The organism is Streptomyces sp. MUSC 14 (genome assembly GCF_001866675.1).
In the GTDB taxonomy this organism is placed as follows: domain Bacteria; phylum Actinomycetota; class Actinomycetes; order Streptomycetales; family Streptomycetaceae; genus Streptomyces.
In genome coordinates, this window is sequence record NZ_MLYN01000049.1 from 1 (window position 1) to 106109 (window position 106109).

The 106109-nt window shown below is 70.9% G+C and carries 102 protein-coding genes and 2 pseudogenes; 56 read left to right on the plus strand and 48 right to left on the minus strand.

Features of this window, described 5'->3' with window-relative positions; translation table 11 throughout:
• Positions 1-63 precede the first annotated feature (63 nt).
• The 9 genes from BIV25_RS29655 to BIV25_RS29690 all read left to right on the plus strand — a co-directional run bounded on the left by BIV25_RS29655 (position 64) and on the right by BIV25_RS29690 (position 7793).
• The gene (locus BIV25_RS29655; protein ID WP_071375613.1) at positions 64-708 is read left to right on the plus strand and encodes an HAD family phosphatase; all 645 of its coding nucleotides are present in this window, start codon (positions 64-66) and stop codon (positions 706-708) included.
• A 93-nt stretch (positions 709-801) separates the two neighbouring features.
• Positions 802-1554: a VC0807 family protein gene (locus BIV25_RS29660; RefSeq protein WP_071375531.1), complete on the plus strand. Its 753-nt coding sequence runs from the start codon at positions 802-804 to the stop codon at positions 1552-1554.
• 86 nt (positions 1555-1640) lie between these two features.
• Positions 1641-2858 (plus strand): MFS transporter, encoded by a 1218-nt coding sequence (locus BIV25_RS29665; protein ID WP_071375532.1) that lies wholly within the window; start codon positions 1641-1643, stop codon positions 2856-2858.
• A complete protein-coding gene (locus BIV25_RS29670) occupies positions 2809-3981 on the plus strand; it encodes an acetoin utilization protein AcuC (protein WP_071375533.1) in 1173 nt (390 codons plus the stop codon). The genes BIV25_RS29665 and BIV25_RS29670 overlap by 50 nt, the downstream gene beginning before the upstream one ends.
• A gap of 74 nt (positions 3982-4055) precedes the next feature.
• Positions 4056-4871, plus strand: coding sequence for a phosphatase (locus tag BIV25_RS29675; RefSeq protein ID WP_071375534.1), 816 nt, complete (start codon positions 4056-4058; stop codon positions 4869-4871).
• Positions 4872-5000: 129 nt separating this feature from the next.
• The gene (locus BIV25_RS29680) at positions 5001-5210 is read left to right on the plus strand and encodes a helix-turn-helix domain-containing protein (RefSeq protein ID WP_177235464.1); all 210 of its coding nucleotides are present in this window, start codon (positions 5001-5003) and stop codon (positions 5208-5210) included.
• Between the two features lie 133 nt (positions 5211-5343).
• Complete coding sequence (locus tag BIV25_RS47865) at positions 5344-5442, plus strand: 30S ribosomal protein bS22 (protein ID WP_003948845.1); 99 nt, start codon at positions 5344-5346, stop codon at positions 5440-5442.
• Positions 5443-5631: 189 nt separating this feature from the next.
• Entirely contained in the window at positions 5632-6693 is a 1062-nt protein-coding gene (locus tag BIV25_RS29685; RefSeq protein ID WP_071375536.1) for an NAD-dependent epimerase/dehydratase family protein, read from the plus strand.
• Positions 6694-6707: 14 nt separating this feature from the next.
• Positions 6708-7793 (plus strand): lysophospholipid acyltransferase family protein, encoded by a 1086-nt coding sequence (locus tag BIV25_RS29690; RefSeq protein WP_071375537.1) that lies wholly within the window; start codon positions 6708-6710, stop codon positions 7791-7793.
• A gap of 92 nt (positions 7794-7885) precedes the next feature.
• Here the strand turns inward: BIV25_RS29690 and BIV25_RS29695 are convergent, their stop codons facing one another.
• The 3 genes from BIV25_RS29695 to BIV25_RS29705 form a co-directional block, all read right to left on the minus strand.
• A complete protein-coding gene (locus BIV25_RS29695; RefSeq protein ID WP_071375538.1) occupies positions 7886-9115 on the minus strand; it encodes a DUF5667 domain-containing protein in 1230 nt (409 codons plus the stop codon).
• A 237-nt stretch (positions 9116-9352) separates the two neighbouring features.
• The gene (locus tag BIV25_RS29700) at positions 9353-10132 is read right to left on the minus strand and encodes an ECF subfamily RNA polymerase sigma factor, BldN family (RefSeq protein WP_071375539.1); all 780 of its coding nucleotides are present in this window, start codon (positions 10130-10132) and stop codon (positions 9353-9355) included.
• Positions 10133-10615: 483 nt separating this feature from the next.
• On the minus strand, positions 10616-11554 hold the full coding sequence (locus BIV25_RS29705; protein ID WP_079176967.1) for an HAD family phosphatase: 939 nt from the start codon (positions 11552-11554) through the stop codon (positions 10616-10618).
• 105 nt (positions 11555-11659) lie between these two features.
• On the opposite strand from BIV25_RS29705, the gene BIV25_RS29710 reads away from it, so the two are divergent.
• From BIV25_RS29710 to BIV25_RS29735, 6 genes are all read left to right on the plus strand, one after another.
• On the plus strand, positions 11660-11941 hold the full coding sequence (locus BIV25_RS29710) for a glutaredoxin family protein (protein WP_177235465.1): 282 nt from the start codon (positions 11660-11662) through the stop codon (positions 11939-11941).
• Positions 11942-12221: 280 nt separating this feature from the next.
• On the plus strand, positions 12222-13022 hold the full coding sequence (locus BIV25_RS29715) for a redox-sensing transcriptional repressor Rex (RefSeq protein WP_071375542.1): 801 nt from the start codon (positions 12222-12224) through the stop codon (positions 13020-13022).
• Positions 13019-14692 carry a glutamyl-tRNA reductase gene (locus BIV25_RS29720; protein WP_071375543.1) on the plus strand — a complete coding sequence of 558 codons (1674 nt, stop codon included), beginning with the start codon at positions 13019-13021 and terminating at the stop codon, positions 14690-14692. The genes BIV25_RS29715 and BIV25_RS29720 overlap by 4 nt, the downstream gene beginning before the upstream one ends.
• Positions 14689-15648 carry a hydroxymethylbilane synthase gene (gene hemC / locus BIV25_RS29725; RefSeq protein WP_071375544.1) on the plus strand — a complete coding sequence of 320 codons (960 nt, stop codon included), beginning with the start codon at positions 14689-14691 and terminating at the stop codon, positions 15646-15648. The genes BIV25_RS29720 and hemC overlap by 4 nt, the downstream gene beginning before the upstream one ends.
• A complete protein-coding gene (locus BIV25_RS29730) occupies positions 15645-17348 on the plus strand; it encodes a bifunctional uroporphyrinogen-III C-methyltransferase/uroporphyrinogen-III synthase (protein ID WP_071375545.1) in 1704 nt (567 codons plus the stop codon). The genes hemC and BIV25_RS29730 overlap by 4 nt, the downstream gene beginning before the upstream one ends.
• 147 nt (positions 17349-17495) lie before the next feature.
• Positions 17496-18266: a hypothetical protein gene (locus tag BIV25_RS29735; RefSeq protein WP_143076723.1), complete on the plus strand. Its 771-nt coding sequence runs from the start codon at positions 17496-17498 to the stop codon at positions 18264-18266.
• A 53-nt stretch (positions 18267-18319) separates the two neighbouring features.
• Here the strand turns inward: BIV25_RS29735 and BIV25_RS29740 are convergent, their stop codons facing one another.
• Positions 18320-19312: a phospholipase D-like domain-containing protein gene (locus tag BIV25_RS29740; protein ID WP_071375547.1), complete on the minus strand. Its 993-nt coding sequence runs from the start codon at positions 19310-19312 to the stop codon at positions 18320-18322.
• A gap of 237 nt (positions 19313-19549) precedes the next feature.
• Between BIV25_RS29740 and hemB the strand changes: the two genes are divergently transcribed.
• Positions 19550-20542, plus strand: a complete 993-nt coding sequence (hemB, locus tag BIV25_RS29745; protein ID WP_071375548.1) for a porphobilinogen synthase — start codon at positions 19550-19552, stop codon at positions 20540-20542.
• Positions 20543-20562: 20 nt separating this feature from the next.
• Here hemB and BIV25_RS29750 read toward each other — a convergent pair whose 3' ends face one another.
• Entirely contained in the window at positions 20563-21291 is a 729-nt protein-coding gene (locus BIV25_RS29750; RefSeq protein ID WP_177235466.1) for a DUF4232 domain-containing protein, read from the minus strand.
• Positions 21292-21476: 185 nt separating this feature from the next.
• Here BIV25_RS29750 and BIV25_RS29755 point away from each other — a divergent pair, with 185 nt between their 5' ends.
• The gene (locus tag BIV25_RS29755; protein ID WP_071375550.1) at positions 21477-22823 is read left to right on the plus strand and encodes a helix-turn-helix transcriptional regulator; all 1347 of its coding nucleotides are present in this window, start codon (positions 21477-21479) and stop codon (positions 22821-22823) included.
• A 22-nt stretch (positions 22824-22845) separates the two neighbouring features.
• Here BIV25_RS29755 and BIV25_RS29760 read toward each other — a convergent pair whose 3' ends face one another.
• Entirely contained in the window at positions 22846-23661 is an 816-nt protein-coding gene (locus BIV25_RS29760) for a DUF4253 domain-containing protein (RefSeq protein WP_071375551.1), read from the minus strand.
• Between the two features lie 118 nt (positions 23662-23779).
• On the opposite strand from BIV25_RS29760, the gene BIV25_RS29765 reads away from it, so the two are divergent.
• On the plus strand, positions 23780-24973 hold the full coding sequence (locus tag BIV25_RS29765) for a hypothetical protein (protein ID WP_256256221.1): 1194 nt from the start codon (positions 23780-23782) through the stop codon (positions 24971-24973).
• Between the two features lie 16 nt (positions 24974-24989).
• Here BIV25_RS29765 and BIV25_RS53325 read toward each other — a convergent pair whose 3' ends face one another.
• Entirely contained in the window at positions 24990-25376 is a 387-nt protein-coding gene (locus BIV25_RS53325; protein ID WP_071375552.1) for a VOC family protein, read from the minus strand.
• Between the two features lie 72 nt (positions 25377-25448).
• Between BIV25_RS53325 and BIV25_RS29775 the strand changes: the two genes are divergently transcribed.
• Positions 25449-26387, plus strand: a complete 939-nt coding sequence (locus BIV25_RS29775) for a YafY family protein (protein ID WP_071375614.1) — start codon at positions 25449-25451, stop codon at positions 26385-26387.
• A 35-nt stretch (positions 26388-26422) separates the two neighbouring features.
• Here BIV25_RS29775 and argS read toward each other — a convergent pair whose 3' ends face one another.
• Complete coding sequence (gene argS / locus BIV25_RS29780; protein WP_071375553.1) at positions 26423-28186, minus strand: arginine--tRNA ligase; 1764 nt, start codon at positions 28184-28186, stop codon at positions 26423-26425.
• A 151-nt stretch (positions 28187-28337) separates the two neighbouring features.
• Here argS and lysS point away from each other — a divergent pair, with 151 nt between their 5' ends.
• On the plus strand, positions 28338-30083 hold the full coding sequence (gene lysS / locus BIV25_RS29785) for a lysine--tRNA ligase (RefSeq protein WP_071375554.1): 1746 nt from the start codon (positions 28338-28340) through the stop codon (positions 30081-30083).
• Between the two features lie 112 nt (positions 30084-30195).
• Here lysS and BIV25_RS29790 read toward each other — a convergent pair whose 3' ends face one another.
• The 3 genes from BIV25_RS29790 to BIV25_RS29800 all read right to left on the minus strand — a co-directional run bounded on the left by BIV25_RS29790 (position 30196) and on the right by BIV25_RS29800 (position 33453).
• Entirely contained in the window at positions 30196-31464 is a 1269-nt protein-coding gene (locus tag BIV25_RS29790; protein WP_107486397.1) for a DUF2637 domain-containing protein, read from the minus strand.
• 139 nt (positions 31465-31603) lie between these two features.
• Positions 31604-32500, minus strand: coding sequence for a DUF3558 family protein (locus BIV25_RS29795; RefSeq protein WP_177235468.1), 897 nt, complete (start codon positions 32498-32500; stop codon positions 31604-31606).
• Between the two features lie 122 nt (positions 32501-32622).
• The gene (locus BIV25_RS29800; protein WP_071375556.1) at positions 32623-33453 is read right to left on the minus strand and encodes a hypothetical protein; all 831 of its coding nucleotides are present in this window, start codon (positions 33451-33453) and stop codon (positions 32623-32625) included.
• Between the two features lie 226 nt (positions 33454-33679).
• On the opposite strand from BIV25_RS29800, the gene BIV25_RS29805 reads away from it, so the two are divergent.
• Positions 33680-34873 carry an RtcB family protein gene (locus BIV25_RS29805; protein ID WP_071375557.1) on the plus strand — a complete coding sequence of 398 codons (1194 nt, stop codon included), beginning with the start codon at positions 33680-33682 and terminating at the stop codon, positions 34871-34873.
• A 29-nt stretch (positions 34874-34902) separates the two neighbouring features.
• Here BIV25_RS29805 and BIV25_RS29810 read toward each other — a convergent pair whose 3' ends face one another.
• From BIV25_RS29810 to BIV25_RS29820, 3 genes are all read right to left on the minus strand, one after another.
• Entirely contained in the window at positions 34903-35091 is a 189-nt protein-coding gene (locus tag BIV25_RS29810; protein WP_071375558.1) for a hypothetical protein, read from the minus strand.
• Positions 35091-35858 carry an SDR family NAD(P)-dependent oxidoreductase gene (locus tag BIV25_RS29815; protein ID WP_071375559.1) on the minus strand — a complete coding sequence of 256 codons (768 nt, stop codon included), beginning with the start codon at positions 35856-35858 and terminating at the stop codon, positions 35091-35093. The genes BIV25_RS29810 and BIV25_RS29815 overlap by 1 nt, the downstream gene beginning before the upstream one ends.
• A gap of 62 nt (positions 35859-35920) precedes the next feature.
• Positions 35921-36259, minus strand: coding sequence for a YnfA family protein (locus BIV25_RS29820; RefSeq protein WP_071375560.1), 339 nt, complete (start codon positions 36257-36259; stop codon positions 35921-35923).
• Positions 36260-36375: 116 nt separating this feature from the next.
• Between BIV25_RS29820 and BIV25_RS29825 the strand changes: the two genes are divergently transcribed.
• On the plus strand, positions 36376-36858 hold the full coding sequence (locus BIV25_RS29825; RefSeq protein WP_071375616.1) for a hypothetical protein: 483 nt from the start codon (positions 36376-36378) through the stop codon (positions 36856-36858).
• Between the two features lie 25 nt (positions 36859-36883).
• On the opposite strand, the gene BIV25_RS29830 is transcribed toward BIV25_RS29825, so the two are convergent.
• A complete protein-coding gene (locus BIV25_RS29830; RefSeq protein WP_071375561.1) occupies positions 36884-37288 on the minus strand; it encodes a helix-turn-helix domain-containing protein in 405 nt (134 codons plus the stop codon).
• Positions 37289-37411: 123 nt separating this feature from the next.
• Between BIV25_RS29830 and BIV25_RS29835 the strand changes: the two genes are divergently transcribed.
• From BIV25_RS29835 to BIV25_RS29850, 4 genes are all read left to right on the plus strand, one after another.
• Positions 37412-38302, plus strand: coding sequence for an NADP-dependent oxidoreductase (locus BIV25_RS29835; RefSeq protein WP_071375562.1), 891 nt, complete (start codon positions 37412-37414; stop codon positions 38300-38302).
• Positions 38303-38378: 76 nt separating this feature from the next.
• Complete coding sequence (locus BIV25_RS29840; RefSeq protein WP_071375563.1) at positions 38379-39464, plus strand: LLM class flavin-dependent oxidoreductase; 1086 nt, start codon at positions 38379-38381, stop codon at positions 39462-39464.
• Between the two features lie 355 nt (positions 39465-39819).
• Positions 39820-40557, plus strand: a complete 738-nt coding sequence (locus BIV25_RS29845; protein ID WP_079176968.1) for a response regulator transcription factor — start codon at positions 39820-39822, stop codon at positions 40555-40557.
• A complete protein-coding gene (locus BIV25_RS29850; protein ID WP_071375565.1) occupies positions 40558-41985 on the plus strand; it encodes a sensor histidine kinase in 1428 nt (475 codons plus the stop codon).
• Positions 41986-42059: 74 nt separating this feature from the next.
• Here BIV25_RS29850 and BIV25_RS29855 read toward each other — a convergent pair whose 3' ends face one another.
• The 17 genes from BIV25_RS29855 to BIV25_RS29935 form a co-directional block, all read right to left on the minus strand.
• A complete protein-coding gene (locus tag BIV25_RS29855; RefSeq protein ID WP_079176969.1) occupies positions 42060-43883 on the minus strand; it encodes a phosphatidylglycerol lysyltransferase domain-containing protein in 1824 nt (607 codons plus the stop codon).
• A gap of 270 nt (positions 43884-44153) precedes the next feature.
• Complete coding sequence (locus BIV25_RS29860; protein WP_071375566.1) at positions 44154-44429, minus strand: hypothetical protein; 276 nt, start codon at positions 44427-44429, stop codon at positions 44154-44156.
• Positions 44430-44655: 226 nt separating this feature from the next.
• Positions 44656-45855 carry a flotillin family protein gene (locus BIV25_RS29865; protein ID WP_071375567.1) on the minus strand — a complete coding sequence of 400 codons (1200 nt, stop codon included), beginning with the start codon at positions 45853-45855 and terminating at the stop codon, positions 44656-44658.
• An 11-nt stretch (positions 45856-45866) separates the two neighbouring features.
• On the minus strand, positions 45867-46118 hold the full coding sequence (locus BIV25_RS29870; protein ID WP_071375568.1) for a hypothetical protein: 252 nt from the start codon (positions 46116-46118) through the stop codon (positions 45867-45869).
• Between the two features lie 281 nt (positions 46119-46399).
• A complete protein-coding gene (locus BIV25_RS29875; RefSeq protein ID WP_071375569.1) occupies positions 46400-47926 on the minus strand; it encodes a hypothetical protein in 1527 nt (508 codons plus the stop codon).
• A gap of 367 nt (positions 47927-48293) precedes the next feature.
• Positions 48294-49049 carry a hypothetical protein gene (locus tag BIV25_RS29880; RefSeq protein WP_071375618.1) on the minus strand — a complete coding sequence of 252 codons (756 nt, stop codon included), beginning with the start codon at positions 49047-49049 and terminating at the stop codon, positions 48294-48296.
• A 227-nt stretch (positions 49050-49276) separates the two neighbouring features.
• Entirely contained in the window at positions 49277-50110 is an 834-nt protein-coding gene (locus BIV25_RS29885; protein ID WP_071375570.1) for a C1 family peptidase, read from the minus strand.
• Positions 50107-50979, minus strand: coding sequence for a phytanoyl-CoA dioxygenase family protein (locus tag BIV25_RS29890; protein ID WP_071375571.1), 873 nt, complete (start codon positions 50977-50979; stop codon positions 50107-50109). The genes BIV25_RS29885 and BIV25_RS29890 overlap by 4 nt, the downstream gene beginning before the upstream one ends.
• Positions 50976-51668 (minus strand): TfuA-like protein, encoded by a 693-nt coding sequence (locus BIV25_RS29895; protein WP_071375572.1) that lies wholly within the window; start codon positions 51666-51668, stop codon positions 50976-50978. Before BIV25_RS29895 ends, BIV25_RS29890 begins: the two co-directional genes overlap by 4 nt.
• 14 nt (positions 51669-51682) lie before the next feature.
• Positions 51683-53035 carry a YcaO-like family protein gene (locus BIV25_RS29900; protein WP_071375573.1) on the minus strand — a complete coding sequence of 451 codons (1353 nt, stop codon included), beginning with the start codon at positions 53033-53035 and terminating at the stop codon, positions 51683-51685.
• 37 nt (positions 53036-53072) lie between these two features.
• Positions 53073-54290, minus strand: a complete 1218-nt coding sequence (locus tag BIV25_RS29905) for a 50S ribosomal protein L11 methyltransferase (protein ID WP_256256223.1) — start codon at positions 54288-54290, stop codon at positions 53073-53075.
• 7 nt (positions 54291-54297) lie between these two features.
• Positions 54298-54903 carry a flavoprotein gene (locus BIV25_RS29910; protein WP_071375574.1) on the minus strand — a complete coding sequence of 202 codons (606 nt, stop codon included), beginning with the start codon at positions 54901-54903 and terminating at the stop codon, positions 54298-54300.
• A complete protein-coding gene (locus tag BIV25_RS29915) occupies positions 54900-55850 on the minus strand; it encodes a phosphotransferase (protein WP_143076724.1) in 951 nt (316 codons plus the stop codon). The genes BIV25_RS29910 and BIV25_RS29915 overlap by 4 nt, the downstream gene beginning before the upstream one ends.
• Complete coding sequence (locus BIV25_RS29920) at positions 55847-56851, minus strand: T3SS effector HopA1 family protein (protein WP_071375576.1); 1005 nt, start codon at positions 56849-56851, stop codon at positions 55847-55849. Before BIV25_RS29920 ends, BIV25_RS29915 begins: the two co-directional genes overlap by 4 nt.
• Entirely contained in the window at positions 56848-57807 is a 960-nt protein-coding gene (locus BIV25_RS47870; protein ID WP_177235469.1) for a phosphotransferase, read from the minus strand. The genes BIV25_RS29920 and BIV25_RS47870 overlap by 4 nt, the downstream gene beginning before the upstream one ends.
• 227 nt (positions 57808-58034) lie before the next feature.
• Positions 58035-58298, minus strand: coding sequence for a thioviridamide family RiPP peptide (tvaA, locus tag BIV25_RS29930; protein ID WP_107481433.1), 264 nt, complete (start codon positions 58296-58298; stop codon positions 58035-58037).
• Between the two features lie 997 nt (positions 58299-59295).
• Entirely contained in the window at positions 59296-60345 is a 1050-nt protein-coding gene (locus BIV25_RS29935; protein ID WP_071375578.1) for a serine hydrolase, read from the minus strand.
• Between the two features lie 178 nt (positions 60346-60523).
• Between BIV25_RS29935 and BIV25_RS29940 the strand changes: the two are divergent.
• Positions 60524-61833, plus strand: a pseudogene (locus tag BIV25_RS29940) (tyrosine-type recombinase/integrase); the annotation flags it as partial.
• Between the two features lie 87 nt (positions 61834-61920).
• Here BIV25_RS29940 and BIV25_RS53335 read toward each other — a convergent pair.
• Entirely contained in the window at positions 61921-62562 is a 642-nt protein-coding gene (locus BIV25_RS53335; protein ID WP_177240037.1) for a hypothetical protein, read from the minus strand.
• A gap of 366 nt (positions 62563-62928) precedes the next feature.
• Between BIV25_RS53335 and hemL the strand changes: the two genes are divergently transcribed.
• The 8 genes from hemL to BIV25_RS29985 all read left to right on the plus strand — a co-directional run bounded on the left by hemL (position 62929) and on the right by BIV25_RS29985 (position 71074).
• Positions 62929-64245 carry a glutamate-1-semialdehyde 2,1-aminomutase gene (gene hemL / locus BIV25_RS29950; RefSeq protein WP_071375620.1) on the plus strand — a complete coding sequence of 439 codons (1317 nt, stop codon included), beginning with the start codon at positions 62929-62931 and terminating at the stop codon, positions 64243-64245.
• Positions 64246-64289: 44 nt separating this feature from the next.
• Complete coding sequence (locus tag BIV25_RS29955) at positions 64290-64949, plus strand: histidine phosphatase family protein (protein WP_071375621.1); 660 nt, start codon at positions 64290-64292, stop codon at positions 64947-64949.
• Between the two features lie 149 nt (positions 64950-65098).
• Positions 65099-66361: a hypothetical protein gene (locus tag BIV25_RS29960; protein ID WP_071375579.1), complete on the plus strand. Its 1263-nt coding sequence runs from the start codon at positions 65099-65101 to the stop codon at positions 66359-66361.
• A 119-nt stretch (positions 66362-66480) separates the two neighbouring features.
• Positions 66481-67071 (plus strand): TlpA disulfide reductase family protein, encoded by a 591-nt coding sequence (locus tag BIV25_RS29965; RefSeq protein ID WP_071375580.1) that lies wholly within the window; start codon positions 66481-66483, stop codon positions 67069-67071.
• 1 nt (position 67072) lies between these two features.
• The gene (locus tag BIV25_RS29970) at positions 67073-67843 is read left to right on the plus strand and encodes a cytochrome c biogenesis CcdA family protein (protein ID WP_071375581.1); all 771 of its coding nucleotides are present in this window, start codon (positions 67073-67075) and stop codon (positions 67841-67843) included.
• A 3-nt stretch (positions 67844-67846) separates the two neighbouring features.
• Positions 67847-69547: a cytochrome c biogenesis protein ResB gene (locus tag BIV25_RS29975; RefSeq protein ID WP_071375582.1), complete on the plus strand. Its 1701-nt coding sequence runs from the start codon at positions 67847-67849 to the stop codon at positions 69545-69547.
• Positions 69544-70647 carry a c-type cytochrome biogenesis protein CcsB gene (ccsB, locus tag BIV25_RS29980; protein WP_071375583.1) on the plus strand — a complete coding sequence of 368 codons (1104 nt, stop codon included), beginning with the start codon at positions 69544-69546 and terminating at the stop codon, positions 70645-70647. The genes BIV25_RS29975 and ccsB overlap by 4 nt, the downstream gene beginning before the upstream one ends.
• 25 nt (positions 70648-70672) lie before the next feature.
• A complete protein-coding gene (locus BIV25_RS29985) occupies positions 70673-71074 on the plus strand; it encodes a hypothetical protein (RefSeq protein ID WP_071375584.1) in 402 nt (133 codons plus the stop codon).
• A 1-nt stretch (position 71075) separates the two neighbouring features.
• On the opposite strand, the gene BIV25_RS29990 is transcribed toward BIV25_RS29985, so the two are convergent.
• The 5 genes from BIV25_RS29990 to BIV25_RS30010 all read right to left on the minus strand — a co-directional run bounded on the left by BIV25_RS29990 (position 71076) and on the right by BIV25_RS30010 (position 77575).
• A complete protein-coding gene (locus BIV25_RS29990) occupies positions 71076-72641 on the minus strand; it encodes an ABC transporter substrate-binding protein (protein ID WP_071375585.1) in 1566 nt (521 codons plus the stop codon).
• Complete coding sequence (locus BIV25_RS29995) at positions 72641-74767, minus strand: hypothetical protein (protein WP_071375586.1); 2127 nt, start codon at positions 74765-74767, stop codon at positions 72641-72643. Before BIV25_RS29995 ends, BIV25_RS29990 begins: the two co-directional genes overlap by 1 nt.
• 116 nt (positions 74768-74883) lie before the next feature.
• Positions 74884-76302 carry a condensation domain-containing protein gene (locus tag BIV25_RS30000; RefSeq protein ID WP_071375587.1) on the minus strand — a complete coding sequence of 473 codons (1419 nt, stop codon included), beginning with the start codon at positions 76300-76302 and terminating at the stop codon, positions 74884-74886.
• Positions 76303-76458: 156 nt separating this feature from the next.
• Positions 76459-76908, minus strand: a complete 450-nt coding sequence (locus BIV25_RS30005) for a nucleoside deaminase (protein WP_071375588.1) — start codon at positions 76906-76908, stop codon at positions 76459-76461.
• Between the two features lie 55 nt (positions 76909-76963).
• A complete protein-coding gene (locus tag BIV25_RS30010; RefSeq protein ID WP_071375589.1) occupies positions 76964-77575 on the minus strand; it encodes a TetR/AcrR family transcriptional regulator in 612 nt (203 codons plus the stop codon).
• A gap of 88 nt (positions 77576-77663) precedes the next feature.
• Here BIV25_RS30010 and BIV25_RS53340 point away from each other — a divergent pair, with 88 nt between their 5' ends.
• Complete coding sequence (locus BIV25_RS53340; protein WP_256256229.1) at positions 77664-78203, plus strand: hypothetical protein; 540 nt, start codon at positions 77664-77666, stop codon at positions 78201-78203.
• Positions 78204-78246: 43 nt separating this feature from the next.
• Positions 78247-80055, plus strand: a complete 1809-nt coding sequence (locus BIV25_RS30020) for a serine/threonine-protein kinase (protein ID WP_256256231.1) — start codon at positions 78247-78249, stop codon at positions 80053-80055.
• 20 nt (positions 80056-80075) lie between these two features.
• Here the strand turns inward: BIV25_RS30020 and BIV25_RS30025 are convergent, their stop codons facing one another.
• From BIV25_RS30025 to BIV25_RS30035, 3 genes are all read right to left on the minus strand, one after another.
• The gene (locus tag BIV25_RS30025) at positions 80076-80426 is read right to left on the minus strand and encodes a hypothetical protein (protein ID WP_071375591.1); all 351 of its coding nucleotides are present in this window, start codon (positions 80424-80426) and stop codon (positions 80076-80078) included.
• Complete coding sequence (locus tag BIV25_RS30030; protein ID WP_071375592.1) at positions 80423-80998, minus strand: DUF6232 family protein; 576 nt, start codon at positions 80996-80998, stop codon at positions 80423-80425. Before BIV25_RS30030 ends, BIV25_RS30025 begins: the two co-directional genes overlap by 4 nt.
• Positions 80999-81188: 190 nt before the next feature.
• Entirely contained in the window at positions 81189-81506 is a 318-nt protein-coding gene (locus tag BIV25_RS30035) for a PLD nuclease N-terminal domain-containing protein (protein WP_071375593.1), read from the minus strand.
• 76 nt (positions 81507-81582) lie between these two features.
• On the opposite strand from BIV25_RS30035, the gene BIV25_RS30040 reads away from it, so the two are divergent.
• The 8 genes from BIV25_RS30040 to BIV25_RS30075 all read left to right on the plus strand — a co-directional run bounded on the left by BIV25_RS30040 (position 81583) and on the right by BIV25_RS30075 (position 88048).
• Positions 81583-83034, plus strand: coding sequence for a menaquinone biosynthesis decarboxylase (locus tag BIV25_RS30040; protein ID WP_071375594.1), 1452 nt, complete (start codon positions 81583-81585; stop codon positions 83032-83034).
• A complete protein-coding gene (gene mqnP, locus BIV25_RS30045; RefSeq protein WP_071375595.1) occupies positions 83031-83927 on the plus strand; it encodes a menaquinone biosynthesis prenyltransferase MqnP in 897 nt (298 codons plus the stop codon). Before BIV25_RS30040 ends, mqnP begins: the two co-directional genes overlap by 4 nt.
• 55 nt (positions 83928-83982) lie before the next feature.
• Positions 83983-84654, plus strand: coding sequence for a UbiX family flavin prenyltransferase (locus tag BIV25_RS30050; RefSeq protein WP_071375596.1), 672 nt, complete (start codon positions 83983-83985; stop codon positions 84652-84654).
• Between the two features lie 78 nt (positions 84655-84732).
• The gene (locus tag BIV25_RS30055; RefSeq protein WP_071375597.1) at positions 84733-85188 is read left to right on the plus strand and encodes an Lrp/AsnC family transcriptional regulator; all 456 of its coding nucleotides are present in this window, start codon (positions 84733-84735) and stop codon (positions 85186-85188) included.
• A 46-nt stretch (positions 85189-85234) separates the two neighbouring features.
• Positions 85235-86398, plus strand: a complete 1164-nt coding sequence (mqnE, locus tag BIV25_RS30060; protein WP_071375598.1) for an aminofutalosine synthase MqnE — start codon at positions 85235-85237, stop codon at positions 86396-86398.
• Between the two features lie 58 nt (positions 86399-86456).
• The gene (locus BIV25_RS30065; protein ID WP_071375599.1) at positions 86457-86981 is read left to right on the plus strand and encodes a GNAT family N-acetyltransferase; all 525 of its coding nucleotides are present in this window, start codon (positions 86457-86459) and stop codon (positions 86979-86981) included.
• A gap of 73 nt (positions 86982-87054) precedes the next feature.
• Entirely contained in the window at positions 87055-87363 is a 309-nt protein-coding gene (locus BIV25_RS30070; RefSeq protein ID WP_071375622.1) for a DUF4229 domain-containing protein, read from the plus strand.
• 10 nt (positions 87364-87373) lie between these two features.
• A complete protein-coding gene (locus tag BIV25_RS30075) occupies positions 87374-88048 on the plus strand; it encodes a TetR/AcrR family transcriptional regulator (protein WP_177235470.1) in 675 nt (224 codons plus the stop codon).
• Positions 88049-88094: 46 nt separating this feature from the next.
• Here the strand turns inward: BIV25_RS30075 and BIV25_RS30080 are convergent, their stop codons facing one another.
• Complete coding sequence (locus BIV25_RS30080; protein WP_071375600.1) at positions 88095-88937, minus strand: MaoC family dehydratase; 843 nt, start codon at positions 88935-88937, stop codon at positions 88095-88097.
• A gap of 215 nt (positions 88938-89152) precedes the next feature.
• Here BIV25_RS30080 and BIV25_RS30085 point away from each other — a divergent pair, with 215 nt between their 5' ends.
• The 5 genes from BIV25_RS30085 to BIV25_RS30105 all read left to right on the plus strand — a co-directional run bounded on the left by BIV25_RS30085 (position 89153) and on the right by BIV25_RS30105 (position 97289).
• Positions 89153-91120: a long-chain fatty acid--CoA ligase gene (locus BIV25_RS30085; protein WP_071375601.1), complete on the plus strand. Its 1968-nt coding sequence runs from the start codon at positions 89153-89155 to the stop codon at positions 91118-91120.
• Between the two features lie 197 nt (positions 91121-91317).
• A complete protein-coding gene (locus tag BIV25_RS30090) occupies positions 91318-92220 on the plus strand; it encodes a LysR family transcriptional regulator (protein WP_071375602.1) in 903 nt (300 codons plus the stop codon).
• 127 nt (positions 92221-92347) lie between these two features.
• On the plus strand, positions 92348-93166 hold the full coding sequence (locus BIV25_RS30095) for a hypothetical protein (RefSeq protein WP_071375603.1): 819 nt from the start codon (positions 92348-92350) through the stop codon (positions 93164-93166).
• Positions 93167-93279: 113 nt separating this feature from the next.
• Positions 93280-94074: an AfsR/SARP family transcriptional regulator gene (locus BIV25_RS30100; RefSeq protein WP_071375604.1), complete on the plus strand. Its 795-nt coding sequence runs from the start codon at positions 93280-93282 to the stop codon at positions 94072-94074.
• Between the two features lie 158 nt (positions 94075-94232).
• Positions 94233-97289, plus strand: coding sequence for a BTAD domain-containing putative transcriptional regulator (locus BIV25_RS30105; RefSeq protein ID WP_071375605.1), 3057 nt, complete (start codon positions 94233-94235; stop codon positions 97287-97289).
• A 58-nt stretch (positions 97290-97347) separates the two neighbouring features.
• Here the strand turns inward: BIV25_RS30105 and BIV25_RS30110 are convergent, their stop codons facing one another.
• The 4 genes from BIV25_RS30110 to BIV25_RS30125 form a co-directional block, all read right to left on the minus strand.
• Positions 97348-97551, minus strand: coding sequence for a hypothetical protein (locus BIV25_RS30110; RefSeq protein WP_071375606.1), 204 nt, complete (start codon positions 97549-97551; stop codon positions 97348-97350).
• A 184-nt stretch (positions 97552-97735) separates the two neighbouring features.
• The gene (locus BIV25_RS30115; protein WP_071375607.1) at positions 97736-97918 is read right to left on the minus strand and encodes a hypothetical protein; all 183 of its coding nucleotides are present in this window, start codon (positions 97916-97918) and stop codon (positions 97736-97738) included.
• A 35-nt stretch (positions 97919-97953) separates the two neighbouring features.
• Complete coding sequence (locus tag BIV25_RS30120) at positions 97954-98268, minus strand: AzlD domain-containing protein (protein WP_071375608.1); 315 nt, start codon at positions 98266-98268, stop codon at positions 97954-97956.
• Positions 98265-99017: an AzlC family ABC transporter permease gene (locus tag BIV25_RS30125; RefSeq protein WP_079176972.1), complete on the minus strand. Its 753-nt coding sequence runs from the start codon at positions 99015-99017 to the stop codon at positions 98265-98267. The genes BIV25_RS30120 and BIV25_RS30125 overlap by 4 nt, the downstream gene beginning before the upstream one ends.
• 68 nt (positions 99018-99085) lie before the next feature.
• Between BIV25_RS30125 and BIV25_RS30130 the strand changes: the two genes are divergently transcribed.
• A complete protein-coding gene (locus tag BIV25_RS30130) occupies positions 99086-99649 on the plus strand; it encodes a helix-turn-helix domain-containing protein (RefSeq protein ID WP_071375624.1) in 564 nt (187 codons plus the stop codon).
• Positions 99650-99759: 110 nt separating this feature from the next.
• Here BIV25_RS30130 and BIV25_RS30135 read toward each other — a convergent pair whose 3' ends face one another.
• A complete protein-coding gene (locus BIV25_RS30135; RefSeq protein WP_003974443.1) occupies positions 99760-99963 on the minus strand; it encodes a cold-shock protein in 204 nt (67 codons plus the stop codon).
• Between the two features lie 286 nt (positions 99964-100249).
• Between BIV25_RS30135 and BIV25_RS30140 the strand changes: the two genes are divergently transcribed.
• The 3 genes and pseudogenes from BIV25_RS30140 to BIV25_RS53345 all read left to right on the plus strand — a co-directional run bounded on the left by BIV25_RS30140 (position 100250) and on the right by BIV25_RS53345 (position 103591).
• A complete protein-coding gene (locus BIV25_RS30140) occupies positions 100250-101098 on the plus strand; it encodes a menaquinone biosynthetic enzyme MqnA/MqnD family protein (protein ID WP_071375610.1) in 849 nt (282 codons plus the stop codon).
• Between the two features lie 236 nt (positions 101099-101334).
• A pseudogene (locus BIV25_RS30145) lies at positions 101335-103041 on the plus strand (protein kinase); the annotation flags it as partial.
• Between the two features lie 232 nt (positions 103042-103273).
• Positions 103274-103591 (plus strand): PQQ-binding-like beta-propeller repeat protein, encoded by a 318-nt coding sequence (locus BIV25_RS53345; RefSeq protein ID WP_371273080.1) that lies wholly within the window; start codon positions 103274-103276, stop codon positions 103589-103591.
• A 60-nt stretch (positions 103592-103651) separates the two neighbouring features.
• Here the strand turns inward: BIV25_RS53345 and BIV25_RS30150 are convergent, their stop codons facing one another.
• Entirely contained in the window at positions 103652-104620 is a 969-nt protein-coding gene (locus BIV25_RS30150; protein WP_079176973.1) for a hypothetical protein, read from the minus strand.
• A gap of 134 nt (positions 104621-104754) precedes the next feature.
• Between BIV25_RS30150 and BIV25_RS30155 the strand changes: the two genes are divergently transcribed.
• Positions 104755-105588 (plus strand): A24 family peptidase, encoded by an 834-nt coding sequence (locus BIV25_RS30155; protein ID WP_256256235.1) that lies wholly within the window; start codon positions 104755-104757, stop codon positions 105586-105588.
• Positions 105589-105661: 73 nt separating this feature from the next.
• The coding region (locus BIV25_RS30160; RefSeq protein ID WP_143076725.1) for a radical SAM protein at positions 105662-106109 on the plus strand (448 nt) is incomplete at its 3' end.

Below are 106109 nucleotides of genomic sequence, written 5' to 3' on the forward strand. Positions count from 1 at the left end.
ACACCTTATGGTGTGGGCCTTTCTGCGTTTCCGTGGCATTTTCCGGCGTCTATGCTCGACGGCATGCGCTATGACCTGATCGTCTTCGACAACGACGGAGTGCTTGTCGACAGCGAGCCCATATCCAATCGCCATCTCGCGGCCTATCTGACCGAGTTGGGGCACCCGACCTCGTACGAGGACTCCATCCGGGACTACATGGGCTCGGCCATGCACCGGATCCATGAGCTGGTGTTGGAGCGGACGGGGCAGCGGTTGCCGGACGACTTCGACGACGTCTTCCACGCGCGGGTGTTCGCCGCGTTCGAGCGGGAGTTGGCGCCCGTGGCCGGCGTGTCGGACGTACTGGAGAAGCTGGCCACGGACGGGGTGCCGTACTGCGTGGCGTCCTCCGGGAGTCATGCGCGGATCCGGGTGGGGCATCGGACGACCGGGCTCGACCGGTGGTTCCCGGAGGAGCGGATCTTCAGCTCGGAGGATGTCGGGCGGGGCAAGCCGGCGCCCGATCTCTTCCTGTACGCGGCGCAGCGGATGGGGGTGGCTCCCGAGCGGTGCGTGGTCGTCGAGGACTCCCCGCTGGGCGTGCAGGCGGCCGTGGCGGCCGGCATGGACGTCTGCGGGTTCACCGCGATGACGCCGACGGCCAAGCTGAGCGCTGCCGGTCAACTCTTCAGTGACATGGGCGAGTTGCTTGACCTGCTGATATGACCTGAGCCATCGGTCGGGGCCTGACAATTGTCATGCGGACCTCCGGACGATCGTTTCTACTGGTGGCCCCCCTGTGGCGGCGAAGCTGAGGGCATGACGAAGAACACGGGGAACCAGAGCCGGAACGAGCAGCGGACGCAGAACCCGAGCATGCTGGACAACTTCCGGCCGTTGCTCCTGGACGTGGCGGTGCCGCTCGGCTCGTACTACCTCTTCAAGGACGCCTTCGGGATGAGCACCTTCGCGGCGCTCGCCTGGAGCAGTGTGGTGCCGGCGGTGCGCACCGTGTGGAGCCTGGTGCGCGAGCGCAGGACGAACGCGCTGGCCGGTCTCATCCTGGTCGTCAACGTCGTCTCGCTGCTGCTGAGCTTCGTCTCCGGCGACCCCCGGCTGATGCTCGCCAAGGACAGCGGGGTCAGCAGTGTCGTCGCCATCGGCATCCTGGCCTCGGTCTGGCTCGGCAGGCCGATGATGACCGCGGGTATGAAGCCCTTCCTGGTGAAGGGGGACGTGGAGAAGGAGGCCGCCTGGGAGCGGCTGACGGCCGGGGGGCCGGCCGGGGTGTCGGAGCGGGCCGTGGCCTTCCGGAGGAAGGAGAAGGCGTTCTCGGTCGTCTGGGGGCTGGTGCTCCTCGCCGAGTGCGTCGCCCGGATCGTGGGCGCGTACACCATTCCCGTGGACACGATGGTGTGGCTCGGCAGTGTCATCCTGGTCGGTGCGATGGTGATCGGGTTCGTGGTCGGCGGTGGGCTGGCCGCCGGGCCGATGGACGAGATGCTCGCCGCCGAGGTGGCGGACGGCAGGGCCCGGCAGCAGGAGCAGCTCGCGGTGACCGCCGCCGCCTGAGCCGCCGGACGGCTCGATGAAGCTGAGGGAAATTCATCTTTGGCCGGATCTACCCACAGGTAGCCCGGGGCCCTACGCTCGCCGCCATGACTGATGTGCTGCGGCGCGGTAGGGCCTCGCTGGCGTTCGGCTTCTTCGCGCAGGGCGCCACCTTCGCGCTGCTCGTGACGCGGATCCCGGCCATCCAGGACCGGTACGGCATCTCCGACGCACTGCTGCCGGTCTTCCTGGCCGCCGTACCGATCCTGGCCGGGGTCGGCAGTGTGACCACGGAGCAGCTGGTGAAGCGCGTACGGCCGAGTCGGCTGCTGCGGTACTCCCAGCCGGTGGTGCTGCTGGCGTTGCTCGGGGTGGGAGCCGGCGGGCGGCTCGCCGAACTGGCGGTGGCGCTGGGCGCGTTCGGGCTCGCGGTGGGGGCGCTGGACGCCTCCATGAACATGCTCGGGGTGAGCCTCCAGCGGTCGTACGGGCGCAGCATCATGCTCAGCTTCCATGCCGCGTACAGCCTGGGCGGGATCCTCGGGGCCTCGCTGGCCTGGGTCGGGGCGCACTGGCATCTCGCGCTGTGGGTGTCGTATCTGCCGGTGGTGGCGGTGCTGCTGCCGGCGACGTTCGTGGGCAGCCGGTGGTACGTCGACGGGGAGCCGGCGGCCGTGGGGGAGGGGCAGGAGCAGGGGCAGGGCGCGGGGGTGGTGTTCAAGCTGCTGCTGCCGCTGTGTCTGGTGATGACCTTCGCCTATATCGGGGATTCGACCGTCTCCAACTGGAGCGCGAAGTATCTGAAGGACGTGCTGGGCAGCAGCGAGCAGCTGGCGACGGTGCCGTACAACGTGTACATGGTGACCACGCTGGTGGGGCGGGCGCTCGGGGACCTCGGGGTGCGGCGGTTCGGGGCCGTGGCGGTCGTACGGCTCGGGACGCTGGTGGCGGCCGGCGGGTTCGCGGTGGTGGCGTCGGCGCCCGGGGCGTGGGTCGGGATGCTCGGGTTCACCCTGCTGGGGCTGGGGTTGTGCGTGCTGGTGCCGCAGACGTTCGCGGCGGCGGGCAGGCTGTTCCCGGGGGCTTCGGACGCGGCCGTCGCGCGGCTGAACATCTTCAATTACGTGGGCTTTCTGGTCGGTTCGCCGTTGGTGGGTGCGCTGGGCGATGCGTGGAGCTATCGCGGGGCGATGCTGGTGCCGATGGTGTTGGTGCTGGTGACGCTGGGGTACGCCAGGTCCTTCGCGGCTCAACAGGACCGATACGGTGGCGGGCATGAGCGGCCGCGCACAGCTGATGTGGGACGAGGCAGTAACGGGCTATGACTTCGGCCCGGACCATCCGATGGATCCGGTCCGGCTGGCACTGACCCGGAAGCTGGTGGGCGCCTTCGGGCTCGACCGGGAGCTGGAGGTCGTCGCGGCGAAGCCGGCCGGCGAGTCGACGCTGATGCTGGTGCACCGCGAGGACTACATCGAGGCGGTGAAGGCCGCGTCGGCGGACCCGGCGGGGGCGCGCGGGGCGTACGGGCTGGGTACGGTCGACGATCCCGCGTTCGCCGGGATGCACGAGGTGTCCGCGCTGATCGCCGGGCAGTCGGTGGCGGCGGCGGAGGCGGTGTGGCGGGGGGACGCCGAGCACGCGGTCAACTTCGCGGGCGGGCTGCACCATGCGATGCCGGGCGGCGCGTCGGGGTTCTGCATCTACAACGACGCGGCGCTGGCCATCGCCCGGCTGCTGGAGCTGGGGGCCGAGCGGGTCGCCTATGTGGATGTGGACGTGCATCACGGGGACGGGGTGCAGGCCGCGTTCTGGGAGGATCCGCGGGTGCTGACGGTCTCGCTGCACGAGCATCCCCGCACGCTGTTCCCGCAGACCGGGTGGCCGGAGGAGGTCGGGGCGGGGGCCGGGGAAGGGTCCGCGGTGAACGTGGGGCTGCCGGCGGGGACCGGGGACGCGGGCTGGCTGCGGGCGTTCCACGCGGTGGTGCCGGAGCTGATCGCCGACTTCCGGCCGCAGGTGCTGGTGACGCAGCACGGGGCCGACACGCACTTCGAGGATCCGCTGGCTCATCTGGCCGTCTCGCTGGACGCGCAGCGGGCGGTGCAGGTCGCCTGTCATGAGCTGGCGCACGAGCACACCGACGGGAAGTGGGTCGCGCTCGGCGGGGGCGGGTACGCGGTGGTGGAGGTCGTGCCGCGGTCCTGGACACATCTGGTGGGAGTGGCCGCGGGCCGGCCGGTGGCGCCGGAGACGGTGATTCCGGAAGGGTGGCGCCAGGAGGTGTTCGCCCGGACCCGGCAGTTGGGGCCACTGCGGATGACCGACGGGCGGTGGCCGGTGAGTTGGGCGTCGTGGGACGCGGGGTACGACCCCGCCGACCGGCTCGACCAGGCGATCCTGGCGACCCGGCGGGCCGCGTTCCCGCTGCGTGGCCTGCTGCCGTAGCGGATTACGCCAACTGTGCGGAATTACCCTCGTTCCTGACTTGTCGTCACCCATGATGCGCGAGCATCTCAGCCGTGGTGACCGCCGAGGCTCTGTGTGCGCATCTGGTGGCCGTGCGGCTGGCCGGGGAGGTGGGGACCCCCCGGGAGGTCAGCCTGCGGAGTTATCGGCTGTTCGCTGCCCGGGATCCGCGCGTGTTGATCGGGATCGATCCCGAAGGGGTATGGAAACAGCCGGAATTGCTTGCGTTGATGTCGGAGAAGTGCGGTGTTTCAGCCGACCCGCAGCGCACTTCCGGTCTTGATGTGATCGATCCCGGGCGCACGGTGGCCGCGCTGGATGCCTTCGCCGAGCGCATCGGGGAGGCGGCCGGGCGCCGGGCCCCCGTGCTGTTCGGGACCGGGCACCCGCAGCGCCTGCTCGGGTTCTACGCCGGCTTGGCGGACGCGCTCTCGGCGGCGGGGTGTGAGGTGCTCACCCCCGCGCAGGGTCGCTGTGTCGACATATTGACCCGGTTCGGTCTACGTACCCATTACCTCGACTACGTACGAGGGGTTGCCTTGGTGCGGGAACCAGGAGGCGAGCGCCCCGGTTGTGAGCCGGGTGTCCACAGTCATTCTCCGCTGCCGGTTCGGGTCGTCCTGGAGGCCGCCGCAGCGGCCGGCGGACCGCTGCCCGCGCTCGTCGTCGGAGACCATGGCTGGGTCTGCGGTGCAGGTCAGCTGGGGTTCGAGGCCATTGGGCTCGGCGATGTCGACGATCCCGCGCTGTTCGTGGGAGAGGTCGAGGGGGCCCTGGCCGTCGCCGTTCCGGTTGATGACGGCGTGCGGTCCGCGTACTACCGCCCGCTTACCCGCTACGTACTCAAACGAGCGTGTCTGTCACAGTAGGCCAGCGATGGGTGCACCTCTTCCCCACTCGCATCACCCGCCCCTACATTGGGGAGTGAGCACGCAGCGACGAAGAGTCACCGGAAGGGGAAGCCGGTGGCCGTCGAGTGCGGAAGGTTCAGGTGTGTCATGGCAGCTGGCGAGAGGCCTCTGAACGAGGTCGTGTTCCTTACCGTGGCGGAAGTGGCCGCGGTGATGCGAGTGTCGAAGATGACCGTGTACCGGCTGGTGCACAGCGGTCATCTGCCCGCGATCCGGGTGGGGCGGTCCTTCCGCGTCCCGGAGCAAGCGGTACACGAGTACCTTCGCGACAGCTATGTGGGGGTGGAAACGGCCTGACAACGCCTCCGGAAAGATCCGGAGCACCCTCGATTACGACCTCAGCGCTCGGTTGGGTAGGCTAGCCCCTCGTAGGTCGTGTGGGCCCATGGCGCCCAAACAACCGAGTGATGAGAAGTGAGCGAGGGTAGTCGTGGGCTCTGTTATCAAGAAGCGGCGCAAGCGGATGGCCAAGAAGAAGCACCGCAAGCTGCTCAAGCGCACGCGCGTTCAGCGTCGCAACAAGAAGTAAGCGGCGCGCGAGAAGCGTGTCCCTGTGGCCTCCCATCCTGGTGGTGGGGGGCCACAGGCATGTCCGGACCGTGGCGCCGCGGTTCCGACCGGTGAAATTCCGTCACCTCATGCATCGGGGGGTCATCACAGCGCAACATCGACCCGCTAAGTTGGCCGCACGCACACCGTACGAGGGAAGGCGCTGATCTTGGGGAAGGTCGTGCTCGTCACCGGAGTGGCCCGGCAGCTGGGCGGCCGGTTCGTGCGGCGGATCCAGCGGGATCCGGAGGTCGACCGGGTGATCGCCGTGGACGCCGTGCCCCCGGCGCACCATCTGGGCGGGGCCGACTTCATCCGGGCCGACATCCGGCTGCCGACGATAGCCCGCGTGCTCGCCGAGACCGGCGCGGACACGGTCGTCCACCTCGATGTGACGGGCACGGCGCTGGGCGCCGGCAGCCGGGCCATGGTCAAGGAGACCAACGTCATCGGCACCATGCAGCTGCTCGGCGCCTGCCAGAAGTCGCCCGCCGTCAAGCGGCTGGTGATCAAGTCCAGTACGAACGTGTACGGCTCCGCGCCGCGCGATCCGGCCGTGTTCACCGAGACGACCTCGGCGAAGTCGCTGCCGAGCGGCGGGTTCGCGAAGGACACCGTCGAGGTCGAGGGGTACGTGCGCGGCTTCGCCCGGCGGCGCCCGGACGTCGCGGTGTGCGTGCTGCGGTTCGCCAACATCCTCGGGCCGGCCGCGGACACCCCGCTCGCCTCGTACTTCGCGCTGCCCGTGCTGCCGACCGTGTTCGGCTACGACCCGCGGCTCCAGTTCGTGCACGAGGACGACGTCGTCGAGGTGCTCCGGATCGCCTCGCACGAGCCGCGCCGGGGCACGCTCAACAGCGGCACGTTCAACATCGCCGGGGACGGTGTGCTGCTGCTCTCGCAGTGCTCGCGGCGGCTCGGACGGCCGACCGTGCCGTTGCTGCTCCCGGCGGTCACCTGGGCCGGTTCGCTGGTGCGTACGCTCGGTATGACGGACTTCTCACCGGAGCAGATCCGGCTGCTCACGCACGGGCGGGTGGTGGCCACCGGCCAGATGCGCGAGACGCTCGGCTTCACACCCCGGTACACGACGGCGGAGACGTTCGCGGACTTCGTACGCGGCCAGGGCCCGGGGCTGTTGCCGCCGGAGGCCCTCGCCGGAGCCGTCGACCGCATCGCCTCGCTGGCCGCCAAGGGCAGCGGTCACCTCCCCCCGCACGGCGCCAACTGAGGAGCGCAGCAACGATGGCGGACGCCAAGGTCATTCCGTTCGACGACGACCGGTCCCGCGGGGGTGCCGCGGCGCGCCCGGCGCGGCGCCGGGGGGTGGGCAGGCCGCGCGGCGGGTCGGACGATCCCGGGGAGCTGGGCGAGGTCCAGCCGCTGCCGGGACGGTCCCGGGTGCGGGAGGATGGGCGGGTGAGCCGCACGCAGGGACCGGGGGAGCCGGAGAAGCCACAGGATCCGCGGCCCGGTGCCGGAGGGCAGGGCGCGGGTCTGGAGCGGCGTGTGGCGGCGGGGCTGGCCTTCCTGCGGCGCCGGCTGACCGGGGACTACGACGTCGACGACTTCGGTTACGACGAGGAGCTGACCGACCAGGTCCTGATGTCGCTGCTGCGGCCGGTGTACGAGAAGTACTTCCGGGTCGAGGTGAAGGGCATCGAGAACATCCCGGCCAAGGGCGGGGCGCTGATCGTCGCCAACCACTCCGGGACGCTGCCCCTGGACGGGCTGATGATGCAGGTCGCCGTGCACGACCAGCACCCCGCGGACCGCCATCTGCGGCTGCTCGCGGCCGACCTGGTCTTCGTGCTGCCGGTCGTGAACGAACTCGCCCGCAAGCTGGGTCACACCCTGGCGTGCGCGGAGGACGCCGAACGGCTGCTGGCGCAGGGGGAGCTGGTCGGGGTGATGCCGGAGGGGTTCAAGGGGATCGGGAAGCCCTTCGGCGAGCGGTACAAGCTCCAGCGGTTCGGCCGGGGCGGTTTCGTCTCCACGGCGCTGCGCCAGGGGGCGCCGATCATTCCGTGCTCGATCGTCGGGGCGGAGGAGATCTACCCGATGATCGGCAACGCGAAGACGCTGGCGCGGCTGCTGGGCTTCCCGTACTTCCCGTTGACGCCGACGTTTCCGTGGCTGGGTCCGCTGGGCGCGGTGCCGTTGCCGACCAAGTGGACGATCCAGTTCGGCGAGCCCATCCCGACGGACGGATATCCGCCGGAGGCCGCGGAGGACCCGATGCTGATGTTCAACCTGACCGACCAGGTGCGGGAGCAGATCCAGCACACGCTGTACAAGCTGCTCGTGCAGCGGCGGTCGGTGTTCTTCTGAGATCTTCGTTCTTCTGAGCGTCTGTACGACAGCGGGGACGCCCGCTCGGGTTGGGCGTCCCCGCTGTCGTACCTCTCGCGGTGTCGTGCGGGCTAGTTCGTGTTCTCGCCGTCGATGCCCAGGCCCGGGAGGAGGCCGGGGAGGAGCGGCGGGAGGGTGACGTCCGGGGCGGCTGGGGTCGTGGGTTTGCTGGTGGGCGGGGTGCTGGTGCCGTTGCCGGTCTTCGGGGGGCCGAGCAGGCCACCGGTGTTGCCGCCGAGCAGGCCCTCGCCGTTGTCGCCGGTGAGCGAGCCGCTCGGGTCGTCCGTGCGGGCGTGCTTGCCCGTGGAGGGGGACGAGCCGGAGGAGCTGGGCGAGGCGGAGCCGCGGTGGGCGCCCGAGCCCGTCGCCGAGCCGGAGCCCTGGCGCGTGCCGGTGCCGGGGTGGGCCCCGGGCTTCGGGAGGCGGGCCTCCAGCGGGGCGACCTCTTGGTCTATGGCGGCGAACACCGACGTGACCTGCTCTTTGACGTCCCCGAGCTGCACCGGCAGCTTGCCGCTCAGCGCGCTCCACGCCTCGCGGTGGGACCGGGCGAAGGTCGACAGGGCCTGGATGGGGCCCAGGGAGCCCGGGTCGGCCACGTACGCCTCGTGGAGCAGGCGGTGGCCTTCGGTGACGTCGCGCTGCATGCCCGAGAGCGTGCGGCGGATCTCGCCGAGGGACTCGTGGTCGAGGTGTCCGCCGCGGCCTCGCTCCAGCAGCCGACGGGCCTCGCTGAGCCGGGTGGAGGCCTGGTCGAGGTAGGTCTGGCCGCGCTGGTCGTCGCCGTCGGACAGGTAGTTGAGCTTGAACTCCTCGATGCCGCGTTTGAGGCCGTAGAGGGAGTCACCGGGCAGGGCGTCCGAGCTGGCCGCGGCGACTCCGCCGAAGGCTCCCGCGGCCACGCCGACGCTGAGCCCGCCCGCGGCGAGCCCTTTGGTCAGCCGGCTGCGCGGGCGGAGTCTGCTCAGCGGGCTCGCCCGGTGTGCGCCCCTGGAGCGGGAAGATCGCTGTTCGGGTACCGACGCCTCCGCCGCTCCGGTGCCCTCCTGGAGCATGGCCTCCATCGCGGCCACCAGCTGGGCGCGCTGGACGACCTTGACCTCGGGGTCGAGCTGCGGCTTGGGCAGTGCGCCGAGGCCCGAGGCGAGGGCGAGCAGCTTGCCCTGCCCGGACTGGTCCTCGGTGTCCGGCGGTCCGCCCGCCGGTGCCGGCTGCTCGGCCGCCGTGTCCCGGTCGGACTGCTCATCCAGGGCCTGGGCGAAGGCGTTCGCCCGCCGGTGCGCCGATACGTTCGCGATCACTGGCGGCACCTCCTCTCGTCATCACGGTCGACTCCCCAGGGGGTCCTGAGGGTTGCACGCCCGTGACCGATCCACACGATCGAGTGATCAGGGTCGGCCAGGACGTGACCACAGGGAGCCTGTATCCCGCACAACGACTGGCGCGGCACTTGGGTTACGGACGGCGGAGAGGCGGATCGGAAAGACAACGGGCTTTCACGCAACGTGAGTTGGTGGTCGCCCGCGGTCGCGATCGGTTCAGCGCGCGTCGTCCGGCAGGAGCCGGGCGAGGGTGCGGACGGCGCGGTACTGGAGGGTCTTGATGGCACCCTCGTTCTTGCCCATGACGCGGGCGGTCTCGGCGACCGAGAGGCCCTGGAGGAAGCGGAGTGTCACGCACTCCTGCTGCTGGGGGTTGAGCCGGCGTACGGCGTCGAGCAGCGCGGCGTTCGACAGCGACTCCAGGACGGAGTCCTCCGGGGAGCGCTCGACCTCGTTGGCGTCGAGCATCTCGCCGGTGGTGACCTCCAGGCGGAAGCGGCTGGACTTGAAGTGGTCGGCGACGAGGTTCCGGGCGATCGTCACCAGCCAGGCGCCGAAGTCGCGGCCCTGCCAGGTGAACGTGCCGATCCTGCGGAGCGCCCGCAGAAAGGTCTCGCTCGTGAGGTCCTCGGCCGTCGCGCGGCCGCCGACGCGGTAGTAGATGTACCGGTACACCGTGTCGCTGTACTGGTCGTAGAGCCGGCCGAAGGCCTCGGCCTCGCCGGCCTGGGCGCGCTCGACCAGGTCCATCATCCGGGCGCTGTCGCTGTCGGCGGCCGGTCGGCGGGCGGTGGCCGCGCCGGTGGCGCGGCCGCGTCTGCCCACGGTGGCGCTGCCGTCGGCCAGTGCGTAGCACGGGCCAGCGGGCATGGCGGTGGCGAAGGCGGGGACGGCGTACGCGGTGGGGACGAGGCCGCGCAGCGTCTCTTTGACCGTTGCGAGTGTTGCGCGCAGCGTAGCCAGGCCCGAGGCGTCAACCCCGACGTGTGGGTACACGGGACTCCCAGAGGCAGAGCTTCCATCACGTGCAGTGCGGGACCGTTCACCCGTCGTAGCGACGGAGGGGTACCGGTTTGCGTCTGAGGAGAATAACGCTTCGTGCAGGCACTGCTACACCGAGTTGCTCAAATCATCGATTGCGTCGCTTCTGTTACCGATTGACGTCACATCAAGTGCCGTATCTTGATCGGTTGTTGATCGAAAACAGGCCTGTTTCGGTGAGGTACAGGGCGTGTTGAAATGGCCGCGGCATAATTCGGGCGCGCGGCCGGGTGACGGGTGCGGCTCGCGGTGACGGGCGCGGCGCGGTGGTGGAATGTGGCTCGGTGCCGGACGCCGGGACGGCTGGGGGGTGTCGTTCGGATCGTCCCGGCGTCGCGGGCCCTGGCACGCACTCGCCCGGGGGGCACCCCCATGACCTCGCTCGGGTCGGCCGGCGGGTGCCGTTCCTGGCAGCCGGCCTGATCCGAACGACATCCCCTAGCGGCGCCGTCGGCTGATCGCGATGGCGGCCGCCGTGCCGCCGGCGACCGCGCCGACGCCGGCCGCGGCGGGGATGCCCACCTTCGCGGCCTTGCGTCCGGTGCGGTAGTCGCGCAGGCGCCAGTCCTTCTCGCGGGCGTGCTTGCGGAGCTTGGCGTCCGGGTTGATGGCGTAGGGGTGGCCGACCAGGGAGAGCATCGGGATGTCGTTGTGGCTGTCGCTGTACGCGGCGCAGCGGGCCAGGTCCAGGACCTCCGCGGCGGCCAGCGCGCGCACCGCCTCCGCCTTCGCCGGGCCGTGCAGCGGCTCGCCGACCAGCCTGCCGGTGTAGACGCCGTCGACCGACTCCGCGACCGTGCCGAGCGCGCCGGTGAGGCCGAGGCGGCGGGCGATCACCTGGGCGATCTCCACCGGGGCCGCCGTGACCAGCCAGACCTTCTGGCCCGCGTCCAGGTGGGCCTGGGCGAGCGCGCGGGTGCCGGGCCAGATGCGGTCGGCCATGTACTCGTCGTAGATCTCCTCGCCGATCGACTCCAGCTCGGCGACCCGGTGGCCCTTGACGATCGACAGCGCCGAGTCGCGGGCGTCCTGCATGTGCTCGGGGTCCTCGACGCCGGCCAGCCGGAACCACGCCTGCTGCCAGGCGAACCGGGCGAGGTCGCGGGTCTCGAAGAACTTCCGCTTGTAGAGGCCGCGGCCGAAGTGGAACAGCGCGGCGCCCTGCATCACGGTGTTGTCGAGGTCGAAGAACGCCGCTGCCCTGGTGTCGCCGATGACGGGGAACTCCGGTTCCTCCGGTGCGCCCGGCGGAGCCTCCTGTGCGTCCTGCGCCTCCTGCGAGGACTTGCGGGCGGCCTCCGCCGAGGCCTCGCCTGCCAACACGCTCCGCGCCGTGGCGGAGCGCCTACGGGGAGTGAGCCATCCGAGAGCGGCCATGTCGTGAGCATAGCCAGTTTGTTCGGTGCTTCCGGAGTCGAGAGGTTGGAAGGGTGTGAACTCTCCGCTACCGGGCCGTTAAGGGGGCGGGGGAGGGGCGGGAGAATGGCCGGTATGAGTCCTCTCTTCCGACGCAAGGCCGCCCCGCACGAGCGGCTGATCACCCTCGTCCGCAAGCCGGGCTGTCATCTGTGCGACGACGCCCAGCAGGTGATCGAGAAGGTGTCCGGCGATCTGGGGGTGCCCTTCGAGCTGAAGGACATCACCCAGGACAAGGCGCTGCACGACCAGTACTGGGAGCAGATCCCCGTCGTACTCGTCGACGGTGAACAGCACACCTTCTGGCGCGTGAACGAGGAGCGACTGCGCCGCGCACTGACCGACTAGTCCAAACCAGCCCGAAAGTCGCTTAGGATCGACGGCGGTTTGGTCTCGGGGGCGGGATTTGTGAGGAGAGTGTGCGGTTTTGCCCCCAGTACCGAAGGAACGCGTGCGGGAGTGCGCCGGTTCCCGTCGAGGGCGCTCCGGTTGCGTGACCCCGGTCACTTCTGCCGGGCAAATCGGACACCATCTTTGTGCACGCGTTCACAAAGACATAGCCTGCATTCGACGGGGCGGTCTGGGGACGTATGACCGCCTACAGCCCCGCTCTACCCGCAGGAGCACCGTGGCAACTGGCCGAACACACCGACCGGCGACCCGTAGCCGAGGGATTCCCGAGGCCACCGTCGCCAGGCTTCCGCTGTACCTCCGCGCGCTGACCGCGCTGTCGGAGCGCTCGGTACCCACGGTCTCCTCCGAGGAGCTGGCGGCCGCCGCGGGGGTCAACTCCGCCAAGCTGCGCAAGGACTTCTCGTACCTGGGTTCGTACGGAACGCGCGGTGTCGGCTACGACGTCGAGTATCTCGTCTACCAGATCTCCCGTGAACTGGGTCTGACCCAGGACTGGCCGGTTGTCATCGTCGGTATCGGTAACCTCGGCGCCGCGCTGGCCAATTACGGCGGGTTCGCCTCCCGTGGCTTCCGGGTGGCCGCGCTGATCGACGCGGATCCGGCGATGGCCGGGAAGCCCGTCGCCGGCATCCCGGTGCAGCACACGGACGACCTCGAGAAGATCATCGAGGACAACGGGGTCTCCATCGGCGTCATCGCCACCCCGGCCGGCGCCGCCCAGCAGGTCTGCGACCGGCTCGTGGGCGCCGGGGTCACCTCCATCCTGAACTTCGCGCCGACCGTGCTGACCGTCCCGGACGGCGTCGACGTACGCAAGGTCGATCTCTCGATCGAACTCCAGATCCTCGCCTTCCACGAGCAGCGCAAGGCCGGCGAGGAGCCCGCCCTGGAGACCGCCGCGGGCGACGGCGCGCAGCCCGCGGCCGCCTCCCGCGAAGCGGCGCCGACCGCCGCGCCCGCCGCATCCGCCGACCAGGGACCCGACGGGGACGTACCCGCCGTGATGCCGGCATGAGCCTCCTCGTCGTCGGACTGAGCCACCGCAGCGCGCCGGTGAGCGTGCTGGAGCGGGCCGCGCTGAGCACGGACGCCCAGATCAAGCTGCTCCAGGACACGGTCGCCGCCGAGCCCGCCACCGAGGCCGCGCTGCTCGCCACCTGCAACCGCATCGAGCTGTACGCCGACGTGGACAAGTTCCACGCGGGTGTCGCCGAGCTGTCCACGCTGCTCGCCCAGCACAGCGGCGTCGGCCTGGAGGAGCTCACCCCCTACCTCTACGTGCACTACGAGGACCGGGCCGTCCACCACCTGTTCTCGGTGGCCTGCGGCCTGGACTCGATGGTCGTCGGCGAGGGGCAGATCCTCGGCCAGATCAAGGACTCCCTGGCCACGGCGCAGGAGCTGCACACCGCGGGCCGCCTCCTGAACGACCTGTTCCAGCAGGCGCTGCGGGTCGGCAAGCGCGCCCACTCCGAGACCGGCATCGACCGCGCGGGCCAGTCCCTGGTCACCTTCGGCCTGGAGCAGCTGGCCGCCGGGACCGAGGTCCCCGGCTGGGCGCGGGGCAAGAAGGCGCTGGTCATCGGCGCCGGATCGATGTCCTCGCTGGCCGCCGCCACGCTCGCGCGGGCCGGGGTCGACGAGGTCGTCGTCGCCAACCGCACCTTCGAGCGCGCCGAGCGCCTCGCGCAGATACTGACCGAGGCCGACGACAGCGCGGTCACCGCGCGCGCGGTCGGGATGAGCGCCGTGCCGGGCGAGCTGACACGTGCCGACGTCGTCGTCTCCTGTACCGGGGCGACGGGCCTGGTGCTCACGGCGGAGGCGGTCGCGCAGGCGGTCGAGGGCCGCACCGGGGAGCCCGCCGTCGCCGCTTTCACGGCCGTGAGGACCGAGGCCCCGCTGCCGGCCGCCGGCGCCGGCGACGAGAACTGCCCGCTGGACCTGGCCGCCGTACCGACCGGCTTCTCCGTCATGGGCGAGGCCGCCGTGGCCGGCATGGACGCGGCCACCCTGGAGCAGCACGCGGCCTGGGTCGCGGGAGGGACCATCGAGCGTCCCGGCCGCCGCAGCCCCGAGGCCGACGCCGAGCTGATCACCGCGCTCGCCGCGACCGTCGCCACGGTCGGCCGGATCCCCGAGCGGCGCAGGCCCGAGCCGCCGGCCGAGCGTCCGGCGCCCTTCTTCTTCCTCCTCGACCTGGCCATGCCCCGCGACATCGACGCGGCCGTGCACCGGCTGGCCGGGGTGCGGCTGGTCGACATCGAATCGCTCGCGGAGTCCTCGGCAGACGCCCCGATGGCGGCCGACGTGGACCTGGTCCGGCGTATCGTCTCCGACGAGGTCGCGGCCTTCGGCGCGGCACAGCGGGCGGCGCACATCACGCCGACCGTGGTCGCGCTGCGCACCATGGCCGCCGACGTCGTCGCCGGAGAGATCGCACGGCTCGACGGCCGGCTGCCCGACCTGGACGACCGCCAGCGCGGCGAGATCCGCCAGGCCGTGCACCGGGTCGTGGACAAGCTGCTGCACGCGCCGACCGTACGGGTCAAGCAGCTCGCGGCCGAGCCCGGCGGCGCCGGGTACGCGGACGCGCTGCGCACCCTGTTCGACCTCGACCCCGAGACGGTCGCCTCCGTCTCCCGGGCCGTGGACAGCACAGACACGAAGGACCGACCGGCATGACTGAGAAGGCACTGAGGCTGGGGACCAGGCGCAGCAAGCTCGCCATGGCCCAGTCCGGGCAGGTGGCGGAGGCCGTCCGTCAGGTGACCGGGCGGCCCGTGGAGCTGGTCGAGATCACCACCTACGGCGACACCTCCCGCGAGCACCTTGCGCAGATCGGCGGCACCGGCGTCTTCGTCACGGCGCTGCGCGACGCGCTGGTGCGCGGCGAGGTCGACTTCGCGGTTCACTCGCTCAAGGACCTCCCGACCGCGCAGCCGGAGGGGCTGGTCCTGGCGGCCATACCGAAGCGCGAGGACCCGCGGGACGTGATCGTCGCCCGGGACGCGCTGAAGTTCACCGACCTGCCGCGGGGCGCGCGCATCGGCACCGGTTCGCCGCGCCGCATGGCGCAGCTGAACGCGTACGCCCGCGCGCACGGCCTGGACATCGAGACGGTCCCGATCCGCGGCAACGTCGACACGCGCATCCGGTACGTCCGCGACGGCGAGCTGGACGCGGTCGTGCTGGCCGCCGCCGGACTGAACCGGATCGGCCGGAGCGACGAGGTGACCGACTTCCTGTCGGTCGACACGGTTTTGCCCGCCCCCGGCCAGGGGGCACTGGCGATCGAGTGCGCCGCGGACAACGCGTCGCTGATCGCCTCGCTCGGTGAGCTCGACGACCCGCTCACGCGGGCCGCCGTCACCGCCGAGCGGTCACTGCTCGCCGCCCTGGAGGCCGGCTGCTCCGCCCCTGTGGGCGCGCTGGCCGACCTCCTGGCCGACGGGCAGATTGTCAAGGAAATGCGCCTGCGCGGCGTCGTCGGCACGACCGACGGCACCCGCACGGTGCAGCTGTCCACCACCGGTCCCGTGCCCCAGACGGAGACCCAGGCGATCGCCCTCGGCCGCGCCCTCGCGGCCGAGATGCTCGCCCAGGGCGCGGCCGGTCTGATGGGGGAGCGAGCACAGTGAGCCCCACCGCCCTTACCGCCGGCCTCGATCACGGGCACGTCACCTTCCTCGGTGCCGGACCCGGGGATCCGGGACTGCTGACTCTGCGCGCCGTGGAGGCGCTGTCGCACGCGGATGTCCTGATCGCCGAGCACGAGGTGCTCGACGTGATCCGGACGCACGCGCGGCAGGGCGTCTCCGTCGTGCCGACGGAGGCTTCTTCCATGTCGCCGCCGGGCATGGGCACGCCGCAGCTCACGGTCGTTGACGGCACGTCAACAACCGCCGCTGCCCCGTCTCCTGCCCGGGATGCGGCTCATCTTGTCATGGAGGCCGCGCGGTCCGGCAGGCGGGTCGTCCGTGCGGTGTCCGGGGACCCGGGACTTGATACGTACGCGGCCGAGGAAATGCTCGCCTGCGCCTCCGCCGGGGTGCCCTTCGAGGTCGTCCCGGGCGTGGCGGCCGCGGTCGGTGTGCCGGCGTACGCCGGTGTGCCGCTGCGGGACGCGCAGGGCGCGGACGTCCGGTTCGTGGACGCCCGTACGGCCTCCGACCGCTGCTGGGCGGAGGTCGGCGCCTCCGACGGCACGGTCGTCGTCTCGACGACCCTCGACTCGGTCGCCGCGGCGGCGGGCGAGCTGGTCTCGGCGGGCCGCAAGCCGGACACCCCGCTGTCGGTGACGGTCGCCGGTACGACGACGCGCCAGCGCACGTGGTCCGCCACCCTGGGCACGATCGCGCAGACCCTGAAGCAGGCGAAGGTCCTGCCGTCGCCGGACGGCGGCCGGCCGGTGATAGCCGTGGTCGGCGAGCGTTCCGCCGCCGCCCAGCGCGACCAGTTGTCCTGGTTCGAGTCCAAGCCGCTGTTCGGCTGGAAGGTGCTCGTGCCGCGGACGAAGGAGCAGGCGGCCTCGCTCTCCGACCAGCTGCGGTCCTACGGCGCCGTGCCGCACGAGGTCCCGACGATCGCCGTGGAGCCGCCGCGCACCCCGCAGCAGATGGAGCGGGCGGTCAAGGGCCTGGTGACGGGCCGCTACGAGTGGATCGCGTTCACGTCGGTCAACGCGGTGAAGGCGGTCCGGGAGAAGTTCGAGGAGTACGGCCTCGACGCGCGTGCCTTCGCGGGCATCAAGGTCGCGGCCGTGGGCGAGCAGACGGCGAAGGCGCTGGTCGCCTTCGGCGTGAAGCCGGACCTGGTGCCGAGCGGCGAGCAGTCGGCCGCGGGCCTGCTGGAGGACTGGCCGCCCTACGACCCGGTCTTCGACCCGATCGACCGTGTCTTCCTGCCCCGCGCGGACATCGCCACGGAGACCCTGGTCGCCGGTCTGATCGAGCTGGGCTGGGAGGTCGACGACGTCACGGCCTACCGGACCGTGCGCGCCTCGCCGCCGCCGGCCGAGACGCGGGAGGCGATCAAGGGCGGCGGCTTCGACGCCGTGCTCTTCACGTCCTCCTCGACCGTCCGCAACCTGGTGGGCATCGCGGGCAAGCCGCACAACGTGACGGTGATCGCCTGCATCGGCCCGGCGACCGCGAAGACCGCCGAGGAACACGGCCTGCGGGTCGACGTCATGGCCCCGGAACCGTCGGTGCACAAGCTGGCGGAGGCGCTGGCCGAGTTCGGCATGAAGCGCCGCGCCGCCGCGGCGGAGGCCGGGGACCCGGTCACCCGGCCGAGCGAGCGCCGGCCGGGGGCCCGGCGGCGTCGTTCGACGACCTGACGCGGTACGGCGGAGTGCTCCTCGCCGGGGCACTCCGCCGGATCCTCTTCCTGGACGTCTCGTCGGGACTCCCGTGGCCGTGCAGGACGGTGTGGGCGGAACTGGATCTCGCCGGCCCCCATGCGTGTGTCTGCCATGCTGGCCGGTATGACTGAGGGGGATCGCGGCCGGCGGCGTGAGCGGACGGCCTGGATACGGCGTCGTGCCGTCGCGGTGGTGTTGACGTGCATCGGGGTGGGAGCGGCTGTACTTCATGTCCTGACGCCCGGCCTCAGGATCGACGGTGTCACGGTGATGCTGCTCGCCGTAGCGGTCGTGCCGTGGCTCGGAGACCTGTTCCGCAGCATCGAGGTGCCGGGTGTCGCCAGGATCGAGTTCCGGGACGTCGAACGCCGGGTCGAGGCCGCTCAGCGGACGGCGGACGCGGCGCTCGTCGGTGACGGCCCCGAGGGCGTGGCCGCGGATGACACCGCCGCCTGGGAGACGGTCGAGGAACTGGCCACCGAATACGTGGCCGTGCGCCTTGAGCAGCGCAGCGGTGCGGCACGGACGCGTCGCATGGACCAGATCTTCGCCCGGATGGTCCGCGCGACCCAGCGTGTGGACGACTTCGACACCGGCGAGCTGCTCCGCTCCCGGGACGCCGGACGGCGCCTGGCGGCCTACGCGCGCCTGTACGCCCTGCCCGAGCCCGGACTGCTGAGCGAGCTGGTCGAGGCGGTGGCCGGCGAGCCGCTTCCGTTCAACCAGTACTGGGGGCTTCGGGCTGTCGGGAAGGGTGTGGAGGACGCGGGAGCTGACGGCGTTCCGCCCGGCGTGGTCGGTCGCCTGCAGGAACTCCGGTCCCGGGTGCTCCTGCGCAGCGACCGGGGCGAACTGGTGGACGGGATCCTCGCGGATCTGGGTGGCGGACGCTGAACGGCGGACGGGTGCCGCCTCGCACCCGTCCGCCGCATGTGCCGGTCAGGCGATCAGGCCGCCGTCCCGCCCGCGTAGTCGCTCGCGAACGTCGTCTCGATCGTCTGGGCCACCGGCTGGGCGACGCCCGTGCCGGTGAGGATGATGCCCAGCTCCCGGTTGTTGCTGAGGGAGTTGCTGCTGATGTTCATGGAGCCGGCCTCGACCGCCTGGGTGGACAGGCCGTAGTCGGCGACCATCGCCTTGGCGTGGATGTAGAAGCCGTTGGGGTCGGAGTAGCCGACCACCGTGCCGCCCGCCGCCTTGATCGCGGAGACCTCGCTGGAGTAGCTGGCGGGGTCCTCCAGGACCACGCGGACCTTCACGCCGGCCTTGGCGCGGGCCACGATCGCGTTGACCACCGTGCTGTCGCTGAACTCGAGCTCCTGCACGTCGAGGGTCTTGGTCGCGGAGTTGACGAAGGAGACCAGGCGGCTGCGGGCGTCCGTGGGGGACCAGAGCAGGTGGTCGCCGTCGCCCGGGGTGACCGAGGTGCCGGCGTAGTCGGCGTCGAAGACCTTCTCGATCGCGGCCACGTCGCGGGTGTCGTCGGTGAAGACGCCGTAGTCCCGGCCGGTGGTGTAGTACTGCGAGGTCAGGTTGCCGGTCAGCACCAGGGACTTGGTGCCGTCGACCGTGATCGTCTTCTGGTGGGTGTAGGTGAAGGAGGCGGACGACCAGACCACGCCCACGCCCGCGCCGGTCAGCGTCGTGTAGGCGGAGTTGTTGGCGGACTTGTGCTGCCGGTCGAGCACGACCCGGACCTTGACGCCCTTGTTCTCCAGGGCCACGAGGTCCTTGACCGCGGTGGTGTCCTCCAGCTCGTACATCGTCATGTCGAGCGAGCTGGTGGCCGAGTTGATGAAGTCGTAGATCTGGGGCTGGCTGGTGGTCCGGGAGAAGGCGAACGCCGAGTAGCTCGCCGCGTTCGCGGGTACGGCGGTGGCGACGACGGCGGCGCCGGCGGCCAGGGCTATGCCCGTGCGGGTGAGGGCCTTCCACAGCATGCGTGACTCCTGGGGTGAGCTCACGGAGGGGTTGGTGCCATGTCGCGTGCATGACACCACGCGCGTAGAACGCTGGGGAGGCCGCCGGTTCCAGAGACAGCCAGGGGAGCGCAAAGACTTCGTATCCGGGGGCCGCTATGCCCGTGAATGCGATGTCTGTGGACCCTCTGTGCGCCGCTTGCCGGGCCGACACCGTGTTGGCAAAGGCGGTCGCCGGGCGGGCGTAGCGTAGACGGCATGACGAAGTACGGATCTTTTCCCGGTACGCGTCCCCGGCGGCTGCGGACCTCGCCCGTCATGCGCCGGATGGTCGCCGAGACCCGCCTGCACCCCGCCGACTTCATCCTCCCGGCGTTCGTTCGCGAGGGCGTCGGTGAGCCGGTGCCGATCGCGGCGATGCCCGGGGTCGTGCAGCACACCCGGGACAGCCTGAAGAAGGCCGCGCTGGAGGCCGTGGAGGCCGGGATCTCCGGGATCATGCTGTTCGGCGTGCCGGAGGAGTCGAAGAAGGACGCCCTCGGGACGCCGGGCACCGACCCGGACGGGATCCTGCAGGTCGCCATCCGGGACGTGCGCGCCGAGGTCGGCGACGACCTGCTCGTCATGTCCGACCTGTGCCTGGACGAGACCACCGACCACGGGCACTGCGGCGTGCTGGACGCCGAGGGCCGCGTCGACAACGACGCCACCCTGGAGCGGTACGCCGAGATGGCCCAGGTCCAGGCCGACGCCGGAGCCCATGTCGTGGGCCCCAGCGGGATGATGGACGGCCAGATCGGCGTCATCCGTGACGCGCTCGACCAGATCGGGCGCGAGGACGTGGCGATCCTCGCCTACACCGCCAAGTACTCGTCCGCCTTCTACGGCCCCTTCCGCGAGGCCGTCGCCTCCTCGCTGACCGGGGACCGGAAGACGTACCAGCAGGATCCCGCCAACTGGCGTGAGTCCCTGCGGGAGTTGGAGCTGGATCTGGCCGAGGGCGCCGACATGGTCATGGTCAAGCCGGCCGGGCCGTACCTCGACATCCTGGCCCGGGTCGCGGACTCCGTGGACGTGCCGGTCGCGGCGTACCAGATCTCCGGTGAGTACTCGATGATCGAGGCCGCCGCCGAGAAGGGCTGGCTGGACCGGGACCGGGCCATCTTCGAGACCCTGACGGGCATCAAGCGGGCCGGCGCCCGCACCATCCTCACCTACTGGGCGACCGAGGCCGCGCGGAAGCTGCGCTGACCGCGACCGACCTGCCGGGCTCACCAGTCGGCGATGTCGCCCAGGCTCTGCTGCCAGTACGTCACCGTCAGCGAGCTGTCGTAGTAGAACCCCTTCGCCGGCAGGGCCGGGGTCGCGGTGGCGCCGCCGTCGCTGTTGGGGGTCATGCCCTGGAACATCAGCGTCAGCCTGCGGGCGGTCGTCCCGCCCTCGCCGCTGCCGTCGCCGGCCGACAGCCGCACGCTCGCGTACCCCGACTCGCCCGGCTTCAGGGTCGTCACCGCCTGCGGCTGGGTGTCCTTGTCCGCCTGCGGCGCCCACTGCATCTCGTCGAAGCGCACGATCGGGTAGTACGTCAGCTCGCAGGTCCTGCGGCCCGTGTTCGTCACCGTGAGCAGCATGTGGTTCAGGGGGCGGCTCATCGGCCGGGCGGTGACGTGGGTGTTCGCGCCGTTGCACAGCACGGGCGAGGAGCCGGACGAACCGGAGGTGCCGGAAGATCCGGTCGTGGTTCCGCTGCCGCCGGTCCGCGAGCCGCCCGCCGTGCTGCCCGACGTGCCGCCCGACGTGTGGGTACGGGTCGCGTGCGTACCGGCGTTCGTCCCTCCCGCGGCCTTGTCCGGCGTCGGCGCCGCCGTCGCCGTCGGTGACACCGAGCGCGAGGCGCCCTCGTCCTTCGTCCCCGTCCCGTCCGCACCGCACGCGCTGAGCGCGAGGGCGGTCACCGCGGTGCCGGCGGCGGCGAGCAGACGGATGTGGCGCATACGCATGGCAAGTCCTCTTTCGGGCTGGGCCTGTTGACGTGTTTGGATGAGTCACAGCCTGTGCGCCGTCCCGTCCCGGCGGCCAGTGATCACGGCCGATCCGGGACGCCGGAACGCCGGAACAGGCATTGACCTGCGGAAACAATCCCTGCCTGGAACGCCGGGCTGGGACGAGGGGGGAGGGGGAGAAGGTGGCGGACGTCAGCACGGGGAGCGGTTTCGCGGATCTCCTGCGGGAGTTGAAGAACCGCTCCGGCCACAGTTACGGAACGCTCGCCAAACGGCTCCACATGAGTACGTCGACGCTCCACCGCTACTGCAACGGGGACGCCGTACCGGCCGACTACGCCCCCGTCGAACGCCTCGCCCGCCTGTGCCGGGCGACGCCGGAGGAGCTGGTGGAGCTGCACCGCAGGTGGGTGCTGGCGGATGCGGGGCGGGGGAGGAGGGAACCGGCGCCGGTCCAGGAGACAGCGGCGGTGGCGGCGGAGCCGGTGGCGGACGAGGTGCCGGAGGCGGTGCCCGTCCAGGGGCCCCGGGAACTGGTGCCGCCGGTGTCGGACATCCCCGGGCCGGCGCCGGCCGACGGGCCCCGGTCCTGGCTCCGCCCCCGGCGCCGTACCCGGACCGTCCTCCTCGCCGCCCTCGCCGTCACGGCCCTGCTCGGTACGGCGGCGCTCGCCCTCACCCTGCCCTCCGGCGGGGCGGAGGCGGACGCCGAGGGTGCCGGGCCGGGGGCCGCGGCCGGCACCGGCCCGGCCTCGGTACGGCAGCACACGCCGACGGCCGGTGCCCCGCACGCCCCCGGCTCCGCCCGCGGGGCGTCCGCCTCCCCGTCCGGCGCCTCCACCGCCGGCGCCCCGTCCGACGGCGGCCCGAGCGCCTCGCACTCCGCCCCCGGCGCCGCCGACGGGGCGGACACCGCCGCCCCGCCCCTCGCGGTCACCACCCACCCCTACTCCTGGGAGAGCCCCTGCTCCCAGCACTATCTGATCGACCGGGCGCCGAGCGACGTCTCCCCGCCGCCGCTGGAACAGGACGCGCCCGCCTGGGTGGCCGTGCACAAGGCGGTGTCGGCGGGGGAGCAGTACGTCACGCTCACCGTGCAGGGCACCGGCGGGGACACCGTCGTCCTGGAGGGGCTGTCCGTGCGCATGGCGGGCCGGCGGGCGCCGCTCGCCTGGAACGACTACGCCATGGGCTATCCGGGCGTGGGCTGCGGCGGGGGCGTGCCGACGCGCTCCTTCACGGTCGCGCTCGACGCCCTGCGCCCCCAGGTCGTACCCGAGTCCGGCCACCAGGGCTTCCCGTTCAAGGTGAGCCGGACGGACCCCGAGGTCATCTACGTCACGGCCGACGCGTCGGCGTACGACGTCAGCTGGTACCTGGAGCTGGCGTGGTCCAGCGGGGGCCGGCACGGCACGCTGCTGATCGGGGACGAGGGCCGGCCGTTCCGCACCAGCGGCGACAACGGGCGGCCCGCGTACGCCTTCCCGCTCGGCGGCGACGCCTGGAAACCGGCGACGCAGACGAACTGACCCCGGCCCCCGGACGCCGGGGTCAGTCCCAGGAGAAGGTCCAGGTGTGGCCGCCGGCCAGGCCCTTGGCGTACTCCCGCAGGCCGCCTCGGCCGCCCTCGGCGAGGTCGGGGCAGAAGGCGAAGTGCTCGGCGGCGAGGGTCTCCGCGTCGGCGTCCGTGGCGGGCGGGGCCGCGACGGACACGACCAGGACGTCGAGGCCGAGCCCCACCACCCGTATCCCGAAGCGATCCTCCCACGAGCGCAGGACCGCGCACGGCCGGGCCACGTCATCGTCATGGTACTGCGGCCCGGTCCAGCCGATCGCCGCCGGTATGTCGGCGGAGCGGCGGGCCGGGACCAGGGCGAGATGTGCCTCCTTGAACCGTTCGGACGCCTTGTCCGTCAGCGCGTCCGCCACCCGGGCCGCGCGCGTGTCGGGGTCGGCGGTCGGGGCCGGCGCGGGCGCGAGCCCCGGCCAGTCGGCCCCGAACGGCTCGAGCCGCCCGCCGGCCTCCTCCTCGGCCCAGTCCTCCCAGTACTCCGCGAGGACGTCCTCGGCGTCGTGGTCGCCCGGATACGAGGTCTCGCCGGGCAGCAGCCCCCAGTTCCCCGGGCCGCCCGGCTCGGGGCCGCCCAGGTCCACGAGCACGGGCAGCAGACCGACGCGGGCGCCGGGCACGCCCAGGGCCTTCCAGGTGCCGGGCGCGGCCGGCTTCTCCGCGTGCCACAACAGGGGTTCGTGCCAGGGGCCTTCGTCGGTCGCGTCGACCAGCCGGCCCGGAGGCAGCCGCAGCCCCAGCGAACGGCCGCTGGGGTCGAGGGCCAGCCGGGGCAGAGGGTTCGGAAGAGTCGCCATGAGGGTGACTGTAGGGTGCGGCACTGACAATCCTGTTGGCGGACCGAGCCGATGAACCACCTGCTCCGGCAGCCCCTCTTAGCAGGTGGTGCGGTGACGGGAAGGACGGAAGCGGAACGTGCGGTTCGGGCGTAACCCGGTGCGGTGGCACATCGTCCTGCTCACCTTGTGGACGATTCTCTGGTTCTTGGTGGCCGAACGCCATGCGCCCGTGTCCTGGCACTACCTGAGAACCGGCCAGCAACTGCTCTTCAACCAGCAAGCCGGCGGCGGGCTGGCCCTCTACGCCAACCACCCCGAACTCCAGATCGGCCCGGTCAGCTTCCTGGTCGCCGGACTCTTCGCACCCTTCCCGCTCGCCGTCGGCGAGAAACTCGCCGACGCGTTCATGTCCGGCCTGGGCCTCTACATGCTGGTCCTGATCGGCCGGGCCGCCGCCGACTACAACCGGGGCACGGGCCTCAACCACAAACGCCTGCAACAACGCGTCCTGATAGCGGGTGCCGCCTTCATCCCGATGTGGGTGGAGGTCTCGGTCCGCTTCGCCCATCTCGACGACGTCCTGGCCCTGTTCTTCACGACGCTCGCGGTCCGCGCGCTGGTACGCGGAAACGCCACGGCGGTGGGCGTCTTCCTGGCCCTGGCGGTCGACTCGAAACCGTGGGCGGTGGGCTTCCTGCCGCTCCTGCTGGCCCTGCCGCGCGGGGTCCGCCTGCGCGCGGCGGCCTGGGCCTTCGGCCTGGTGGCGGTGGCCTGGCTGCCCTTCTACCTGAGCCACCTGGACACCTTCGCGGCGGCCCGCTTCGCCATCCCCAACCAGCCGGCGTCCGCCCTGCGCTGGTTCGGTGTGAACGACCCCGCGACACCGCCGTGGGACCGCCCCGCCCAGATGGCCCTGGGCCTGGCCCTCGGCGCACTGGCCGTACGCCGGGGCCGCTGGCCGGCGGTCGTCTTCCTCGCCGCCGACGCGCGCATCATGCTGGACCCGAGCGTGTACACGTACTACAACGCCTCGGTCCTCCTGGGCACGCTCATCTGGGACTCGATCGGCCAGCGCCGCCTGGTCCCCTGGGTCAGCTGGATCGCCCTGATCGCGCTCTACGGCAGCGTCCTGGTGATCCCCTCGGACTCCACCCAGGGCCTCATCCGGCTGGCCTTCTGCATCGCCTCGGCGGCGTACGTCCTGCTGTGGCCGCAGCGCACGCCACGGGGGCGGCGGGGCGGCCGCCGGCCCCGCGGCCCGGCGCCGGTCCCCGGCCAGGGCGGCGGAAACGAGATGCGGGACCGGCCGGTGGGCGGGGCCGTGCACTGACTGCCGTACGGTGCCGTCAGACGAGGGTCGTGATGCAGAACGGATGCCCCGCCGGGTCCAGCAGCACCCGCCAGCGCTCCGGCTGCGGCTGGAACTCCGGCTTCGTGGCGCCCAGTTCGAGCACGTGCTGCTCGGCGCTGTCCAGATCGTCCACACCCAGCTCGATGTGTGCCTGTTTCCCCTGCGCCGGGTCCGGCCAGGTCGGCGGGCGGTAGTCGGCGACGCGGGTGAAACCGAGTCCGGCCGCGCCCTCCTTGCCGAGGAAGAAGAAGTCGTCCGTGGAGAACAGGGTCGGGTAGCCGAGCAACTCACCGTAGAAGCGGGCGAGTTCGGCCGGGTCGGCGCAGTCGAAGGTGACGGCGGCGTAGCGGAACGCGGGTGCGGGAGTGGTGTCTGTGCTCATGCGGGAGACGGTAGGACACGACCAGGACAGTTACGGTCCTGGTCACGCACGGCCGTGTGCGAGACTTCGGCCGTGATCGCCGCGTCCGCCCGCCTGCTGCGGCTGCTGCCGCTCCTGTCCTCCCGCCCGTCGTGGACGTGTGCCGAACTGGCCGAGCGCATGGAGGTCACCGACCGCACGGTCCGCCGGGACGTGGCGCGGCTCCGGGAACTCGGCTACACGGTGGACTCCGAGGCCGGCCCCTGGGGCGGATACCGCCTGCGCGCCGGGTCCCAGGTCCCCCCGCTGATCCTCGACGACGAGGAGGCGCTGGCCGTGGCGGTGGGGCTGGGCGAGGCCGCGCTGGGCGGCGACCAGGCGGCCCTGTCCGCCATGCTGAAGCTGCGCCAGGTCCTGCCGCGCAGGGTCGCGGACCGCCTCGGCGACCTGGACGACGCCTTCGTACGCCTGCCGGGTACGGACGCGCCCCGGCTCCGCCCCGGCCTGCTGCTGGAGCTGGCGGCGGCGTGCCGGCGCGGGGAGCGCGCCCGGCTGTCGTACACGGACGGGGAGGGCCGCTCGACCGTCCGGGAGATCGATCCCTACCGCCTGGTCCACACCGGCCGGCTCTGGTACTTCGTCGCGCGGGACGTCGCCCGGGACCAGTGGCGCACCTTCCGCGCCGACCGCGTCGACCGCCTCCAGCCCACCGGCCGGCCGGCCGACCTCACCGACGCGCCCGATCCGGCCCACCTGGTCTCCCGCAACATCGCCACCGGCCCCTACCCGCTGACGGCGACCGTCCGCCTCCCGCTCCCGCTGCGCGGCGCACTACGGCTCGTCCCCGCCACGATCGGCACCCACCACCCCGACGGCCCCGACGCCACGACCGTCGAGATCGGCGGTCCGGACCCGGACGGCCTCGCCCGCTACCTCCTGAGCCTGGGAACGCCGCTGCGGGTCCTCGCGCCGGACTCGGTACGGGAGGCGCTGGCGCGGCGGACGCGGGAACTCCTCGATGCCCAGGGGTGAGGCGCCGATACAGCCATCGCGTCCGCGTTGATGCGTCAGAGCTTCTCCGGCGTCCTGATGCCCAGCAGGGCCATTCCCCGGTGCAGGGTGCGGGCCGTCAGGTCGCAGAGGAAGAGGCGGTTCTCGACCTGCTGCGGGGTGTCGGCCTTCAGGACCGGGCACTTGTCGTAGAAGGAGGTGTAGAGGGACGCCAGCTGGTACAGGTACGCCGCCAGCTTGTGCGGGGCGTACTCCGCCGCCGCCTCGAAGACCGTGTCACCGAACGCGTCCAGGTGCAGGCCCAACGCCCGCTCCGCCGCGTGCAGTTCCAGCTCCGGGTGGGCGGCGGGCCGTACCTCTCCCGCCTTGCGCAGGATCGAGCGGATACGGGCGTACGCGTACTGGAGGTAGACGGAGGTGTCGCCGTTCAGCGAGACCATCTGGTCCAGGTCGAACTTGTAGTCCCGGTTCGGCGACGTCGACAGGTCCGCGTACTTCACGGCGCCGATGCCGACCTGCTGCGCCCGCTCCTGGATCTCGTCCTCGGTGAGGTCCTGGGCCTTCTCCCGCACGACCTCGGCGGCCCGCTGCACCGCCTCGTCCAGCAGGTCCTCCAGCCGTACGGTCTCGCCCGCACGCGTCTTGAACGGCTTGCCGTCCGCGCCCAGCACCGTGCCGTAGCCCATGTTGTGCGCGGTGACGTCGTCGTTCAGCCAGCCCTGGCGGCGGGCCGCCTCGAAGACCATGCGGAAGTGCAGCGACTGCCGCACGTCGACCACGTACAGGATGGTGCTCGCGTGCAGGTCGAAGACGCGGTTGCGGATCGCGGAGAGGTCGGAGGCCGCGTACCCGAAGCCGCCGTCCGCCTTCTGCACGATCAGCGGCACCGGCTGGTCGTCCTTGCCGCGGATGTCGTCGAAGAAGACGACGAGCGCGCCCTCCGAGCGGACCGCGACGCCCGACTCCTCCAGGAGCCGCGCCGTCTCGGCCATCATGTCGTTGTACGCGGACTCGCCGACGATCTCCTCGTCACGGATCTCCATGTCCAGCTTCTCGAAGACCGAGTTGAAGTAGACCTTCGACTCGTCCACGAACTGCTGCCACAGCTCCAGCGTCTCCTTGTCGCCGGACTGCAGCGCGACGACCCGCCTGCGCGCCCGCTCCTTGAACGCCTCGTCCGCGTCGAAGACCGCGCGCGAGGCCTTGTAGACCCGGTTCAGGTTGGACATGGCCTGCTCGCCGTCGACGTCGGCCGCGGGGGCCAGCTCGCCGGGGTTCTCGAACAGGTACTGGATGAGCATGCCGAACTGCGTGCCCCAGTCGCCGATGTGGTGCCGGCCGATCGTCTTCTCGCCGGTGAAGTCCAGCATGCCGCGCAGGGCGTCGCCGATCACCGCGGAGCGCAGGTGGCCGACGTGCATCTCCTTCGCCACGTTCGGCTGCGCGTAGTCGACCACCGTCGTGCCCGGGTGCGCGGCGAGCGGCACGCCGAGGCGGCCCGTGTCGTCCGCGTACCGCGCGGCCAGGTTCGCGGTGATCGCGCGGTCCGCCAGCGTGATGTTCAGGAAGCCGGGGCCCGAGACCTCGACGTCCTTGATCAGCTCGTCGCCGGTCACCACCCGGCCGACGACCGTCGTCGCCAGCTCCCGCGGGTTCGCCTTCGCCTTCTTGGCCAGGGCCAGGATCCCGTTGGCCTGGAAGTCGGCCCGGTCGCTACGTCGCAGCAGCGGGTCCGCTCCGGCGGCCTCCGGCAGGGTGGCCGAGAGCGCGGACGCGAGGTGCTGCTGGACGGAATCGCTGAGGGACGTGACCGAGGCCATAGGAGTGGGTGCCGTTCTCCTCGTGGGGATGGATAGACCCAGTCAGTATCCCACGGAGGGTAAAGGGGTTTTCGCGCGCGCGAGCGGGTCTGTGAGAATGAGAAGGTCACCCCGATCAGATGGAGTGCCTCCCCGTTCCAGAAAGAAGGACGTGCCGATCGTGGCTCAGAGCAGCACCGAGACCGCCGACTGGGTCTCCCGTTTCGCGGATGACGTCATCGAGGAGTCGGAGCGCCGGGCCCCCGGGAAACCGGTCGTCGTCGCGTCCGGCCTGTCCCCCTCCGGGCCCATCCACCTCGGCAATCTCCGCGAGGTCATGACCCCGCACCTGGTCGCCGACGAGATCCGCCGCCGTGGGTACCAGGTCCGGCACCTGATCTCCTGGGACGACTTCGACCGCTACCGCAAGGTCCCGGCCGGCATCGCGGGCGTCGACGACTCCTGGGCCGAGCACATCGGCAAGCCGCTGACCTCGGTCCCGGCGCCGAAGGGCTCGTCGTACCCGAACTGGGCCGAGCACTTCAAGGCCGCGATGACCGCCTCGCTCGCCGAGCTGGGCGTCGAGTTCGACGGGATCAGCCAGACCGCGCAGTACACCTCCGGTGTCTACCGCGAGCAGGTCCTGCACGCCATGAAGCACCGCGCCGACATCGACGCGGTCCTCGCCCAGTACCGCACCAAGCCGAAGACCGGCAAGAAGCCCCAGCAGAAGGCCGTGGACGAGGCCGAGCTGGAGGCCGAGGAGGGCTCGGGCGCGGCGAGCGAGGACGACGGCTCGTCCGGCTCCGCCGGGTACTTCCCGTACAAGCCGTACTGCGGCAACTGCGAGAAGGACCTGACGACCGTCACGTCGTACGACGACGAGACCACCGAGCTGGCCTACACCTGCACCGCCTGCGGCTTCACCGAGACCGTCCGGCTCAGCGAGTTCAGCCGCGGCAAGCTGGTCTGGAAGGTCGACTGGCCGATGCGCTGGGCCTACGAGGGCGTGATCTTCGAGCCGAGCGGTGTCGACCACTCGTCGCCGGGGTCGTCGTTCCAGGTGGGCGGCCAGATCGTCGGGATCTTCGGCGGCAAGCAGCCCATCGGCCCGATGTACGCGTTCGTCGGCATCAGCGGCATGGCGAAGATGTCCTCGTCCCGCGGCGGCGTGCCCACCCCGGGCGACGCGCTGAAGATCATGGAGCCGCAGATCCTGCGCTGGCTCTACGCCCGCCGCCGCCCCAACCAGTCCTTCAAGATCGCCTTCGACCAGGAGATCCAGCGGCTCTACGACGAGTGGGACAAGCTGGCCGGGAAGGTGGCCGACGGCTCCGCGCTGCCGGCCGACGTCGCCGCGTACACGCGTGCCGTGGGCACGGCCGCCGGCGAGCTGCCGAAGACCACCCGCCCGCTGCCGTACCGCACGCTCGCGTCCGTCGCCGACATCACCGCCGGACACGAGGACCAGGCCCTGCGCATCCTCTCCGAGCTGGACCCGGAGCAGCCGCTGGCCGCCCTGGACGAGGCCCGGCCGCGCTACGACAAGGCCGAGGCCTGGATCAACACGCACGTCCCCGCCGACCAGCGGACCATCGTGCGCGAGGAGCCGGACGCCGAACTGCTGAAGTCCCTCGACGAGGCCTCCCAGCAGTCCGTACGCCTGCTGCTCGACGGCCTCGCCGAGCACTGGTCCCTCGACGGGCTGACCCACCTCGTCTACGGCGTCCCCAAGGTGCAGGCCGGCTTCTCCGCCGACGCCACGCCCAAGGAACTGCCGCCGGAGATCAAGACCGCCCAGCGGACCTTCTTCGCCCTGCTCTACCACCTGCTCGTCGGCCGCGACACCGGCCCGCGCCTGCCCACGCTGCTGCTCGCGGTGGGGCAGGAGCGGGTGCGTCGCCTGCTCGGCGCGTAGGGGTCCGGCACGTAAGGCCGGATCAGTAAACGGGTAAGGAAAAAGGGGGCCCTCCGGAAGGAGGGCCCCCTTTTTTCCGATGCCGATTTTCCGTCGCCGGTTTCGCAGCCGGTTATGCGATGTGGTCCTCTTCCAGTTCCGCGGTGTGGCGGTTGGTGAAGCGATTGACCATCCGGTTGGCGTCGTTCGCCGCGAGCGTGATGCCGAAGGTGGCCTCCACGTCGTCCTTGAACTGGGCGCCGGTCGGGTAACTGCCGTCGATGGACTTGCGGAAGACCAGGTAGAAGTCCTCCTCCGTCGGCTGCGGTTCCGGTATGCCGCCGCCGTCACCCAGCTCACGCGTACGGTTCGGGCCCACCGGGATGGGGAAGCTGCCCGTCTCCTCCGGAGAAGGCTGCTGGAAGTCCTCCGGCTGCTGCTCCTCGTACCACTCCCCGTACTCCTCCTCCGGCACGTACCGGGGCTCGGGCGCCGGGGCGTACGCGGGGTCGTAGCCGCCGTGGTACTCGGCCTGCTGCTGCGCCTGGAACCAGGGACTCTGGTCGTCCGCCTCCGCGGGGGGTTCGGCGCGCTGTTCGCTGCGAGGCACCGCCTGCTGCGGGACGGGCGCCGGCCCGGTGGGGCGTTCGGCCGGGGCCACGGCCGACGCCGGCAACTGCGGCTGCTGCGGCACCGGAGGCAGCAGTACCGGCTCGATGCCCGCCGCGGCCAGGCCCGCCGGAGCCGTCTCCGTCAGCGGCACGCCGTACCGCGCCAGCCGCAGCGGCATCAGCGACTCCACCGGAGCCTTCCTGCGCCATGCGCGGCCGAAGCGGGAGTGGAGGCGGGCCTGGTAGACGAGACGCTCCTGCTCCAGCTTGATCACCTGGTCGTAGGAGCGCAGCTCCCACAGCTTCATACGGCGCCACAGCAGGAACGTCGGCACCGGAGACAGCAGCCAGCGGGTGATCCGCACGCCCTCCATGTGCTTGTCGGCCGTGATGTCCGCGATCCGGCCGACCGCGTGCCGGGCCGCCTCGACCGCGACCACGAACAGGATCGGGATCACCGCGTGCATCCCCACGCCCAGCGGATCCGGCCAGGCGGCCGCGCCGTTGAACGCGATCGTCGCCGCCGTCAGCAGCCACGCCGTCTGCCGCAGCAGCGGGAAGGGGATGCGTATCCAGGTCAGCAGCAGATCCAGGGCCAGCAGGACACAGATGCCCGCGTCGATGCCGACCGGGAACACGTACGAGAAGTTCCCGAAGCCCTTCTTGATGGCCAGCTCACGGACCGCCGCGTACGAGCCGGCGAAACCGATGCCGGCGATGATCAGGGCGCCGGACACCACCACGCCGATGAGTATGCGGTGCAATCGAGTCAGCTGCGGTGGCGCGGCCACGCGTACTCCCCTCCCCTTGCCTGTTGTTGCGCGCAACAGGGTGGCACACGCGTACGGAGAACGTGGCACCGGTCGGGGGATCCGCCACTCCCCGGCCTGCCGTCACCGGCCGGAGAAAACGGGCGAAACGGGCCGGTGATCAGCCCTTCTTGTCCGCCGACTTGGACGGGGACGCGCTCGAAGAGGGCGACGCGGACGGGGACTTGGCAGCCGAACCCGACGCCGACGCGGACGCCGAGGCCGAGGACGACGACGAACCGGACGCCGAGCCGCCGTTGGCCTTCGTGACCGACGCGACCGCCTCCTTGACCGCCTTCGTCGCCGCCTGCGTCAGGTCGTCCGCGTCCGGAGTCTTGTCGCCCGCGAGACCGGCGCCGTTGTAGTCGAGCGTGACCACCACGTTCTCGACCCGGGCCACCACCGTCTGCTGCTTGAAGAGGCCTTCCTTCTTGCTCAGGTCGTAGCGCACCGCCGTCGCCTCCGAACCCGTGCCGGACAGCGGCACCTCCTTGGTGTTCTTCGCGCCGTCCACCCCCTCCGCGTCCTTCACCTGCTGCGCGAAGTACGTGTGCGCCTGCGCCTCACCGGTGCCGCGCGTCGTGTCCGAGTCGAAGCGCAGCAGCGACACGTTCAGCCAGCGGAACTGCGAGCCCTTCACACCGTTGTTGTCCAGGCTGCTCCACGAGCAGGACGAACGCGACGACGCATCGTCCGAACCGCCCTTCTTGCCCGAGGTGCCCTTCGGCACCAGATCCGACAGCGTGCCCTTCGACAGCACACCGCACGGGTCCGGAAGATTCTTGTACGCCGCCGCCTGCACCGTCGGGGACGCGCTCGCCGACGACGAACCCGACGCGTCCGCCGACTGCTTCGCGCTGCTGTCGCCGCCCTTGCTCTTCGCGTCGCCCGAGCCCGACGAACAGGCGGCGGTGATCAGCACCGCGGGAACGGCTGCCGCGCAGACAAGCGCACGGCTCAGGCGCTTGCCACGCCTCACTTGCTGGGCACGGTCGTCTCGCTGCACTGCTCGCTGCATGGTTCCTTCACTACGCTCGGTGTTCGTGCGGGTTCCTGCGGGGCCACCGTACGCGGTGAAGGAGCTGTGCGGTTCGTGTTCACGTTCTTTGCGAGCGAGGGAACGAGAGGCGCAGGGAGACGTCAGCCGCCCAGCGCGTCGTCCAGCTTGGAAGCCAGATTACGGGCCCTGTCCTGCATTTCCTTGCTGTCCGGGACCGCCCCCATCGCCATCGGCTGCTCCTCGTACACGAGCGTGACAAGGACGTTGGACGTGCGGAACACCACAGTCACCGTCCGCTGCTGAGCCGTCGAACCGGACGACGCGAGCTGGTCGTCCAGATACGCCTCGTCACCGAGATCGGTCAGCACCCGCGGCTGGAGATCGGCCGGAGTGCCGGAGGGCGACGGCGAGCCGGACACCGAGCCGGAAGCCGAACCGGACGGAGAAACCGAGGGGGAGCCGCTCGGCGACCCCGACGGGGAGGCGGAGGGGGAGGCCCCGGCCGACGGAGAGGTGCTCGGCTCCGGCAGATCGGCGGCCGACTCCTTGTCCCCGAACAGCTTCTTCGCCTGGTCGTCGTCGCTGACCGCGTTGTCGTACGACACCACGCGCTCGAAGTCGACCGACAGCCGGTCGGTGGCGTCGCCGGAGTCCACCTTCCAGTGACAGCCGACCTTGCGATCGGTGTCGTAGGTCAGCTCCGCGTCGCCCTGGTAGGCCTTGTCCCGCTGGTCGGGGTCGGTGATCTCCTTGATGCCCGGCAGCAGGCTGTCGAGCGAGTCGTGACCGACCGCGCCGCACGGTTCGGGCAGCGTGCGGTACTTGCCCGGCTGCGCCGCGACCGTCGTCGTGCCCGCGTCGCCCGGGTTCGCGTTGTCCGTCGTGCCGCTGCCGCCGGAGCCGCTCGTGCAGCCGGCCAGCAGGGCCGCGAGGAGGGCGGCTGCGCCGGGTACGTACGCCTTCCGCTGCACGGTCGGGCTCCTCTCGGATGGGTGTGCGCTCGCTTGCTGCTCCAGTGTCCCCGCTGGTTAATCGCTTGCCGCAGCGGGGCGCCCCCTGGAGACAATGTGTATCGCACGCACTGCCGCGCCCGCCGGTCCCCTGTCGCATTTCGCCGACCATGGCGCCGTTTTTGCGCTTTATCGTTTTTGTCGCTTCTAAGTCTTTTGCTATCGCCCACGGGGGAATGAGGAACGTATGTCGTACGTGGAGATACCGGGCGCGAAGGTCCCGATCCGGATGTGGACGGACCCCGCGACGGTGGAGGACGTGGCCCTGCGCCAGCTCCAGAACGTGGCGACCCTGCCGTGGATCAAGGGCCTGGCCGTGATGCCGGACGTGCACTACGGCAAGGGCGCGACGGTCGGCTCGGTCATCGCGATGGGCAGCGCGGTGTGCCCGGCGGCGGTCGGAGTGGACATCGGCTGCGGAATGTCCGCGGTGAAGACCTCGCTGACCGCCAACGACCTGCCGGGCGACCTGTCGCGCCTGCGGTCGAAGGTCGAGCAGGCGATTCCGGTGGGGCGGGGGATGCATGAGGATCCGGTGGGGCCGGGGGACTTCCACGCTCTGGCGACCGCCGGGTGGGACGACTTCTGGGGGCGGTTCGAGGGGGTCGCGGAAGCGGTCAAGTTCCGTCAGGAACGCGCCTCGAAGCAGATGGGAACGCTCGGAAGCGGCAACCACTTCATCGAGATCTGCACGGATACGACCGGCGCGGTGTGGCTCATGCTGCACTCCGGTTCCCGGAACATCGGCAAGGAACTCGCCGAGCACCACATCGGCGTGGCCCAGAAGCTGCCGCACAACCAGGGCCTGGTCGACCGCGATCTCGCGGTCTTCGTCTCGGACACCCCGCAGATGGCGGCCTACCGCAACGACCTGTTCTGGGCGCAGGAGTACGCCAAGCACAACCGCACGCTCATGATGGCGCTCCTGAAGGACGTGATCCGCAAGGAGTTCAAGAAGGCCAAGCCGACCTTCGAGCCGGAGATCTCCTGTCACCACAACTATGTCGCTGAGGAGCGGTACGAGGGCATGGACCTGCTCGTCACCCGCAAGGGAGCGATCCGGGCCGGCTCCGGCGAGTACGGGATCATCCCGGGCTCGATGGGCACGGGCTCGTACATCGTGAAGGGCCTCGGCAACGAGAAGGCCTTCAACTCGGCCTCGCACGGCGCGGGTCGGCGCATGAGCCGGAACGCGGCGAAGAAGCGCTTCTCCACGAAGGACCTGGAGGAGCAGACCCGGGGCGTGGAGTGCCGCAAGGACTCCGGTGTCGTGGACGAGATCCCGGGCGCCTACAAGTCGATCGACCAGGTCATCGACCAGCAGCGGGACTTGGTCGAGGTCGTGGCGAAGCTGAAGCAGGTGGTGTGCGTGAAGGGCTGAGGCCCCTCACGCCCGCTCACCCTGTGCGGCTACTTCCCGTGCCGCACCGCGTAGATCATGACGAAGGCCACGATGTGGATCCCGAAGAGGAAGTAGCCCAGGAACCACCAGACCCGGCGTTCGTCCTTCTTCTCCTGGGCGAGGCGGCGTTGTTCCAGGGTTTTTTCGAGGGAGTCGAGGGCGTCGACGGGCTCGGGGGATTCGGTGCTCTCAGGCATCACAGTTCCCTGTGGACCTTGGTGTTGGAGGCCTGGGCGCGGGGGCGCAGGACCAGGAGGTCGACGTTGACGTGGCTGGGGCGGGTGACGGCCCAGGCGATCGTGTCGGCGACGTCGTCGGCCGTGAGGGGTTCGGCGACGCCCTCGTAGACCTTGGAGGCCTTCGCCGTGTCTCCGCCGAAGCGGGTCAGGGCGAACTCGTCGGTCTTGACCATGCCGGGGGCGATCTCGATGACGCGGACCGGGCGGCCGACGATCTCCAGGCGGAGGGTCTCGGCGAGGACGTGCTCGCCGTGCTTGGCGGCGACGTAGCCCCCGCCGCCCTCGTAGGTGCCGTGGCCGGCCGTGGAGGAGAGCACCACGATCGTGCCGTCGCCGCTCGCCTCCAGCTTCGGGAGCAGGGCCTGGGTGACGTGCAGGGTGCCGATGACGTTCGTCTCGTACATCGTGCGCCAGTGCTCCGGGTCGGCGGTGGCCACCGGGTCCGCGCCGAGGGCGCCGCCCGCGTTGTTGACCAGGACGGCGATCGAGGTGAAGGCGCTCGCGAACTCGTCCACCGCCGTGCGGTCCGTCACGTCCAGCGGGTACGCCGTCGCCGAGTGCCCCGCCTTCGTCAGCTCCTCGGCGAGCGCCTCGATGCGGTCCTTGCGGCGCGCGGTGAGGACGACGCGGTACCCGGCCTCGGCCAGCTGCCGGGCCGTGGCGGCTCCGATGCCGCCGCTCGCACCGGTGACGACGGCGATGCGGGACGCGGGGGCCGGGGCCATGGGCTGCTCCTGTGATCGTTCGGGTGGTCCGGTGGCGGTGCTCCGTCCAGCGTAGGTGAGGGTCAGCCGCCGTTCCGTGGGGCCCACATGATCACGGCCATGCCGGCCAGGCAGATGAGGGCGCCCGTGAGGTCGTAGCGGTCGGGGCGGTAGCCGTCGGCGACCATGCCCCACAGGATCGAGCCGGCCACGAAGATCCCGCCGTACGCGGCGAGGATGCGGCCGAAGTGGGCGTCGGGCTGGAACGTGGCGACGAAGCCGTACGCGCCGAGGGAGAGGACTCCGCCGGCCATCCACAGCCAGCCGCGGTGTTCGCGTACCCCCTGCCAGATCAGCCAGGCGCCGCCGATCTCGAAGAGCGCGGCGACGACGAACAGGGCGGCGGAGCGGAGGATCGGCATGCTTCTCAGCTTGTCATCCGCTTGTCACCTGTTGGAGGGCGCCTGGGCGGCGGCTGCGGTGGCATACATCCCCGTGACAGCCAGGGCGGCCGGAGTGCGAGGTGAGTGGCGTGCGGATGCGGGCTCGGGCAGTGGTGTCGGGGGCGTTGTCGGTTGTGGTGTGCGCCGGGGTGGTGCTGGTGTGCGGGGGTGCCGCTCCCGCTGCGGCTTCCGCTCCCGAGGCCGATCTGGCGTTCCACGGGGTGGCGCGGCTGGACGGGGGAGCGGTCGATCTGCGGCTGACCCCGTGGAACGGCGGGCCCGCCGCCGTGTCGGAGGCGACCGTGCGGCTGCGCTGGTCGGTGCCGCTGGCCGCGGCGCAGCAGTTGCCGGCCCGGTGTGTGCGGGAGGACGAGCGCACGCTTCTGTGCGGGACGGGTGCGGTGGCCGTGGACGCGGCGGGGGAGCTGCTGCGGGTGCCGGTGCGGCTGGCCGAGCGGTCGTCGGAGGTCACGCTGGAGGTCGAGACGGTGTGGGCGGGCGGCGCGGTGGACAGGGACGGGTCGAACGGCCGGCTGAAGGTCCTCGTGCTGGACACCGGGGACGCGTACACCTTCTGAGGTCCGGTTCCGCGGTCCGGGCGGCCTATGCCGGGTTCTCGGTGTCGTAGGTCTCGCGGGCCGCCCGTACGTCGTCGAAGTGGGTCTCCGCCCATGCCTTCACGGCGGTGAGGAGGCCGGCGAGGCTGCTGCCGAGCGGGGTGAGGGCGTAGTCGACGCGGACGGGGACGGACGGGGTGACGGTGCGGCTGACGATGCCGTCGCGTTCGAGGGTGCGCAGGGTCTGTGTGAGCATCTTGGGGCTGACGCCCGCGATCTTGCGGCCGAGGTCGCTGTAGCGCATGGGGCCGGGTGCCAGGGCGGCGACGACGAGGCTGACCCACTTGTCGCTGAGGCGGCCGAGGAGCTGGTTGGTGGGGCAGTCGCGCAGGAAGGCGTCGTAGTCGGCGCGGGCCTGTTCGCGTCGCTGGGCCGCGGTGATCGTCGGCATGTCGATCTCCTTCGGGTCGGATACGCACTCTCAGGTAACTACTTACCAATGGATAGTAGCTCTCCTACGGTTGGTGATGCGGCGGGAAAGTGCCGTATACACCATCAGTTGGGGAGATTTGTCATGCGTGCAGTCGTGGTGCGGACGTTCGGCGGCCCGGAGGTCGTGGAGGTCGCGGACATGGCGGTGCCGGAGCCGGGGCCCCGGCAGGTGCGGATCAAGGTGGCGGCCGGTGCGCTGAACCCGGTGGACGCGGCCGTGCGCACCGGGTTCTTCGGCGGGGCCGGCAAGACGCTCGGGCTCGGCTGGGACGTGGCCGGGACGGTGGACGCGGTGGGGTTCCCCGCCTCCTGGCGGGTCGGTGATGCGGTGGTGGCGCTGGTGCCGGGGGTGGACGCGCCGCTCGGGGCGCACGCGGAGTACGTCGTGGTCGACGCGGACGCGGTGGCCGGGGCGCCGGAGTCGGCCGACGCGGTGCACGCGGGCACCCTGCCGCTGAACGGGCTGACCGCGGTCCAGGCCCTGGACCTGCTGGAGCTCGCGCCGGGGGCCACGTTGCTGGTGACCGGGGCGGCGGGCGCGGTCGGCGGGTTCGCGGTGCAGCTGGCCGCGCGCCGGGGGATCGAGGTCGTCGGGCAGGCCCGGGCGGGCGACGAGGAGCTGGTGCGGTCGCTGGGGGCGGCGCGCTTCACGGCCGACGGGGCCGGAGCGGGGGGTGTGGACGCGGTGCTGGACGCGGCGGTGCTCGGCGAGCGGGCGCTCGCGTGGGTGCGGGACGGCGGCGCGTACCTGGGCGTACGGCCCGGCGAGCACCCCGGCGCGGTGCGCGGCGTGCGGACCGGGTCGGTGGCCGTGCGGCCGGACGGTGCGCGGCTGGCGGAGCTGGCACGGCTGGTGGACGAGGGGGCGCTGACGCTGCGGGTGGCCGGGACGTTCGCCTTCGAGGACGCGGGCGAGGCGCATGCGCGGCTTGCGGAGGGCGGTGTGCGGGGGCGGCTGGTGCTGGTGCCGTAGGGGGTGGAATGCCCGAGGTGGGGTGGCCGTTGGAGAGGTATAGTTGAACGGTCAACAATCTGGAGGGTGAGCGACCATGCAGTTCGGGATCTTCACGGTCGGCGACGTCACGCCGGACCCCACCACGGGGCGGACCCCGACCGAGGGCGAGCGGATCAAGGCCATGGTCGCCATCGCCCGGAAGGCCGAGGAGGTCGGCCTGGACGTCTTCGCGACCGGTGAGCACCACAACCCGCCGTTCGTGCCGTCGTCGCCGACCACCATGCTCGGCTACATCGCGGCGCGGACCGAGCGCCTCGTCCTGTCCACGTCCACCACCCTGATCACCACCAACGACCCGGTGAAGATCGCGGAGGACTTCGCGATGCTCCAGCACCTGGCCGACGGGCGGGTGGACCTGATGACGGGCCGCGGCAACACCGGGCCGGTGTACCCGTGGTTCGGCCAGGACATCCGGAAGGGCATCGACCTCGCCATCGAGAACTACGCCCTGCTGCGCCGGCTGTGGCGCGAGGACGTCGTGGACTGGGAGGGCACGTTCCGTACCCCGCTCCAGGGCTTCACCTCGACCCCGCGGCCGCTGGACGGCGTACCCCCGTTCGTCTGGCACGGCTCGATCCGCTCGCCGGAGATCGCCGAGCAGGCGGCCTTCTACGGCGACGGCTTCTTCCACAACAACATCTTCTGGCCGGCCGACCACACCAGGCGGATGGTCGAGCTGTACCGGGCCCGCTACGCCCACTACGGGCACGGCACGCCCGAGCAGGCGATCGTCGGGCTCGGCGGCCAGGTGTTCATGCGGAGGAACTCGCAGGACGCGGTGCGTGAGTTCCGGCCGTACTTCGACAACGCGCCGGTCTACGGCCACGGGCCCTCGCTGGAGGACTTCACCGAGCAGACCCCGCTGACCGTGGGCTCGCCGCAGCAGGTGATCGAGAAGACGCTGGCGTTCCGCGAGTACGCCGGTGACTACCAGCGCCAGCTGTTCCTCATGGACCACGCGGGGCTACCGCTGAAGACCGTGCTGGAGCAGCTCGACCTGCTGGGCGAGGAGGTCGTACCGGTGCTGCGCGAGGAGTTCGCCAAGGGCCGGCCGGCCGGGGTGCCGCAGGCGCCCACGCACCGGTCCCTGCTCGCCGCCGCGGTGGCGCCGCGGGTGTAGCCACCACCTGCGGTACCGCTCGTCGAGAAGCCGCGCGGGACGCCGTGGCGGAGGCCGTCGGGCCGATGGTCGTCACGCCGGGTCGTGCCGGAGGCGCGCCGTTGTCGCACCGACCGGGCGGCGGCTGAAATGACCGCTTTTCCGCCTGCCCTCCCCACGCTCGGCCGCGCTCGCGCGGGGACCCCCACCCCGGCTCGGCGGCTGAGAAGCCGCCCTGCCGGGCGGGGCGGAGATGGTGAGAGGACGGAAAGGCGCGGGCCCGGGTTCCAGTGTGACGGTGAGAGGGCGGTAAAAAGGGTGATCGTACGGCCGCCCGTCCCAACCGAACCGCCGGAGGGCTTGGCAAACTGGGGGCGTGCCCCAGACTGTGCTGCTCGCCGAAGACGACCGTGCCATCCGCCATGCCCTGGAGCGTGCGCTGACGCTGGAAGGGTATGCGGTGACGGCGGTCGCCGACGGCGTGGAAGCGCTGGCCCAGGCCCACAAGACGCCGCCGGACGTCCTCCTGCTGGACGTGATGATGCCCGGCATCGACGGGCTCCAGGTCTGCCGTGTGCTGCGCGCCGAGGGCAACCGCACCCCGATCCTCATGCTCACGGCCCTCGTGGAGACCGCCGACCGCATCGCGGGCCTGGACGCCGGCGCCGACGACTACGTCGTCAAGCCGTTCGACGTGGAGGAGGTGTTCGCGCGGCTGCGTGCGCTGCTGCGGCGTACCCTCCCGGTGCCCGCCGGGGCGAGCGGCACCGGCGGCGGGAGCGACTCCGTGCGGGCCGACGTCCAGATCTCGGACCGGCAGGTCGAGGCCGCCGGCATCCGCATGGACCTCCAGGCCCGCCGCGCCTGGCGCGGCAAGCGCGAGCTGGAGCTGACCCGCACCGAGTTCGAGCTGCTGGAGCTCCTCGTGCGCAACGCCGGCATCGTGCTCGACCACTCCACCATCTACGACCGGATCTGGGGCTACGACTTCGGACCCGGCTCCAAGAACCTCGCCGTGTACGTCGGCTACCTGCGCCGCAAGCTCGACGAGCCCGGTGCCCCGCAGCTGATCCACACCGTGCGGGGCGTGGGTTACGTGCTGCGGGAGGACTGAGTGGGCCGCCTCAAGCGGCTCAGGCGGTCGCTGGCCGGGCGCCGGCCGGGGCTCGTCTCCCTGCGCACCACCTTTGTCGTCTCCTTCGCGGCCGTCACCGCGGCGGTCACGATCCTCGTCGGCATCCTGTCGTACAGCTCCGCCGCGCGGCTGGTCCGGGTCGACCAGCAGTCGGTGTTCTCGCAGGTCGTGCAGGACGTACGGGACGAGGTGCGGCAGCACGAGATGGTGCCGGAGGACTTCTCGTCGTCCCGGCCGGGGCACGACCTGGTCCGGCCGGCGCGCACCGACGTCCAGGTACTGGGCGCACAGGGCCAGATAGTGGACCACGGCAGCCCGAGCCTGCCCGTCACCTCCCGCGACAAGGCGATGGCCCTCGCGCAGACCGCCGGGAAGGTGGTCGAGCACAAGGACGTGCCGGTGGACTCGGACCTGTACCGGGTCGCCACCATCTCGCTCGGCGACGGCCGGGGCGCGGTGCAGATCGCGCAGGAGTTCAGCGACACCGAGGACCTGCTGCGCACCCTTCAGCAGCGCACGCTGATACTGATGGCGGCGGTCGTGGTGGCCGCCGGTCTGTTCGGCTGGTGGCTGGCGCGCCGGATCACCCGGCGCCTGGTGATCCTCACCTCCGCCGCCGAGGACGTGGCCCGCACCCGCCGGCTGGGCATCGACGTGCCGGTCACCGGGCTGGACGAGGTGGGCCGGCTGGGCCGCGCCTTCGACCGGATGCTGGGCCGGCTCGCGCAGTCCGAGGAGGACCAGCGCCGGCTGGTCCAGGACGCGGGGCACGAGCTGCGCACCCCGCTCACGTCCCTGCGGACGAACATCTCGCTGCTGCGCCGTATCGACGAGCTCCCGCCCGAGACCCGTGAGGACCTGGTCGCCGACCTCGGCCAGGAGGCCCGCGAACTGACCGACCTGGTCAACGAGCTGGTCGACCTCGCCGCCGGGCAGTCCGACACCGAGCCGCCGCAGCGCGTCGACCTCGCCGACATCGCCGAGGAGGTGGTGGGGCTGGCCAAGCGCCGTACCGGCCGCGAGATCGTGCTCCGCACGAGCGGTGACACGACCACCGACGGCCGGCCGGGCATGCTCCAGCGGGCCATGTCCAACCTGGTGGAGAACGCGGCCAAGTTCGACCGGGACCGTACGTCGCCCATCGAGCTCAACGTCACCGGGCCGGCCCGCTCGGGGACGGTCCGGGTCGAGGTGCTGGACCGGGGGCCGGGTATCGCCGAGGGCGACCTCATCCGCATCTTCGACCGCTTCTACCGGGCCGCCGACGCCCGCTCCCTGCCGGGCTCGGGCCTCGGACTGTCCATCGTCCGCGAGGTCGCCATGGCGCACGGCGGAGCGCCGTTCGCCTTCCGGCGCGAGGGTGGCGGCGCGGTCATCGGGTTCACTGTGGGCGGCGGGATCGTGTGAAGCGGAGAGCGGTGGCGGCGGCTGAAGACCATCAGCCGCCGCCACCGCTCTCCAGCCGTCGCCGCCGTCGCGTCCTACGACTTCCCGCCCATACCCGGCAGTTCGAGGAACCCCTCCGCCCGGGCCGAGGCCAGGCCGATGCGCGGTATGTCGCTGGACTTGGCGAACAGCAGGAACCGCGGCTCCCAGACCGGGCGGTACTTGGCGTTGGCGCGGTACAGGGACTCGATCTGCCACCAGCGGGAGAAGAAGGTCAGGACGGAGCGCCACAGACGCAGGACCGGACCGGCACCGAGGCGGGCGCCGCGCTCGAAGACCGCGCGGAACATCGCGAAGTTCAGCGAGACCCGCTGGATCCCCAACTCCTTCGCCTGGACCAGGAGTTCCACGACCATGTACTCCATCAGGCCGTTCTCGCTGTCGCGGTCGCGGCGCATCAGGTCCAGGGACAGGCCGTGCTCGCCCCAGGGGACGAAGCTGAGCAGGGCGCGCGGTTCGTCGTTCGCGTCGCGGCACTCCAGCATCACGCAGCGGCCGTCCCCGGGGTCGCCGAGCCGGCCGAGGGCCATGGAGAAGCCGCGTTCGGTGGCGCCGTCGCGCCAGTCGTCGGCGCGCTGGACGAGGCGGTTCATCTCCTCTTCGGGGATGTCCTCGTGGCGGCGGACCCGGACCGTGTAGCCGGCCCGCTTGACCCGGTTGTGGGCCTGGCGGACGACGCGCATGGCGCGGCCCTCCAGGGTGAAGTCCGCGATGTCCACGATCGCCTCGTCGCCGAGTTCGAGGGCGTCCAGGCCGTGGCGGGCGTAGATCGTGCCCGCCTCCTCGCTCGCCCCCATGACGGCCGGGGTCCATGCGTGCCGGCGGGCCTCCGACAGCCAGGCGTCGATGGCACCGGGCCAGGCCTCGGGGTCGCCGATCGGGTCGCCGGAGGCGAGGGAGACGGCGCCGATGACGCGGTAGGTGACGGCCGCCTTCCCGGTGGGCGAGAAGATGGCGGCCTTGTCGCGGCGCAGCGCGAAGTAGCCGAGGGAGTCACGGGCGCCGTGCTTGTCGAGCAGCGCGCGCAGCTTCTCCTCGTCCTCGTCGGTGAGCAGCCGGCGCCCGCGCGGGGAGCGGAAGCAGGCGTACAGGACCAGGCAGAAGACGCCGGCCAGCAGGATGTTGATGATGATGTCGACCCAGCGGGGCGCGTGCACGGAGTCGACCCGGTCGGCGAGCGGGCCGACGCTGATGCCGCGCAGCAGGGTGTACGCCAGCTCTTCGAGGACCGGCGCGTGGTGCAGCTTGTTGGTGGCGTGCACGAGCAGCGTGCCGAGGCCGCCGGTCACCAGGACGCCGCCGACGCCGACGGCCAGGGCGAGCTTCGGGCTGGAGGGGTCGCCGATGGCGTTGAACTCCCGGCGGCCGATCAGCAGCGCGGCCACGAAGAGGCCGGTGAGGCCTGTGGAGACCCAGTTGAAGACGTGGCCGCTGAACGGGTGCTGGGTGAGCGCGAGGACGTACAGCACGAACAGGGGGCCGGCGAGCAGCATGTTGACCACCCACCCGGCCCGCTTCCCGCGCCGCATCACCAGCGCCAGGAAGATCGCCGCCGCGGCCGAGACCAGGCCCGCGGTGGCCAGGTACGGCGTGAAGAACTTGCCGGCGTGGTGGACGTGGGCGTGCACGTGGCGTGCGGTGAAGAGTTTGCCGTCGTTGTGTTCCTGTACCTCTTTGCGGAACGGCAGCGACATCACCGCGATGACGTTGAAGACGGCGATCAGCCGCAGGTACCAGACGGTGGCCGAGGCCGCCGCCGCGCGCAGCCGGGGGCTGGGTGCGGGCAACTGGAACTCGCGGCGACCGCCGCGTTGGGCGGGGACCTGCGCGTCGATCACGGTCGACTGCTCTGCGGGCATGGTGACTGGTCACCTTGGGTCGGGAGGGACAGGGCAGACGTCGACCCTACAGTTCGTAGGGTAAACGTGGATGCGCGTGTGCGCGGCCCCGATGCGGCGGCATTCACCGGATTCACACGGAGCGGACGGCGATGGTCCGGGCGCCGGGGCTATCGGGAGCGTACCGGCATCCGCTCTTACCTGGATCTGCCTGTTCCCGCCTTCCTGGGAACTCCCTGTGCTCGCCTTACCCGGCCCTTTCTGTGTCCCGGCTGTGCGTCTTACCGGAAATCAACCGGATTTGCCCGTACCGCGCCGGGCTGCCGCCAGGTGCCAGGCCAGGTTGCCCACCGCCGCGCCGGCCGCCACCGCGGCGACGATCACCCCGCCGGTCGCGAGGCCGTCACTGAACAGGTGCGGGCGCCGGTCGAGGCTGTGCAGCCCGAAACCGCAGAGCTCGTACACGCCCACGGCGGCGACGATCAGGCTGACGACCAGCAGGGTCACCGTGGGCGCGAGGCTGCGCACGCCCGCCTCCTCGTCGGCTTTCGTCTCGGTGTCCTGCATGGGTCCCCCGTTGAACAGACGTGTGGCCGCTGGCGGTTGGGAACCTACAATACGTAGGGTTTCCGGGTGGTGTCGCCGGGCCGGGATGTCACCGGTGGGGGTGGTGGGCGTTCTCGTGACCGGTTCTGCGGTGAGGTCCTCCGTGCCGGACGGCGTCGAGGGCCTCGCGGTGGCGGTGCCGGTCGGGACCGGCCCCGCCACCTGCGAGGGGTGCCCCGTCGCCGTACTAGTCGACGCTGACCGGACCGTCGTCGTCCGAGGGCCGGCCCTTGCCCGCGCGCAGCTGGAGCAGGCCGCTCGGATTGGTGCCCCCGGCGGCGCCCACGGTGTCGGTCTTCTCCTTGTCCTGGCCGCCCAGGTTCTGGCGGACCGAGTCGAGGATCGTCAGGCCCTGGGAGACCAGGCCGGCGGCGATCTCGCCGAGGCCGTCGGCGCCGTTGAGGACGTTGACGTTGGCGCCCGCCAGGCCGCCCGCGGCCTCCTTCACGATCTGCGGGAGCTGGTCGATCAGCATCCGGTCCAGCGCGACCCGGTCGTAGGAGGCCGCGGCCTCCGCCTGGATCTTCATGCGCTGGGCCTCGGCGGCGGCGAGGATCCGGACCCGCTCGGCCTCGGCCTGAGCGGGCTTGACGACCTCGGCCACCAGCTGCTGTTGCCGCAACTCGGCCTGCTTCTGCGCCAGTTCGGTCTGCGCTTCGAGCACCTCCTGCTGGGCGTGGGCCTGCGCCAGCGGACCGGCCTGGGAGGCGTGCGCCTGCGCACGGTCGACCTCGGCCGAGTACTCGGCCTGGACGACGGCGGTCTGCCGGGCGTACTCGGCCTGCTTGCGGGCCGCCGCCTGCTCCGCCTCGACCGAGGCCTGGGTGGCCTGCGCCTGGGCGATCTGGGCCTGGCGCTGGATGGCCGCCTTGTGCGGGGCGGACATCGCGGCGATGTAGCCGGTGTCGCCGTCGTCGATCGACTGGATCTGCAGCGAGTCCACGATCAGGCCGATCTTCGCCATCTCCACCTTCGAGGTGTCGAGCACCTCGGCGGCGAGCTTCTGCCGCTCGGTGACGATCTCCTCGACCGTCATCGAGCCGATGATGGCCCGCAGGTGACCGGCGAAGATCCGGCCGGTCAGGATCGACATCTGCTCCTGGTCGGACAGGAAGCGCTGGCCGGCGTTGATGATGCTCTCCTGGTCGTTGCCGACCTTGAAGGCGATGACCGCGCGCACGTGCAGGGAGATGCCCTGCTTGGTCACACAGGTCTCGGTGACCTCCGCCTCACACATCGACAGCGTGAGGAAGCGGACCTTGCGAAAGACCGGAAGCACGAATTTGCCGTGGCCCGTGACCACGCGGAACGGAGCGCCCCCCAGTCCCCGCCTGCCTCCCGAGATCAGCATCGCCTCGTCGGGAGCGGGAACGCGGTATCCGAACATGCCTGTACTCCTCAGCTTGCGCCGGCGGTGTCTCCGTCGAGCGCGTCCAATGGATCCACCCACTCGATGACGCCGACCTCGCGGCATCCGCGAGATTCGATCACGAGGACCGTGGCGCCTGCGGGCAGGGGACTCTCGGACCAGGCGAGGAAGGTCTCGGAGCCGCCTCTGACCCGCACCAGCACCTCGCCGGGCCCGGCGGTTCCGCGGGTCCCGATGAGCACCTTGCCCGTGCAGCCGATCACGGCCTCGTCCTGCGACATCACCGGCCGTCCTCCTCGTCCTGGCCCCAGGATTCCGACGATAACCCCACTGCGGCCGGTTCCCAACGGGCGCGAGGGTGCGGCGTAGCGGGCGGGCACGGGGGGAGGCGGTACGGCGGCCGGGGCGCGCCTCGGCGAGGGCCGTTCCCGGGCCGCGGCCGACCGTGTCGCCGGAGGAGTCGCCGTCGAGAACGACGGGACGGAGTGGGGGAGTTGAGACAGCCGTCGTCGGCCCTGGGGCGGCGGTGAGGGCCGGTTCCGTCCCGCGGGGCCGTCGGGCCTCAGCCGACGGCGTACGCGTTGTAGACCGTCGTGGTCGAGCTGTCGCCGTGGGTGTCGGTGACCGTCGAGCGCAGGCCGACGCGGCCGGAGGAGGGGTTGTGGACGGCCATGGTCCACGTGCCGCCGGACAGCTTCGCGGCGGCGGCGTGCCAGGTCGTGCCGTTGTCGGCGGTGTACCAGGCCCGCACGGACTTCACACCGTCCGACAGCTGCTGGATCGTGCTGTCGTCCGTGCCGTTGCGCTGCATGCCCAGGACGACGGTCGTGGTCGACCCGGGGGCCGCCTGGTTCCTGGAGTTCAGCGCGTCGGGCCAGAACCGGGTGATGTAGTCCCGGATCTGCTGGTTCCTGCCCGGGTCCGCGTAGAAGGTCAGGCTGAGGCTCGCCGTGGTGGACAGCGAACCGGACGGCAGGCCGCGCCGGCCGCTCTCGTACAGCGTGTACCAGCCCGCACCGGGGAGCACCGGATGCCCGTCGATCTCCTGCCCGGGGCCGTAGGCGTGCGAGTAGAGCGTCCTGCCCGCGTGGGTCAGCTTCACACTGCCGCTCGCCAGCGTCCCGCCGTCGGGCAGGGTCGGATCGGCGAACGGATTGACGGACCCGGGGTACAGCTGCTTGTACCAGGTGTTGGGCAGCCGCCCGCCGGGCCCCCAGACCGCGTGACCGAGGGTCAGCGAGGTCGTCCGGCCCGCCGCGTAGCCGTGGAACCCGCCATAGACGAAGTCGTTGCCCTGCTGGCTCACCTGCCACTGCCCGGCCGGGAGATGGGCGGTGAAGGAGTTGGGCAGCTCACGCTGGAACTGGAGCGAGTTCGGACCCCACGAGCAGGAGCCGCCGCTCGCCGAAGAGTAGTGGAACGAGAAGTCCGCCTGCCCGCTGTCCGGGCCTGAGCGGGCGGACACCTTGAGGGCGGTCAGCCTGGACTGCGGAAGCGTCGCGGACACCCCGGACGGCACGCCGCCCGTGTGCGTGGCGGACGCCACCCAGAAGTCCCCGCCGGTCGCCGACCGCGGCTGGTAGGTGGTGCCGTAGGACAGCTCGTACGCCTTGCTGCTCGACGGGATGACGTACAGGTCGCCCGCCGGTGCCGACGTGCCCATGCTGGCCGGGCCGTTGTCGGAGGCGCAGACGTACGCGCTGACCGTCTGGTCGTATCCGCTGCCCGGGTTCGGGCTGAGCGAGACCTTGACCGCGCGGCCCTGCCGGGCGTCGAACGTCGTCTTCGTGGTGCCGGAGACGGTCACACTGCGCCCGCCGACCGTGGCGCCCTCGTCCCGGGCGTCGACGACGGACGTGACGAGCTCGTAGCTGCCGGCGGGCAGCGACGTCGCCTTGTTGCTGTCGATGAAGCGGAAGTCGTTCGTCTTCGTGTTGTAGACCGCCACCTGGGCGTACACCGGCTTGCCGCTCCGGTCCAACGTCGTGACGGTCAGTGATCCGCCCGCGGCCGACGCCGTGGAAGCACCGGCGAGAAGAACCGGACCGAGCGCGATGACGACACTCGCTGCCGCTGTGATTCGCCGCATCAGACCCCCCAATAGGTGCGCGACAAAAGTGAGTCACGGTAGCGCAGGGGTGACACGTACACATCACTGACCCCTCGGACACAGCGAGGGCGGACCCGAAAGCCTCCCCAAACCAAACGAAACCCGCAGCTCAGGGCCAAACCAAGCAATACGGCTGATGCCCCGCCTCATGCAGCCGGTGTGAGAAGTCCTGCCACTCGTGCAGCGAGTGGGGGCGGGAGGGGGCTGACCTGCGGTTTCGCCGGGAAATGTGCGTTGACCTGGGAGAACTCCTCTCTGTAGTTCTCACGGTTCAACGCCGTTTCCCAGGCTCATGTGCCCTGGATGTGCCCTCGGCGACCACGACCGTCGAGGGCCGACAGCCGGATCAGTCGGCGACGATGTTCGCCGTGAGGATACGGACGGCTTCACGAGTATTGTCCGCGGCGAAGCGGACCTCTCGCACCTCCTGGAACGGCTTCCCGGGCTTGGGCGCCACAGAGTACGGCTCGCGCAGCTTGACGCTCAGGGTGGTGGAGTCACCGATTGGCATCGCCAGGATGCCGTCGTTGATCTGGACGGCTCTGCGATAGCCGCTGTGCCGGGTCGTGCGGACCGATTCGACGAGGTCAAGCGGGATCGCGATCTGCACGAAGTGGGCAAACCGCAGCACCATTTTGCCGTCGCCGACGCTGTGAGGGCGGACGGACAGTGCCGCAATGAAGCCGAGCACCCAGAGGGTTCCGTAGATGGAGAGCGCCAGCAGGATGATGCGCACCACGGACCAGGGGACGAGGAACTCGACGGCGAGGATCTCCAGAGGCACGAGAAACACCATTGCCCACATGATTGGCTTGATTTCCGAGCCGTAGGTCAGGATCTGGTGTCCTTCGGGTGCGTCCGGCTTGCGGCGGATCCAGCGCCAAAGAGCGCGGAAAAGGCCGAATTCCATCCCCATCGCCTTGGCCACAGGGGCAGGGAGCACGGTGGATAGCGCCTGGTTGAGGGCCTCCTGCCCGTCGGCACCCCGGCTCCGGGAGGTCTTGTAGGCCCGCGTGGCAAGGGTGAACTCGGTGATCACGATCCCGGCCAGGAGGAGTTCGAGTAGCAGTCCGACCGCCACCGCCTCGCCGAGGCTGAACACGCCTGTCCATACGAGGCAGACCTGGGCGAGGACAACGGTAGGTGCCGCCCATCGGGCGGTGGTCGCCAGGAACCTCCGCAACGTCAACCAACTTTCCTCTCGGGGGTGTTAAGTTCACTGGTTATTATCCCCGCTGGCTCTTCGCGGCTAAGCGCCGCGAAGGCCCGTACTGGCTGCTTTCTTTCGCAGACGCGGCCCGAAAAGAGAGCTTTCCGGACGAGCCGCACTCACTGTTTCTGCCAGTCCTCTTCCACGACAATCCAGTTCTCGCCAGTGAGTTTCTGTTCGAGGAAGGAATAGGGGAGGAGGCCGTAGCCCTGGACCCCCCAGCCGGTTCCCCAGCTGTTCCGGACGCGGAAGGCTCCCGAGCCGGTACCCCGGTCGTAGGGAGCGGTGTCCGCCTCGTCGTCGTAGCCGGTCAACAGGACCACATGAGGTCCCACCGACTGCTCCGTGGGCAGCTGTACAGGAATGACACCGCCGTTCAGCAGGGACATGGAGATCGACGGACAGAGCCGGATCTCCACGCTCACAGGGATGCCCAGCGCGATGTACCGGCGCGCCAGGTCGAGCAGGCCAGCCCCGTCCGGCGCACGCAGCGGACGCGCGATCGGGCGGGAGTGCCACGCGCTGACGTGGCAGTGCTCGGGCGGATCCCGGTCGACCCGGGTCGGACCGAGTTCGTCGTACGGCCAGGCTGCCTCCTCGCACAGCCCCGACTCTGCCCAGGCGCGGAAGCTGTGTTCGAGACGGGAGCCCTTGCGGTCCGCGGAACCGGCGAGCCGGCGTGAGAGCCGGTAATTGAAAAGGACTGAGGGGGTGAACTCCAGCTGCTTGGCCCGGCGGGCGTAATAGCCGGCGATCGCCGTGGTGACCGCGGCGGTGCACAGGGGGACCTGCCCCTGGTCGATCACGGGTGGCATCCAGCCGGACAGGTCCATCCGGTGAGGGACGCTTCCGGCCGTCCACCAGGGAGGCACGATCCCGGACAGCCAGTCGGCGTCGGCGGCTTCGGAGACCGCGGAGTCGGCGTCCTTGCCGGTAGGGTGTGCCGTCGTCACGACGGGTCCCGGGGTGTGTCGGGGCCTTTCCCGGCGTTCCGTTTCTGGACCGTCTGGTCGATCCGCTTCTGGCGACGAGTGACAGCGGAGTAGAACTCGTTCAGGGCGGCCTGGTCGAAGTTGGACTCGGGCCTGCGCTCGGGCAGGAAAGCACCGGTGTCCGTGCCGCGGACGAGCAGGGCGCTGTCCTCGCCCGCGGTGGGGGAGACTCGCGGTGTGATGTAGTCGATTGCGAAGTTGAAACGTCCAGTATCGGTCTGGTTGGGGCCCGAAGCGTGGGCCATGGCCAGATGGTGCACAGAGCACTGGCCAGCGTCAAGGAGAACGTCGACAGCCGCCGCCTCATCGATGTCGACGGCGATCTCCTCACCGCGCATGATGTCCTCTAGGCCGGAACCACCGAACCGATGTGGCAACGCGCCGCGCAGATGTGAACCCCGCGCGTAGCGCATGGTGCCGTTGGCGACAGTGGTGTCGGTGAGCGCGACCCAGACGCGTGCCGCGTGCTGCTGGTAGCCGTCCAGGCCCAGGTAGACGGCGTCCTGGTGCCAGGCGAGTGAACTACCGCTGTGCGCGGGCCTGATGAAGAGGTTGGTGGACCACACCAGCAGGTCGGGTCCCAGCAGTGACTCGACGGCGCCGAGGATCGCGGGGTGGTGCACGATCCGATCGGCCCAGGAGGCGACCAGGTGGATCTTGGGGAAGGCGGCGTACCGTGCCAGGGCGCCGCCCACTGCGCTCACGGCACGCAAGTAGGTTTGGCACTCGGCCAGCGCCTGTTCGGCCTCGGCACGCGTGAGCGCGTCCACAGGGAAGGCGAATCCGTCGGTGCGGAACCGTGCCGCCAAGTCGGGAGCGGTCGTGGTCATCGGGCAGCCACCTCCGGGACGGGCACGATCCCGTACTCTTTGGCGTCCTGCCGCATCCGGTCTAGCAGGGCGAGCGCGTCGTCCCGCTTGGCATCCGGAGCCTCGGGGGACCGCAGGTAGTCGGCAAGACGCTGTCGGTCGGGTTCGGGCATGGTGCCCTTCAGCTGGTGCAGGGCGGCGGCGCTGGTGCGCTGCGGGAAGTACAGAGCCTTGGCGGTCTCCAGGAACAGTTCCGCGTTGTCCTTGCTCACCACCCTCCGGCGCAGCGCCGCGTCGATCGCAACGCGGATGTTGACCATGGGTTCGCACACCGGACGCAGCGACTCGCTGTCGAAGGTGATGGCGACCTCGTCGTCATCCTCCAGGGCGCCAGAGGCGTACATGCTGTACACGGTTCCGACTCCGGTCATGCCGTACACGTCGAGTTCGGCGGCTCGGAGGGCGCCCATGCTGGACGAGCCGTAGACGCGGACCCCGCGGTCCATGGCCCGCAGGATCTCCTTGGGGGAAATCGAGAAACTCTGCAGGAACTTCCCGTCGATGATGCCGATGCGGTTCGGCGGTTGCTCCTGCGCCATGAGGGTGTCGATGTCCCCGCGCTCGATGGGCGGCAGGAACTCGGCGCCGGGAAGGCGGGCCGCAGCCTCCTCGGGCGGCAGGCTGGGGCCGACGAACACGACCGTACGCATGATGTCTTCTTCCCTCACTGGGCGGAACCGGCGGTCAGCAGCTGCTGTCGGGCCGAGTTGATGGCGGCCAGGGCGTTGTTCCACGCCTGGGCGGCCCGAGGACCAAGCTTGTTGCGGTCGACAGTCCAGGACTCGATGCCGGGCACGATGACCCGTACGACTGTGGCGGGTACGCCGGGCGCTGACAGGTCGACGGCGATGGCCTGGTCAAGGCCGCGAGCCCGCAGACGCTGGAGCAGTAGCCGTACGTCGTCCATGACGTCCGTGCTGGGATGGGACGGGACATTCTGGAAGCGGATGGGGCGTGCGGACGGCTTGATGGCCCAGGAGTCGGGGTTCGCGCGGTTGCTGCGCCGCACGTGGTAAAGCGCCTTCTCGACGGGTTGCCCGGCGGCGGTGATGTCCTCGCGCATGGCCTGGATGTCCACCACGCGGGACTGGGCGACCTCGCTGATGGCCCGTACGACGGCGACCTCGGCGTCCGGGTGAGTTCCGATGCCATGGTGGGAGCGGGAGAAGGAGTCAGCGACGTATTCCGACACCACCGCCTGGAAGCTCGGGATGCCCGTCGCCGAGGTGATGTTCTTCACCTCGATGGCGATCCCGGCGTCCAGAAACTTTTCCATGAAGAACTGTGCCCGTGGCGGAAGTGTCGATGGATCGAGGCTGGGGTGGCGCTCTTGCGCCCAGGCCCGAATAGCGTCCCCTACGGGGCCGCCTTCGTCGTCGGCGGCCAGCTTGCCGAGGCGGTTGGAGATGAGGTCGGCCATGGTCCAGTCGTCGCGCTCGACGAGCTCGCACAGGGCGTGGCAGATGGCCTCTTCCAGGGAGTTACCGGATGCGATCCCGTTGGTCGTGGAGACGGGGTAGCAGGGGACCTCGTGGTAGCTCATGTAGTAGCCGGCCAGGAACTGTGGCACGAGGACATTGCGCTCGTGCATCAGGTCGTAGCCCTCCACCCAGGAGATGGGGGTGTCGATGCGGTAGGCGTGGTGCAGCTCGAAGTTGCACGACCGGGGGTCGAGCACGGCACGTCCGGACTTTTCGAGTTCCGGGTAGGAGGCGATCGCGGTCGGCCGTAGGGGCAGGGAAGCGGCGAAGCGTTCGGCAGCCTCCATGATGGCCGACGTCTTGGCGTCGATCTTCGTCGCGCCCTTGCCGTTGTAGACGGAGATGATGTCGAACGACCGCGGGGCGATGGCGTTGTAGACGGGGATACCGACTCGGTCGAGACCGGTGATGTCGGCGACCCTGGTCACGCCGATCCGCTTCAGGTGCGGGGCCATGCGTGCGTAGGTGGTCTCGGCGGTGATCTCGCGGTGCGGGCCGTTTCCGGTGATCTTGGGAACGCTGGAACGCAGTTTCAAAGCAAGGGCTCCTTGGATGCGCTGTACACCGGGCAGGTCAGCGGCTGCCGACGGGTTCGAGGCGGGATGTGCCGTCGCCGAAGTAGCTGTAGGTGTAGGCCAGTTCCTGGCCGGTGGTGATTTCCACGGGTTCCGGAAGCGCCCAGACGGCAGTGTACCAGTGGCTACGGGCGCAGCCCAGCCAAGGGGCCGTCGACAGGGTGGCGTTCGGCCCGAGCTGAGCCTCGAAATGCACGACGATGGCGTTGGCTTCGCCCGCGCGATCGGCGGTGAGCGTGCACTGGGTTTCAAGCGGGCGGATCAAGTCCTGGTGCAGGTCGACCTGGTACAGCTCGGTCGGCTTGGACAGGAACTCCCAGGTCTGCACGGTCTCCGGGCGCTCGTAGAAGCCGATGGAGCGTCGGCTGTCTGACTCGGCCATGGGGCCGAAGTCGATGCCGAACATCTCCTTCCAGCGCGCGAGATGAGCTTGGGTGACCCGGTGCTTGTCGAGTACGTCGTCGGGAATCCGGGTCAATGTTGCGAACGAGGTGAGCCAGCCTGGGACCAGGCGGGGGGTGTCCGTCATCAGTCGGCGCCGGGCGTCTTGGACGGTCTCCCAGATTTGCATGTCCAGCGCTTCGTTGCCGACGATGTCCGTCAGTAGGACATCGGCCCGCTCTGGGAGTTCGAGCTGCGGCGACCAACCTGGGATGAATTCGATGCGGTCGGCTACCCCGTTGCGCTCGGCGATCCGCTGGGCCAGGTGGACCATGCCGGCTGGCTCGACCGCGTAGACCTTGCGGGCTCCCGCCTGCGCGGCGGTGATTGCCAGGATGCCGGAGCCGGTCCCCAGGTCGAGGACGATATCCCCCTCCCGGACCGTCTCGCGAACGGCTTGTTGGAAGGCGGCCTTGCGCACTGGGTCGTCCAGCATGGCGATGTGGACGAACGCAGCGTCGTAGCCGCCTTTGGGGAACGGCTGGTTGCTGAATCCCGCGGTCGCATCGGTGCGCAGCAGGCCCGCCTGGTGGAGCGAGACCACGGTGGCCAGCGCTTCCTGAGCGGCCCGGGGCCCCTTCAACCGGGGGCTGAGCAGTGTCAGCGCCTGGCCGACCGTGCGGGGCTGGTGAAAGAGATCGAGGAGGCCGAGCGCGTCATGGCCGAGTTTGAGGATACGGCTCTCGAAGTGGATCTTCACCTCGTTGCTGGTGTCGACCTCCGCGATGAAGGACGGCGCCCGGTGGAGCACGGTGTCGGGTGAGAGTTTCGGCATGTGCTGATCACTGTCCTCGTGGGTGTGTAAGTCGGGCGGCCGCCTGCACCAGGGCGGCGGAGATGGCCGGCTGGAAGTCGCCGAGCGAACCGGCTTCCCGGCGACCTTCGGTGAGGGAGATGCCTTCCTTCGGCTCGACGATCTGGTAGCCGTCCTCGCGTAGTTGGTCGGCGTTGCGGCGTACGGCGGGCTTGGACCACATGGCTGCGTTCATGACGGGCGCGATGATCACGGGGCACTCGGCGGCGAGGAGGGTGGCCGTCAGGACGTCGTCGGCGATGCCGTGCGCGGCCTTCGCCAGGAAGTTCGCGGTGGCCGGAAGCACCACCAGCACGTCCGCCCAGGAACCGAGGGCGACGTGCGCGGCGCCGCCGCCTGTGTGGTCCTCCCAGTCGGTCACCGGGGCGTGGCCGGTGACGGCCTCGATCATGCGCGGCCCCATGAGGGCGTGCGCCTGCGCGGTCATGATGGTGCGGATCTCCTGGATCCCCACGGTGCCGCGCAGCCATGCGTTCACATGGGGGACCGCGACGGCGGAGAAGGAGCCACACACCCCCCACAGCAACCGCACCTCGGCGAGCGCCTCCTCTGGGCTGCTGGCGCGCTCGCTCATCGGCCGATCACCTCTTCGGGAGTGCCGACGGCACGCAGGACGCCGGGAAGGGCTAGTTCGCCCTGCCGCAACAGCGCCTCGGCGCCCTGCTGATCGGACGCTGACCAGGCGCGCAGGGCCACGTGCTGGAGGATGCCGGCGGCGAGGTGTGCGGCCAGCCGTGCATGCTCGTCCTTGCTCAGCTGAACGCCCCGGGTCGTCTCGTAGCCCCTGACCGTCTCTTCGGCCCGCCGTTCCTGGAGTTCCCGCGCGCCCATGGCCGCGGCGGACTGCACCAGGTCCCGCAGCAGTAACGCGAGGTCGGTCATGGGGTCGGCGATGCCGGCCTCCCGCCAGCCGAGCACGCGTGGAACCGTGCTGGGGACGCAGGAGCCGGTTGACAGCCGACCATGCACGACGGCCTGTGGACAGGCATCGGGCCCTGGTACTGAATCCGCGTCGGCGAGACACCGGATGCGTGGGGCTGTGTTTTGGTCCAGCCGGTCGCGCGCGGCGCGGATGCCCGCTGCTGCATCCGGTGCCGCGTCCAACCAAGCCGGGCGGGGCCTGACCGGCAGGGCGCGCACCTGTGTGACGGGGATGGCGTGCAGGTGCGCGAGGAAGATGCCGAGCTCGCGGAATACCCGCACGTCGTTTGGGCCGGCTGCCTCACCTGGCGCCGAGCCGCTGAAGACGGCGTCGCTGAGCAGCGCCGGTGTGGCCACCACGGGGTGGATGGCGGTGCGGGCGTCGGCCAGCTGTGGAAGGCAGGCGTACCGGGTGGCTGGCGTCGGGGTGATCGCGTCGGCGAGGGCGTTCAGCGCGTCGGCGTCGAGATAGGCGGGTGTGGCCTCCGGGATGCTCTCTCCCCAGCGGTACCCACCGTCGCCCCGAAGACAGACGCGGGTGACGAACGGGCCAGGAAGCGAGCGCACCGGCTGCCCGGTCTGCACAGTGGTGTGAGTCATAGAGCGGTGCTCCCTTGCGCGTTGAGGTACGGCTTCGCGGGATCGAGTTGCTCGGCCCGGTAGCGCTCCTCGATGGCGTCGAGCCGGTCGGCCGCGGTCGTCCGGCCGTCCCGCCAGGCCGCCACGAGCCCCTCAGCGACCAGCAGGCAACGGTGCTGGCCGAAGCTCATCAGTCGGCCCTGCCGCTGCTCGGGCTCGTCCGCCTGCCACCAGCCCCGGCCCAGCTCCAGCGCGAAAGCGGGGCCGGTGTCCCGGAGCGTGCCGCTGTGCTCGCGGTGCAGGTCCGTCAACGCGCGCTCTTGGCAGCGCCAGTCGTCGCGGTACAGATAGAGGACCATCGCGTCCCGCCGCTCGTACCCCTCCGGGTGGTTGGCCGCCTTCAACTGGTACGGGACACCCGCGCCGCACAACAGCTCGGTGATCGCACGCATCAGGCCGGCGGCCGCCGCCGGGTCCCGGGGCGTGTAGTACAGACGTACGACGGGACGTTCGCCGTGGCGGGGCAGTCCCGCGTCACCGATGGCGAGGTACCAGCCGGGGTACATGTACGGGCGCTCGGGCGGAAACCTGACGCTCACCGGTTGTCCCGGTCCGGCCGACGGCGGCAGTCTCTCCTCCGCGGTGACGGTCAGGGTCAGGCTGTTCTTGCGCACGAGGCACCTCTCCGGCCCCGCAGTGACCGTGCGCCAGTCAGAGTCCCAGTAGCCGCTGCCCTGATTTGCTTCGGACAGGGCACGGGCCACGGCCGGGGCCTCCCGCCTGCGTGTGCCCAGCACCACGGGTGCGCCGTCGATGAGCCAGCGTGCGGCGCGGGTGTCGCCGGCGTAGTAGCTCAGGTACAGGAACCGGGACAGGTGGGGCAGGACGGGGAGATCCTCGGGCACGGACTCGACGCCAGGGGCGGGGCGAAGCTCTCCCCACTCGCGGTGGTGGAAGGCTGACTCGTTCAGCACCTCCACGTCCTCGGCGATCGCGGCGAATGCCGCCTGGTATCGGTTCATGCGCCCGCCTTCCGGAGGGTGCCGGGAGCGAGTAGCTCGGCCACGCCTCGGGGGTCGTTCAGCAACGTGCGGCCCACGAAGAGACACAGATGCCCGATCCGCCCTAGTGAGCCGATCTGCTCCAGCCGCCCGGCCGCGTACATCAGGACGGACAGTCCGGCGTAGCGGAATGCGAGGTCCCGCTGCTCCGGTGAGAGCGGGGCGCTGTGTTCGTACGCGGTGAGGAAAAGGCCGACGTTGCGTCGCACGGTGGCCCACGTGCTGGCGTCGGCCAGACGGCCGGCGTTGCCCCGCACGGTGTGCAGCCACTGGATCAGGAACTGTCCGGCGATGGTGCCCACGTCGAGCATCGGGTCGCCGAAGCCTGACAGTTCCCAGTCGACGAGCGCGACTTGGGGGCGCGCACCGTCGGCGTCCTTGACCAGGATGTTGTCGTCCCGGAGGTCGAAGTGCACCAGCCGCCTCGGGGTCCACTCCTCGCGCATCCGGGCCACACTGTCGTCGACCGCCTGCATGGTGGCCGCGTAGTCGGAGTAATCCATCCCCGGTCCGCTCGCGAGCTCGCTCGGGGTCAGGGCGACGAAGGAAGCGAAGGGAAAATCGATGAGTTGCGGACGGTACACCGGGTCCGTGGCGAATCGCTCGACCGTGGAGTTGTGAAGCCCGGCGGTCACGGAGGCCAGCGACACCAGTAGTGGCACAGGCATCTCGGGGAATTTCCGGCCAACATCCCGCATCGAAACGAAGCCGGTCTTTCCCTCCATGACCAGGGTTTCGGTTTCCGGGTCGGTTGCAATGAAACGAGGAACAGCCGTCCTGACGTAATGTGGAACGTCGGCTTCGGGTATCAGTCTAAGCATTTTCTCTTCGTTGCCGGTTGCCGTGCCGACGGCTCTGGCCGTTGCTGGATCAACCTGTTTCAGGAAGAGTGCCGTCCCGTCCTCGAAGTGCAGCATCGCCACGCTGTTGCGAGCTGTGAAGGTCTGTATCCGAACGATGTCGCCCCGGTCGATACCGAGCGAAGAGAGCCAGGAACGAGTCCGGGCCATTTCGGGCCCGGACTCGTTCGGCAGCGCCCCGCACCACGGCGAAGACGTGCTGCCGCCCTCCCCTCCGGCACTCGGCGACGCGACACCGGCTGGGCTATGCGAAGCGCTTGTCATCATGAGGCGAACGACTCAGATCAACAGTGGAAGGCCACCGTCGCGGCAGCCGCCATCACGCTGCCCTGGGCCTCCTCGTCGGGCGAGATGCCGGCCTTCTCCTCCAGGAACGCCTGCAGCTCCTCCGGGCTGACGCCCGCGAGTTCCTGCAGGGCCTTCTCGCCGGAGGCGGGGTCGATGACCGCGCGCTGCTCGTCGGTCATCGACGCCTCGGCGTCCTGGATCTTGCTGACGAGGTCGGCGAATGCGGTCTCGTCGACCGCGGAAACCATTGCTTCAGACATGTGATCCTCCTGATTCGGCCCCTGCCATTCAGCGGGGGAATCGAATGGACGACTGTGATCTAAACAAACGTTCACCCCCCTCTGTCAACGGGTTTCCAATATTCCGCTTGTGTGTGTTGGGAATTCAAATTCGGGCATGCGAATGAGCCTGTCGGCGATTTTCCGGCAGGCGATTGTGGCGCTGTCTAGCTAAGTGGGCGCGCGGAGATTCGACGTCGTGAGGGTTACAAGGGTGCGGGAACCCAGGAGCTGGCGCGCGTGCATGGCGAGTAAGTCATCAGAAGCCCCCGTGGACAATCTCGTGGTCGCGGCGAGGGTAGGCATATGTCGGCAGCTGTGGCCAGAGGTTGCCTGGTCGGCCGAAAAGATCAAGACGTTCCGGAGGTGTGATCCTCGGTCATTGCTGGCTTGCGTGTATTCCATTTGGCGGAAACGGCACCCAGCTGACCGAGGGGACTTCTGGTTGAGGATTTGACCATCTTGATTTCGGGCGTCGAAACCCATCTGATCGGCGCCATGGCGAGATATGAACCACGTCTACGGCGCCCTTATCCCTGGTGAGAGGCGCAATATACGACGTCAACTCTATGGTGGACACTCACCGATGGTGGCTTGATCATTGCGGAAGCGGGCACGCCGCTTCATGCCAACACGACTCGGCGGGCTGTTCCGGCCGGGACACTGCAGCAGAGCCAAGCATCCGGCGCCGGAAGACGGAAGGGGCTCAAGGCCGGTGAAGAGGCCCACGATGCCACATTCTCGGCCCACGAGCGGGACTGTCTGAAAGACGCTCCGGGCCTCACACGGCGCATGGTTGGGGTGCTTGCGCGTGCGATGGGTCGGTTGGGCGGTGGATCCGCCCGGGGCGGGGGGCTTGCGACCCGCCCCTGCTGAGGCTTCTCGAAGTGGGGGCTGGCCGCGGCCTCGCGCTGCCCTGCTGGCCGGGGGAGCACCTCACGCGGACTCCCGCACCCTGATATAGGGCGGCTTCCCTATGTCAGGCGAAGACGATCCCCCGGAACGCATTGCGCACATCGGTAAGCGGCTGGCGATCGCGCGTGTAGTAGAGCTTGTTGGTCAGCAGTACCGCCCAGCGGTCATCCGCCGGAGCGACCCACATGCCCGTACCTGTAAAGCCGTAGTGGACCCAGCAGTCCTGGGCGGGTGTCGTCTCCGGAGCCGGGTGCCAGAAGAGGCCGCGGAGGGGGGTGAGTTGACCGGTGTGGATCTGGAGCGACGCTTTGATCCAGGCTGGGCCGAAGCCGGGACGCTCGGGTGACTGGTCGGGGTCGAGCAGGTACCGGAGGAAGGCTGCGAGGTCGTCGAGTACGGAGAAGACGCCGGCGATACCGCACACGCCGCCGAGGAGTCGGGCTGAGAAGTCGTGGGCGGATCCCTTGAGATGTGCCCCTGTGTTCTCGTCGAGCTCCGTCGGCGCACAGCGGGCGATGGACTCTGTCGGGAGCGGTCCGAAGCGCGTGGCGGTCATGCCCAGGGGCTGCCAGACGCGGGTGGCGGCGAGCTGGTCCAGGGGTTTGCCGGATAGGTGCTCGGCGAGGTAGCCGAGGATGAGGGCGGCCCGGTCGGTGTATTCGACGGCTTCGCCGGGCGGGCGGTGGAGGGCTTCGTGCAGGACGCCGTCTCGGACGTCCTGGGGATCGGTGCCGTAGAGATTCCTGAGGTTGGCCCGGAGTGGGACGCCGGCGGTGTGGGTGAGCAGGTGCCGGGCAGAGACCTGGGCGAGGGGATGTCCGTGGACCTCGGGCCAGAAGTCGCCGAGGGTTGCATCGAGTTGAAGTTTCCCGTCCTCGACGAGAGTGCCGATGGTGGACCAGACGGCAAGGATCTTGGTGAGGCTGGCGACGTCGAAGACGGTGTCGAGGCGCATCGGCTCGTTGGGCCGGGCAGGGTCCAGGACGCCGACGGTGCCGCTGGCCCGGGTGCCGGTGCAGTCCCCGACGGCCCAGACGGCACCGGGGTAGACCTTGTCGCGGACGCCCTCGTGGAGGAGCTGGTGGATGCGGTCGGTGTCGAGGTCGAAAGCCATGGTCTCCCGATCGGTCGTGGGCGCGTGGGTTCCCGTCGGTCAGGTTAGTGAGGCAGCCGGGGTGGGACCGGCTGCGCCACAGGGGATCAGGTGAGCTGTTTGCCCAGTGCGATCAGGGCCGAGGCTGTGGTGCTGAGCGGATAGCGGGTCGCGTTGGCGCGTCCTGCTGCCTGGAGGGCTGCGATCAGGCCGGGCGTGGTCCGGAGATGTTCGAGGTCGCGTGCGAGTGCGGTCGGGCCCCACCGCCGATCACGGCGTCGGCAAGCGTTGGCAGGTCCGCTACCGCGCCCCGGACGGCAGCCAGCGCAAGGAGAACTTCGATACCAAGGCGGAGGCGGACAACCGCGCCGCCGAGGTGGACGTAGAGATCCGGCGCGGCTCCTACGTCGTCCCCGCAGAGACGAAGCAGACGCTCGGCGCCTACGCGCAGAAGTGGCTCGACGCGAACTCCATCGGCCTGACGACCGCACTCCGCTACGAGGCGACGTCCGCAACCACATAGTCGAGCACCTCGGCCGACGCGAGCTGCGGTCCCTCAACCAGCCCTCGGTCGTCCAGGGTTGGATCCGGACGCTTCAGGACAGCGGCCTTGAAGTGTCGACGATCGAGGGCATCTTCGACATTCTCTCCAGCATCCTCGGCGCGGCCGTCGAGGACGGGCTACTGCCGAAGAACCCCTGCAAGGCGAAGTCGGTCAAGCTGCCGACCGCGACCAAGAAGAAGATCATCCCTTGGTCGCTGGAGCGCGTGCGCGCCGTCATCGCCGGCCTCCCGAAGCGCTTCCAGGCCGGCGGCAAGCTCGCCTTCGGCTGTGGCCTCCGCCAGGGCGAGGTGTTCGGCTTCGCTGTCGAGGACATCGACTTCAAGGGCGGCTGGATCCACATAAACCGCCAGGTACGGCTCGTCGGCACGAAGCCCGTCTTCGCCCTGCCCAAGGGCAACAAGATCCGGTCGGTGCCTCTACCGGCCCAGCTTGCCGCCGCCCTCAGGGCTCACACGAAGGAGTTCCCGCCGGTCGAGGTCACCCTGCCCTGGACCAAGCCGGACGGCGAGCCGAAGACCTTCCGTCTCCTCTTCGTCGACGCGAAAGGGAGGGCCTACAACCGCAGCGTCTTCAACATGGGCGACTGGAAGCGTGCCCTGGCCGCCGCTGGCGTGATCCCTCCCCGCGAGCGTGGCGCGCGCTACCTACAGGCGGCCCCAGAAGACGGCATGCACGCCCTCCGGCACGCCTACGCCTCCGTGCTCCTGGACGCGGGGGAGAGCATCAAGGCGCTCTCCGAGTACCTCGGCCACTCGGACCCGGGCTTCACGCTGCGGACGTACACCCACCTACTGCCGTCCAGCGAGACGCGCACCCGCAAGGCGATCGACGACGCCTTCACGGAAACGGAAACGGACGCTGAGGCGGAAGGCAACGACGACCCGCCCGCAGCCCAGGGCACATCAGTGCCCCCAGCGAAATCAATGTGCCCTCAATGTGCCCTCAATGTGCCCTGGCCGCCTGACGGCCCTTCTCCGGCACTAAAAAGGGCGAGGCCCGAAGACCCCGCCCGATCCGCAAGAAACCCCAGGTCACGGCCACACAAGGCAATAAGGCTGATGCCCCGCCTCATGCAACCGATGGCTGAAGTCCTGCCACTCGTGCAGCAACTGGTACACGTTGAACGCGTCCCGGGGGCCGCCGCGGTCCGGGACGGTGGACCAGATGAAGGCGGCTGCGCCGACGGCCTCCTCGCCGATGCCGCGCAGGGGGTCGACGACGGTCATGGGGAGTCTGACGACCGCGTAGTCGGGGTGCAGGACGACCAGTTCGAGGGGCGGCACCTTGTGCAGGGGGACGCCCTCGATGCCGGTCAGCACCATCGCGGCCATCGTCTCAGGCTTGATCTTGGTGAACATGCCGTTCATGCCCAGCTCGTCGCCGCCGAGTTCCTCGGGGCGCATCGAGATGGGGACGCGGGCCGCGGTCGCGCCGTCCGGCGCGCCGAAGTATTTGTACGTCACCCCCACCCGACCACCATTCCTGCTCCCCGCTCCGAGGCGGTCGGTCCGCCGGTCGCGCCGCTCGGGCTCACCCGGTACACCCTGTGTCTGACGTGCGTCGCTCTGCCGTGCCTCGGTCGCTTCCTCCGCTTCGCGCCGGTGCCTTCCCCGCCGGGCACGTCGAGGACCCAGGTCATCAGTCCCCTCGCCCAGTCCGCCACCGCGATGCATATCTCCACCCGACTGCTTTTCTAGGACGCGTGGCCCCCGCCGCGCAACCCGATCATCGTGTCAGTGACCTCCCCCACGGCCGCCCGCCGAAACGTGCGGTGGAACAACAGTCCATCGGGTTCTTACCGGCCCCTGAGCGTCTCCAGATCATTACGTGCGTAAGAGCTGTGTGTATCAGGTCTCAGTCTCGCAGATGGCGGATCGCGATGAGGGTGACGACGGTGTGACGACGGCGTCCTGGGACCGCGGACGGCGGCGGCCGATGCCGAGGCGGGCCGCGGCCCGCGCTGCTCGCGGCCTACCCTGAGGAGGTCACCCACGTCACCGGAGTCCGAGAAGCCGGAGAAGCCGCACGCCATGAGTGCCCTGAGCGAAACGCCCTATCCCTACGACGCGCCCGTCTCCCAGGCGCTCTTCGACCGCGCCTCCGCCGTCACACCGGGCGGTGTGAACTCCCCGGTGCGCGCCTTCCGCGCCGTCGGCGGCACGCCCCGCTTCATGGTGTCGGGCAAGGGGGCCTACCTCACCGACGCCGACGGGCGCGAGTACGTCGACCTCGTGTGCTCCTGGGGTCCGATGATCCTCGGGCACTCCCACCCCGAGGTCATCGCCGCCGTTCAGGAGGCCGTCGCGCGCGGTACGTCCTTCGGCACGCCCGGTGAGGGCGAGGTCGCGCTCGCCGAGGAGATCGTCGCCCGGGTCGAGCCCGTCGAGCAGGTGCGGCTCGTCAGCAGCGGCACCGAGGCGACCATGAGCGCCATCCGGCTCGCCCGCGGGTTCACCCGGCGGTCCAAGGTGATCAAGTTCGCGGGCTGCTACCACGGCCACGTGGACAGCCTCCTCGCCGCCGCCGGGTCCGGGGTCGCGACCTTCGCGCTGCCCGACACCCCCGGTGTCACCGGTGCCCAGGCCGCCGACACGATCGTGCTGCCGTACAACGACCTGGAGGCCGTGCACGAGGCCTTCCACCGGCACCCCGGTGAGATCGCCTGTGTGATCACCGAGGCCTCGCCCGGCAACATGGGCGTCGTGCCGCCGGACCCCGGGTTCAACCAGGGGCTCAGGGACGCCTGCCACAAGAACGGCGCCCTGTTCATCTCCGACGAGGTCATGACCGGCTTCCGCACCAGCCGCGCCGGGTGGTACGGGGTCGAGGGGGTCAGGCCCGACCTCATGACCTTCGGGAAGGTCATGGGCGGCGGGTTCCCCGCCGCCGCCTTCGGCGGGCGCGCCGACGTCATGGCGCACCTCGCCCCCGCCGGGCCCGTCTACCAGGCCGGCACGCTGTCCGGGAACCCCGTCGCCACCGCCGCCGGGCTCGCCCAGCTGCGGCTGCTCGACGACGCCGCGTACGAGACGGTCGACGCCGTGTCCGCGCAGATCCAGGGCCTGGTCAGCGAGGCGCTGAGCAAGGAGGGCGTCGCGCACCGGGTGCAGCACGCGTCCAACATGTTCTCCGTCTTCTTCACCGACCGGAAGGTGCGGACGTACGAGGACGCCAAGCGCCAGGAGTCGTTCCGCTTCACCGCGTTCTTCCACTCCCTCCTCGCGAACGGCGTCTATCTGCCGCCGTCGTCCTTCGAGTCCTGGTTCGTGTCCACGGCCCATGACGAGAGGGCCGTCCAGAAGATCGCCGACGCCCTTCCGGCGGCGGCCCGAGCGGCTGCGGAGGCCACCGCGTGAGCACCCCCGTCGACAGCAGCAAGGACGTCACCGTCGTTCACGTGATGCGGCACGGGGAGGTGGAGAACCCGACCGGGATCCTGTACGGCCGGCTGCCCGGCTACCACCTCTCCGAGCTGGGCCGGCAGATGGCCGACCGGGTCGCCGAGCACCTCGCGCCCCGCGACGTCACCTATGTCTGCGCCTCGCCGCTGGAGCGGGCGCAGGAGACGGCCACGCCGATCGCCAAGGTGCACGGGCTCGACCTGGACACCGACGAGCGGCTCATCGAGGCCGACAACGTCTTCCAGGGGAAGACGTTCGGGGTCGGGGACGGCGCGCTGCAGCGGCCGGAGAACTGGAAGCACCTCGTCAATCCGTTCCGGCCGTCCTGGGGCGAGCCGTACGTCGACCAGGTCGTGCGGATGACGGCCGCGCTGAACGCGGCGAAGGACAGGGCGCGCGGGCACGAGGCGGTGCTGGTCAGTCATCAGCTGCCGATCTGGATCGTCAGGTCCTATGTGGAACGGCGCCGGCTGTGGCACGATCCGCGCAAGCGGCAGTGCACGCTCGCCTCCCTGACGTCGTTCACCTACCTCGGCGACAAGATCGTGTCGGTCGGCTACAGCGAGCCCGCCATCGATCTGGTCCCGGCCCATCTGCGGGCCGGCGCCAAGCCGCAGAAGGGCAAGAACGCTGCTCAGGGCAAGGCTTTCGGAGCCTGACGGTCATTTCCTGACAGCCCGTTTGACAGTACTTAGATCGTTTTTGCCGCAACTATTGCGAAAAGCATAAGAATTATCGGAACCTCCCCGACCGTTGCGCCCTCTGAGTGAGTGACGACTCAACAGGCGCGACGAATCGGGGATCCTCCATGCGCACCGTCTCCCGCACCCTCTCCCGCAGGGGAATACTCGGCCTCGGCGCGGGCGCGGCGGCCGCTGCCACCCTCGCCGGCTGCGGGAGCCAGACGGCGTCCGCCGGCGGCTCGGGCGGTTCCGGCGACGGGACGTCCGGGCAGGGCGGTGACGCGAGCGGCGCGCCCCAGGGCAAGCTCATAGGCGACGGCTCCACCTCCTTCACCGGCAAGCAGCCGCACCAGCCGGACGCCCCCCGGCCGCTGGAGGCGGGCGAGACCCCGCCGCAGTTCGTGGTCTTCTCCTGGGACGGCGCCGGCGAGGTCGGCAACGGCCTCTTCCCGCGCTTCCTGGACCTGGCCAAGGAGCACGGCGCGTCCATGACCTTCTTCCTCTCGGGGCTCTACCTGCTGCCCGAGTCGAAGAAGCGGATGTACCAGCCGCCGAACAACCGCATCGGCGCCTCCGACATCGGCTACCTCAACGACGACCACGTCAAGGCGACGCTGACCAACGTCCGCCGCGCCTGGCTCGAAGGCCACGAGATAGGCACCCACTTCAACGGTCACTTCTGCGGCGACGCCCACACGTCGGTGAAGTGGTGGACGCCCCAGCAGTGGCGCAGCGAGATCGACCAGGCCAAGTCCTTCGTGAAGAACTGGAAGACCAACACCGGCTTCACCGACCTGCCGGCCCTGCCGTTCGACTACGACAAGGAACTCGTCGGCGGCCGTACGCCCTGCCTGCTCAACCAGGAGAACCTGCTGCCGACCGCCCGCGAGCTGGGCTGGCGCTACGACGCCTCCTCGCCCGGCGGTCTGCAGGTGTGGCCGTCGAAGAAGCAGGGGCTGTGGGACTTCCCGCTGCAGTCGATCCCGTTCCCCGGCAAGAAGTTCCAGGTCCTCTCGATGGACTACAACATGATGTACAACCAGTCGCAGAACTCGACCAAGGCGCCGGCCTACAACTACCCGGCCTGGCGCGAGCAGTCGGCCGGGGCCTACATCGCCGGCTTCAAGCGGGCGTACTTCTCGAACCGGGCGCCGTTCTTCATCGGCAACCACTTCGAGCACTGGAACGGCGGGATCTACATGGACTCCGTCGAGAAGGCCTTCAAGCACATCGCGCAGGCGAAGGAGAAGGGCGCCGACGTCCGCCTCGTCTCCTTCCGGCAGTTCGCCGACTGGATCGACGTGCAGAAGCCCGAGGTACTGGCCAAGCTGCGCACCCTGGCCCCCGGGCAGGCGCCCGTCGGCGGCTGGAAGACGTTCCTCGCCTGACGTCCCGCGCGCGCTCCCCCTCGCCGGAAATGTCCCGTGTAAGTACGCCCTGAAATGCGGTTTTCCGCCCGGCAGGGGGGTGCGCGAAATCCCCGGAACCGCCATGCGAAACTTTTCACATGAGTACCCGTAGCCGTGCCGCCTGGCTCAGTGCCGTAGCCGCTGTCGCGGCCCTGACCCTGTCCGCGTGCGGCAAGGGCGGCACCTCCGGCGGCGGTGGCAACACCAACTTCGTCACCGGCCACAACGGCATCTCCACCGCCCCCCTCGGCAAGCGCGACGCGGCCCCGGACCTGTCCGGCGAGACCATCGACGGCAAGAAGCTCGACGTGGCGTCCTTCAAGGGCCAGGTCGTCGTCGTCAACGTCTGGGGTTCGTGGTGCAGCCCGTGCCGGGAAGAGGCGTCGTACTTCGCCAAGGTCTCGAAGACCTACGAGGGCAAGGGCGTGCAGTTCGTCGGGATCAACACGCGGGACACCAGCACCACGCCCGCGGTGAACTTCGAGAAGGAACACGGGATCGACTACCCGAGCCTGTACGACCCGACGGGCAAGCTGATGCTCCGCTTCAAGAAGGGCACGCTCAACCCGCAGCTGATCCCCTCGACGCTCGTCATCGACAGGCACGGCAAGGTCGCCGCCCGCGCCCTGGAGGCGCTGGACGACACGGCGCTGCTGAAGATGCTCAAGCCCGTCCTGGCGGAGAAGTGACGTGAGCGCCCTGGTGACGCTGGCCGAGACGGGCCAGAACCAGACCGTGCTGCACGGCGCGCTGCTCGTCGCCGCGCCGGTGGCCCTGCTCGGCGGCCTCGTCTCCTTCTTCTCGCCGTGCGTGCTGCCGTTGGTGCCCGGCTACCTCTCCTACGTCACCGGCGTGGCGGGCACCGACCTGGCCGAGGCCCGGCGGGGACGGATGGTCGCCGGTGCCTCCCTGTTCGTGCTCGGCTTCAGCGCGGTGTTCATCTCCGGCGGGGCGCTGTTCGGCTACTTCGGCTCGAACCTGCAGGAGTACAAGGACACACTGAGCAAGGTGCTCGGCGTGCTCATGATCCTCATGGGCGTGTTCTTCATGGGGCTGATGCCCTGGTTCACCCAGCGCGAGTTCCGCTTCCACAAGCGGCCGGCCACCGGTCTGGTGGGCGCGCCTGTCATAGGCGCCCTCTTCGGCATCGGCTGGACGCCCTGCCTCGGTCCGACGCTGTCGTCGGTGAACATCCTGTCCTGGAACGAGTCGAGTGCCGGGCGCGGCGCCCTGCTGACGCTCGTCTACTGCCTCGGTCTCGGGGTCCCCTTCGTCCTCACGGCCGTCGGCTTCCGCAAGGCGCTCGGCGCCTTCGGCTGGGTCAAGCGCCACTATGTGTGGGTGATGCGCATCGGCGGCACGATGATGATCGCGACCGGTGTGCTGCTGCTGACCGGCGCCTGGGACAGCCTGGTGCAGCAGATGCAGACCTGGTCCGACGGCTTCACTGTGGGGATCTGACCGATGAGCGCAACCGACACCGACAACAGCAGCCGGGACCAGGAGGAGCTGGGCGCGGCCGGCTCCCAGCTGTCCACGGCCCCGCAGGAGGAGTTCTCCGCACCGGCCGGCCTCGGCGTCATCGGCTGGGCCCGCTGGTTCTGGCGGCAGCTGACCTCCATGCGGGTTGCCCTGCTGCTGCTCCTGATGCTCTCCCTCGCCGCGATCCCCGGTTCGCTGATCCCGCAGAGCGGCGCCGACCTCAACAAGGTCGACGACTTCAGCAAGGCCCACAAGACGCTCGCGCCGATCTACGACAAGCTCGGCCTGTTCCACGTCTACAGCTCGGTGTGGTTCTCCGCGATCTACATCCTGCTGTTCGTCTCGCTCATCGGCTGCATCATCCCGCGCGCCTGGCAGTTCGTCGGCCAGCTGCGCGGCCGCCCGCCGGGCGCGCCGAGGCGGCTGAACCGGCTGCCCGCCTACACCACCTGGCGCACCACCGAGGATCCCGAGAGGGTCCGCGAGGCCGCGCTCGCGCTGCTGAAGAAGAAGCGGTTCCGCGCCCATGTCACCGGTGACGCCGTCGCCGCGGAGAAGGGCTATGTGCGCGAACTGGGCAACCTGGCCTTCCACATCGCCCTGATCGTGCTGCTGATCGCCTTCGCCTGGGGCCAGATGTACAAGTCGGACGGCACCAAGCTGGTCGTCGAGGGCGACGGGTTCTCCAACTCGATCCTCCAGTACGACGACTTCAAGTCCGGCAGCATGTTCAGCAACGACGACCTCGTGCCGTTCAGCTTCGACCTGAAGAAGTTCACCGGCACCTACGAGGTCAGCGGCCCCAACCGGGGTACGCCGCGCACCTACCAGGCGACGATCGGTTACAGCCAGGGTGCGTACGGCAAGGAGCAGCCGGCCACCATCAAGGTCAACTCCCCGCTGCACATCGGCGACGCCAAGGTCTACCTCGTCAGCCACGGCTACGCGCCCGTCGTCACCGTCCGCGACGGCAAGGGCAAGGTCGTCTACCACGACGCCGTGCCGCTGCTGCCGCTCGACGGCAACGTCACCTCCAACGGCGTGATCAAGGTGATGGACGGCTACAAGAACGGGCAGGGCGTCTCGGAGCAGCTCGGCTTCCAGGCCTTCTTCGTGCCGACCTTCGACCCGAAGAGCGGCACGATGCTCTCGGCGTTCCCGGCGCTGGTGAACCCGCTGCTCGCGGTGAACGCCTACCACGGCGACCTCGGCGTGGACTCGGGCATCCCGCAGAGCGTGTACCAGCTCGACAAGACGCACATGAAGGAGTTCAAGGACTCCAAGGGCCAGCTGCTGAAGAAGCTGCTCCAGCCCGGCGACACGATGACGCTGCCGAACGGCGCCGGCTCGATCACCTTCGAGAAGGACATCAAGCAGTGGGCCGGTTTCGAGATCGTCCAGGAGCCCGGCAGCGGCTGGGCGCTCGGCGGCGCGATCGCGGCGATCTTCGGTCTGGCCGCGTCCCTGTTCATCCAGCGCCGCCGGGTCTGGGTGCGCGCGGTGCGCGGCGCCGACGGCGTGACGGTCGTCGAGATGGCCGGCCTCGGCCGCAGCGAGTCCGCCAAGGTGCCCGAGGAACTGGGCGACCTCGCCGGAACCCTCTACGACCAGGCGCCGGGAGCCCCCGACGCCGACGACGACTCCACCGAATCTTCCGTCGTACCCGAAGGGGCTGAGAAGTGACTCTCGCCGCCGCGACCGAGCTGGCCGTCGCCACCAACGAACATCTGGCGAGCATGAGCAACACGCTCATCTACTCGTCCATGGCCGTCTACACCCTGGCCTTCTTCGCGTACATCCTCGAATGGATCTTCGGCAGCCGCAGCAAGGTGGCCCGTACGGCCAGCGCGCTGACGGCCGAGGGCGGGGAGAAGAAGGCGAACGGGCCCGCCGTCACCGTCAAGAAGGCGGGGGGCACCGCCGTGCTGGAGCGGCCGAAGGTCGTCGTCCGCGCGGCGTCCGGCGCCCGGGACGTGCCGGACGGTCCCGGCGCGCACGGCGGTGACGCGCAGGGTGACCTGTTCGGCCGGGTCGCCGTCTCGCTCACGGTGCTCGCGTTCCTGGTGGAGCTGGCCGGCGTCGTCGCCCGTGCGGCCTCCGTGGAGCGTGCCCCCTGGGGCAACATGTACGAGTTCAACATCACCTTCTCCACGGTCGCCGTCGGCGTGTACCTCACGCTGCTGGCCCTGAAGAAGAACGTGCGCTGGCTCGGCCTCTTCCTGATCACCACGGTCCTGCTCGACCTCGGCCTCGCGGTCACCGTCCTCTACACGGCGAGCGACCAGCTGGTCCCGGCCCTGCACTCGTACTGGCTCTACATCCACGTCTCGACCGCCATCTTCTGCGGCGCGGTCTTCTACGTGGGCGCGGTCGCCACGATCCTGTACCTGTTCAAGGACTCCTACGAGACCAAGCTCCAGACCGGCGGCAAGCCCGGCGCCTTCGCGACCTCGGTGCTGGAGCGGCTGCCCGCCTCGGCCTCGCTGGACAAGTTCGCCTACCGGATCAACGCGGCGGTCTTCCCGCTGTGGACGTTCACGATCATCGCGGGCGCGATCTGGGCGGGCGACGCCTGGGGCCGGTACTGGAACTGGGACCCGAAGGAGACCTGGTCCTTCATCACCTGGGTCGCCTACGCCTGCTACCTGCACGCGCGCGCGACGGCCGGCTGGAAGGGCCGCAAGGCCGCCTACCTGGCGATGATCGCCTTCGGCTGCTGGCTGTTCAACTACTACGGCGTCAACATCTTCGTCACGGGCAAGCACTCGTACGCGGGCGTGTGACCGCGGGGTCGGTGACACTGGTGTCATGAGCGGTTCCATCGCACAGGGCACCAGCCAGACCCACGGGAACGCGCACATACTCCACTTCCTGGTGCGGCTCCCGAAGCGCATGGAGGACGTCTGGCCGGCGGTGGCCACCCCTGAGGGACTCTCGGGGTGGTGCACCGCCGTCGGCTTTCTCCAGCCCCGGCTGGACGGGGCGGTCAGCCTGCCCGAGCTGGGCTCCGGCCGGGTCACGGCCTGGGACGTGGACCGGGTCGCCGAGTACACCCTGGAGGGCGGCGGCCGGCTCCGGTTCCACCTGGAGCGGGACGGGGACACGGCGAGCGTGCTGCGCTTCACCCGGGAGTTCCGGGGCGAAGGCGAGGGCGAGGCCGCATGGCGGACCAGGTTCGAACGATTGATCGAATATCTGGGACGGGTCTAGGTCACGTCGCCGGCGGCAGGCACTCCGGGGACGGCGGACTGCCCTCCGGCCAGGCGAGCCGGACGAAGCGTGCGCTGCCCTCGGGGGTGAGTTCCACGATCGGTACGGCCTTGTCGTACGGGTTGCCGTGCACGTCCAGGCAGATCCAGCCGCTCGCCCCGTTCACCCGCAGGGTTCTGCCCTTGACCTGCGGCCACTGCAGGCCCACGTCCGCGAGGGCCGGCACCGCCTTGCCGGGCTGGACGGCCTCGCGGATGCCGTGCACGGCCAGCCGCAGGGCGTCGTAGCCGATGATCAGCTGTCCGTCGTCCAGGGCGACCGAGCCGATGGGGCCCACCGGTGACCGCTCGGCCGACGTCAGCAGGGTCTGGAGCGTGCTGAAGTCCGCCTGCGAGCCGCCCGTCGCCGGCGGGTTCTTCACCCAGGCGTCCGGGTGGGCGAGGGAGGTGAAGAGCACGGACAGGTTGTGCCTCAAGGCGTCGCGGTTCAGGGCCTTCTCGTAGGTCAGGTACGACGCCTCGTCGCCGGTGAGCACGGTGAACCTCCGGTCCTGGCAGCCGCGGGCGCCGAGCGCGTTGATGAACTGCCGCAGCTGCACGTGCCGGCCCGCGAACAGGATCGTGTCGGTCCCCGGGTCGGTGTCGCACACCAGGTCCGTGATCTGCCGGAAGGTGTTCGCGGTCGTCCCCTCCTGGCTGCGGTCCGCCGGCGGGGTGAACGGCCACGGCTCGTACCGTGAGCCCTTGAGCAGCGCCGCGAACGACTTCTGGAGCGTGGTCGTGTACGGGTCGCCGGGGTTGTCGTACACCAGCAGCGCCTTGCCCTGCTTCAGCTGCGCGAACTTGGTCAGCGCGCGGGCCTCGTCGGTGTTGGTCGGCGCCACCCGGGCGAGGCCGGGGTAGGGGTCTGGGTCCTTGCCGCCCTGGCCGTTGGCGAGGTCGTCGGAGGTGATGGAGGAGCCGATCACCGGGATGTGCAGCGTGGTCAGCTCCGCGACGGCCGCCTTGTTGGCGGCGGTGCTCTGCCCGATGCCGGCGACCGCGCGCAGCGTGTCCGTGCCGGTCGTCATCCGCGCCAGCTGGTCCACGGTCTGCTTCCAGTACGTGCCCGTCGCCCCCGGGTTGGCCAGCACCAGCCGGATCTGCGGGGACTGTCCGTTGGAGTCGTGGTTGGCCTGGTACTGCGCCAGGTAGGCACCCTGGAGCTGGTGCTGGATGTCGTTCAGCATCGTCGGGGAGGTGGAGGTGTACGGCAGCATCAGCGCGACCGTCACATAACTCCCGCTCTTCAGGCGGGCGTTCTCCCGCGCGATCGCCTGCACGGCGGCGGTCAGCCGGTCCTGCCCGAAGTCGTACGGCCCCGGTCCCGTGGCCACGCCCACGCACTCGGCGCTGTGCTGCGGCCGGGACACCCCGGGCGCGCACGAGCGGTCGTCGTGGGCGAGGACGCGGACCGCGAACACCAGACCGGTCACCAGGGCCGCCGCCAGCAGCAGGGCCAGATAGCGGCGCAGCGGGATCTCCCACACGCCCTCGCGCAACCACGTCCCCACACCTCTGCGCGCCATCACGCCTCCCCCCTGTTCCGGTCGTCCGGGCCGCCGTCCCCGCCGTCCTCGCCGTCGTCGGGATCGTCGGGGTCGTCGGGCCCGGTCATCGGGCGCCCGGCGAGCGCCGCCGCCGGCCAGTCCCGCGAGGCCCGCCAGAGCAGCGCGCCCGCCGCCGGCCGCAGGTTGGACAGCTGCTCCAGCTCGAACCGGAGCCGGTCGCACACCCGCGGGTCCGGCAGCACCAGCGGGTCAGCCAGCTGCCACACGGCGTGCAGCAGCCGCCGTATCCGTAAGTGCAGTACGGCGTCCGCGCCCTCCGGAACGGCCTGCGCGGCGTCCGTGCGGCCGAGCGCCACCGCGGTCCGCCCGTCGCCGCGCCCGGTGAAGTCACGGCCCTCGGCGTCGTGCGCGTGGAAGTACGGCGCCGAGGCCACGAAGCGCAGCGTGCGCAGCCAGCCGCGCATGTCCGCCGTGCCGAAGGTGTCGCGCAGCTCGGCGACCGCGGACTCCGTGACGCCCAGGGCGAGTTCGTGGTGCAGCCGGTAGCGGGCGTGCTCGGGCGCGGTGTAGTGGGCGACGAGCGTCTCGTGGGCGGTGCGCCACGACAGGTGGTCGCCGTCCAGCAGATGCAGCCGGAGCAGCAGCAGCGTGCGCACGAACCGGTCCCCGACGAACCGGCCCGGCACGACCGGCAGCCCCTCCGCGGCCAGCAGGGTCTGCAACTCCCGTACGTCCGCCGGGCCGAAGGTGTCCGGCAGCAGCGCCGCGGCCAGCGCGCCGGCCGAGCCGTGGCCGTGGGCCGCGGCGAGCACGGTCAGCTCCGCCAGGTGCTCGGGCGGCACCAGCCGGTCCAGCAGCGCCTCGTAGGCGGGGACGCCGGGCCGGTCCTCGGCCGGCCGCACCGGCGCGGTGAGCAGCTCGCCCAGCGAGGACGCCCCGGGCAGGTTCTGCGCGGCCGACTCGGCGAGCAGTACGATGCCCAGCGGGTTGCCGCCGGTCAACCGGTGCACGGCGTGCGGAAGATGGGGCGGCACCGGCAGGTCGGCGCAGACCGAGCCGACCAGGTGCAGGGCGTCGTCGGCGCTCAGCGGCGCCAGCGCCACCAGCAGCGCCCGTGAGGAGGGCGTCGCGTCCGGCGCCCAGTCCGTGCGCCGGGCCACCTCCGCCAGCTCCCGGCGGGCCGCGCTGCGCAGTTCCGCCCGGCCCTCGCCGCGCCGGGCCGCGACGAACGCCACCTGGTCGCGGACGCCCTCGGCCCGGTCCCGCAGCACGGCGGCCACCAGCCCCGGGCCGGGCGCCGCCTGCGCGTTGTCCAGCAGCACCAGCGGCCGGCCGAGGCGCTGCATCCTCGGCAGCACCCCGCTGTACGCCTCGGTCAGGTCGGTCAGCAGGGCCCGCACCAGATACCGCTCGGCGTGCTCGCGCGCCGGGCCGTCCTCGCGGAAGTGCCGGGAGAGCAGGATCAGCCCGCGCTGCGCGTGGCCGCCCGCGTTCGGGTACGTCCGGTACCACTCGGACGCCTTCTGGTGGCGCCGGCCGGCGAACCCCTCGGCGATCGCCTCCAGGGTCGCCTCGATGGCGCCCGAGACCAGCGGGCCGGTGCCGGTGGCCGCGGCGACCACCTTGGCCGCCACCTTCCCGGCCCAGCGCCCGGCGAAGCCGCCGAAGCGCGAGCCGCCCTCGTTCAGCAGCAGGATCCGCTCCACCTCCCGGCGGATCCGCTCCGAGTCGGCGTCGCCCCAGCCGCCGGCCGCCACCGCGACCAGACCCGACATCAGCCGCGGGAAGACGATCCGGCGGGCGCCGGTCACCGGCTCCGCGAGCTGCTCGGCGATCACCAGCAGGGCCTGCGTGAGCGGCGACCAGGAGTCGGCGGGCCGGTCCACCGGCGGCCGGGCGAACTGCTCCTCCGCGCAGTCGGCCAGCGCGACCGGCGTGTGCCCCTGGTAGGCGTCCCGCAGCTCGGCGAGGACCGCGCTCTTGCCGAGGCCCCGGGTGCCGGTCAGCACGACGAAGGGCGGCTCGTCCGGGTGCTCCAGGGGCGTGGCGCGGTGGTGATGGGGGCGCAGGCCGATCAGCCGTGGGGCGAGACCGCCCGGTTCGGCGTCGAACAGCGCCCCGCGTCCGTGCAACCGTCTGCCCACCCGATCGCCCCCCTCAACGATCGCCCCCTCAACAGCAGTGTAAGAAGGGGAAGTTGCTCCGGACCAGAGTCAGTGGTGTCCGTTGGGTTACGAAAAGCGGCGATGTCTGTTCCGGGTCAGGAGACCGCCGCGGTGAGGCTCCCGTGCGCGACGGAGGCGATGCGGTCGCGCAGCCGCTCCACGTACAGCCGCAGGTTCTTCGCCGCCACGTCCGTGTCCGGATACCGGCCGGCCAGCCACAGCCCCTCGTGCAGCCGGTTCACCCACACGCACACCTGGTCGCCGTACGACACCCGGATCAGCCCGTGCGCCCGCTGCTCGGCCCAGTGCTCGGCGCCCGGGATGGTGCGGGCGTCGCAGTAGGAGACGATCGAGTACAGGTCCGGGGAGGTGGGCCGGAAGTCCGCGCCGAGCAGGCTCAGCACCCGGGCCAGCGGCATCCGGGACAGCGGCCGGGCGGCGCGCAGCTCGTCGCGCACGGCCCGCAGGGTGTCCCGGAACTCCGTCGCACGGCCGACCGGGACCTCGATCGGGGCGCCGCCGACGTACCAGCCCACCGAGTCGCTCCACCGCGACTTCACCCGGGTGTGGAACGGCACCACCGTCCGGTACACGGGCGCTCCGCCCAGCTCGTGCACGATCAGCCCGGTCGCGGCCAGCAGCCCGACCTGGCTGCCGCCGTAGGGCCGGCAGTACGCCTCGAACGCCGCCGCCTCGGCGGCGTCCGCCAGCGGTTCGCACAGCATCCGCTGGCGCGGCAGCGGGCCGCCCGGCTCCAGGCCCAGGTCGACGGGGAAGCCGGGCAGCGTCCCGTCGCAGCGCCGGATGAACTCGCGCCAGCGGTCGACGACCGCGTGCCGGGCGTCGATGCCGTCCGCGTCCGCCCGCTCGATCTGGCAGAAGTCGACGTAACTGGCGACCGGGCCGCCGGAGTCGGGCGTGGCGCCGGTCAGGCCCGCCGTGTACAGCTCGGTCACCTCGGCGGGGATGCGGTGCAGGGAGTAGGCGTCGACGTTGCTGTGGTCGAAGGCCATGTACACGCTGACACCGTCGGGCCGTACGACCGCCGTGTAGATGAGGTTGGGCCAGCGCAGCGCGTCCGCGACGGAGTCGAAGCGGCCCTGGAGATGCCGCACGAGCCGGTCGGCGTCCGGGAAGTCCCCGGGGTCCTCCCGGTGCAGCGACACGTCGGCGGCGTCGAGGGTGAACCGGCGCAGTTCGTCACCGGCGTCTCCGGCCCAGCGGAAGCCGCTGCGCAGCGTCTCGTGCCGTACCGTCCAGGCCCGCAGCGCCTCCTGGAGCACATCGAGGTCGACCGCGCCCGGGATGTCGAAGGCGGTGCCCAGCCAGGTCGGCACGAACAGCCCGTCCTCCCGGACGCATTTGGCGGTCCGGATGTGCGACTCCTGGATGTAGGCGGGGGGCCGGGTGTCCTCCGGGACCGCCGTCGCCGCCGCGACCGTCGCCGGGCTCAGCGTCCACTCGACGAGCCGTCCCGGCCGGACCTCGCAGCGCTGGATGTCAGTGATTCGCACGCGTCTCCCATCACAGAAGAGGGCCCCTGGTTGCGGGCCCCCTCCAAGGCAATGCCGAGGGGAGGCGCGGGGACATGCGCGGCCGGTTCATTTCAGCGGATCGGGTGGTTGGCCGCACGCCGGATTGATGAACCGAGGGGAGGCCGGCGACGGGTGTCAGTCACCGATGTCCTCGTTCCACAGGTCCGGGTGGTCCCTGACGAAGGCGCTCATCAGCGCGACGCACCCGGGATCCTCCAGCAGCAGGATCTCCACGCCGTGCGCGGCGAGCCAGTCATGGCCGCCGTGGAAGGTGGTGGCCTCGCCGATCACCACCCGGGTGATGCCGAACTGCCGGACCAGGCCGGAGCAGTACCAGCAGGGGGAGAGGGTGGTGACCATGGTCGTGCCGCGGTACGACCGCTGCCGTCCCGCCGCCCGGAAGGCCGCCGTCTCGGCGTGCGTCGAGGGATCGTCGTCCTGGACCCGGCGGTTGCGGCCACGGCCGAGCAGGGTGCCGTCGGGCCCGTAGAGGGCCGCGCCGACGGGGATCCCGCCCTCGGCGAGCCCGGCGCGGGCCTCGGCGACGGCGGTGGCGAGCCAGGCGCGGGCCTGTTCCTGTTCCATACGGTCACTGTTCCCCACGTGCACCGTTCCTCGCCGGAGGCACCGCGGCCGGCGTTCACCTCGGCTCGGCGCCGGCCGACTCGACCGACCGCCAGATCCGGTCCGGCAGGACCAGCGCGGCCTCGTCCAGGTCCACGTCCCCGATGCCGGACAGCCAGCGGCGGGCGACCGCGGTCACCGGCCCGAGGACCAGCGACTCGATCAACGGCCCGGACAGCGGAGCGATCTCGCCGGCGTCCACGTACCGCTGCGCCCACTGCGCCAGCGGCGACAGCCGGGCCTCCTGCGCGTCCCGCAGCCGCTGCCCGTCGGCCATGCCCTGGCGGTCGGCGTAGGCGGAGTGCAGGAGCCGGGCGGCGTCCGGGTGCTCCTGGACGAAGCCGAAGTAGGCGCCGATCAGGGCCCGGATGCCCGTGTGGGCGGTACGGGTCCCCTCCAGGGCCTTGAGCAGCTCGCCCAGCAGCCGTTCCAGCCAGCGCATGACCAGGGCGTTCAGCAGCCCGTCGAGGCTGCCGAAGTGGTGGTAGAGGCTGCCGAGGCTCACCCCGCTCGCCTTCGTGACGGCACCCACGGTCAGCCCTTGGTCGCCCGCCTGCGCGTACACGCGCAGGGCGGCGTCCAGGACGGTCTCCACGGTCGCTTCACCGCGTTGTTGTTTCCGGCTCATACTGGAATGATTTTCTAGAAAGATATTTTAGAACGGTGCTCTGCCGCACCACACTGGTGGTGCCCATCCTCACACCCGGGAGCCGCGCATGTCGTCACCTCAGTCGCCTCAGTCGCCTCAGCCGTCCCAGCAGCCGAAGCAGGGCATCGCCTGTCTGGGGGTGCTCGGGGTCGTCGCCCTTGTCGTGATCCTGCTGGTCGTGATCAACCGCGGCGGTGGCGGTTCGTCCGACGACGCCGACGCGTCGCCGTCGCCGTACGTGCCGAGCAGCGCCCCGTACACGCCGCCGGGCGACCCGTACACACCGACCACCGACCCGTACGCCAGCGGCGACCCGTACAGCAGCCCGAGTCCCGAGCCCAGCCCGTACACCTCGGGCACCTGCCTGAACGGAACCCTGCCGGACTCCACCACCGCGCAGTCCGTCAGCGGTGTGGAGGAGGTCTCCTGCTCCGCGTCCGACGCGCACTACAAGGTCATCGAGACCGTCCCGCTGTCCACGGACCTGAGCCGCTGCAACGGCAACCCCCGGACGCAGTACGCCTTCTCGTACCGTTACACACTCAACGGCGCGACGATCAACTCCTACGTCTACTGCCTGGTGGGCCTCGGGTCGTACGCGCGCTGACGAGCGGGTTGCCGGAAGCCGACTGAGCCACAGGGGGAAAGAGTTGAACGGGGAACAGGTCGGGGTCGAGCCGCTGGAGGACGGAGATCCACGGCGGATCGGATCGATCCCGCTGGTCGGACGTCTCGGGGCCGGTGGCATGGGGCGGGTCTACCTCGGTGTGCACGACGGGAAGTACGCCGCCGTCAAACAGGTCCTGCCGTCGGTCGTCGGCGAGGACAAGGACTTCGTCCGCCGCTTCGGACACGAGCTGGACAACCTCTCCCGGCTGCCCGCGGGCGCCGCCACGCCGCTGCTCGCCGGGGACCGGGACGCGCTGCCGCCGTGGTTCGCCACCGCGTACGTGCCCGGGCTGACCCTGCGCGAGGCGGTCGACGCGCACGGCGGCCCGCTGCCGGCCGCGTCGCTGTGGCTGCTGCTGCACCGTGCGGCGGCCGGACTGGCGGCGGTGCACGAACTGGACATGGTGCACCGGGACGTCAAGCCGTCCAACGTCATGCTGACCCTCGACGGCGTCACCCTCATCGACTTCGGCGTCGCCCGTGCCGCCGAGCAGAGCCAGCTGACCCGGACCGGCATGGTGGTCGGCACCCCGGCCTACATGTCGCCCGAACAGGCCTCGGGGGCACGGCGGCTGACCGGCGCCGTGGACGTCTTCGCCCTCGGGTCGGTGGTGGCGTACGCAGGCTCCGGGCGCCCGCCGTTCGGCGACGAGTCCGGGCACGCCGTGCTGTACCGCATCGTGCACGAGCGGCCCGACCTGGACGAACTGCCCGCCCTGGACGCGGAGTTGGCCTCGGTCGTCGCCTCCTGCCTGGACAAGGACCCCGAGGGCCGGCCCACCGCGGCCGAACTCCTCGACCTGACCGCCGCCCACGCCCCCACCGGCACCCCGCTGTGGCCGGCCGCCGTCACCGAACACCTCGAACGGCGGGCGGAGTTCGCGGCGCGGGTGCCGGAGGCGGGGGAGGTGCCGGAGGTGCCCGAGGCGCCCGAGGTCGTCGTCCGGCCCGAGGCGGGGCAGCGGCCGCCGGAGCGGGGGCGGCGGCGCAGGCGGATCGTCCTGGCCGTCGTACCGATCGTCGTCGGCGCCGGTGTGACGACCCTGGCCTTCCAACTGGCCCCGTTCGCCACGGACGCCCGCGGGAACGGCGCCGCGGGCACGCCCGGCGTGTCCGTCTCCGCGTCGGCCGATCCCGGCCCCGGCGTCTCCTCGGCGAGCCCCTCCGGCTCGTCCCCGCCGTCCGGGAAGGGCTCGGCCTCGGCCTCGTCCTCCTCCTCGTCCTCTCCGACGGCCGGGGAAGGCGGAGGGAAGAAGGGCGACGACGCGGGCAGCAACGGCGATGCGAAGAGGGGCCAGGGCGGTCACCAGGGGACGGGCGGTTCCGCAGGAGGAGCCGGGAGCAGTGGGGGCGGTGGGGCCAACTCCGGTTCTGCCAGCGGCGGTTCGGGCGGCTCGTCCGGCGGGAGCAACGGGTCCGGGTCCGGCTCGGGGTCCTTCCGCCTCAAGAACGGCGAGAACGGCACGTGCCTGACCCAGGTCTACGGCTCCACGGCCCTCGGCTCCTGCTCGGACGCGACCGCCGACTGGACCTTCCGCAGCGCCTCCGACGGCAGCGTCAAGGTCGTCAACGTCTCGACCGGCGCCTGCCTGAGCGCCAACGGCAACGGTCAGGCCGTCTTCGTCGGCGACTGCTCGCAGGGCGGCGCCAATCTGCGGTGGGCGACCGGCTCGGGCGACTCCCTGCGCACCGTCTACGACGGCGGCTGCCTCGACCTCGCCTTCGGAGGCGGCGTGAACGAACAGACCTGCCGGTCAGGGGCGTCCTCGCAGAGCTGGGCGAGGACGTGACCCCGTCTCCGTAGCAGCGGCTAGCCGCTGATCATGCCGATGATCGCGCGCACCGCCTCGGCGACCGGTTGGCCGACCGCGCCGACGGTGCTCGCGATCCCGGCGATCGCCATCAGCGCGCCCCGCCGCTGCTGTGCGGGCACGTCGGCGTCGGGGGTCAGGGCGGGCAGCGAGTCGTCCAGCAGTCGGGCGTCGGGCGCGGAGACCCGGGTGCGCAACTCGCCGATCAGCCGGTTGAGTTCGGCGAGGGCCGCGACCAGCGCCGGGTCCTGCTGTCCGGCGCCGGCGGTTCCGTAGTTCCGGACGATGCCCGTGTTGCCCTGGCCGCCGTGCATGTTCACGTTGTCGCCGTAGTAGTAGTTGCTCGTCATCCGCTGATCCCCACGTTTCCGTTGCCGCCGTACATGTTGACGTTGTCGCCGAAGTAGTAGTTCTTCGGCGAGAAGTGCAGGCTCTCCACCGTCACCTTGAACTCGGTGTCCGGATGGTCGATGGCGTACGAGATCTGGCCGACGACCTGGTCCAGATACTGCGGCGTGCGGCTGGTCACCAGCGCGGTGGAGGCGCCCGAGGTCTCCACCGCGAGGACGTGGTGGTCGGAGGCCAGCAGGACCGAGAGCAGCTCGGTGATGAAGTAGATCTCGGCGGCGACGGCCGCGACCCATATGAACGCGACGTAGCCGTTCGCGCCGGAGCTGTCCCCGCCGGCTCCCGCGAACAGTCCGGGCAGCATCGCGAGGAACCCGACGATCAGCATCCCGCCGGTGTTCCGCAGGAACCGCAGAACCGCCTCCCTGCGTTTGGGGCGCAGGACGAAGGTGTAGACGCGGGCGATGTTGTGCAGCGGGTACACGGCCGCGCCGATCCAGAGGATCCGCTTGCTGACCCGCAGCTCGACACTGACGGCGGCCGGCTGCCGGGGCGGTGCGGGCACGTCCGGCATGTACGCCGCAGAGGCGGGCGGAGCGGACGGGACGGGTGGTGGAGTGGCGGGCGTCGGCGGTCGATCCTGAGCCGGTTGCATGTCTGTCTGTCCCCCAGCGGCCAAGCGGTTTCTGTTGTCTCAGCAACAACCATTAACCACAGGTCAGTTGGGGTAAGGCAAGCCGTTATGGGCAGTCGATCCGGGGCGGTCACTCGCCGCTCGGGTCGTTCTTCTTCCCGAGCGACTTGAGGAACTCGGGGTTGTCGTCGGGGGCGACCCAGGGCGCGGCGGTGTCGCGACGCCCCGCCGCGAAGGGGGCGGACGCCGTACCGTCCGCCGTCCGCCGCGCCCGGCCGGTGATCAGCCAGGCGACCGGACCCACCAGCACCTCGCCGAAGAGCAGGATGATGATCACCCACACCACCTTCGGCAGATGCCGCACCTCTTCCTCGGGCGTGTTCAGACAGTCCACGAAGGCGTAGATCCACAGAGCCAGGACCAGCAGGAACGGCAGATACCTGAGCATGGCGTGCGATCCCCCGACGAGTGCGATACGGCCCCGGTGACCGGGCCAGAGTAGCGGGTGGCCGATACTGGGACGCATGGCTTACGACGATCTTCGCTCCCTGCTGCGCGCGCTGGAGCGCGAGGGGGACCTCAAGCGCATCAAGGCCGAGGTCGACCCGTATCTGGAAGTCGGGGAGATCGTCGACCGGGTGCAGAAGTCCGGCGGGCCCGCGCTGCTCTTCGAGAACGTGAAGGGCTCGGCGATGCCCCTCGCGATGAACGTCTTCGGCACCGACCGGCGCCTGCTGAAGGCGCTGGGCCTGACGTCGTACGGCGAGATCTCCGAGAAGATCGGCGGGCTGCTGCGGCCCGAACTGCCGCACGGCTTCGTCGGGGTGCGTGAGGCCTTCGGGAAGCTCGGCGCGATGGCTCACGTACCGCCGAAGAAGATCAAGGAAGCCCCGGTGCAGGAGGTCGTGCTGCACGGTGACGAGGTCGACCTCGACCGGCTCCCGGCGCTGTTCACCTGGCCCGACGACGGCGGTTCCTTCTTCAACCTGGGGCTGACCCACACCAAGGACCCGGAGACGGGCATCCGGAACCTGGGTCTGTACCGCCTCCAGCGCCACGACAAACGCACGATCGGCATGCACTGGCAGATCCACAAGGACAGCCGCAACCACTACCAGGTCGCGGCGCGCAAGGGCGAGCGGCTGCCGGTCGCCATCGCCTTCGGCTGCCCGCCCGCCGTGACGTACGCCTCCACCGCCCCGCTCCCCGGCGACATCGACGAGTACCTGTTCGCCGGGTTCATCGCGGGCAGGCGGATCGAGATGGTGGACTGCAAGACGGTCCCGCTCCAGGTGCCCGCGAACGCCGAGGTCGTGCTGGAGGGCTGGCTGGAGCCGGGCGAGATGCTGCCCGAGGGCCCCTTCGGCGACCACACCGGTTTCTACACGCCGCAGGAGCCGTTCCCGGCGCTGACGATCGACTGCGTGACGATGCGCAGGCGCCCGCTGCTCCAGTCGATCGTGGTCGGCCGCCCGCCGACGGAGGACGGCCCGCTCGGCCGCGCCACGGAGCGATTCTTCCTCCCGCTCCTCAAGATCATCGTCCCGGACATCGTGGACTACCACCTGCCCGAGGCCGGCGGCTTCCACAACTGCGCGATCGTCTCGATCGACAAGAAGTACCCGAAGCACGCGCAGAAGGTGATGCACGCGATCTGGGGGGCGCACATGATGTCCCTGACCAAGCTGATCGTGGTCGTGGACGCCGACTGCGACGTCCACGATCTGCACGAGGTCGCCTGGCGGGCCCTCGGCAACACGGACTACGCCCGCGACCTCACGGTCGTCGAAGGCCCCGTCGATCATCTCGACCATGCTTCCTACCAGCAGTTCTGGGGTGGCAAGGCGGGGATCGACGCGACGAAGAAGTGGCCGGAGGAGGGCTACACCCGGGACGGCGGCTGGCCGGACATGGTCCTGCCGGACCCGGACACGGCGGCGAAGGTCGACCGCCGCTGGAAGGAGTACGGCCTGTGACCACCGCCGCTGTCCAGCCGCCGGGACGCACGAAGGCCTTCCTGCGCCTGGTGATGATCGAGCACTCGGTCTTCGCGCTGCCCTTCGCCTACATGGCCTCGCTGACCGCGATGTACGAGTGGGACAGGAACATCCACTGGGGCCGGCTGCTGCTGGTCACGATCTGCATGGTCGGCCTGCGCACGTTCGCGATGGCGGTCAACCGGATCATCGACCGCGAGATCGACGCCCGTAACCCGCGCACCGCCCACCGCGAACTCGTGACGGGCGCCATGTCGGTGCGGCACGCCTGGACGGGCGCCCTGATCGCGCTGGTGGTCTTCCTGGGCGCGGCGGCCCTGCTGAACCCGCTGTGCCTGGCCCTGGCACCGGTGGCCGTCGTCCCGATGGTGGTCTACCCGTACGGCAAACGGTTCACGAACTTCCCGCAGGCGATCCTTGGCCTCGCCCAGGCGATGGGCCCGGTCGGCGGCTGGCTCGCGATCTCCGGCTCCTGGTCCTGGGAGGCGGTGATCCTCGGCCTCGCCGTGGGCATCTGGATCGGCGGGTTCGACCTGATCTACGCCTGTCAGGACGTCGAGACCGACCGCGAGATCGGCGTCATGTCGGTCCCGGCCCGCTTCGGTGTCCCGGCCGCGATCTGGGGCGCCCGGGTGTGCCACACGATCACGACGGCCCTGTTCGTCTGGTACGCCCTGGCCACGCACGCCGGCGCGTTCTTCTGGCTCGGCCTGCTGGTCGTCGCGGGCGCCTTCGTCTACGAACACCGCATCGTCCGCCCCCACGACCTGTCCCGCCTCAACAGGGCCTTCTTCTCGGTCAACGGCTTCATCGGCATTGCCCTGTTCGTGTGCGCGCTGCTCGACCTGCTGGTTCGGGGGCTGGGCGGCTGAGGCGCAGCGCGCCACCCGGCCTGAGCTGTCCCCGACCCACCGGTACGCTCAAGGTGTGAACGCAGGAGAAACGCAGCGCGCGCCTTGGATCGTGGGGGTGTCCGGAGCTTCCGGAACGCCGTATGCGGCTGCCGTGCTGCGGGCGCTGCTGGCGGCGGGGGAGATGGTCGACCTGGTGGTCAGCCGGGCCTCGCGGCTGACGCTGCTGGACGAGACGGGGATCTCGTTCCGGGACGCCCACTGGCAGGACGACCTGCGCGAATGGCTGGCCCGGGGGGCCGACGGCAAGCCCGGGACCTTCGACGTGGACGTCAGCGGGGTGCGGTACTGGAGCGCGGGGGACCTCGCGGCCGGGCCGTCCTCGGGGTCGTACCCGGCGAAGGGCATGCTCATCGTGCCCGCGTCCACGGCCTGTGTGGCGGGTGTCGCGCTCGGGCTCTCCAAGGACCTGCTCCAGCGCGCGGCGAGCGTCACCCTCAAGGAACGCCGGCCGCTGGTCGTGGCCGTACGGGAGACCCCCTTGAACGGCGGGACCCTGCGGCACCTCGTCGCGCTGGACGACGCCGGCGCCCAGGTGGTGCCGACCTCGCCCGCCTTCTACGCGGGCGCCACCCACATCCAGGACCTGGTGGACTTCGTCGCCGGGCGGGTGCTGGACGCGGCGGGCGTCGGGCACGGCCTGTACCGGCGCTGGACGGGCGAACTGGGCGGCGGATCCGCCGGTTAGCGGGCCGGGCGCGGTACCCACTCGGCACAGCACTACCTCTCATCAACTCGGAACTCTTCACCGGAAGGCTTCGATCGCATGGACGCGGTGGACAGGCAGCTCATCCAGGCTCTGCGGGAGAACGGCCGGGCCTCGTACGCGGAGCTGGGGCGCCTCGTCGGACTGTCGGGACCCAGCGTCACCGACCGCATCAACCGGCTGGAGGCGGCCGGTGTCATCACCGGCTACCGCGCGACGGTGAACGCGGCCCAGCTCGGCCTCGGGGTCACCGCGCTGATCGGCATCTCGCTCTCCGACGCCGCCGACCACGAGGACGTCGCCCAGCGGGTCCGGGACCTGCCGGAGATCGAGGACTGCTGGTTCATCGCCGGCGACGACTCGTTCATGCTCAAGGTGCGGGCGGCCGACGTCGACGGCCTGGAGCGGATCATCCGGCGGCTCAGCGGGACCAAGGGCGTCTCCCGGACCCGTACCACCATCGTGCTCTCCACCAAGTGGGAGAACCGGGTCGGAGAGCTGCCCGAAGAGGTGTGAACCGCAGGGCGTACGGTGGGGTCGGGTTTCGTAGAAAGGTGTTGGCATGGACGTCGGGCTCAAGCGCGAGCTGGAGGAGAAGGTCCGCTCCGGTGAGCGGCTGACCCGCGAGGACGGCATCGCGCTGTACGAGTCGGACGACCTGGCCTGGCTGGGCGGTCTGGCGCACGAGGTGCGGACCCGCAAGAACGGTGACGTCGTCCACTTCAACGTCAACCGGCACCTCAACATGACCAACGTGTGCACGGCGTCGTGCGCGTACTGCTCGTTCCAGCGCAAGCCGGGCGAGAAGGACGCGTACACGATGCGCATCGAGGAGGCCGTGAAGCTCGCGAAGGCGATGGAGTCGGAGAACCTCACGGAACTCCACATCGTCAACGGGCTCCACCCCAATCTGCCGTGGCGCTACTACCCGCGCTCCCTGCGCGAGCTGAAGGCCGCCCTCCCGCATGTGTCGCTCAAGGCCTTCACGGCGACGGAGATCCACCACTTCGAGACGATCTCCGGCCTCACCGCCTCCGAGATCCTCGACGAGCTGATCGACGCCGGTCTGGAGTCCCTGACCGGCGGCGGCGCGGAGATCTTCGACTGGGAGGTCCGTCAGCACATCGTGGACCACCGCACCCACTGGGAGGACTGGTCCCGCATCCACCGGCTGGCGCACGAGAAGGGGCTGAAGACCCCGTCCACCATGCTCTACGGCCACATCGAGGAGCCCCGCCACCGGGTCGACCACGTGCTGCGCCTGCGGGAGCTCCAGGACGAGACCGGCGGGTTCCAGGTCTTCATCCCGCTGCGCTACCAGCACGACTTCGTGGACATGAAGGACGGCAAGGTCCGCAACCGCCTCCAGGCGCGTACGCAGATGGCGACGGGCGCCGAGGCGCTGAAGACCTTCGCCGTCTCGCGGCTGCTCTTCGACAACGTGCCCCACGTCAAGGTCTTCTGGGTGATGCACGGCGTGCAGACCGCCCAGCTCGCCCTCCAGCACGGCGCCGACGACATGGACGGCTCGGTCGTCGAGTACAAGATCACGCACGACGCCGACAACTACGGCACCCCGAACAAGCTGACCCGCGAGGACCTGCTCGACCTCATCCGGGACGCCGGTTTCCGCCCGGTCGAGCGCAACACGCGCTACGAGATCATCCGCGAGTACGACGGCCCGGACCCGGCCCGTCGGGACTCCCCGCAGCCGATGCGGGTGTGACACGGCACGGCTGGTTTTCTGCCTGAAGGGGCATGCGGGTAATAGATACGATGCCTGCATGCCCCTTACTTTTGCGCTCGATCCCGCCATCACCCCCGACCTGCGCGACGGGTTCCTGGAGCTGTGGACGGACGTCTCCAACGCGGGCGGGGCCGTCGGCTTCGTGCCGCCGGTGACGGCGCAGGACATCCGCCCCGAGGTCGTGCGGTATCTCACCCAGCTCGCCGAGGGCCGCACCCGGCTGCTCGCCGGGCACGACGAGGAGGGGCACCTCGCCGCCACGGCCTTCATCACCTTCAACACGCATCCGCTGATGTCGCACTGGGTGTGGCTCTACACGGTGATGGTCCACCCCCGGTACCAGGGCAGGGGCTACGGCCGGGACCTGCTCGCGGCCGCCGCCGACGCGGCCCGCACGCTCGACGGCATCGAGGCGATCAGGCTCACCTGCCGCGGCGGCACGGGTCTGGAACGGTTCTACGGCTCCTGCGGTTACAAGGAGGTCGGCCGGGTGCCCGACGCCATCCGGGTGGCCCCCGGTGACGACCGCGAGGACATCACCATGCTGCTGCCCCTTATGTGACCCCCCTGCATGATCGCCCCCGGGGCGTGCTTCACTGGAACCGACCCTTTTGGAATCGGACGACTGGATTGAGATGCTCCGCTACACGCTGATGCGCCTCGGCGTCTTCGTCGGCTGCCTCGTGGTCGTCTGGGGAGCCGTCTACTCCGGCATCTTCCCGCGCGGTTTCGGCGACTCCAACCTCCTGTGGGTGCTGCTGCTCTCGCTGGTCCTCTCGGCGCCGATCAGCTGGGTCGTGCTGCGCAAGGAGCGGGACCGGGCCTCGGTGCAGATCGTGAACAGGGTCGACCGGATGAAGGCCAACCTGGACGCCAACCGCAGCCAGGAGGACGTGGCCGACGACAGCGCCCGCGCACGGGGCGAGGCGGCCGCGTCCAACTAGTCTTGCCCTCATGGGTGGGGCGAGGACCAGACGGATGCCGCGTGCGGTGCGCGAGCAGCAGATGCTCGACGCCGCCGTACGGACCTTCGGCCGGCGTGGCTACATGGCCGCGTCGATGGACGAGATAGCCGAACTCGCGGGCGTCTCCAAGCCGTTGGTCTATCTGTATCTGAACTCCAAGGAAGACCTCTTCACCGCCTGCATCCGCCGGGAGGCCGACGCGCTGACGCGGGCGGTGCGCGCCGGGGTCGGCCCGGACCTGCCGGCCGACCGCCGGCTGTGGGACGGACTGCTGGCTTTCTTCGCGCACACCGGCGCGCACCCCGACGCCTGGTCCGTCCTGCATCTGCAGGCCCGCACCCACGGGGAGCCCTTCGCGGCCGAGGTCGCCGCGATGCGCACGGAGATCGTCGCCTTCGTCACCGGCCTGGTCGTCGTCGCGGCCCGCGAGGCGCACAGCGACCCCGACCTGCCGGAGGACGAGGTCGCGGGCCTGGCCGAGGCCCTGGTCGGCGCCGCGGAGTCCCTCGCCGCCTGGGCCAACGCGACCCCGGGGGTCACCGCCCGGCAGGCGGCGGCGACGCTGATGAACTTCGCGTGGGCGGGTCTGGACAACCTGATGCGGGGCAACCGCTGGACCCCGCCGCCGGAAGCACCCCGGGGGCGCGGGGAACCGCGCGCGTAACCACGGACCACCCGCGCCCGGCGGCGGAGGCGTACCCCCATGGTGCTCAGCCCGCCGCCCCCGACGGCGCCCGCACCTCCCCGGACAGGTGCAGACGTCCGTCGCCCCGCAGCTCGAACCGGCCGGAGGCATCCGCCCCGTACGTCACCACCCCCGGCAGCAGCACCGGCGCCATGAACCGCGCCCGCACCGCGACGGAGCCGCTCGTGCCGTGGGCGGCCACGCAGCGGGCCACCGTCCACATGCCGTGCGCGATCGCCCTCGGGAAGCCGAAGAGGCGGGCGGTGAGCGGGTGGAGGTGGATGGGGTTGCGGTCGCCGGAAGCCGCGCCGTAGCGCCGGCCGACGTCCCCGGCGAGCCGCCACTGGCCGAGGACCGGGAGAGCGGGCGCCTGCCGCCGTTCTTCCCGGTGGCCCGAGGCGGCCCCCTGCGTACGGTGCCGGGCCAGATACGTGCTGCGGGACTCCCACAACCGCTCGCCCCGCGACATCAGTTCCGTCACCACCGTCGCCTCCGTACCGCGCCGGTGCGGCGCCAACCCCTCGATGTGTACGGCGAGTTCGTAGGCGTCCGTCGCCGGTACGACCCCGTGCCGGACGATGTCGATCGAGGTGTGCACCAGGCCCAGCAGCGGCAGCGGGAACGCGCGGTCGCTCATCAGCCGCATGGCCAGCGGGAAGCCGAGGACGTGCGGGTAGGTCACGGGCAGCCCGCTCTCGCCGGTCGGGAAGCCGCAGACCCGCTCGTAGGCGGCGAGGCGGGACAGGTCGACGCGTACCCCGGGCAGCACGAGCCGGGTGCGCGGGAAGTCGGCGTCGGGGGAGGGGCGTTTGAACGGTGAGCGCAGGGCGCCCGTTATGAGATGCGTCAACTCACTTGTCACGTCCATCCCCCAACTGCTTACTCTGAAGTAAGGTTACCGTCGGTAAGTCTAACGTGAGGCCCTGTCACAAAAACCCCGAGGTTGCACATCCCTGGCCCCGGACCACCTCCGAACCCGCACAACCTCCGCACAGCGGCCCCGTACGATCACCTGCCTAACCAGCGGTAACTCCCTGTCTGTCGAGGCCCACCGCAGGTGCACGCACGCCAGAGGAGCCGCCCGTGTCCACCCCGTACCCGAACGCCCCCGTCTCCTCCGCCGCCGTCTCCGCCGTCGACTACGACGGCAGGCCCGTCCTGGTCGAGCCCTGGATCCAGCGGCTGGACGGCGCGGTGCGGGAAGTGCACGTGCCGCCGTTCGTGCCCCCGGTCACCCACGGCTCGCTCGCGGACCTGCCGTTCGACAACGCCGAGGCGGCCCCCGGCGCGATCGCGCTCAGCCGCCGTATGCCCGAGGGCGGTTGGCGGGACGTGACGGCCGCGGACTTCGCCGAGCAGGTGCTCGCGGTGGCCAAGGGGCTGATCTCCGAGGGGCTGGTGCCGGGCGACCGGATCGCCGTGATGGCCCGCACCCGCTACGAGTGGTCGCTGCTCGACTTCGCCGCCTGGGCCGCCGGGCTCGTCACCGTGCCCGTCTACCCCACCTCCTCCGTCTTCCAGACCCGCTGGATCCTGCACGACTCCGGAGCCCGCGCCCTCGTCACCGAGACCGCCGCGCAGGCCGCCGCCATCGGGCCCGAGCTGCCGCACCTGCCCGATCTGCGCCATGTGTGGGTGATGGACAAGGAGCACGTGGACCGGCTGGCGGAGGCCGGCGCGCAGGTACCGGACGGTGAGGTCGCCGTGCGGCGCGGCATGATGGGGCCCGCCACCCTCGCCACCCTCATCTACACCTCCGGCACCACCGGCCGCCCCAAGGGCTGCGCGCTGTCCCACGGCAACTTCCTCGCCGAGGTCGACAACGCCGTCGAACTGCTCTACCCGGTCTTCAAGTCGCAGGACGAGGACCCCTCGGTGCTGCTGTTCCTGCCGATGTCGCACGTGTTCGGGCGGATGGTCGCCATCGCGTGCGTCCGGGCCCGGGTGCGGCTCGGACACGCGCCGAGCCTCGCCGCCGAGGACCTGCTGCCGGACCTGGCCGCCTTCCGGCCGACCGCGCTGCTGACCATCCCGTACATGCTGGAGAAGGTCTACAACTCCGCCCGCGCCAAGGCCGAGTCGGGCGGCCGGGTCACGGTCTTCGACCGGGCGGCGGCGACCGCCGTCCGCTACGGCGAGGCGCTGGAGGCCCGGCAGACCGGCACCGGCGGCGGCCCGAGCCGCTCGCTGAAGACCGCCCGCGGCTTCTACGACCCCCTCGTCTACCGCAAGATCCGCGCCGCGATGGGCGGCCGCGTCCGGTACGTCATCTGCGGCGGCTCCCCGCTCGGCCGGCGCCTCGCCGCGTTCTACGCCGGCGCCGGCATCGAGATCTTCGAGGGGTACGGCCTCACCGAGACCACCGCCGCCACGACCTGCACCCCGCCGCTCAAGCCCCGGCTCGGCACCGTCGGCTGGCCGCTGCCCGGCACCCGGGTGCGGATCGCCGCCGACGGGGAGATCCTCGTCGCCGGCGACCACGTCCTGCGCGGCTACTGGGATCCGCAGGCCGGCGGCGTCGTGCCGGCGACCCGGGACGGCTGGCTGGCCACCGGCGACATCGGCGAACTGGACGACGAGGGCTATCTCACCATCACCGGCCGCAAGAAGGAGCTGCTGATCACGGCGGGCGGCAAGTCGGTGGCCCCGGCACCGCTGGAGAACTGGCTGCGCCAGCACCCGCTGATCTCCCAGGTCATGCTGGTCGGCGACGGCCGCCCGTACGTCTCCGCGCTGATCACCCTCGACCCCGACGGCGTCGGTCACTGGCGGCAGATGATCGGCAAGCACGTGGTGCCGCCGGAACTGCTGGTCGGTGACCCGGAGTTGGAGGCGGTCCTGCAGCGGGCGATCGACGAGGCCAACAAGCTGGTGTCCCGCCCCGAGTCCATCCGCCGCTTCGCCGTGCTGCCGCGGGACTTCACCGAGTTCGAGGGCCACCTCACGCCCTCGATGAAGCTCCGCCGCGAGCAGATCATGCGGGACTTCGCACCGGAGGTGGAGGGGCTGTACGAGTCCTCCCGGCCGGAGGCCGGCCGGGAGGCCGGCTGAGGGGCCGCCCGAGGGCCGACTGGTGGGTCGGCACCCGCTCCCCGGTCGGCGCACACCTCGGTCCGGACGCCCGGTGTGCTGCGGAGAGCGGGTTGCCGCCTGGGTCGATCGCGGCCCGGCACCGATCCTCGTACCGCACCGGGGCCTCAGTCAATCCTTGAGATTTATCGGCGAACCCCAGTGATAGCTTGGGTGTTGTGACACTTGAGGACCTTCGTGTGTTCGTGGCCGTGTGCCGGGCCGGCAGCCTCAGCTCGGTCGCCCGCGAGCTCGGCTGCACCCAGTCCGCCGTCAGCCAGCACGTCAAACGGCTGGAGCGGGAGACGGGCCTCGCCCTGCTGGAGCGCCGGCCGCGCGGCGTCGTGACGACCCGGGCCGGGCGGATCCTGGAAGCCGCGGCCGCCGAGGGCATCTCCGGTCTCGACCTCGCCGTACGACAGCTGCGCGATCTGCTCGACGGGCACAGCGGGCACGTCCGCGTGGCCACCGGCGCCACCACCGTACGGCACTTCATGTCCGACGCGGTCGTCGCCTTCCGCCGCCGCCACCCCAAGGTCAACCTGGAGTTCCGCACGGTCAGTTCGGGCCGCGGCACCTTCGACGCGCTCGCCGACGGCACCCTCGACCTCGCCTGGATCACCCTCGGCCCACCGGTGCGGGGCATCGAGCAGCGCACTGTGGCCCAGCTGCCCTGGGTGCTGGCCATACCGGCCGCCGACCCGCTGGCCGCCCGGTCCCGGCTCGACCCCGCCGACCTCGCCGACGTCCCGCTCATCCGGCTGCCGCCCAACTCAGCCTCCGCCGCCCATCTGGACGCCGCCTGCGCCGAGTCGGGCGTGCGCTTCTCCTACGACGCCTCCGTCGCCGACTGGGACACGGCGCTGCTGCTCGCCGAACTGGGCGCGGGCCGGGCCGTCGTACCCGCCGTACCGGGACCGCCCGTGCCCGGCGCGGGACCGCTGCGGCTGATCCCGCTGCCCGGGCTGCGGCCGCTGCCGGTCGGCTGGGCGGTGCGCCGCTGGGACGCGCTGAGCCCGCCCGCCCGGGCCTTCGCCGACACCGTGCGCATCCAGCCGCGGGACCTCGGCGAAAACCGGTAGCCCGGCCGGAAAACCGGTAGCGTGCCCTGGTCCCCCGTCACCCGGGGATCCGTCCGGGACCGGAACGGTAACGCCCCCTCATAGCCTGCCTTTCCACCCTCGCCGACCTCATACCCCGAGCAGAGGCATGAAAGAAGACAACGACGTCCGCCGGATCTTCCTGCTGAACCCGGACCAGCGTCTCGTCCGCGAGGCCGCCGAGGCCGGGGTCCAAGTGCGTTCGGCCCGTGCCGACACCCGCGACGAGCCCGCCCTGCGCGCCCTGCTGGCCGAGGCCGCCGACGCCGGGCTGTTCGTCAACTCCGCCCGCTCCCTCGCCCTGCTCGCGGACCAGGACGCCGTCCAGCGCCTCGTCCGCGACAACCGGCTCTCACCCGGCGGCGGCCGGGTCCCGCCCGGTGCCCTCGGGCTGACCGTGGAGACGCTGAGCGTGCACGGCATGCACCAGTCCGTCGGGATCACCGCGCGCATGCCCTACGGCCTGCTCCACCCGGCCCCGCTGACCGAGGACACCGCCGCCGAGGTGCGCGCCGTGGTGACGGCCCTGCTGGACCTGACCGGCTACCAGTACGGGCCCGCGCACACGAGCGTCGCACTGACCCCGCGCGGCCCGGTCATCACCGGCTGCCGGGCGTGTCTCGCCAGGGACCCGGTGCCCGAACTGCTCAAGGCGGCCGGCGGCTGCGACCTGGCGGCCGGCGCCGTCGACGTGCTCTGCGGCCGGCTCGTGGACGCCGTACGGCCGGGCCGGTTCGCGGCGGCGGCCGTGCTGAACCCGCCGTGGCGGCTGGAGAGCGCCGAGGTCGGGGTCCTGCCGCATGTGCGCCATGTCTCACCGCCCGACGCCCTCGCCCCCGGGCACTTCGTCGTGCACGCCGACTCGCCCGAGGTGGCGGCCCGGCGGGTGACCTCGCTGAAGGCGCTGGTCACCGGCGACGCCGGCTGATCCGGACACCGGGAACGGATCGGGAACGAACCGGTACGGCCCCGAGGCACCGTTGGTATGTCGCCGGAAGAAGGACGACGACGCCAGCGACACCAACGGGAGGCGGAGTCAGGATGCTGAAGTTCTCGGTCCTCGGGGCGCTGCATGTCCGTACCGTGTCCGGTCCCGCGGAGATCTCCGGCGACCTGCAGCGCACCCTCGTGCAGACGCTGCTGATCAGCGAGGGCCAGCCGGTCTCCGGGGAGAGCCTCGTCGAGGAGATGTGGGGCGAGGCCGTCCCCGACAACCAGGCCAACGCGCTCCAGGCGCATGTCAGCCGGCTGCGCCGCAAGCTGCGCGCCCTGGAGCCGGACCGGCCCGCCTCGCGCGTCACCATCCACCCCTCCGGCTACCGGCTGACCGTCGCCGAGGGCGAGCTGGATGCCGCCGAGTTCGTCGGCGCCGTACGGCGGGCCGAGGCGGCCCTGCCGGACGACGCCGGGAACACCGCCCGGCTGCTGCGCGAGGTGCTGGCGCTGTGGCGCGGGCCCGTCTTCGGCGGCCTGACCGGCGGCACCCTGTGCCAGCTGGCCGCCGCCCGCTACGAGGAGTACCGGATGCGGGCGATGGAGCTGCGCTTCGACGCCGAGTTGCGGCTGGGACGGCACGCGGCCGTCCTCGCGGAGCTGGCCGAGGCGCACACCAACCACCCGCTGCGCGAGCGCTTCTGCGAGCAGTTGATGATCGCCCTGTACGGCGCGGGACGGCAGGCCGACGCCCTCGACGTCTTCCGCCGGATGCGCCGTCTGCTCGACGCCGAGCTGGGCATCCAGCCCTCCCCGGCGCTGCGCCGGGTGGAGAACGCGATCCTGCGCCACGACCCGGCGCTGGCAGGCGATGCGCACGCGACCCTCCTCCAGCTCGCGTGAAGATGGTTAGCTGTCCGTCGGGACAGAGCTGTCCGCCGGGGCCGAGCTGTGCGCCGCGAGGACGGAATCACCTCCTCCGCGCCGCTCGGTCCGGTACAACCTAGGTGGTCCCGAGCATCTCGGGCCGAACGGTGCGACGGGGTGGAGGGGACGCATTCGTGGATTCGGCGCCACCGTCGGCATCGGGTCGTCCTGTCGTACGGTTCAACATCCTCGGATCGCTGGAAGGCTGGCACGGCGAGCACCGGCTGCGGCTCGGCAGCCCGACCCAGGAACGCGTCCTGGTCACCCTGCTGCTGGAGCCCGGGCGCATGGTGCCGCTGCCCCGGCTGGTCGCCGCAGCCTGGGACGAGGCGCCGCCGCAGACCGCCGGCCACCAGATCCGCAAGTGCGTCGCCGCGCTGCGCACCCACATCCCCGACGGTGCCTCGGTGATCGTCACCGACGGCGCCGGATACCGGGCGATGCTCGGCGAACACCAGCTGGATCTGCACGAGTTCACCCAGTGGGCCCGCCAGGCCCGGCAGGCGGTGGCCGCCGGGCGCGCCGCCGAGGCGGTCGGGCATCTGCGGGCCTGCCTGGACCTGTGGCGCGGCCCGGTCATGGCGGGCGCCGGCGGCACGGTGATCACGGCGGCCTCCGCGGCGCTGGAGGAGCGCCACATGGCGGTCGCCGAGCAGTACTTCGAGCTCCAGCTCGAACTCGGCCAGTCCGCCGAACTGGTCGGCCCGCTACGCGAGTTGGTCATCGCCCATCCGCTGCGGGAGACCCTGCGCGGCCGTCTGATGCTCGCCCTGTACCGGGCCGGCCGGCAGGCGGAGGCGCTGGAGGAGTTCGGCCGGGTGCGCGCGCTGCTCGTGGAGGAGCTGGGCATCGACCCGGGCGCCGAACTGACCCGGCTGTACGAGGCCATCCTGCGTGACAGCCCCGAAGTGGCCCCGCGGGTACCGCAGTCCGTGGCCGACCGCGCCGCACTCCTCGCCCCCGCGGCCTACCTCCAGCCGTCCGCCTCCGAGCCCGCGCCCTGCACCCTGCCCTACGACCTGCCCGACTTCACCGGGCGCGAGGCGGAACTGGCGCGGATCCTGGAGGCGGGGCGGGCCCCGGCCGGCGGGAGCACGCGGATCGTCGGCGTCGACGGGATGGGCGGCAGCGGCAAGAGCGCGCTCGCGGTGCACGCGGCCCATCTGCTCGCCGCCGACTACCCGGACGGGCAGCTCTTCGTCGACCTGCGCGGCTTCAGCCCCGGCGAGAAGGCGCAGGAGCCGTCCGCCGTCCTGCACTCCCTGCTGCGTGCCGTCGGCATCCCGGACGACCGGATACCCGATGACCTGGAGCGACGTACGACGCTCTGGCGAACCGTTTCGGCGCAGCGAAGACTCCTGCTGCTCCTCGACAACGCCGCCGACGCCGCCCAGGTCCGCCCGCTGCTGCCCACCGCCGAGGACTGCCTGGCCATCCTCACCGGCCGGGTCCGGATGCTCGACCTGGACGGCGCCGAGTGGCTCTCCCTCGGCCTGCTCTCGCCCGACGACAGCGCGACCCTGCTCACCCGGACCCTCGGCGCCGACCGCACCACCGCCGAACCCGAGGCCACCGCCCGGCTGGCCGGCCTGTGCGGCGGACTGCCCCTCGCCCTGCGCATCACCACCGCCCGGCTGCGCAACCGCCCCCGCTGGACCGTGCAGTACCTGGTCGACCGGCTTGCCGACGAGACCCGGCGGCTGCGCGAGCTGAGCGCCGGGGAGCGCAGCGTCGAGGCCACACTCCGGCTGTCGTACCAGGCGATGGACGCGGACCAGCGCATCGCCTTCCGCCTCCTCGGCCTGCACCCGGGCAGCGCGATCGACGTCCACTCCGCCGCCGCGCTGCTCGGCACCGACGTCCACGACGCCGAGGACACCCTGGAGAACCTCCTCGACGCCCACCTCCTGGAACAGCACGAGGCAGGGCTGTACGGCTTCCACGACCTGGTGCGCACGTACGCGATGAGCGTGCGGGAGGCGGAGGACGACGAGGAGGGGGCGGTGGGGCGGTTGGTGGGGTATTACACGCTGGCCACGGACGTGGCGTGCGAGGTGTTGTTTCCCGGCCGTGAGCCCTTCGGTGACCCACCGGCCGACGACGCGCCGGAACTGCCCCGGCTGGGCGTCGGTGAGCAGGCGCTGCGCTGGTTCGACCGCGAGTACGAGGCGCTGCTCGCGATCCTCTCCAGGGCGTCCGCGCAGGATCTGCACCGCACCGCCGCCCTGTTGGGCCGCAATCTGCTGTTCTATCTCAACCTGCGCGGACAGAACGAGCAGTTCCGGGTGATCAGCCGGATCGCGGTCGGTGCCTGCCAGCAACTCGGCGACCGGGAGCTGCTGGGCCTGAGCCTGACCAATCTGGCCATCGCGCACTGGTGGCTCGGCGACTTCCAGGACGGCATCACCACGGCGCAGGAGGCCTTGGACCTGGCCGATGCCGACGACCGCAGCACCAGGGCATTCTGCCTCGACGTGCTCGGCCTGCTGCACGGGGCGCTCGGCCACTTCGACGAGGCCCGCACCCACCTGTCCCAGGGCATCCGGCTGCACCGGGAGGTGCGGGCACCTCGCGACGAGGCACAGGCGCTGGTCAACCTGAGCACCGTGCAGACCTGGGCGGGTCACTACGCCGAGGGCGCCCGGCACGCGGCCCGGGCCACCGAACTCAACCGGCGCCTCGGCGAGCGCAACAACGAGATCTCCTCGCTGACCTGGCTGGCCCTCGCTCACCTCGGCACGGGCGACGACGAGCGGGCCCGCGCCTGCCTCGCTCAGGCACTCGAACTGTGCGACGAGTCCCGCAAGCCCGGGAACGTGGCCGTCGTCCTTGCACTCTGGGCGCAGGTCTGCCAACGCCTCGGCGATGTGCGCTCGGTCGTCGAACACGCCGAGCGAGCCCTGGATCTGGTCACCGCCGAGGGCAACGCCCTGCGGCAGGCGACCGTGGCCAACCTGGTGGGCCTGGTGTATCTGCGGCGCGCCGCGCCCGACCGGGCGATGGAACTGCACTGCCGTGCCCACGAATTGGCCTCCCGGCTCGGCTACCGCTTCGAGGTCGCCCGGGCGCTGCACGGCATGGCGGAGGCGGCACAGGCGCTGGGCGAGGCTCCGGCGGCGCGTCGGCACCGACAGGCGGCGGAGGCGCTGTACGACGCGATGGGCGTGACCGAGGCGGGCAGGCGGCTGTAGGCGAGGAAGCGCACCGACGGGACAGACGCCCGGTCGGTGCGGTCGCTGCCCCGGACGGTCAGGGGTTGACGCTGCGCGGGTCGCGCTCGTCCGCCAGCACCGGACCCGACGCCATGTGCGAGCCCGACAGACCGGCCGTGACCTGCGCCAGGTCACGCCCCACACCGTTCGCCGGGCCGGCCGCGGCGATACCGAGCGTCAGGACACCCGCGCCGGCGAGTGCGGTCAGAGCCGTCTTCGTACGCAGTGCGATGGAACGCATGGTGTATCCCCCAGGAAGAGACGGATCGTGAACCGGTCGCCGGGCCTTCCCCCGACGCCGCGACCGATGCTCTTGGGCCACGATCCCCATGCCGTCCCCGCTGGTTCCCGTAGCAGGTCAGGCTCCCGGTACTCCCGGATTCAAGCGTTCCGCAAGCGCTCCTCAAGCACTCCCGCGATCCGCGTCAGGCGTCCCGTCGCGCGGACAGAAAGGCCTGGGGGACCTTCTCGGCGAGGTGTACCTCGGGCTCGCGGACCGGGCGCGAGGGGCCGGCGGAACTCCGGAAGAGTGCCGGGAGCGCCCCGTCGGCGGTGCCGAGGCCGAGCCCGAAGGACAGCGGCTGCCCGGTGAGCCGGACCAGCCCCACCGGCAGCTCGCCGAACGGGCGCCGGGGGCAGGGGATCAGGCGACCCCGGCGGCCCGCAGCAGCGCGGTCGTCGCCGCCGCTCCCACGACCACCACGACGAACGGTGCCCGCCGCCAGGCGAGCAGGACGGCCATCAGCACCCCGGCCGGCCGGGCCCACCCGGCGAAGCCGCCGCCCTCGGTCAGCGCGCCCGTGGCCAGCAGGGCGACCAGCAGGACCACCGCCCCGGCCGAGGCCAACTCCTGGACGCGCGGCGGAACCGTCACGCGCCCGTGCAGCACCGGTCCGATCAGCCGGAAGGCGTACGTGCCGACGGCGAGGGCCAGGATCACGACGACCGTGGCGTTCATGCGGAGGCCTCCTTCCGGGCGGTCGGTCCCCGGTGCAGGAAGAGCCCGGCCAGAGCGACCAGCACCGGCACCCCGGCCGGCACCGCGGGCGTCACGGCCAGTGCCAGCGCGGCACCGACCAGCGCGCACCGTCGTACCGCCGCGTCGGCGCGCAGCGCGGGCAGGACCAGGGCGACCAGGACGGCCGGGAAGGCGGCGTCCAGGCCGTAGCGGGCGGTGTCGCCGAGCGCGCTGCCGGCCAGTGCGCCCGCGAGCACGCCGATGTTCCACACGGCGAAGAGCCCGAGGCCGGATATCCAGAAGGCCCGCCGCTGCCGTACCGGATCGCTCTGGGCGAGAGCGAAGGCGACCGTCTCGTCGGTGACCAGGTGCGCGCCGAGGAAGCGGGCCGCGCGGCCGGTGCCGAGGATCTCCGCGACGGCCAGGCCGAACGCGGCCGTACGGGTGTTGAGCAGCAGCCCGGTGGCCGCCGCCGCGACCGGCCCGCCCCCGGCGAGCAGCACACCGACCGCGCTGAACTGGGCCGATCCCGCGTACACCAGCACGGACATCAGCACCGGTACCCACAGCGGCAGCCCGCCCGCGACGGAGACCGCACCGAAGGAGACGCCGACGATGCCGCTGGCCAGCCAGACGAGCGAGGCGTCGCGGACCAGCGAGCGGTCCTCGGACATGCCGGAGGGCGCCGGGGGAGCGGACGGCGTCGGGGGTATCGGGGGTGTCGGGGTTGTTCGTTGTGGCGAACGCATGTTTCCTACAATGGACAGTGAGCACCCTGTCCGTCAAGGCGAACGATCGTACCGATGGAGCGAACGACATGCGCGAGGTCCCCGACCGGCTCCCGATGGACTGGATCGCCGCGTCCCTCAAGCGCGAGCGCACCCGTGCCGGGCTGTCCCTGTCCGAGCTGGCCAAGCGCGCCGGAATCGCCAAGTCCACGCTGTCCCAGCTGGAGGCCGCGAGCGGGAATCCGAACGTCGAGACGCTCTGGGCGCTCGCGGTGGCGCTGGGGGTGCCGTTCAGTGTGCTGGTCGAGCCGCCGGTGCAGGGTGTCCAGGTGATCCGCGCCGGCGAGGGCCCCGGCGTCGGCTCCGAGCAGGCCAGTTTCGTCGGCACGCTGCTGTCGGCGAGCCCGCCCGGGGCGCGCCGGGACATTTACCGGATCGGTGCGGAACCGGGCTCGGCCCGCGCGGCGGAGCCGCATATTCCGGGCACGGTGGAGCATCTGATCGTCGGCACGGGACGGGTGAAGGCGGGGCCGGCCGGAGAAGAGGCGGAACTGGGCCCCGGTGACTACATGACGTACCGCGGGGATGTCCCCCACTCGTACGAGGCGCTGATGCCGGGCACGACCTTCGTCCTCGTCATGCAGCACGTGTAGGGAATTCGCCGGGAATTCACAAAAGATGTCCCGGCAAAGGCAGGAGCCCCGTCGCCTTACGGCGTGGGGCTCCTTGGGTACTGCACTCAGGTTCTGCGATCAGGCAGTGATCAGACGGGGGTGACGTTCTCCGCCTGCGGACCCTTCGGGCCCTGCGTCACGTCGAAGGAGACCTGCTGGTTCTCCTCGAGCGAACGGAAGCCCTGGGCGTTGATCGCGGAGTAGTGAACGAAGACGTCGGGGCCGCCGCCCTCCTGGGCGATGAAGCCAAAGCCCTTTTCGGCGTTGAACCACTTAACGGTTCCGGTAGCCATAAGCCCTCCTTGGGCTCAAAAGGGTTGCCCTGCTCCAGAACCTGCACGTGCGAAACGGTGCTGCACAACTGCAATCGTCTGAAAACGACGAGAGCCCGCGGTCACATGCTCCGCAGGCTCTGTACTGCAAGGGAAACCAAACTGCAACTTGCGGCGAGCCTAGCACGCGGGCAGCCGAAAGCAATAGAGGGCAAGATCACTTCACCCGGATGTTTGAACGGCTGTTAGTCCGTTCGATGGCGGGGTCGGTCCCAGCACCGTACCGCACGGGGTCTAGTCTCGCGATGTGGACAATTCTCGCACCCGGCCACGCGTGGGCCACATCCAGTTCCTGAACTGCCTGCCCCTCTACTGGGGGCTCGCGAGAACCGGCACGCTCCTCGACTTCGAGCTGACCAAGGACACCCCGGAGAAGCTCAGCGAGCAGCTCGTGCGCGGCGATCTCGACATCGGTCCGATCACCCTCGTCGAGTTCCTGCGCAACGCGGACGACCTCGTCGCCTTTCCCGACATCGCCGTCGGCTGCGACGGCGACGTCATGTCCTGCGTGATCGTCTCGCAGGTCCCCCTCGACCGCCTCGACGGTGCCCGGGTCGCCCTCGGCTCGACCTCCCGCACCTCGGTCCGGCTCGCCCAGCTGCTCCTCGCCGAGCGCTACGGCGTCCAGCCCGAGTACTACACCTGCCCGCCCGACCTCAGCCTGATGATGCAGGAGGCCGACGCCGCCGTCCTGATCGGGGACGCGGCGCTGCGCGCCAACCTCCTCGACGGCCCGCGCTACGGCCTGACCGTGCACGACCTCGGCCGGATGTGGAAGGAGTGGACCGGCCTGCCGTTCGTCTTCGCGGTCTGGGCGGCCCGCAGGGAGTACCTGGAGCGCGAGCCGCTCATCACCCGCCAGGTCCACGAGGCCTTCCTCGACTCCCGCAACGTCTCCCTGGAGGAGGTCGGCAAGGTCGCCGAACAGGCCGCCCGCTGGGAGAACTTCGACGAGGCGACCCTGGCGCAGTACTTCACCACCCTCGACTTCAGCTTCGGCGCCCCGCAGCTGACGGCCGTCACCGAGTTCGCCCGCCGGGTGGGCCCGACGACGGGGTTTCCGGCGGACGTGAAGGTGGACCTGCTGAGGCCGTGAGCCGCCGCGGTCCCGGTACCGTCCATGCCGTATCGGCCGGACCGGCCCCCGTATCGGCCACCGGGCGCTCCGGCCCGTCCTCTCCGAGATCATTAAGGTACGGCGTCGGCGAACACCGCCGGTCCACACAGGGGAGACGGGGAAGGACGGGACAGCCCGCCACGGAGACACTGCAGCCTGACGATCCACGGGAGTTGGGCGGCTACCGCCTGCTGCGCAGGCTCGGCGCAGGCGGCATGGGCCGGGTGTACCTGGCCCGTTCGGGCGGCGGCCGCACCGTAGCCGTGAAGGTCGTACGCCCCGACCTCGCCGCCGACGCCGATTTCCGGCAGCGCTTCCGGCACGAGGCGGAGACCGCCCAGGCGGTCTCCGGCCGTCACGCCGCCGCCGTCGTGGCCGCCGACCCGGACGCGCCGCTGCCCTGGCTCGCGACGTCGTACGTCCTCGGCCCCGACCTGACGGAGGTCGTCGCCGCGCACCGAGCGCTCCCGGAGCACACCGTGCGCGCGCTCGGCGCCGGGCTCGCGGCCGCCCTCCAGGAGATCCACGCGGCCGGGCTCATCCACCGCGACCTCAAGCCCTCCAACGTCCTGCTCGCCGCGGACGGCCCGCGCGTCATCGACTTCGGCATCGCGCGGGCGGTGGACGGCACCCGGATGACACAGACCGGGGTGGTGGTCGGCTCGCCCGGCTACATGCCGCCGGAACAGGCGCTCGGCAAGGACGTGGGTCCGGCGGGCGACGTCTTCTCCCTGGGCGCCGTCCTTGCCTTCGCCGCGACCGGCCGCAGCGCCTTCGGCGTCGGCGCCCCCTCGCACGCGGCGCTCCTCTACCAGGTCGTCCACGGCGAGCCCGACCTGACCGGCATACCGCGCTCGCTGCTCGGCCTGGTCCGGGCCTGCCTGCTGATGGACCCCGCAGACCGCCCCGCCCCGGCCGAGATCGCCGCCGCGCTCGCCCCGCAGGGCGTCGAGGGCGCACTCCACGACTGGCTGCCCTCGGCGGTGGCCTCCACGATCGCCACGCACGCGGCCGGCATCCTCGCCCTGGAGGCCCCGTCGGAGCAACCCCCCGCCACGGTCCCCTCGTTCGGCCCACCACCGCCGATGCCGTCCGACCCCCGCACCGCGCCGCCCGCTTCGCCCCCGGCCTACGGCTACCCGCAGGCGGTCCAGGCGGGCTCCCACGGCACACCGGCGACGGGAACACCGGCCGTAACTCCGCTCCCTGCGGCAGTACTTGACGCTCCCGGCACCGTGCAGCTCGGCGCATCCCGCCCCACCGCCCCCACCCGGCGCCGCGCACTGTCCCTGGCGCTCACCGGTGCCGCGGGCGTCGTGGCCGTCGGCGGGGGTGCGGCGTGGTGGCTCGGCCGGGACAAGGGGACGGGTGCCGGCGGCGCCCGCGGCCGGTCGGGTTCGGCCGAGCCCGCCGCCGAGCAGTTCACCACCCCGCCCGCCGGAGTGGCCCCGCAGCCGCTGTGGCACCAGAGCGCGGGCGAGGACGCCAACAACACGGACGTCCCGCTCCTCGCCTACGACGGCCTGCTGCTGATCAGCGGCGACCCGCTGGTGGCCTACGACGTGAAGACGGGCAAGCCGCGCTGGTCCAAGAAGAGCATCTGCCAGTCCGGGGCCCAGCTGTACTTCCGGGACGGCAAGCTGTTCCTGCTGGACGGCGCTGACTTCACCGGCGCCGTGATCGCCTACGACGTCACGACCGGCCAGGAGTCCTGGCGCAGGCGGCCCGACCGGAACGTCGACGTCAGGAGCACGATCGGGATCGACGACAAGAACGTCTACGTCACCCTGTCCCACGGCAAGGAGAAGAACGACGAGTTCCAGACGGCCGTCGCCGCGATCAGCCGCAGCACAGGCCGGACGGTGTGGCAGCAGAAGCGCGACTGGGGTACCCAGGACTACGAGGTCCAGGGAGCCGTCTACGGCAAGCGGCTCGTCTACACCGACGGGCTGTACAACCTGACCGTGCGCGGCACCGCCACCGGTCAGCAGCTGTGGAGCAAGAAGATCGGCGACAAGTGGAGCTGGATCCCCACGGTCGCGAACGGCCTCGTCTTCGTGCCGGGCGACGAACTGAAGGCCCTGGACCTGGAGTCGCGCCACCCGCTGGACGCTGTCCGCCAACGGCCGGCGCGGCTTCGTCAACCCGACCGCGATCGACGGGGTGCTGTACGCGGGCGACGGCGACCGGGGCGTCTGGGCCGTCGACGCCACGTCGGGCACGCGGATCTGGCTGTGCGACGAGAACACCAGGGGTTCGCAGTCGTTCCTCAACGCCGGCGAGATCCTCTACGGAGCCGGCGACTCCCTGGCCGGCGGCGTGGCCGCGATCGACGCCGCCACCGGCAAGGTCCGCTGGACCTGGACCGACGAGAACAGCGACGGCGGCCTCGGCGCCTGGCGGATCGCCCTGTCCGGCAGTCGGCTGCTGGCGACGAACGGGCCGGATGTGTGTGGGATGCCGGCGGTGTGAGGCGGAAACAGGCTGCGGAATCCGTCCGGCTTCCGCGGCGTGCCTGCGCCGCCGGGGCCGTCAGGAGTTCGACGGGGCTTTGTAGAGCCGTACCGTGGTGGCGATCTTCCGTATGGTCCCCTCCGGTACCTCGGCGGGCACGTTCTTGGCGCCGAAGAACGACCAGGAGACCAGGTCTCCCGCGGCGTTCTTGAAGCCGAAGGTCCACGCCTTGCCGTCCGACGCGCACTTCTTCGTCTTCTTCACGCCCATGGACCAGGCGATGCCCAGACTGCCCTTGAGGCCGGAGGCCGTGGTGAACGCCTCGGTGCTGGTCTTCACGTCTGCCCTGTCCGGCTGGGTGTACCCCCCGTACACCCAGGTCTTCGGGTCTGAGCCGGCGATGTCCTGCGTGCTGCGGTAACCGTTGTTGCCTCTCGTACCCACCTGGGCCAGTGGTGTGTTCTCCAGCGTGCCGTCCCGGTCGTCGTCCGAGGAGCACCACTTCTTCTGCAGCATGGCGACATTGCGTATCGCGATGAGCGGTTTGTCCTCCGGATCCCCGTCCTTGGCGACATACGAGACCCAGCCGTTGGACTGGATCTCCCATTCGGGCGGGACATCGAACGCGATTCCCTGGGTCGGGTTCGTCAGGACCTTCCACCCCTTGATCGTGGCGGTGAGCGCGTCCGGTCCCCGAGGGTCGTCGGAACTGTGCGACGGCGATGCGGTGTTGGTCGGCGCCGGATCAGGCTTGTCGTGCTTGTGGCCGCCGCCGAGCACCAGGAATCCGGTGACGCCCGAGGCGAGCACGACGGCCGCCGCAGCGATGACGGCGACGACGCCGGTCCGGTTCCGGCCGCCCGGCGGGGGCGTCGGCACGGGTGCGCCGGCGGCCGGTTGCGCGGGCATCTGCCAGGGCTGAGGCTGCTGGTACGGGTTCGCATGGAACGGGCCGGGGCGGGCCTGCTCGTACGGGTTGGACTGATGTCCGCCCGGGGGCTGCTGCGGGTTCTGGCCGCCCACCGGCGGCTGCTCTCCTGGCCACATGCGCCGTAACGATACGGCGGCCGCCTTCCAGGGCGCGACCGATGACATTCCGAACGTCACCGAGTCTGCTGGAGCGGTGTATTCGTTGGTAGTTGACGAGACAGTGCCACTGGGGAGTGAGCCGTTATGGAACCATGCAGCGAGGCCGGATGAACGGCATGCCGCTCTGCATCGCCGCCGTGCTGTGGGGCGCGGTGGCAGGGGCGCTGCTTCCCAGGGCCGCCTGCCGTTTCGCGGTTCCGGCGGGGGAGGGCTGGCGGGACCGGTGCCCGGAGGGACACGCGCTGCGAGGCTGGCTCGGACCGGCACGCTGCGGAGAGTGCGCGAGGAGGGGGGCGGCCGCCGCCGAGCCGTCTGATGCGTGCGCACCGCCGTGTCCGGCCGAACCGTCGGGCACGTCAGGACCTTCCCCCGGCACCCTGCCGTACACCCCCTCCGCTCCCCTCCTCGCCGCCGTCACCGCTCTCCTGTGCGCCGTCCTCACCGTCGCCACCGGAACCCGGCCGGAGCTGGTGGTCTGGCTGCTGCTCGCGCCTGTCGGGGTGCTGCTGGCCGTGGTCGATTTCAGGGTGCAGCGGCTGCCCGACCCGCTGACCCTGCCGCTCGCCCCCGTCGCCCTCGCGCTGCTGGGCCTGGCCGCTCTGCTGCCCGAGCACGCCGGCCACTGGTCCACCGCGCTGTACGGTGCGCTTGCGCTGGGCGCGGGCTATTTCGGGTTGTTCCTCGTCCATCCCTCCGGCATGGGCTTCGGCGACGTGAAGCTGGCGGTCGGCATGGGCGCCGTACTCGGCTGGTACGGCTGGTCCGTCGTGCTGCTCGGCGCCTTCGCCGGTTTCCTGCTGGGCGCGGTGTACGGCGGTGCGCTGGTCGTCGTACGGCGGGCGGGGCGCAGGACGGCGATCCCGTTCGGGCCGTTCCTGCTGTCCGGCGCCCTGGCCGGGCTGGTGATCGGCGCGTGCGCGGCCTGAGGTCAGCGGCGTGAAACGGCTGGCGTACGCTGGTTCGGTCCGTCCACAAGCCATTACGAAAGGGACGCGTCCGGTGACCGAGAAGGCCGACCTTCAGCCCGTCCTCGACCGTGCCGCTGCCGGTGGGCGGATCACCCCGGAAGAGGCTCTCGTCCTCTACCGGGACGCCCCGCTGCACGCGCTGGGCGCCGCCGCCGACGCCGTGCGCCGCCGCAAGTACGCCGGGATCGAGCACATCGCGACGTACATCATCGAGCGGAACATCAACTACACGAACGTGTGCGTCACGGCGTGCAGGTTCTGCGCCTTCTACGCGGCTCCCAAGGACACCGACAAGGGCTGGACCCGCGACCTGGACGACATCCTGCGCCGCTGCGCGGAGACCGTCGAGCTGGGCGGCACCCAGATCATGTTCCAGGGCGGCCACCACCCGGACTACGGCGTCGAGTACTACGAGAAGCACTTCAAGGCCATCAAGGACGCCTACCCCCAGCTCGTCATCCACTCCCTCGGCGCGTCCG

Coding starts and splice junctions, on each gene's coding strand:
- BIV25_RS29665 (WP_071375532.1), top strand. CDS start 1,641: ATGACTGATGTGCTGCGGCGCGGTAGGGCCTCGCTGGCGTTCGGCTTC.
- BIV25_RS30155 (WP_256256235.1), top strand. CDS start 104,755: ATGCAGCGAGGCCGGATGAACGGCATGCCGCTCTGCATCGCCGCCGTG.
- BIV25_RS29705 (WP_079176967.1), bottom strand. CDS start 11,554: ATGGCCGCTCTCGGATGGCTCACTCCCCGTAGGCGCTCCGCCACGGCG.
- BIV25_RS29795 (WP_177235468.1), bottom strand. CDS start 32,500: ATGCAGCGAGCAGTGCAGCGAGACGACCGTGCCCAGCAAGTGAGGCGT.
- BIV25_RS29735 (WP_143076723.1), top strand. CDS start 17,496: ATGACTGAGGGGGATCGCGGCCGGCGGCGTGAGCGGACGGCCTGGATA.
- BIV25_RS29965 (WP_071375580.1), top strand. CDS start 66,481: ATGAGTACCCGTAGCCGTGCCGCCTGGCTCAGTGCCGTAGCCGCTGTC.
- BIV25_RS30110 (WP_071375606.1), bottom strand. CDS start 97,551: ATGCGTTCCATCGCACTGCGTACGAAGACGGCTCTGACCGCACTCGCC.
- BIV25_RS29815 (WP_071375559.1), bottom strand. CDS start 35,858: ATGGCCCCGGCCCCCGCGTCCCGCATCGCCGTCGTCACCGGTGCGAGC.
- BIV25_RS29905 (WP_256256223.1), bottom strand. CDS start 54,290: ATGCCGAAACTCTCACCCGACACCGTGCTCCACCGGGCGCCGTCCTTC.
- BIV25_RS29920 (WP_071375576.1), bottom strand. CDS start 56,851: ATGAACCGATACCAGGCGGCATTCGCCGCGATCGCCGAGGACGTGGAG.
- BIV25_RS29960 (WP_071375579.1), top strand. CDS start 65,099: ATGCGCACCGTCTCCCGCACCCTCTCCCGCAGGGGAATACTCGGCCTC.
- BIV25_RS29720 (WP_071375543.1), top strand. CDS start 13,019: ATGAGCCTCCTCGTCGTCGGACTGAGCCACCGCAGCGCGCCGGTGAGC.
- BIV25_RS29865 (WP_071375567.1), bottom strand. CDS start 45,855: ATGTTCGGATACCGCGTTCCCGCTCCCGACGAGGCGATGCTGATCTCG.
- hemC (WP_071375544.1), top strand. CDS start 14,689: ATGACTGAGAAGGCACTGAGGCTGGGGACCAGGCGCAGCAAGCTCGCC.
- BIV25_RS30005 (WP_071375588.1), bottom strand. CDS start 76,908: ATGGAACAGGAACAGGCCCGCGCCTGGCTCGCCACCGCCGTCGCCGAG.
- BIV25_RS53340 (WP_256256229.1), top strand. CDS start 77,664: ATGTCGTCACCTCAGTCGCCTCAGTCGCCTCAGCCGTCCCAGCAGCCG.
- BIV25_RS29855 (WP_079176969.1), bottom strand. CDS start 43,883: ATGCCCGCAGAGCAGTCGACCGTGATCGACGCGCAGGTCCCCGCCCAA.
- BIV25_RS30100 (WP_071375604.1), top strand. CDS start 93,280: ATGCTGAAGTTCTCGGTCCTCGGGGCGCTGCATGTCCGTACCGTGTCC.
- BIV25_RS30070 (WP_071375622.1), top strand. CDS start 87,055: ATGCTCCGCTACACGCTGATGCGCCTCGGCGTCTTCGTCGGCTGCCTC.
- BIV25_RS30095 (WP_071375603.1), top strand. CDS start 92,348: ATGAAAGAAGACAACGACGTCCGCCGGATCTTCCTGCTGAACCCGGAC.
- BIV25_RS53325 (WP_071375552.1), bottom strand. CDS start 25,376: ATGAGCACAGACACCACTCCCGCACCCGCGTTCCGCTACGCCGCCGTC.
- BIV25_RS29690 (WP_071375537.1), top strand. CDS start 6,708: ATGGCGGACGCCAAGGTCATTCCGTTCGACGACGACCGGTCCCGCGGG.
- BIV25_RS30075 (WP_177235470.1), top strand. CDS start 87,374: ATGGGTGGGGCGAGGACCAGACGGATGCCGCGTGCGGTGCGCGAGCAG.
- BIV25_RS29825 (WP_071375616.1), top strand. CDS start 36,376: ATGCGGGCTCGGGCAGTGGTGTCGGGGGCGTTGTCGGTTGTGGTGTGC.
- BIV25_RS29875 (WP_071375569.1), bottom strand. CDS start 47,926: ATGCGGCGAATCACAGCGGCAGCGAGTGTCGTCATCGCGCTCGGTCCG.
- BIV25_RS30025 (WP_071375591.1), bottom strand. CDS start 80,426: ATGACGAGCAACTACTACTACGGCGACAACGTGAACATGCACGGCGGC.
- BIV25_RS29895 (WP_071375572.1), bottom strand. CDS start 51,668: ATGCGTACGGTCGTGTTCGTCGGCCCCAGCCTGCCGCCCGAGGAGGCT.
- BIV25_RS30065 (WP_071375599.1), top strand. CDS start 86,457: ATGCCCCTTACTTTTGCGCTCGATCCCGCCATCACCCCCGACCTGCGC.
- BIV25_RS29975 (WP_071375582.1), top strand. CDS start 67,847: ATGAGCGCAACCGACACCGACAACAGCAGCCGGGACCAGGAGGAGCTG.
- BIV25_RS30130 (WP_071375624.1), top strand. CDS start 99,086: ATGCGCGAGGTCCCCGACCGGCTCCCGATGGACTGGATCGCCGCGTCC.
- hemB (WP_071375548.1), top strand. CDS start 19,550: ATGACGAAGTACGGATCTTTTCCCGGTACGCGTCCCCGGCGGCTGCGG.
- BIV25_RS29860 (WP_071375566.1), bottom strand. CDS start 44,429: ATGCAGGACACCGAGACGAAAGCCGACGAGGAGGCGGGCGTGCGCAGC.
- BIV25_RS29915 (WP_143076724.1), bottom strand. CDS start 55,850: ATGACTCACACCACTGTGCAGACCGGGCAGCCGGTGCGCTCGCTTCCT.
- BIV25_RS29820 (WP_071375560.1), bottom strand. CDS start 36,259: ATGCCGATCCTCCGCTCCGCCGCCCTGTTCGTCGTCGCCGCGCTCTTC.
- BIV25_RS29990 (WP_071375585.1), bottom strand. CDS start 72,641: ATGGCGCGCAGAGGTGTGGGGACGTGGTTGCGCGAGGGCGTGTGGGAG.
- BIV25_RS53335 (WP_177240037.1), bottom strand. CDS start 62,562: ATGCATCGCGGTGGCGGACTGGGCGAGGGGACTGATGACCTGGGTCCT.
- BIV25_RS30010 (WP_071375589.1), bottom strand. CDS start 77,575: ATGAGCCGGAAACAACAACGCGGTGAAGCGACCGTGGAGACCGTCCTG.
- BIV25_RS29710 (WP_177235465.1), top strand. CDS start 11,660: ATGGCCGGTATGAGTCCTCTCTTCCGACGCAAGGCCGCCCCGCACGAG.
- BIV25_RS29835 (WP_071375562.1), top strand. CDS start 37,412: ATGCGTGCAGTCGTGGTGCGGACGTTCGGCGGCCCGGAGGTCGTGGAG.
- BIV25_RS30035 (WP_071375593.1), bottom strand. CDS start 81,506: ATGCTCAGGTATCTGCCGTTCCTGCTGGTCCTGGCTCTGTGGATCTAC.
- BIV25_RS29750 (WP_177235466.1), bottom strand. CDS start 21,291: ATGCGTATGCGCCACATCCGTCTGCTCGCCGCCGCCGGCACCGCGGTG.
- BIV25_RS47870 (WP_177235469.1), bottom strand. CDS start 57,807: ATGCTGCACTTCGAGGACGGGACGGCACTCTTCCTGAAACAGGTTGAT.
- BIV25_RS29655 (WP_071375613.1), top strand. CDS start 64: ATGCGCTATGACCTGATCGTCTTCGACAACGACGGAGTGCTTGTCGAC.
- BIV25_RS30080 (WP_071375600.1), bottom strand. CDS start 88,937: ATGGACGTGACAAGTGAGTTGACGCATCTCATAACGGGCGCCCTGCGC.
- BIV25_RS29955 (WP_071375621.1), top strand. CDS start 64,290: ATGCGGCACGGGGAGGTGGAGAACCCGACCGGGATCCTGTACGGCCGG.
- BIV25_RS30120 (WP_071375608.1), bottom strand. CDS start 98,268: ATGAACGCCACGGTCGTCGTGATCCTGGCCCTCGCCGTCGGCACGTAC.
- tvaA (WP_107481433.1), bottom strand. CDS start 58,298: ATGTCTGAAGCAATGGTTTCCGCGGTCGACGAGACCGCATTCGCCGAC.
- BIV25_RS30030 (WP_071375592.1), bottom strand. CDS start 80,998: ATGCCGGACGTGCCCGCACCGCCCCGGCAGCCGGCCGCCGTCAGTGTC.
- BIV25_RS29760 (WP_071375551.1), bottom strand. CDS start 23,661: ATGGCGACTCTTCCGAACCCTCTGCCCCGGCTGGCCCTCGACCCCAGC.
- BIV25_RS29660 (WP_071375531.1), top strand. CDS start 802: ATGACGAAGAACACGGGGAACCAGAGCCGGAACGAGCAGCGGACGCAG.
- BIV25_RS29870 (WP_071375568.1), bottom strand. CDS start 46,118: ATGTCGCAGGACGAGGCCGTGATCGGCTGCACGGGCAAGGTGCTCATC.
- BIV25_RS29805 (WP_071375557.1), top strand. CDS start 33,680: ATGTCGTACGTGGAGATACCGGGCGCGAAGGTCCCGATCCGGATGTGG.
- BIV25_RS29830 (WP_071375561.1), bottom strand. CDS start 37,288: ATGCCGACGATCACCGCGGCCCAGCGACGCGAACAGGCCCGCGCCGAC.
- BIV25_RS29910 (WP_071375574.1), bottom strand. CDS start 54,903: ATGAGCGAGCGCGCCAGCAGCCCAGAGGAGGCGCTCGCCGAGGTGCGG.
- BIV25_RS29740 (WP_071375547.1), bottom strand. CDS start 19,312: ATGCTGTGGAAGGCCCTCACCCGCACGGGCATAGCCCTGGCCGCCGGC.
- BIV25_RS29810 (WP_071375558.1), bottom strand. CDS start 35,091: ATGCCTGAGAGCACCGAATCCCCCGAGCCCGTCGACGCCCTCGACTCC.
- BIV25_RS30135 (WP_003974443.1), bottom strand. CDS start 99,963: ATGGCTACCGGAACCGTTAAGTGGTTCAACGCCGAAAAGGGCTTTGGC.
- BIV25_RS29680 (WP_177235464.1), top strand. CDS start 5,001: ATGGCAGCTGGCGAGAGGCCTCTGAACGAGGTCGTGTTCCTTACCGTG.
- BIV25_RS29935 (WP_071375578.1), bottom strand. CDS start 60,345: ATGGCTTTCGACCTCGACACCGACCGCATCCACCAGCTCCTCCACGAG.
- BIV25_RS30150 (WP_079176973.1), bottom strand. CDS start 104,620: ATGTGGCCAGGAGAGCAGCCGCCGGTGGGCGGCCAGAACCCGCAGCAG.
- BIV25_RS30055 (WP_071375597.1), top strand. CDS start 84,733: ATGGACGCGGTGGACAGGCAGCTCATCCAGGCTCTGCGGGAGAACGGC.
- BIV25_RS29840 (WP_071375563.1), top strand. CDS start 38,379: ATGCAGTTCGGGATCTTCACGGTCGGCGACGTCACGCCGGACCCCACC.
- BIV25_RS29985 (WP_071375584.1), top strand. CDS start 70,673: ATGAGCGGTTCCATCGCACAGGGCACCAGCCAGACCCACGGGAACGCG.
- BIV25_RS30040 (WP_071375594.1), top strand. CDS start 81,583: ATGGCTTACGACGATCTTCGCTCCCTGCTGCGCGCGCTGGAGCGCGAG.
- BIV25_RS30125 (WP_079176972.1), bottom strand. CDS start 99,017: ATGCGTTCGCCACAACGAACAACCCCGACACCCCCGATACCCCCGACG.
- BIV25_RS29890 (WP_071375571.1), bottom strand. CDS start 50,979: ATGACCACGACCGCTCCCGACTTGGCGGCACGGTTCCGCACCGACGGA.
- BIV25_RS29670 (WP_071375533.1), top strand. CDS start 2,809: ATGAGCGGCCGCGCACAGCTGATGTGGGACGAGGCAGTAACGGGCTAT.
- argS (WP_071375553.1), bottom strand. CDS start 28,186: ATGGCCTCGGTCACGTCCCTCAGCGATTCCGTCCAGCAGCACCTCGCG.
- mqnE (WP_071375598.1), top strand. CDS start 85,235: ATGGACGTCGGGCTCAAGCGCGAGCTGGAGGAGAAGGTCCGCTCCGGT.